Source organism: Pseudomonas flexibilis (genome assembly GCF_000806415.1).
Lineage (GTDB): Bacteria > Pseudomonadota > Gammaproteobacteria > Pseudomonadales > Pseudomonadaceae > Serpens > Serpens flexibilis.
In genome coordinates this window covers 511,381-622,731 of the sequence record NZ_JTAK01000004.1, presented here as the reverse complement: position 1 = coordinate 622,731, position 111,351 = coordinate 511,381, and the positions used below count along the sequence as shown (strand labels likewise).

Below are 111,351 nucleotides of genomic sequence, written 5' to 3'. Positions count from 1 at the left end.
CAGCCGTTCGGTGGCTTCCAGCGCGGCCATCGTCTTGTTCATCTGGTTGGTCAGGATGCGCTCACGGTCCGCTGACCTGGTCATCATGAAGCCGCGCACTTCGTAACGCGTCATCAGCATTTCGTCGTTGAAGGCGGTGAAGCCTGCTTGCAGGGAACTGCGCTGTGGATTGCCGGTGTCCAAGGCGCCGATCCGGTCGCGCAGGTCATTAATCAGCTTCAGGACGGTATTACCTTCGCTGATCATCGTACGGCGAGCCACCTGTGTCTGGGCGACGGCGTTGCGCATGCGCTGCAGTGCGTCTTGGTAGGCGCTGATGGGGCCCGTCATGGCATTCAGGCGTTGCCGGCTAGCATCAGTGACGCGCAAGCCCAGCGCTTTCTGCTGCTGGGCTTGCAAGGCGGCGAGGTCGTTATCCGATCGACGAGCAGCCTCTTCGTCGCCGTCCGTCAGCATGTAGGCGAGGCGGCTGATCTGCAGCTGACTGGTGGCCGCATCCAGGCGAGCAATTTCGGCCTGCACGTCGCTGCGGTGGATCATATTGCTCAGGCTGTTCCAGCCGATCAGCGCCAGGGCCAGGGTGAATATCAGCACGAGGCCAAAGCCCAGTCCCAGCTTGCGACTCACGCTCAGGTTTCCAAACCAGTTCAACATTCGAATCTCCAGAGTTCCGGGGTATCGGCGGAAGGGCAGAGCTGGAGAATTATTCTTGGCGCCAGCTTTTCGCCGCATTTGTGGGCGATATCGGCCGAGCAATGTTCAGCTTGAATGGAGTCCGCCAGGCGAAACGCAGTTTCGGAATAGATGAAATCCAGAAAAAACGCCGCATGAACAGGCGGCGTTTCAGGTGGGCTGAGGCTCAGACGCTCAGCAGCCAGTCGTAATCGACGGTCAGCGGTGCGTGCTGGGAAAAGCGCGGCTGGCGAGGCAGCTTGGCCGCGCGCACGAAGCGGCGCATGCCGGGAGTCAGCAGCTGGTAGTCCAGGCGCCAACCAAGGTTGAGCGTCTCGGCCTGCTCGCTGTCCGGCCACCAGCTGTACAGATCGCCCTCGCGGCTGACCTCGCGCAGTGCGTCCACATAGCCCATGGTGCCCAGCACCTGGTCCATCCAGGCGCGCTCGGGCGGCAGGAAACCGGGCAGCTGCTGGCAGTCGCGCCAGTTCTTCACGTCCAGCTTCTGGTGCGCCAGGAACAGCGAGCCGCAATACAGGTACTCGCGGCGCTTGCGGCGCTGCTTGTCGAGGTAATGGGCGAAGTCTTCCATGAACTTGAACTTCTGGTTCAGCTGCTCGTCGCCGCCATGCCCGCTGGGCAGCAGCAGGCTGGCGATGCTCAGCTTGTCGAAGTCCGCCTGCAGGTAGCGTCCGTAGCGGTCGCACAGCTCGAAGCCCAGGCCGCTGATCACCGCCTTGGGCTGCAGGCGCGAATAGATCGCCACGCCACCCTGGCTGGGCACTTCCGCTTCGGCGGCGTACAGGTAGTAGCCATCCAGCTGGAAGGCCGGGTCTTCGAGCTCGTAGGCGGAGGCGCGCGTGTCCTGCAGGCAGATCACGTCTGCATTCTGGGCCTGCAGCCAGCTGAGCAGGCCACGTTCGGCGGCTGCCTGAATGCCATTCACGTTCAGGTTGATGATCCGCATAGGTATCCCAATAGGTAGGGCGGGGGCGAGCGGAAACGGATTCCGGCCCCGGGGAACCGCTGGATAAGCGGTTCAGGTGTTCACAGAAAACCGGCTTCGTGAGCCGGTCGGCAAGATGGCGCGAATCTTATCACTGCCTGACGCCGGAGCGCAGCCGGCGCCTGCAAATGCGGCGGGCGCGGCGCGGGTGTATCATGCCGCGCGTTTGCAACCGGCCAACTTCGGATTTCCTCATGCAGGCGTATCAGCGCGACTTCATTCGTTTTGCCATCGAGCGCGGTGTTCTGCGTTTCGGCGAGTTCACCCTCAAGTCCGGGCGCACCAGCCCCTACTTCTTCAATGCCGGGCTGTTCAACAGCGGCGCCGCGCTGGCCCAGCTGGGGCGGTTCTACGCCGAGGCCGTGGTCGACAGCGGCCTGGCCTTCGACGTGCTGTTCGGGCCGGCCTACAAGGGCATCCCCCTGGCGGCGGCCACCGCTGTGGCGCTGGCCGAGCAACACGACCGTGACCTGCCCTGGTGCTTCAACCGCAAGGAAGCCAAGGACCATGGCGAAGGCGGCACCCTGGTGGGTGCGCCGCTGCAGGGCCGCGTACTGATCATCGACGACGTGATCACCGCCGGCACCGCCATTCGCGAGGTCATGCAGATCATCAAGGCCCAGGGCGCTACGCCGGCCGGCGTGCTGATCGCCCTCAACCGCCAGGAGCGCGGCCAGGGCGAGCTGTCGGCGATCCAGGAAGTCGAACGCGACTTCGGCATGCCGGTGGTCAGCATCGTTTCGCTGGAGCAGGTGCTCGAATACCTGGCCGGCGACGCCCAGCTCAAACAGTACCTGCCGGCGGTGGAAGCCTACCGCGCGCAATACGGCGTCTGAGCAGGCCGCCTGTCATCCGGACACGCGCCCGCTCGTCCGAAATGCCGGAGCCGGGGCGCGCGTCCCGGCGCCGTGCGCTTCCAAGCGCAAGAGCCCTCACTCCCCGCTACAGGGGCGCGCAACGCGGTTAGGGTGGCGGCGCTAGCAAAAAACGCCGTCCGCTCACAATAGGGTAATGGTCGGGGCGAGGATTGCCGCCACGACCTGTACCTTGCGCGCGCTTTTTGTATGCGCGCGGACTCCGATATGAACGACAAGACCCAGAGCTATCAGGCGCTCCACAAACCCAGCAAGGCGTTCGCCCGGCGGGCGGACTACCTGGAGCACGAGCTGACCATCATGGCGCCGCGGCGCTGGCGGCCCAACCTGCCCTTCCGCGACTACCGCTTCGAGTACGAAGACTGGGTGCCGGCGATGGCCGCCACCATCGGCAAGATCGTCATGGTCGCCGCGGTGGTCGCCGCCTTCGCCGGACCGCTGGGCCTGTCCAACGACTTCGTCATCGAGAACGTGCGCTACGAGATGCTGATCGCCGCGCTGCTGTTCGTGGTGCTGTTCTCCGGCTTCCTGATTCCCACCGCCAACCTGGCCGGCACCCACGGGCCGCTGATTCCCCTGATTCCGCTGATCGTCGCCTCCGGCGGCCACCCCATGGCGCTGGGCATCATGGTCGGCGTGCTGGGCTTTCTGCTCGGTGTGCTGCGCGGCGGCAGCCTGCTGGCGAGGCTGACCAGCGACGGGGTGTGTGGCGGTCTGCTGCTCTACCTGGGCTTCATCGGCATGACCTCGCAGATCAAGTCGCTGTTCGCCTGGGCCAACGGCTTCGACATGGGCTACCTGGCCTTCGTGGTGGTGCTGGCCACCATCGTGCTGTACGCCTACCTGGAACACCTGCGCGCGCGCTGGCTGGCGATTCCGCTGGGTTGCGCGATGGCGGCGCTGATCGCCTTCGCCCTGGGCGCGCCGTTCGAATTCCATACCGAACCGGGCATTCCCAACCTCAACCCCATGTACTGGTGGGGCGAGAACAGCGGCTGGCAGCTCGGCCTGCCGCAGCTGGAGCATTTCGTCGCCGTGGCGCCGTTCGCCGTGCTGGCGGTGGCCATGTGGTCGCCGGACTTCCTCGGCCATCGCATCTTCCAGCAGCTCAACTACCCCCACAAGGCGCAGAAGGTGCTGATGAACATCGACGACACCATGTGCGTCGCCGCCGCGCGCCAGGCGGTCGGCACCGCGCTGGGCGGCGGCAACCTGGCCTCGTCCTGGGGCACCTACATGGTGCCGGCGGCCATCGCCAAGCGGCCCATCCCGGCCGGGGCGATCCTCACCGGCCTGCTGTGCGTGGTGGCGGCGCTGTGGGGCTACCCGATGGACCTGGCGATCTGGCCGCCGGTGCTCAGCGTGGCGCTGATGGTCGGCGTGTTCCTGCCGCTGCTGGAAGCCGGCATGCAGATGACCCGCGAGGGCAAGACCTCGCAATCGGCGGCCATCGTGATCTTCTCCTCGGCGCTGGTGAACCCGGTGTTCGGCTGGTCGCTGACCGTGCTGCTCGACAACCTCGGGCTGATCGGCGACAAGGAGCGCGGCAAGGGCCTGGGCCATCTGCAGCGCTGGATCATCCCGCTGGTGATGTTTGCCGTACTCTGCGGCGTAATGGCCGCCATCGGCATGTTCCCGGGCGTGCCGGCACTGGTGGAATCGTTCCGTAGCCTGGGCGCCTAGGGCGGTCGGCGCCGTGCCGGCGCGTTGGTGGACAATGAGAAACGTTGTCCACCCTACTAGGCGTTTCGGTGCAGGCCGAAGCCAAAGGCTCGCGAATGAATTCGCTCCCACGGTCCACATGAAAAAGGGGAGCCCTCGGGCTCCCCTTTTTGCATTCCGACCGCCTCAGGCGGGACGGTTGTTGGTGATCAGCGTGCCGACGCCGGAGTCGGTGAAGATCTCCAGCAGCACCGCGTTGGGCACGCGGCCATCCACGATGTGCGCGCTGTGCACGCCACCCTGCACGGCTTCCAGGGCGCAGCGGATCTTCGGCAGCATGCCGCCGTAGATGGTGCCGTCGGCGATCAGGGCATCCACCTGCTCGGTGGACAGGCCGGTCAGCACCTTGCCCGACTTGTCCATCAGACCGGCGATGTTGGTCAGCAGCATCAGCTTCTCGGCCTTCAGCGCCTCGGCCACCTTGCCGGCCACCAGGTCGGCGTTGATGTTGTAGGACTCGCCGTCCTTGCCCACGCCGATCGGCGCGATCACCGGGATGAAGTTGCCGTTCACCAGGCGGTTGATCAGTTCGGCGTTGATGCTTTCCACCTCGCCGACCTGGCCGATGTCGATGATTTCCGGCTGGGTCATTTCCGGGGTCTGGCGGGTCACCTTCAGCTTGCGGGCGCGAATCAGGTTCGCGTCCTTGCCGGTCAGGCCGAGGGCCTGGCCGCCGTGGCGGTTGATCAGGTTGACGATGTCCTTGTTCACCTGGCCGCCGAGCACCATTTCCACCACGTCCATGGTGGCGCTGTCGGTGACGCGCATGCCGTCGATGAAGTGGCTCTCGATGGACAGGCGCTTGAGCAGGTCGCCGATCTGCGGGCCGCCGCCGTGCACCACCACCGGATTGATGCCCACCGCCTTCATCAGCACGATGTCGCGGGCGAAGCCGGTCTTCAGCTCGTCGCTTTCCATGGCGTTGCCGCCGTACTTGATCACCAGCGTCTTGCCGACGAAGCGGCGAATGTAGGGCAGCGCCTCGGACAGGACCTTGGCGACTTGGGCGGCATCATCACGGCTGAGCATGCGGAACTCCGATGGAACCAATCAGGGTAGGGGGCGAATAACGGCAATTAGACGCCAGGGTGTCGGGAAAAGTCAGCGACGCCGCCTCAGAAAGGCAGCGTCAGGTCGGGGGCGACGCGTTGCAGGCGTTCGCGGAACACCGCCTGGATGCGCGCCAGTTCCTCGGCGTTCTCCGCCTCGAAGCGCAGCACCAGCACCGGCGTGGTGTTCGAGGCGCGCACCAGGCCCCAGCCGCGCGGGTAATCCACGCGCACGCCGTCCAGGGTGGCCACATCGGCGTCGGCGCCCCAGTCGGACTCGACCTGCAGGGCGGAAATGATGCCGAACTTGCTCTCGTCGGTGACCTTCACGTTGATCTCCGGCGTGGCCAGATCGCCCGGGAAGCCGGCGAACAGTTCGTCGGCGCCCTGCGCCTGATGGCTGAGGATCTCCACCAGACGGGCACCGTTGTACAGGCCGTCGTCGAAGCCGAACCAGCGTTCCTTGAGGAACATGTGGCCGCTCATCTCGCCGCCCAGCAGGGCGCCGGTTTCGCGCATCTTCTTCTTGATCAGCGAGTGGCCGGTCTTCCACATGCGCGGCTGGCCGCCGTGGCTGCGCACCTGCGCGGCCACATGGCGGGTGCACTTCACGTCGTAGATGACTTCCGCGCCAGGGTTGCGCGACAGCACGTCACGGGCGAACAGCATCAGCAGGCGGTCGGCGAAGATCATGTTGCCCCGCTCGGTGATGACCCCCACGCGGTCGGCGTCGCCGTCGAATGCCAGGCCCAGGTCGGCCTGTTCGGCGCGTACGCGCTCGATCAGGTCTTCCACGTTTTCCCGATGGCTCGGGTCCGGGTGGTGGTTGGGGAAGGTGCCGTCCACCTCGCAGAACAGCGGGATGACGGTGCAGCCGATGGCTTCGAACAATTCCTGCGCCACCACGCCGCCGACGCCATTGCCGCAGTCGATCACCACCTTCATCGGGCGCGCCAGCTTCACATCGTTGCGGATGTAGTCCACATAGGCCGGCAGGATGTCGACCTCTTCCACGCGGCCCTGGCCGCTGGCCAGGTCACCGCTGTCGATACGGGTCTTGAGGGCGGTGATCTGCTCGTTGGCCAGGGTGTCGCCGGCCACCACGATCTTGAAACCGTTGTAGTCCGGCGGGTTGTGGCTGCCGGTGATCATGATGCCGGTGCGGCCGGGCAGGGTGTTGGTCGCGAAATACAGCACCGGAGTCGGCACCATGCCCAGGTTGCTGACCTGGCAGCCGCAATCCACCAGGCCGCGGATCAGCGCGTCGAGCAGCTCGGGGCCGGACAGGCGACCGTCGCGGGCCACGGCCACGCGCGGCTCGCCCTTGGCCAGGCTTTCCGAACCGACGGCGCGGCCCAGCCAGTAGGCGGTTTCGGCGTTCAGGGTCTGGCCGACGATGCCGCGCACGTCATAGGCGCGGAAGATGCTGGCCGGAAGGTTGGGTGCTTGCATGTCGAGTTCCTTTCAATGGCTGCCGGAATGGCCGAAACCACCCGCGCCGCGTTCACTGTTGTTGAATTCGTTGACCAGCTCGAAATGGGCCTGGACCACCGGCACCAGCACCAGCTGGGCCAGGCGCTCGCCGACCTTGAGGGTGAAACTGTCGTTGCCGCGGTTCCAGCAGGAAACCATCAGCTCGCCCTGGTAGTCCGAGTCGATCAGCCCGACCAGGTTCCCCAGCACGATGCCGTGCTTATGGCCCAGGCCCGAGCGCGGCAGGATCAATGCGGCCAGGCCGGGATCGGCGATGTGGATGGCGAGGCCGGTGGGAATCAGCACGGTCTGGCCGGGCTCCAGGGTGAGGTCGTCCTGGAGCATGGCGCGCAGGTCGAGGCCGGCAGAGCCGGGCGTGGCGTAGCTGGGCAGCGGGAAGTCGCTGCCCAGCCGGGGATCGAGGATCTTGGCTTGCAGGGCGTGCATGAAGGGTCTCAGCGGGCTTGGTAGCGGTCGGCGATGAAGGTGATCAGCTGGCGGGCGATCTTGCCCTTGCTGGTCTGGGCGAAGGCGGTCTGCCGCAGCTGGCGGTCGATGACGGTAATGGCGTTCTCTTCGCTGTTGAAGCCGATGCTGGGGTTGGCGACGTCGTTGGCGACGATCAGGTCGAGGTTCTTGGCCTTGAGCTTACCCGAGGCGTATTCGAGCAGGTTCTCGGTCTCGGCGGCAAAGCCGACGCTGAACGGGCGATCCGGCCGGCCGGCCAGGGTGGCCAGGATGTCCGGGTTGCGCACCATCTGCAGGTACAGGCCATCGCCACTGTTGGGGTCTTTCTTGAGCTTGTGCGCGGCCACCACTTCCGGGCGGTAATCGGCCACGGCGGCGGCGGCGATCAGGATATCGGCCGGCATGCTGGCTTCGCAGGCGGCCAGCATGTCACGGGCGCTGACCACGTCGATGCGCTGCACGCGGTCCGGGGTGGGCAGGAACACCGGACCGCTGACCAGCGTCACCTGGGCGCCGGCTTCCACCGCCGCTTCGGCCAGGGCGAAGCCCATCTTTCCGGAGCTGTGGTTGGTGATGTAGCGCACCGGGTCGATGTTTTCCTGGGTCGGCCCGGCGGTGATCAGCAGGCGCACGCCATCCAGCACGTTGCGCTGGAAGCAGTCGGCGGCCCGTTGCGCCAGATCGTCGGCTTCCAGCATGCGGCCCATGCCGATGTCGCCGCAGGCCTGGCTGCCGGCGCCGGGGCCGAACAGGCGAATGCCGCGCTGCTGGAGCAGTTCGGCGTTGGCCTGGGTGGCCGGGTCGCGCCACATGGCCTGGTTCATGGCCGGCGCCAGCGCCACCTGGGCGTCGGTGGCCAGCACCAGGGTGGTCAGCAGGTCGTTGGCGATGCCCTGGGCCAGGCGCGCCATCAGGTCGGCGGTGGCCGGGGCGATCAGCACCAGGTCGGCCCAGCGCGCCAGTTCGATGTGGCCCATCGCCGCTTCGGCGGCGGCGTCCAGCAGGTCCAGATGCACCGGGTGCCCGGACAGCGCCTGCAGGGTCAGCGGGGTGATGAACTCCCGGCCGCCCTGGGTCATCACCACGCGCACTTCGGCGCCCTGGTCGCGGAGCCTGCGTACCAGTTCGGCACTTTTATAGGCGGCAATGCCGCCGCCCACACCCAGGACGATGCGTTTCCGATACAACCGCTGCATAGCCTGCCTTTTATAGAGGGATAAGGAGAGGGGGACGCGGCACGCTGCCGCGCATGCGGTGGGCTACGATAGCACAGCCCTCGGGGGGCTTCGGAGCGGTTAGCGGCGCGTTTTTTCCAGCCGGGAATACGGATTTCCCCCCCCCACGACGACAAGGAGACGTCATGAGCATTCGCAACTGGCCGGCGGCCGAGCGGCCACGGGAAAAACTGTTGGAACAGGGACCGGCGGCGCTGTCGGATGCCGAACTGCTGGCCATTTTCCTGCGCACTGGCGTGGCCGGGCGCAGCGCCGTCGATCTGGCGCGGCACCTGCTCAGCGAGTTCGGCAGTTTACGGGCCCTGCTGGAGGCGGATCTGCCCAGCTTCAGCGCCCATCTGGGCCTTGGGCCGGCCAAGTACGCGCAGCTGCAGGCCGTGCTGGAGATGGCGCGCCGGCATCTGGCGGAGCGTTTGCGCCGCGACTCGGCGCTGGAGAGCCCGCAGGCGGTGCGCGACTACCTCAAGGCGCAGCTGCGCCACGAGCAGCACGAGGTGTTCGGTTGCCTGTTCCTGGATGCGAAACATCGGGTGCTCGCCTACGAGGCGCTGTTTCGCGGCACCATCGACGGCGCCAGCGTCTATCCCCGACAGGTGGTCAAGCGTGCGCTGGTGCATAATGCCGCCGCGCTGATCCTCACCCACAACCATCCGTCCGGCGTAGCCGAGCCGAGCCAGGCGGACCGGGTGCTGACAGAGCGTCTCAAGGAGTCGCTGGCGCTGGTGGATGTGCGGGTGCTGGACCACTTCATCGTGGGTGACGGCGAGCCGCTGTCGATGGCCGAGCGGGGCTGGATGTGAGGGTTCGCCGTGTGTGGCACGCCATGGCAATTCTTGCGAGCCACTAGACCTTCTGGTATAAAGCAGCGCTCTTTTCTGGGGGCCCGGTTCCTGCTCGCGCAGTGGCCGCCGAACGACCCCGGCGAATCTGGCGCCCAGCGCGTCAAAAGAAGCAGAGATCAAGCGGCCAACCCATGCCGGGTTGGGCATGTGGTTTATAGAGGGCTGAGGCATGTCGAGAGTCTGTCAAGTTACCGGTAAGGGTCCGGTAACCGGGAACAACATTTCCCACGCTAACAACAAAACCCGTCGTCGTTTCCTGCCGAACCTGCAGCACCACCGTTTCTGGGTCGAGTCCGAGAAGCGTTTCGTGCGTCTGCGTGTTTCCGCCAAGGGCATGCGCATCATCGACAAGCGCGGCATCGACGCAGTTCTGGCTGAACTGCGCGCTCGCGGCGAGAAGGTATAAGGAGACTGTCATGCGTGAACTGATCCGTTTGGTGTCCAGCGCCGGTACCGGCCACTTCTACACCACCGACAAGAACAAGCGCACCACTCCCGACAAGATCGAAATCAAGAAGTTCGATCCGGTTGTGCGCAAGCACGTGATGTACAAGGAAGCCAAGATCAAGTAATTGATCGGCTTTCGCTGAAAGAGCCCGCTTCGGCGGGCTTTTTCATGCCTGGGATTTTTGCATCAGGGGCGCCCTTTTCGGCGGCCAACTGCGTTGAACTCCTCCCCGCCGTTGCGGCCGACCGGTGGCCAACGGTCGGCATGGGCAATTGTAGGGTGGTCAATGCCTCGCATTGGCCACCAATCCGCCGCAACGGGCCGTTCAGCCCACCAATACCGACCGCAACGCCAGCAACTTGCTGCGATCCAGCTCCGCCAGCCTGGGCGTACCCACCAGCCCCAGCACGCGGCGCAGTTCCTGCTCCAGCAGGTTCAGCGCGTGGGCCGCGCCGGCCTGGCCGCCGACCGCCACGCCGAACAGGGTGGCGCGACCGAGCAGCACGGCGTCGGCGCCCAGCGCGCAGGCCTTGGCGATGTCGCTACCGCGGCGGATGCCGCTGTCCAGCAGGATGGCCAACTGGCCGCGCACGGCCTCGGCAATCGCCGGCAGGCAGTCGAGAGTGGCAGGCGCGCCATCCAGTTGGCGGCCGCCATGGTTGGTCACCACGATGCCGTCCAGGCCCATGGCCACGCAGCGGCGGGCGTCGGCGGCGGTCTGCACGCCCTTGAGGATCAGCCGGTGCGGCCAGCGCGTGCGCAGTTGCGCCAGGCTGTCCCAGCAGAGGCCCGTCTCCATCTTGTGGGCCATGAAGTGCGCGGCGCCGGCGGTGTTGCTGGCATCCGCCGGCAGATAGGGCAGCAGGTTGCCCATCTTCGGCATGCCCTGCGGCCACAGCGCCTGGCGAATCCAGCCCGGGTGGCGCAGCACGTCGAACTTGTTGCGCCAGGTGAGCTGCAGCGGGCGGGCGAAGTTGCGCCGATCCCACTCGCGGTTGCCGATCAGCACCGCGTCGCTGGTCAGCAGCAGGGTGCGCACCCCGGCGGCCTCGGCGCGGCGCAGCAGGTCTTCCTGTACGTCGGCGTCATTGAGCCAGTAGAGCTGGAACCACAGCTCGCCATCCGGCACGGCGGCGGCCACTTCCTCCAGCGAGTTGCTGGACACGGTGCTCAGGCTGAATGGCATACCCTTGTCACGGGCGGCGCGGGCCAGGGCGATGTCGGCGTCCTTGTGCAGCATGCCGTTGAAGCCGGTCGGGCCGATGGCCAGCGGCAGCGGCCGGGTGGTGCCGAACAGCGGGCGGGAGGTGTCCAGCTCGGCGCAGGAAATCAGCGTCGAGGGGAGCAAGCCGATGTCGGCAAACGCCTGGCGGTTGCGGCGCAGGGTGATTTCTTCCTCGGCGCCGCCGGCCAGGTACTCCCAGGCGAAGTTCGGCAGCCGGCGGCGGGCCATGTGTTCCAGTTCGGCGATGCTCTGGGCCTGATCGAAACGGGTGTCGGAGCGGTAGCGGCGCATGAATGATCCTGATACGGCAAGGCGGACGGCCGACAGGTTACCCGAGCGTGCCGCTGGTCGGCAGAGGCGTTACTGCCAAAGCGGGCGGCTAGGCTGAATCGTTTGATAAAACACACGCATAGACGGTTGCGTCAAAAATATTGAAAAGGCCGCGCCCTCTGCGTAGGGTTCGAGGCCGTAATCCCTTCAGAGGAACCTGCCATGAGCCAGACCCGCCAGGACTGGGAGCGTCGCGCCCGCGAGCTGCGCATCGAGACGCGTGCCTTCATCGACGGCCACTACCGCGCGGCGGTGGAGGGCGACACCTTCGACTGCCAGAGCCCAATCGACGGGCGCAGCCTCGGCCAGGTGGCCAGCTGCGGGGTGGCGGATGCCGAACTGGCTGTGCAGGTGGCGCGCGAGCGCTTCGAGTCCGGCGTCTGGTCGCGGCTGGCGCCGGTCAAGCGCAAGCAGGTGATGATCCGCTTCGCCGAACAGCTCGAGGCGCATCGTGAGGAGCTGGCGCTGCTGGAAACCCTGGACATGGGCAAGCCGATCACGGACGCGCTGAAGGTGGACATTCCTGCCGCCGCACGGGCGATCCGCTGGAGCGGCGAGGCGATCGACAAGCTCTACGACGAGGTGGCGGCCACCCCCCACGACGAGCTGGGGCTGGTCACCCGCGAGCCGATCGGCGTGGTGGCGGCCATCGTGCCCTGGAACTTCCCGCTGCTGATGGCCTGCTGGAAGCTCGGTCCGGCGCTGGCCGCCGGCAACTCGTTGGTGCTCAAGCCGTCGGAGAAGTCGCCGCTCACTGCGATCCGCGTCGCGCAGCTGGCGGTCGAGGCCGGCATTCCCGCCGGGGTGTTCAACGTGCTGCCCGGCTATGGCCACACCGTCGGCAAGGCGCTGGCCCTGCACATGGAGGTGGATTGCCTGGTGTTCACCGGCTCCACGCGCATCGCCAAGCAACTGATGATCTACGCCGGCGAGTCCAACATGAAACGCGTCTGGTTGGAGGCCGGCGGCAAGAGCCCGAACATCGTCTTTGCCGATGCGCCGGACCTGCAGGCCGCGGCCGAGGCGGCCGCCAGCGCCATCGCCTACAACCAGGGCGAGGTGTGTACCGCCGGCTCGCGCCTGCTGGTGGAAAACAGCATCAAGGACGACTTTGTCGCCCGGGTGGTGGAGGCCCTCAAGACCTGGGAGGTGGGGTGCCCGCTGGACCCGGCCACCAAGGTCGGCGCCCTGGTGGACAAGCAGCAGATGGAAACCGTGCTCGGCTACATCGAGGCCGGGCATCGGGACGGCGCGAAGCTGCTATGCGGCGGCCAGCGGCTGCTGGAAGACAGCGGTGGCACCTACGTGGCGCCGACCCTGTTCGACGGCGTGGACAACGCCATGAAGATCGCCCGCGAGGAGATCTTCGGCCCGGTGCTCTCGGTACTCGGCTTCGACAGCGACGAGGAGGCGGTGCGGATCGCCAACGACACGCCCTATGGCCTGGCGGCGGGTGTATGGACCAGCAACCTGTCGCGCGCCCATCGGGTGGCCAAGGCGCTGCGCGCCGGCAGCGTGTGGGTGAACCAGTACGACGGCGGCGACATGACCGCGCCGTTCGGCGGCTTCAAGCAGTCCGGCAATGGCCGAGACAAGTCGCTGCACGCTTTCGACAAGTACACCGAGTTGAAGGCGACCTGGATCAAGCTGTAGCAGCCCGCGCCCCGCCGCGCCGTGCCGGCGCGATGGTGGACAAGAACGGCGTTGTCCACCCTACGCCTGTCGCACCGTAGGGTGGATCGCGCTCCACCGATCCACCAAGCGCGCCACGCGGCGCGGCATGGCGGGCGGCACGGCGCTGACCGGCCCACGATCCGCCAATCACAGCTACAGCATCTTCTCCAGCCCCAGCCGGCGCGCCAGCCAGGCGTGCAGGTGGCGCCACAGGCTGCCGGGCTCGCGGCGCAATGTTTTCAGCTCGCCATCCTCGTCGGTGGCCAGCCAGACCAGTCGGTCGCCGTCGAAGGCCACCTGGTAGCTCACACCGTGGCTCATACCCTCCAGCAACAGCTCGCGCACCTGTTCGGCCAGCGCCGGGCTGTCGACCAGCACCCCGACCTCGGTGTTCCACAGCACCGAGCGCGGATCGAAGTTGAACGAGCCGATGAACACCTTGCGCCGGTCGATGACCAGCGCCTTGCTGTGCAGGCTGGACTCCGACGAGCCGCCGAAGCTGTAGCTGCTTTCCTCGTCGGGCTGGCGCCGCAGCTCCCATAGCTGGATGCCAGCCTTGAGCAGACTGCGCCGGTAGGGCGCATAGGCGCCGTGGACGATGGGCACATCGGTGGCTTCCAGCGAATTGGTCAGCAGGCGCACATCCACGCCGGCCCGGGCCGTCTGACTCAGGTTGAGCAGCCCCTGCCGCGCCGGAATGAAATAGGAGGACACCAGCAGCAGCTCCTCACGCATGTCCTGCAGGTGGGGCTCCAGCTGGGTGATCAGCAGCCATTCGGGATCCGGCTCGGCCTGGGCCAGCAGCTTGTTCGGCGCATCCCACAACGCCAGGCCGTGGGCCCAGGTGAGGGCCTTCAGCCAGTTTCCCAGCTGCGGCGCGTGGCGGTAGTCCACCAGGCGTGCGTAGCGCTGCGGGTCCTGCTGGCGGGCCCGGGCGATGTCGTTGGCCAGCCGCTTCCGCGCCTTGACGAGTTGCGGCGCCTCCGGCTCGCGGCGCAGGAAGTGCTTGAGCGGCACGCTCAGCCGGTGGTTCCAGTACTGGTCAAAGCTCACCGCCAGCTGCGCGGCCACCGGGCCGCCGGCCAGCAGGTCGATGTCGGTGAAGTTCAGGTAGGGCTCGGCATCGAAATACTCGTCGCCCAGGTTGCGCCCGCCCACGATGGCCAGGCTGCTGTCAGTCAGCCACAGCTTGTTGTGCATGCGCCGGTGCTGGCGGTTGAGGTTGAACAGCCGGCCGAGCAGGCGCGTGGGGCCGGTGGTGCGCCCCACGTGCAACGGATTGAACACGCGCACCTCGATGTTCGGATGCGCAGCCAGCACGGCGATCTCGTAGTCGCGGCCGTCGCTGGTCAGGTCATCGAGCAGGATGCGCACCCGCACGCCGCGGTCGGCCGCGGCCAGCAGTTCCTGCACCAGCAGGCCGGTGCTCAGGCCGTCGTGGAAGATGTAGTACTGCAGGTCCAGGCTGCTGCGCGCAGCGCGGATCAGCTCGGCGCGGGCGCGAAAGGCGTCGTCGCTGGCGGCCAGCAGGTAGAAGCCGGAATGCCCGCGTGGCTGGCTGGTCGCCTCCCGGGCCAGCCGCTCGGACAGCGGCGAGTCGCCTGGCTGCAGCGCCTGGCTGGTGCGGGGCGGTTCGGCGAGGCTGGTACAGCCGGCCAGGCTCAGCAGGCCGAGCAGCAGGAGTAGGCGCACCGGGTTTCCTTGTCGGCGGGGCGGTCCTCTCAGCGTAGCGGCGGATTGGCGCTGTGCTGGCGACGCCAAGTGGCCGGGGGCACACCGAAGTGGTGACGGAAGGCGCGATTGAGCGCCGCTTCCGAGCCGTAGCCGACGTCGGTGGCGATGCGCGCCAGCCCACGGCCTTCACGCAACTGGCGGGCCGCCAGCTGCAGACGCCAGGCGCACAGGTAGCGCATCGGCGGTTGTTCGAGCAGGTGCGTGAAACGCGCGGCGAACGCCGAGCGCGACAGGCCCACCGCGCGCGCCAGCGCCTCGGTGGTCCAGGGTCGGCCCGGTTCGCCGTGCAGCAGGGCCAGGGCGCGGCCGATCTGCGGGTCGCGCAGCCCGGCCAGCCAGCCGCTGTGCGTCTCGGGCAGGGTCTCCAGGTAGCTGCGCACCGCCTCGATGAACAGCAGTTCGGCCAGGCGGGCGAGCACGTCGGCCGAGCCGGGGTGCTGGCCGGCCACTTCCGCGACGGCGCGGCGAAACGACAGGTCGATCCAGGTGCCCGGCGCCACGCGCAGGCCAAGGCTGGCCGGCAGCAGGCGCAGCAGCGGGTTGTCCGGCACCTCGCAGCCGATGAAGCCGCAGATCAGCCGCGTGCGCGCCCCGCCGCCGCCGTGGCGCAGGCGCGCCAGTCCGCCTCCCAGCGCGGGTTGCACCAGCGGCTCGATACGTTGCGCGGGCAGCCGTGGGTCGCTGCTCAGCACATGGGGCGGGTTGCGCGGCAGTAGGATGATCTCGCCGGCGCCCACCGCCAGCGGCGGCTGGCCGTCCAGGCCGAGCCACAGGCGACCGTCGAGCACGTAGTGGTAGGCCATCAGGCAGGCGGGTATCTGCCCGGGCAGCGGGCAGTCCTCGGGGCCGACCTGGGCGCGGATGCTCCAGGGTTCGGTGAACTCGGCCTGCAGGAAGGCCCCCGCGCACAGGCGCACGGCTTCGAGCAGCTGGGACAGCGCATCCACAGGGGCCTCACGTTCATCGTCAGCCGGCGGCTGGATCAAGAATGCCGGCGGCCAGGCTATAGGCGGCCACCGGCCTCCTTTCTAACGTAGCACCCACGCGCCCGGCACGACGGCGCCGGACGCGACGACGGCTAGCATGAGGATTTCATCATGACCATGCGTGATCAACTGGGGCTGGCGATGTCCGGCGCCGACACCAACAGCCTGGCCTGCTACCAGAGCGCCCTGGCCCACTTCCAGTGTTACGTCGGCGACCCGCTGGCCGAGCTTGACGATGCCTTGGCGCAGCGCCCGGAGCTGCTCATGGCCCACGTGCTGAAGGCCTGGCTGAACCTGCTGGGCACCGAAGCCCAGGGCCTGGCGGTGGCCGCCGAGGCGCACCGCGCGGCCAGCGCCCTGCCGGGCAATGCCCGCGAGCGCGCTCACCTGGTGGCGCTCGGCGAACTGCTGGCCGGCCGCTGGCACGCTGCCGGCCGGGTGCTCGAGGACCTGACCATCGCCTGGCCGCAGGACATCCTGGCCCTGCAGGCCGGCCATCTGATCGACTTCTACACCGGGCAGCAGCGCCTGCTGCGCGACCGCATCGCCCGGGCGCTGCCGGAGTGGCAGGCGGAGATGCCGGGCTATCACGCGCTGCTCGGCATGCACGCCTTCGGCCTGGAGGAAAACGCCGACTACACCGGCGCCGAGCGCGCCGGGCGGCGCGCCGTGGAGCTGCAGCCGCGCGACGGCTGGGGCCAGCACGCGGTGGCCCATGTGCTGGAGATGCAGAACCGCACCGACGAGGGCATCGCCTGGATGCGCGAGCGGGTGACGTACTGGGCCGGCGACAGCTTCTTCCAGGTGCACAACTGGTGGCACCTGGCGCTCTACCACCTGGATCGGGAAGAGATCAACGAGGTGCTGGCGCTGTTCGACGGGCCGATCTTCGGCGGCCGCTCCCCGCTGGCGCTCGACCTGGTGGATGCCTCGGCGCTGCTCTGGCGCCTGCAGCTGCTGGGCGTGGAGTTGGGCGCGCGCTGGCAGCCGCTGGCCGACCTGTGGGAGGCGCATGCCGATGCCGGCAACTATGCCTTCAACGATGCCCACGCGCTGATGGCATTTCTTGGTGCCGGTCGCGACCCGGCCATCGAGCGGTTGTTCGCCGCCCAGCGGCGCGCCCTGGCCGGCGACGGCGACAACCGGCAGTTCACCGCCGAGGTGGGCCAGCCGCTGTGCCAGGCCATCCAGGCTTTCGCCAGCGGCGAGTATGCCGAGTGTGTGCGTCTGCTGCGCCCGTTGCGCCTGATCGCCCCGCGCTTCGACGGCAGCCACGCGCAGCGCGACCTGCTCGATCTGACCTTGCTGGAGGCGGCGCGCCGCAGCGGACAGGAGGCCCTGGCGCGGGCGCTGGTCAACGAGCGGCTGCAGCTGCGCCCGGACAGCCTGCAGACCCGCCGGCTGGCGCTGCGCCTGGCCCCGGCGCGCGCGGCGTAGCCGCTACAGCAGTTCCTTCAGGCGATACCAGAGCATGCCCAGCGCCAGCAGGGGCGAGCGCAGGTGACGGCCGCCGGGGAACGTCAGGTGCGGCACCCGGGCGAACAGGTCGAAGCCGCCGCCCTGCTGGCCGGCGATGGCTTCGGCCAGCAGCTTGCCGGCCAGGTGGGTGGCGTTCAGGCCGTGGCCGGAGTAGGCCTGGGCGAAGTAGACGTTGTCCCGCCCCGGCAGGCGGCCGATCTGCGGCAGGCGGTTGGCGCCGATGCCGATCATGCCGCCCCACTGGAAGTCGATGCGCACGTCGGCCAGCTGCGGGAACACCTTGAGCATCTTGGGCCGCATGTAGGCGGCGATGTCTCGCGGGTCGCGGCCGGAATAGTGGCAGGCACCGCCGAACAGCAGGCGGTGATCGGCGGACAGACGAAAATAATCCAGCGCCACGCGCTGGTCGCACAGCGCCATGTTCTGCGGGATCAGCTGGCGGGCGCGCGCTTCGCCCAGCGGCTCGGTGGCGATGATGTAGCTGCCGGCGGGCAGCACCTTGCCGCCCAGGGTCGGCTCCAGGTCGCCCAGGTAGGCGTTGCCGGCCAGCACCAGGCTGTCGGCTTCCACCTGGCCCTGCGGCGTGTGCACACGCACCCGGGCGCCGTAGTCCAGGCGGGTGACCGGCGACTGCTCGAACAGGCGCACGCCGAGCTGCGCGGCGGCCGCCGCCTCGCCGAGCGCCAGGTTGAGGGGATGCAGATGGCCCGAGCCCCGGTCGATCATGCCGCCCACGTAGCGTTGGGAGTCGATCACTTGCGGCAGCTCCGCCGCGTCGAGCAGGCGCAGCTCGTGCGGGTAGCCGAGGGCGAGCAGATCCTCGCGTTCGGCGGCGAAGTCCTCCAGATGCGCGGGCGTGTTGGCCAGGTCGCAATAACCCCAGGTCAGGTCGCAGTCGATGGCGTGGCGTTCGATGCGCCGGCGCACCAGCTGCACCGCCTCCAGCCCCATGCGCTTGAGTTCGCGCACGCCGTCGGCGCCGAGTTGGGGGGCGAAGCGTTGCAGGTCGTGGCCCAGGCCGCGAATGAGCTGGCCGCCATTGCGGCCGCTGGCGCCCCAGCCGATCTGCCGGGCTTCCAGGAGGATCACCGACAGGCCGCGCTCGGCCAGTTCCAGCGCGGTGTTCAGACCGCTGAAGCCGCCGCCGACGATGCACACATCGGCGCGCTGGCCGCCTTGCAGGGTGGGGAATTCCAGCGAGCGGTTGCGGCTGGCGGCGTAGTAGGACGGGGCGTGCAAGTGTGGCGGCGCGGCGCTCATGTGCGGAATTCCGTGGCGGCTGTGCGGGAATTTTTACGCAGGGTAGTCGCCACGCCGGCTCGCCGACAAGCTGTTATCCCGGAACCGGCAGTTGCAGGGTTTCTTTCAGCTCCTCCATGACGATGTAGCTCTTGGATTCGCGCACATGGGGCAGCTTGAGCAGGATGTCGCCGAGCAGCTTGCGGTAGGAGGCCATTTCCGAGATGCGCGCCTTGATCAGGTAGTCGAAGTCGCCGGACACCAGGTGGCACTCCAGCACCTGCGGCAGCTTGAGCACGGCGCGGCGGAATTCCTCGAAGATGTCCCCGGACTTGTAGGCCAGGTTGATTTCCACGAATACCAGCAGACCGGCCTTGAGCGTGTGGGGATTGAGCCGCGCGCTGTAGCCGAGGATCACCCCTTCGCGCTCCATGCGCCGCACCCGCTCGGTGCAGGGCGTGGTGGACAGACCGACCCGCTCGCCCAGCTCGGTGAAGGAAATCCGCCCCTCCTCCTGCAGGATGCGCAGGATGTGACGGTCGATCTTGTCCAGTTCACGACGCACCTGGTGTTCGCTGCGCATAGTGAATCTTCCTGTGTGAAGCGGATTGGCTGAAGGTTTATCGCCAATATAGTTCGCTAAATGGTGAATAACACCAGCCAGCAATTCGTAGACTCGGCTCATCACAAGTGGGCTCCAACAGCGGGGAGGTCGCGATGCGCGTACTGGTACTGGGTGGCGGTGTCATCGGCACGGCGAGTGCCTACTATCTGGCCCGTGAGGGCTTCGAGGTGGTGGTGGTCGACCGCCAGCCCGGGCCCGCGCTGGAAACCAGCTACGCCAACGCCGGCCAGGTGTCACCCGGCTATGCCGCGCCCTGGGCCGCGCCCGGCGTGCCGCTCAAGGCCATCAAGTGGCTGTTCCAGCGCCACGCGCCGCTGGCGATCCGCTTCACCGCCGACCCGGCCCAGTACCTGTGGATGGCGCGCATGCTGCGCAACTGCACGGCTGCGCGTTACGCGGTCAACAAGGAGCGCATGGTGCGCCTGGCCGAGTACAGCCGCGATTGCCTGGACGAGCTGCGCGCCGAAACCGGCATCGCCTACGAAGGGCGCCAGCTGGGCACTACCCAGCTGTTTCGCAGCCAGGCGCAGCTGGACGCGGCGGCCAAGGACATCGCCGTGCTGGAACGCAGCGGCGTGCCCTACGAACTGCTCGACCGCACCGGCATCGCCCGCGTCGAACCGGCGCTGGCGACGGTGACTGATCGGCTGGCCGGCGCCCTGCGCCTGCCCAACGATCAGACCGGCGACTGCCAGCTGTTCACCTCGCGGCTGGCCGAGCTGGCGCGCGGCCTGGGGGTGGAGTTCCGTTTCGGGTGCTCGCTGCAGCGCTTCGAGCAGCAAGGCGGGCGCATCACCGGCGCCTGGATCGATGGCCGCCTGGAGACCGCCGACCGCTATGTGCTGGCGCTGGGCAGCTACAGTCCGCAACTGCTCGCGCCGCTGGGCATCCGCCTGCCGGTCTACCCGCTCAAGGGCTACTCACTGACGGTGCCGATCAGCAATCCGGACGCAGCCCCTGCCTCGACCATCCTCGACGAGACCTACAAGATCGCCATCACGCGCTTCGACCAGCGCATGCGGGTCGGCGGCATGGCCGAGATCGCCGGCTATGACCTGCGGCTGAACCCGCGCCGGCGGCAAACCCTGGAGATGGTCACCCACGATCTCTACCCGCACGCCGGCGAGCTGGCGCGGGCCGAGTTCTGGACCGGCCTGCGTCCGGCCACCCCGGACGGCACGCCCCTGGTCGGCGCCACGCCGCTGGGCAATCTGTTTCTCAACACCGGACATGGCACCCTCGGCTGGACCATGGCCTGCGGCTCCGGGCGGCTGCTGGCTGACCTGCTGGCCCGCAAGCGGCCGCAGATCCGTACCGACGGGCTGGATCTATTCCGCTACACCGGTGGTGGCTCACGGGCCTCCGGCACTGGCGAGCCGCTGTCGGCGCACTGAACGGTTCCGCTAGACTGCGCCGACTTCCCCGCACCGGAGCCCGGTCATGTCCATTGAGCGTCTGCACGTCGCCTCGCGTTACAGCGAGGCGGTTATCCATAACGGCGTGGTGTACCTGTCCGGCCAACTGGCCGATGACCTGTCCGGCGACATCCGCCAGCAGACCCGCGAGACCCTCGCCGCCATTGACCGCCTGCTGACCGAGGCCGGCAGCGACAAGACCCGCATCCTGTCCGCCACCCTCTATCTGCGCGATATCGACGCCGACTACGCCGGCATGAACGCCGAATGGGACGCCTGGGTCGCTCCGGGCGCCGCGCCGGCGCGCGCCACGGTGCAGGCCCGCCTGTATGCCCCGGAGGTGCGGGTGGAGATCCAGATCGTCGCTGCGCAGGCGGGCTAGCGTCGTCCGGACTTCACGGCGACGGGCGCACGCAACGGCTGTTGTAAATACTGAACACTGTTGCCATGATACCGCGCACTTTTTGCCCGTCCCGTTCCGGAGGAGGAACCTGTCATTGGACGTCGGTGTTCGACTGCAATCCATTCGCAAGATGAAGGGTCTTTCCCAGCGTGAGCTGGCCAAGCGCGCCGGGGTGACCAACAGCACCATCTCGATGATCGAGAAGAACAGTGTCAGCCCCTCCATCAGTTCGCTGAAAAAGGTGCTGTCGGGCATTCCGATGTCGCTGGTGGAATTCTTCTCGCTGGACCTGCAGGAAGAAAACCGCACCCAGGTGGTCTACAAGGCCGACGAGCTGATGGACATCGGCGGCGGCTCGGTCGCCATGCGCCTGATCGGCAAGGCCTTCCCCAACCGCGCCCTGTCCATGCTCGACGAGACCTACCCGCCGAACAGCGACACCGGCGAGGAAATGCTCTACCACGAAGGCGAGGAAGCCGGCGTGCTGGTCGCCGGTCGCCTGGAACTCACGGTGGGCGACGAGGTGTACGTGCTGGAATGTGGCGACAGCTACTACTTCCAGAGCAACCAGCCGCACCGTTTCCGCAATCCCTATGAAGTACCCGCCCGGCTGATCAGCGCCACCACGCCGGCGAACTTCTGAAGCCCGCAAGGCCCGCGACGCCGCGGGCTGTGCGACGCAATGCCGCAACCCTGCATTGGCCGCGGGGTTGTTTCGGCGGGTCGGCCTTGCCGTTATACTGTCGCCCGCTCGCGAACCGTGGCCGCGAGCGTTTCTAGCCACGATGAGGGTGTAAGGTGAACTGGACTAAGAAGATTCTGGTGGCCAACGCTGCCGTATTGGCCCTGTGGGCGGTGAGCGCTCAGGCTACGACCAATGAAGCGATCGCCGAGCGTCTGAAGCCGGTGGGCGAAGTCTGCATCCAGGGTCAGGAGTGCAAGGGCGTGGGTGCCGTTGCCGCCGCCGCTGGTGGTGCCGCACGCAGTGGCGCCGACGTGGTCGCCAAATTCTGCAACGCGTGCCATGGCACCGGCCTGCTGAACTCGCCGAAGAACCATGACACCGCCGCCTGGAAGGCCCGTGCCGATGCCAAGGGTGGTCTGGACGGTCTGGTGAAGAGCGCCATCGCCGGCCTGAATGCCATGCCGCCGAAGGGCACCTGCAGCGACTGCTCCGATGACGAGATGCGCGCTGCCATTCAGGAAATGTCCGGCCTGTAAGCCGAGCTTCCTGCATGAAAAAGCCGCCCGAGGGCGGCTTTTTCGTTTGCGGGACGCAGGCCGCTGTGGCGGCGGCATGGTGGACAGGGAAAGCGCTGTCCACCCTGCGTGTGAGCGACGCAGTCCTATGGCGGTCGGCGTCGTTCCGGCCGCCGTTCGGGGTCGCTTAATCGATGAACGTCACCTGGCCACCTTCCAGCGACTGGATACGCGCCAGAGACTCGATGCGCAGGCCCATGCCTTCAAGTTCGGCGCGACCGGGCTGGAAGGACTTTTCGATGACGATGCCCAGGCCGGCGACGCTGGCCCCGGCCTGCTGGATGATCGACACCAGCCCCTTGGCCGCCTGGCCGTTGGCGAGGAAGTCGTCGATCACCAGCACGCGGTCGCTCGGGCTCAGGTAGCGCGCGGCGACGGCGATGGTGCTCTCCACCTGCTTGGTGAACGAATACACCTGGGCGGTCAGCAGATCGTCCTTGAGGATCAGGGAGCGGTGCTTGCGGGCGAAGACCACCGGCACGCCCAGCTCCAGGCCAGCCATCACCGCGGGCGCGATGCCGGAGCTTTCCAGGGTCAGGATCCGGGTGACGCCGGCGTCGCGGAAACGCCGGGCGAATTCCTGGCCGATCTGATGCATCAGCAGCGGGTCGATCTGATGATTCAGGAAGGTATCGACCTTCAGTACCTGATCGGACAACACCACACCGGCGGTGCGGATCTTTTGTTTCAACAGTTCCACGGAGGGACTCCGGCTTCGCGAGAAAGCCGCGCATTCTCGCTGATTCCCCGTCGCGCCAAAAGCGGCCCGGACTTCAGCCGGTCTGTTTTTTTTGGACGGAATGTCCGCTTATTCCTTATTTGAATAAATAAATTTTTATTTATTCTTTTTCTTTTTCGTCACGCGGCGGCAGATTGGATCGCACTTCCTCACGACCCCCAGGAGTTGCAACCATGAGCATCCGCCTCGGCGACATCGCCCCCGACTTCGAACAGGAATCCAGCATCGGCCGCATCCGCTTTCACGAGTGGCTGGGCGACAGCTGGGGCATCCTGTTCTCCCACCCGGCCGACTTCACTCCGGTGTGCACCACCGAACTGGGCTTCACCGCCAAGCTGCAGGACGAATTCGCCAAGCGCAACGTCAAGGCCATCGCCCTGTCGGTGGACCCGGTGGATTCCCACATCCGGTGGATCGATGACATCAACGAGACCCAGAACACCCGGGTGAACTTCCCGATCCTGGCCGACGCCGACCGCGCTGTATCCGAGCTGTACGACCTGATCCACCCGAACGCCAGCGACACCCTGACGGTGCGCTCGCTGTTCGTCATCGACCCGAACAAGAAGGTGCGCCTGACCATCACCTACCCGGCCAGCACCGGTCGCAACTTTCACGAGATTCTGCGCGTGGTGGATTCGCTGCAGCTCACCGACAACTACAAGGTGGCCACCCCGGCCAACTGGCAGGACGGTGACGAGGTGGTGATCGTGCCGTCCCTGAAGGACGAGACCGAGCTCCGCGAGCGCTTCCCCAAGGGCTATCGCGCGGTGCGTCCGTACCTGCGTCTGACGCCGCAGCCCAACAAGTAGTCGGCCTTCCGGTGGCGCAGCGCTGTTCTCAGCCCTGCGCCTGCCAGAGGATCAGGTAACCCAGCCCCATCAGCAGCCAGCCGCCCAGCGGATGGAACAGCGTGCGCCACAGGCGGCTATGCGGATCGAAGCCGACGCCGTGGATGAAGCCGTTGGAGATGCCCCACATCACCAGCATCAGCAGGCTGTGGCTGTAGCCGCCTTCGGCATCCAGCATGGCCGCCGGGTGGATCAGCAGCAGCAGCGCCAGCGGCGTGGCCAGCAGCAGGGAGGCGGCGCGGCTGGCGCCGCGTCGCAACCAGGGGCGGGTGTCACTCGCCACCGACGGTTTCCTCGTCGAGGTTCTGGGTGGTTTCCAGCCACAGGGCATTGATGATGCCGAAGCTGCACGCCAGCAGTACGCCGAGAATCCAGGCGAAATACCACATGTTCGTTCTCCTTGGCCCTGAGCGGGCGCGTCTGGCGGCCGGTGCGCACGGCTCCGGCCGCCGGGGTTTCAGTACAGGCCGTGCGGGTTGGCGTCGATGGTCTGGCTGGTCACGCGGCCCCACATGCGGATGTAGCACCACAGGGTGTAGAGCAGGATCAGCGGCACGAAGAGGGCGGCCACCACCAGCATGATGCCCAGGGTCTTCTGGCTGGAAACCGCGTCCCAGAGCGTGAGGCTCGAGGCCGGATCGATGCTCGACGGGAACACGAAGGGGAACAGCGCGAAGCCGGCGGTGCAGAGGGTGCCGACGATCGCCAGGCTGCTGCCCAGGAAGGCCACGCCGCCACGGTTGAACTGCGCGCCGAGCAGCGCCAGCAGGCCGCCGGCCAGGCCGAGCAGCGGGGCGACGCGGGTCAGCGGGTACTGGGCGTAGTTGGCCAGCCAGCCGCTGTTATCCATGACCACCTGTTTGTGCAGCGGATTGAGCGCCAGGCCCAGGTCGGCGAAGCCGCCGGCCAGGCGCATGCCCGGCAGGCCGCCGAGGATCAGCCACAGGCCGGCGCCGCCGAAGGTCAGCAGGAACAGCAGGGCGCAGAGGCGGGTGGCCAGGCGCGAACGCTGGTGCAGCCCGGCGTCGGTGCGCAGCATCAGCCAGGCGCCGCCGTGGGCGCAGAGCATGCTCAGGCTGACCAGGCCGGCGAGCAGGGCGAACGGGTGCAGCAGGCCGAAGAACGAGCCTTCATAGCTGGAGCGCATCAACTCGTCGAGGCGGAAGGGCAGGCCGAGGAACAGGTTGCCGAAGGCCACGCCGAACAGCAGCGCCGGTACCGCGCCGCCGGTGAACAGCGCCCAGTCCCAGGCGTTGCGCCACTTCTGATTCTCCAGCTTGCTGCGGTAGTCGAAGCCGACCGGCCGGCAGAACAGCGCGAACAGCACCAGCAGCATCGCCCAGTACAGCCCGGAGAAGGCCACCGCGTAGACCATCGGCCAGGCAGCGAACAGCGCGCCGCCGGCAGTGATGAACCACACCTGGTTGCCATCCCAGTGCGGGGCGATGGTGTTGATCGCCGCGCGCCGCTCGTTGTCGGTCTTGCCAACGAAGGGCATCAGCGCCATGGCGCCCATGTCGAAGCCGTCGGTGAGGGCGAAGCCGATCAGCAGCACGCCGATCAGCACCCACCAGAGCAGTTTCAGGGTTTCGTAATCGAACATGGCAATCTCCTCAGGCCTTGGCCGCTTGGGCGGCGGCCAGACGCTCGAAGTGGTAGCGGCCGGTGTGCAGGCTGGACGGGCCGAGACGGGCGAACTTGATCATCAGGTACATCTCGATCACCAGCAGCAGGCTGTAGAAGGCAATCAGCGCGACCAGCGAACCCCAGACGTCGCCGCTGGACAGGCTGGAGGCCGACAGGTGGGTGGGCAGCACCTCGCCGATCGACCAGGGCTGGCGGCCGTGTTCGGCCACGTACCAGCCGGTCTGCGCGGCGATCCACGGCAGCGGCAGGGCCAGCAGGGCGAAGCGCAGCAGCCACGGCTTGTCCTCGGCGTTGCGCTTGACCGACGCCCAGCTGGCCACCACGAACAGCAGCAGCATCAGGAAGCCGGAGGCGACCATGATCCGGAAGGTCCAGAACAGGCTGGGCACATGCGGGATGGTGTCCAGCGCGGCCAGCTTGATCTGCTCCTCGCTCGCGTCCACCACGTTGGCGGTGTACTTCTTCAGCAGCAGGCCGTAGCCCAGGTCCTGCTTGACCTCGTTGAAGGCGGCGATGGCTTCCGGCGACTTGTCACCGGCGCGCAGCGCCTCGAGCCGCGCATAGGCGGTCATGCCGTTGCGAATGCGCCCCTCGTGCTCGGCGATCAGGTCCTTGATGCCCTTGACCTCCTCGTCCAGCGAGCGGGTGGCGATCAGCCCCAGCGCGTAGGGGATCTTCACCGCGTAGTCGGTGCGCATCTCCTCCTGGTTGGGCAGGCCGAACAGGGTGAAGCTGGCTGGCGCCGGGTGGGTGTCCCATTCGGCCTCGATGGCGGCCAGCTTGGTCTTCTGCACGTCGCCGATTTCGTAGCCGGATTCATCGCCAAGAATGATCACCGACAGCGACGCAGCCAGGCCGAAAACCGCGGCGATGGCGAACGAACGGCGGGCGAAGCCGAGGTCGCGCTTCTTCAGCAGGTACCAGCTGGAGATCGCCAGCACGAAGATCGCGCCGGTGACGTAGCCGGCCGACACGGTGTGCACGAACTTGACCTGCGCCACCGGGTTGAACAGCAGCGCGCCGAAATCCACCAGCTCCATGCGCATGGTCTCGAAGTTGAACTCCGAGCCGACCGGGTTCTGCATCCAGCCGTTGGCGATCAGGATCCACAGCGCCGACAGGTTGGAACCCAGCGCCACCAGCCAGGTGACAGCCAGGTGCTGCACCTTGGAGAGGCGGTCCCAGCCGAAGAAGAACAAGCCGATGAAGGTCGATTCGAGGAAGAACGCCATCAGCCCCTCGATGGCCAGTGGCGCGCCGAAGATGTCACCCACGTAGTGGCTGTAGTAGGCCCAGTTGGTGCCGAACTGGAATTCCATGGTCAGGCCGGTGGTGACGCCCAGGGCGAAGTTGATGCCGAACAGCTTGCCCCAGAACTTCACCATGTCCTTGTAGACCTGCTTGCCGGTCATCACATAGACCGACTCCATGATGGCCAGCAGGAAGGCCAGCCCCAGGGTCAGGGGCACGAACAGAAAGTGGTACATCGCGGTCATGGCAAATTGCAGACGCGACAGGTCGACGACGGTTTCCGAGATCATCTCGGCGCCTCCTCGGGTGGGACGGAAAGGAATTACGGCTGCGTTGCGGGGCCGAACAGACGTTCGCTGACGCGCTCGCTGCCATTGACCGGCACGGTGGGTTCAGTGAACCAGACCGCCTTGAGGGTGAGCAGGATGGCCAGCTTGATCAGCAGGATGATGCCGATCTCGCGAACCAGCCGGGTTTGCCAGGGGGATTGCGGAGAGGGTTGCGACATGACGGAGCTCCTGAAACGGCTTGCCACCGGGGTACGGCGAACCCTGGCTCGGCGAGTCAGATCCGGGGTTCCGGTTGCAGGCGTTGGCTCGTCCATGCATCGCATCGAAGCAGGTGCACAGGCGAAACGGTATACGGAGCGGATTGTACTCCTGGGGGTATGTGTTGGGGGCGGGCGGGGCATTTGGTCGCAGCGCGACGGCGTGCAGCGCTCTGGTATCTGGCAAGCGGAAAGTAGAAGGCCCCGCATTGACGGGGCCTTCGGTTCACTTCACCAATCGCCAACAGAGTGGATAACGGTAGGCCACCCCGTCGTTGGCCTTGATACCGGCGATGATGGTGACGACCAGCGCAAACACGCCGACCAGCACCATCAGCGGAAAGCCGATCAGAATCCAGGCCAGCAGCCCGCAGATCATGAAGGCCACGCTGACCGTGATCTGGAAATTCAGCGCTTCCTTGCCCTGCTGGTCGACGAAGGGGTCGAGGTCCTTCTTCAGTTGCCAGACGATCAGCGGCCCGATCACGTTGCCGATCATCGGCGCCAGGAACCAGGCGAACGCCGCGTAATGGCAGAGCATCGCCCAGCGGCGGGCGTCCGGGCCGGGTGGCGGAATCAGGGACTGGTCGTCATGCATGATGGCTTACTCGGTTTCCAGGGCGACGCGCTGCAGGGCGAACAGTTCGTGCAGGCCGTCGCGGGCCAGTGCCAGCATGGCGTTCAGTTCCTCGGGCTGGAACGGCTCGCCCTCGGCGGTGCCCTGCACTTCGATGAAGCCGCCGGCGCTGGTCATCACCACGTTGAGGTCGGTCTCGGCGGCGGAATCCTCCAGGTAGTCCAGGTCGAGCACCGGCTCGCCCTGGTAGATACCCACGGAGACGGCGGCGACCATCTGCTTGAGCGGGTCCTGCTTGAGCTGGCCGCGCTTCTTCATGGCGGCCAGGGCGTCGACCAGCGCCACCATGGCGCCGGTGATCGAGGCGGTGCGGGTGCCGCCGTCGGCCTGGATCACGTCGCAGTCGACGTACAGGGTGTTCTCGCCCAGCTTGCCCATGTCCAGCGCCGCGCGCAGCGAGCGACCGATCAGGCGCTGGATCTCCAGGGTGCGACCGCCCTGCTTGCCACGGCTGGCTTCGCGCTGGGTGCGCTCACCGGTCGCACGCGGCAGCATGCCGTACTCGGCGGTCAGCCAGCCCTGGCCCTGGCCCTTGAGGAAGCGCGGCACGCCGCTTTCGACGCTCACCGTACAGATGACCTTGGTGTCGCCGAACTCCACCAGCACCGAGCCCTCGGCGTGCTTGGTGTAGTGGCGGGTGAGGCGAATCGCGCGCAGCTCGGTGGCGGCGCGGCCGCTGGGTCGCTTCATGGGTACGTCCTGCTGGGAATGAAATCAGCCGGCATTATAGGTGTCTGACGCAGCGAAGACAGTCTCGCCGTGGGCGATGTGGTCGCACTGCGCTACAATTCCGCCCCTTTCGCAACCCGACCCCCGAGAGGTAAGCCCATGGTGCACAGCATGACCGCCTTCGCCCGCAGCGAGCGCGCGGGGGCCTATGGCACCCTGAGCTGGGAGCTGCGTTCGGTCAACCACCGCTATCTGGAACCGCATCTGCGCCTGCCGGATGCCTTCCGCGACCTGGAAGGCCCGGTGCGCGAGGCGCTGCGCCAGGGCCTGTCGCGTGGCAAGGTGGAATGCACCCTGCGCTTCACCGAAGCCGGCAGCGGCCAGTCGCTGCAGGTCGACCGCGAGCGCGCCGCGCAGCTGATCACCGCCGCCGAGGAGGTGGCCGCGCTGATTCGCCAGCCCGCCTCGATCAATCCGTTGGAAGTGCTGGGCTGGCCGGGCGTGCTGGTGGGTGACGCCACCGATCCGCAGGCGCTGAATGCCGCCGCGCTGGAGCTGTTCGGCGAGGCACTGGCCCAGCTGCGCGAAGGCCGCGCGCGGGAAGGCGCCGAGCTGGCGCGCCTGCTGGAGGAGCGTCTGGATGCCATCCGCGCCGAAGTCGCCACGCTGCGCGAGCAGGTGCCGCAAATGCTCGGTCTGCAGCGCCAGAAGATCCTCGACCGCTTCGCCGAGCTGAAGCTGGAGGCGGACGGCCAGCGCCTGGAGCAGGAGCTGGTGATGCTGGCGCAGAAGAGTGACGTGGCCGAGGAGCTGGACCGGCTGAACACCCATGTCGGCGAGGTGCGCCGCGTGCTCAGGTCCGGCGGCGCCGCCGGCCGGCGTCTGGACTTCCTGATGCAGGAGCTCAACCGCGAGGCCAACACCCTGGGCTCCAAGGCCTACGACCCGCGCAGCACCCAGGCGGCAGTGAATCTCAAAGTGCTGATTGAACAGATGCGCGAACAAGTGCAGAACATCGAGTAACGAGAACGACATGAGCGCCAGCAGCGGTACCCTCTACATCGTTTCCGCGCCCTCCGGGGCCGGCAAGACCAGCCTGGTCAAGGCCCTGATCGACAGCATGCCGCAGGTGCGCGTGTCGGTTTCGCACACCACCCGCGCCATGCGCCCGGGCGAAGTGGACGGGGTGAACTACCACTTCGTCGAGCGCGAACGCTTCCTGGGCATGCTGGAGCAGGATGAGTTCCTCGAGCATGCCGAGGTGTTCGGCAACCTGTATGGCACCTCGCAGCGCTGGGTCGAACACACCCTGGCCGAGGGCTTCGATCTGATCCTGGAAATCGACTGGCAGGGCGCCCAGCAGGTTCGCCGCCTGATGCCCGACGCCCGTTCCATCTTCATTCTGCCGCCGACCCAGCAGGCCCTGCGCCAGCGCCTGACCAATCGGGGCCAGGACAGCGACGAGGTGATCGAGCGGCGCATGCGTGAGGCGGTCAGCGAGATGAGCCACTACGTCGAATACGACTACCTGGTGATCAACGACGATTTTGCCCACGCGCTGGATGACCTGAAGGCCGTCTTCCGTGCCAACCAGCTGCGCCAGCAGCGCCAGCAGCAACGCCACCTGGCGCTGCTCGACGCGCTGCTGGGCTGACGGGCGTCCGTCGGGCCGGCGCTTGCCGCTGGCCCCGCGCCTTCTTTAGACTACCGGGTCCGCTCGCCCAGCCCGGGCACGGCCCCCACGCTACTCAGAGGAACACCATGGCCCGCGTTACCGTTGAAGACTGCCTGGAAAACGTCGATAACCGCTTCGAACTGGTCATGCTGGCAACCAAGCGCTCCCGTCAGCTGGCTACCGGCGGCAAGGAACCGAAGGTCGCCTGGGAAAACGACAAGCCCACCGTGGTTGCCCTGCGCGAAATCGCCAGCGGCCTGGTGGACTACGACGTCATCGCCCAGGAAGAGCTGATCGAGGAAGAACCGATCTTCGCCGCGTTCGAGGAAGAGGCCAAAGACGAGGCCCTGTAAGATGCGTGCGCGAGGTCGTTCGCAGCCGCTGCTGCCGATGGAGTATGCTGTCGGCAGGAGGTGCCGCCATGGCTGGTAATCTCGACGCCCTCGCTGATCGCATCTCGTCCTATCTGGCGGCGGACCAGGTCAATCTGGTCCGGCGAGCCTACTATTACGCCGAGCAGGCCCACGACGGCCAGCGCCGGCGCAGTGGCGAAGCCTACGTCACCCACCCGCTGGCGGTGGCCAACATCCTGGCCGAAATGCACATGGACCATCAGAGCCTGATGGCCGCCATGCTGCACGACGTGATCGAGGATACCGGCATCGCCAAGGAAGCCATCAGCTCGCAGTTCGGCGAAACCGTCGCCGAGCTGGTGGACGGGGTCAGCAAGCTGACCCAGATGAAGTTCGAGAACAAGGCCGAAGCCCAGGCCGAGAACTTCCAGAAGATGGCCCTGGCCATGGCCCGCGACATCCGCGTCATCCTGGTCAAGTTGGCCGACCGCCTGCACAACATGCGTACCCTGGATGCCATGCCGCCGGAGAAGAGCCGGCGCATCGCCCGTGAAACCCTGGAAATCTACGCGCCCATCGCCAACCGGCTGGGCATGCACAACATGCGCGTGGAATTCGAGGACCTGGGGTTCCGGGCGATGCATCCGATGCGCTGCGAGCGCATTCGCGCGGCGGTGCGCGGTGCGCGCGGCAACCGCAAGGAAATCGTCGCCAAGATCGAGGAGTCGCTCCAGCACTGCCTGGAGCGCGAGGGGCTGCCCGGCCAGGTCAGCGGCCGCGAGAAACACCTGTTCAGCATCTACAAGAAGATGCGCGGCAAGCGCAAGGCGTTCGCCGACATCATGGACGTGTACGCGTTCCGCATCGTGGTCGACAAGGTCGACACCTGCTACCGGGTGCTGGGCGCCGTGCACAGCCTGTACAAGCCGCTGCCCGGGCGCTTCAAGGACTACATCGCGATTCCCAAGGCCAACGGCTACCAGTCGCTGCACACCACGCTGTTCGGCATGCACGGCGTGCCCATCGAGATCCAGATCCGCACCCAGGAAATGGAGGACATGGCCAACAACGGCATCGCCGCGCACTGGCTGTACAAGTCCAGTGGCGACGACTCGCCGCGCAGCAGCCATGCCCGCGCGCGCCAATGGGTCAAGGGCATCCTCGAACTGCAGCAGCGCGCCGGCAATTCGCTGGAATTCATCGAGAGCGTGAAAATCGACCTGTTCCCGGACGAGGTCTACGTGTTCACGCCCAAGGGTCGCATCATGGAGCTGCCGCGCGGCGCCACGGCGGTTGACTTCGCCTACGCGGTGCACACCGACGTGGGCAACACCTGCATTGCCTGCCGCATCAACCGGCGCCTGGCGCCGCTCTCGCAGCCGCTGGAAAGCGGCGAAACGGTGGAGATTGTCACCGCGCCCAGCGCCCGGCCGAATCCGGCCTGGCTGAACTTCGTGGTCAGTGGCAAGGCGCGCACCCACATCCGTCACGCCCTCAAGCAGCGTCGCCATTCGGAGTCGGTCAGCCTCGGCGAGCGGCTGCTGAACAAGGCGCTGGCCAGCTTCGAAACCGATCTGGAGCATATCCCCGCGCAGCGTATCCAGGCGGTGCTGGTGGAGTACAAGCTCAGCGAGTTCGAGGACCTGCTGGAAGATGTCGGCCTCGGCAATCGCATGGCGCTGGTGGTGGCGCGCCAGCTGATGGAAGGCAGCGAGGAAATGGAGCTGGCCGCGCAGGCGCCGGACAGCGAGGGTCCTCTGGCGATCCGCGGTACCGAAGGCCTGGTGCTGAGTTACGCCAAGTGCTGCACGCCGATCCCGGGCGACCCGATCGTTGGCCATCTGTCGGCCGGCAAGGGCATGGTGGTGCACCTGGATGGTTGCCGGAACATCGCCGAAATCCGCACCAATCCCGAGAAGTGTGTGCCCCTGACCTGGTCGCGGGAGGTGAGCGGCGAATTCAATGTCGAGCTGCGCGTCGAGCTGGAACACCAGCGCGGCCTGATCGCTCTGCTGGCCGGTAGCGTCACCGCCGCCGACGCCAACATCGAGAAGATCAGCATGGACGAGCGCGACGGCCGGCTCAGCGTGGTGCAGATGGTGGTCAGCGTCCGCGACCGCGTGCATCTGGCGCGGGTCATCAAGAAGCTGCGTGTGCTGATGGGCGTGTCGCGCATCACCCGCGTGCGCGCCTGACGCCTCAACTTTGTCTTCGTGGCCGCTGATCCTCGGTGGCCGTTTTCTTCAGGGAGCCCTCCATGAGCAAGACCGTGATCAGCACCGATAAGGCGCCCGCCGCCATCGGCACCTATTCCCAGGCCATCAAGGCCGGCAACACCGTGTACCTGTCCGGGCAGATCCCGCTTGATCCGGCCAGCATGCAGCTGGTCGACGGCTTCGAGGCCCAGGCCGTGCGCGTGTTCGAAAACCTCAAGGCGGTGGCCGAAGCGGCCGGCGGTTCGCTGAACGATATCGTCAAGCTGAACATCTACCTGACCGATCTGGGCAACTTCGCCACCGTCAACGAGGTGATGAGCCGCTACTTCCAGCAGCCTTATCCGGCCCGCGCCGCCATCGGCATCAACAGCCTGCCGCGCGGCTCGCTGGTGGAAATGGACGGCGTGATGGTGATTGGCTGATCGGCGCTGTTGCGGCCGCCGAAACGGCGGCTCGGTGGACAAGCAGAACGTTGTCCAGCCTACGATTCCCCATACCCCTCCCGATAGCTCGGATAGCGCGGCGCCCAGCCCAGGCTGCGCGCGCGCGCATTGCTGCAGCGCTTGCTGCCGGCGCGGCGCTGCATCGGCGCGCCGGGCGGCGTCTTGATGTCGAACCGCGCGCGCAGCCACTCCGCCACCTCATGCAGCGGCGCCGGTTCGTCATCCACGCCGAGGTAGATCGTCTCCAGCCGTTCCCCGTGCGCATCAGCCTGCAGCAGGTAGGCCAGCAGCGCGGCGGCATCGTCGCGGTGAATGCGGTTGCTGTACAACGGTGGCTCTGCCGTAGGCGTCAGGCCGGCGCGCAACTGATCGACCAGCCAGCGGCTGGTGCCCTCATACAGGCCGGCCAGGCGCACCACGCTGGCCGGAATGCCGCTGCTCAGCGCCAGCCGCTCGGCCTCCAGCAGGACGCGTCCGGTGAAGCCCTGTGGCTCGCAGGGGGATGCCTCGTCCACCCATTCGCCGCTGTGCTGCCCGTACACCGCCGTGCTGGAGACGAACAGCAGGCGTCGCGGTCGCTGGCCATGCTCCGTCAGCCAGCCCAGCACATGGCGCAAGCCGTCGACATAGGCGGCGCGGTAGGCCGGCTCATCGGAGCGGTCGGCCGCCGCGGCATACAGCAGGTAGTTCGGTGCCTGTGCGGGCCAGCCGGCCGGACACTGCGCCTGGGCCAGATCCCCCGCGAGCGGGTGGATGGACGGCGGCAGTCCTGCGACCTGTCGTCGCAGTCCCTGTACAGACCAGCCCTGGGCGGCGAGCGTGGAGCCGGTACGGCAGCCCAGGTCGCCGCAACCGGCGATCAGAAGGCGGGGAAATTCGGGCATTGGATGAGTCCCATCAAGGCGATGCGATTGTCAGGTGAACGACAATCCACTTTGAATTAACGAGAATTAATTGCAATAATCTCGGCCGTTTTTGCTGCTGCCTCATGGCAGGGTTTCGCTTTCAGTTCAGGTCAGGCCTCATGAACAGAACCGCCACTCGCGCTCAGTCCCTTTTCGCTGCCTTGCTGGTCGGCTGCCTGCTGGTGCCAACCGTGCAGGCACAGACGCCGGCGCCCACTCCCCCGGCCGAGCAAGCGGTCGCCAGCGAAGGGCCCGCCAGCGCCGGCGGGCCGCAAGACAACACGACTCCCGCGAGCCCTGCCGCAGGCGAGGCGACGCCGCCCCAGCCGGTCGAGGTCGAGCATGGCCTCAGCCATGACCTGTCACCCTGGGGCATGTATCAGGCCGCCGACTGGGTGGTCAAGGCGGTGATGATCGGCCTGGTGCTGGCCTCGGTGATGACCTGGACCATCGCGCTGGCCAAGGGGCTGGAGCTTGGCCGTGCCAAGCGGCGTCTGCGCGTGGAGCTGAGCACGCTCAAGACCGCGCGCAACCTGAAGCAGGCTGCAGAGCAGCCGCGCGGCCCGCTCAGTCTCACCGACCAATTGGTCGAGGAGGCGCGCCATGAACTGGAACTGTCCGGCAAGGCCGACAAGGAAGGCATCAAGGAACGTGTGGGCTTTCGCCTCGACCGTCTGGTGGCCGCCAGCGGCCGACAGATGTCGCAGGGTACCGGTGTGCTGGCCTCGGTCGGCTCGGTGTCGCCCTTTGTCGGCCTGTTCGGCACCGTCTGGGGGATCATGAACAGCTTCATCGGCATCGCCAAGAGCCAGACCACCAACCTCGCCGTGGTGGCGCCCGGTATCGCCGAGGCGCTGCTGGCCACCGCCATCGGCCTGGTCGCAGCGATTCCGGCTGTGGTGCTCTACAACATCTTCGCCCGTGCCATTTCCGGTTTCCGGGCACAGCTGGGCGATGCCGCTGCCGAAGTATTGCTGCTGGTCAGTCGTGACCTGGATCACCAGGCCGCCGGCGAGCGCCAGGTGCCCCACGTGGTGAAGGTAGGCTGAGCCATGGGCATGCAGCTGAAGGAAGGTGGCGGCGACGATCTGGCGGAGAACAGCGAGATCAACGTCACCCCGTTCATCGACGTCATGCTTGTGCTGCTGATCATCTTCATGGTGGCGGCGCCCCTGGCCACCGTGGACGTGAAGCTGGACCTGCCGGCCTCCAGCGCCAAACCGGCCAAGCGCCCGGACAAGCCGATCTACCTGAGCATCAAGGAAGACAACAGCCTGTACGTGGGCAACGAGCAGGTGACTCTGGAGCGCCTGGGATCGGTGCTGGACCTGGCCACCGAGGGTGACAAGGGCACCACCATCTTCGTACGCGGCGACACCGCGCTGGAGTACGGCAACCTCATGGAGATCATCGATGGCCTGCGCAGTGCCGGCTATCTGAAGATCGGTCTGGTCGGCCTGGAGACGGTTGGCGCGCAATGAGCGAGTCGCACAGCTTCGACCGCTGGGTTCTCAGCCTGCTGATCGTGCTGCTGGTGCACTTCGGCCTTGCCTTCGCGCTGCTCTGGCAACCCCAGGCGGCGCCGCTGGCCGCCATGCCGGCGCCGGCCATGATGCTGGAGCTGGCGCCGTTGCCCGAGGCGCCCACGCCGAGCCCGCCGCAACCGGAACCCCAGCCGGAACCCGAGCCCGAACCTGAAATCGAGCAGCCCAAGCGCGTCGAGGCGCCGGAGCCGGAAATCGAGCTGCCGCCACCGCCGCCGCCGAAACCCAAGCCCAGGCCGAAGCCGCCCAAGCCGAAGAAGCCCGAGCCGAAGCCGGAACCCAAACCGGAGCCCACGCCTGAACCGAAGCCGGCCGAGGACGTGCCCCCCGCCCAGCCCAGCCAGCAGGCGCGCGCGCCGGAAGCCTCAGCCGCCCAGTCGGCCAGTAGTCAGGTCGCGCAGGGTCAGCCCACCTGGGAAAGCCTGCTGCTCGGGCACCTGAACCGTCACAAGCGCTACCCGCACGATGCGCGCCAGCGCGGTCAGGAAGGCACGGTGAAGGTGCGCATGGTCATCGACGGTCGCGGCCGGGTGCTCGACCACCAGGTGCTTGCCGGTTCCGGCAGCCGTTCGCTGGATCGCGCCACGCTGCAGATGATCCGGCGTGCCCAGCCGCTGCCCGCGCCGCCCGCGGAGTTGCTGAAGAATGGCAGCCTGGAAGTGATCGCGCCGTTCGTCTACTCGCTGGAGCGCGGCTAAGGGTCGCAGTCCATTGGCGGGCGTCTCTTGGTTCCATGCAAGGCAGCCGCTATGCTTGCGGCCAGCCCAATGGAATTCCGCTATGACGCTCACTGAACTGCGCTACATCGTCACCCTCGCCCAGGAGCAGCACTTCGGGCGCGCCGCCGAACGCTGCCACGTCAGCCAGCCGACGCTTTCGGTGGGCGTCAAGAAGCTCGAGGACGAGCTGGGCGTACTGATCTTCGAACGCAGCAAGAGCGCGGTGCGGCTCACGCCGGTGGGCGAGGGCATCGTCGCCCAGGCCCAGAAGGTGCTCGAGCAGGCCCAGGGCATCCGCGAACTGGCCCAGGCCGGCAAGAACCAGTTGGCCGCGCCGCTCAAGGTCGGTGCCATCTATACCGTCGGCCCCTACCTGTTCCCGCACCTGATTCCGCAACTACACCGGGTCGCCCCGGACATGCCGCTGTACATCGAGGAAAACTTCACCCACGTGCTGCGCGACAAGCTGCGCACTGGAGAGCTGGACGCGATCATCATCGCGCTGCCGTTCCAGGAAGCCGATGTGCTGACCAAGCCGCTGTACGACGAGCCTTTCTACGTGCTGATGCCGGCCGCGCATCCCTGGACCGCGCGCGCCACCATCGACGCTGAGCAGCTCAACGACAAGAGTCTGCTGCTGCTGGGCGAGGGGCACTGCTTCCGCGACCAGGTGCTGGAAGCCTGCCCGACCAGCCGCAAGGGCGATGCTGCGCAACACACCACGGTGGAATCCAGCTCGCTGGAGACCATCCGCCACATGGTGGCCTCAGGGCTGGGTGTCTCGGTGCTGCCGTTCTCGGCGGTGGAGAGCCACCACTACGCGCCGGGCGTACTGGAGACCCGGCCGCTGACACCGCCGGTGCCCTTCCGCACCGTGGCCATCGCCTGGCGCGCCAGCTTCCCGCGGCCGAAGGCCATCGAGGTGCTGGCCGATTCCATCCGCCTGTGTTCGGTGGCCCGGCCACAAGCCCTGGGCACCGCCGAACCCGCATGAGCGAACTGGCGCAGGTCCCGGTCACGGCCCTCAAGGGGGTGGGTGCGGCGCTGGCGGAGAAGCTGGCCAAGGTCGGCCTGGAAAATCTCCAGGACGTGCTGTTCCACCTGCCGTTGCGCTACCAGGACCGCACCCGTGTAACACCGATCGGCGCCCTGCGTCCCGGCCAGGATGCGGTGGTCGAGGGCGTGGTGGCCGGCGCGGATGTGGTCATGGGCCGGCGGCGCAGCCTGCTGGTGCGCCTGCAGGATGGCAGCGGCACGCTGAGCCTGCGCTTCTTCCATTTCAGCCAGGCGCAGAAGGACGGCCTCAAACGCGGCACTCCACTGCGCTGTTATGGCGAGGTGCGCCCCGGGGCCACCGGCCTGGAAATCTACCATCCGGAATACCGCGCCATGAGCGGCGCCGAGCCGGCGCCGGTCGAGCAGACGCTTACCCCCATCTATCCAACCACCGAAGGCCTGACCCAGCAGCGCCTGCGTACCCTGAGCGAGCAGGCGTTGGCGCGGCTCGGCCCCAACAGCCTGCCCGACTGGCTGCCGGCGGAGCTGGCCGAGGAATACCGGCTCGGCCCGCTGGCCGAGGCGATCCGCTACCTGCACCGCCCGCCGCCGGATGCCGACCTGCATGAACTGGCCGAGGGCCAGCACTGGGCACAGCAGCGCCTGGCCTTCGAGGAGCTGCTCACCCACCAGCTATCCCTGCAGCGCCTGCGCGAGAGCATTCGCGCCCAACAGGCCCCGGCGCTGCCGCCGGCCACGCGCCTGCCGGAGTTGTATCTGCAGGGTCTGGGTTTCGCGCCCACCGGTGCGCAACGCCGCGTCGGCGCGGAGATCGCCTACGACCTGGCGCAACCTGAACCCATGCTGCGCCTGGTGCAGGGTGACGTCGGCGCCGGCAAGACGGTGGTCGCCGCGCTGGCGGCCCTGCAGGCGCTGGAAGCCGGCTACCAGGTGGCCCTGATGGCGCCCACCGAAATTCTCGCCGAGCAGCACTTTCTCAACTTCAGCCGCTGGTTCGAGCCACTGGGCATCGACGTCGCCTGGCTGGCCGGCAAGCTCAAGGGCAAGGCGCGCGCCGCCGCGCTGGAGCGGATCGCCGGCGGCTGCCCGATGGTGGTTGGCACCCATGCGCTGTTCCAAGACGAGGTACGCTTCGCCAAGCTGGCGCTGGTGATCATCGACGAGCAGCACCGCTTCGGTGTGCAGCAGCGCCTGGCGCTGCGCCAGAAGGGCGTGGATGGCCGGCTGTGTCCGCACCAGCTGATCATGACCGCCACGCCGATCCCGCGCACCCTGGCGATGAGCGCCTACGCCGACCTGGACACCTCGATCCTCGACGAGCTACCGCCCGGCCGCACGCCGGTGAACACCTTGGCCATCGCCGACAGCCGCCGCCCGGAAGTCATCGAGCGGGTGCGCGCGGCCTGCCACGAAGGACGCCAGGCCTACTGGGTGTGCACGCTGATCGAGGAATCCGAGGAACTGACCTGCCAGGCGGCGCAGACCAGCTACGAAGAACTGTCCGCCGCGCTGGGCGAGCTGCGTGTCGGCCTGATCCACGGGCGCATGAAGCCGGCCGAGAAGGCGGCGGTGATGGAGGCGTTCAAGGCGGGTGACCTCCAGTTGCTGGTAGCCACCACGGTGATCGAAGTGGGCGTGGATGTGCCCAACGCCAGCCTGATGATCATCGAGAACCCCGAGCGTCTGGGACTCGCCCAGTTGCACCAGCTGCGCGGTCGCGTCGGTCGGGGCAGTGCAGTCAGCCACTGCGTCCTGCTCTATCATGCGCCGCTATCGCAGCTGGGCCGTGAGCGACTGGCGATCATGCGCGAGACCACCGACGGCTTCCTGATCGCCGAGAAGGATCTGGAGCTGCGCGGTCCCGGCGAGATGCTCGGCACCCGGCAGACCGGCCTGCTGCAGTTCAAGGTTGCCGACCTGATGCGTGACGCCGACCTGTTGCCGGCGGTGCGTGAGGCTGCGCAACAGCTGCTGGCGCGCTGGCCGCAGCATGTGGGCCCCCTGCTGTCGCGCTGGCTGCGGCACGGCCAGCAGTACGGCCAGGTGTGACAATTTTGTGATTGGCCACCCTTGGGAAATCCGAGGCAGCGCCGATATGCCTTGCAAACACCCGTTTCAGACCCGGATGTACCCATGAACGAGTGCACCATCGTCCCGGCCGAACAGCCTTCGACCGCTCCCTTATTGATCCAGCAGCTGCTGCGCCGCCTGGCCGTACCCTTGCGCACCCGACCCGAGGAGCCGGGTATTCCGCCGGCACAGCGTATCCAGGCCGTGCTGCTGGAAGACAACCTGGGCGCCGCCCTGGTGCTGTATCCGCGTAACCAGCTGCTCGATCTCAAGCGCCTGGCCGCCTTCAGCGAGCGGCAACTGGGCCCGGTGCGCCCGGAGCGCCTCAAGCGCATGCTCAGCCGTCATGGCCTGGGCTGCCTGCCGGCGCTGCCGGCGATTACCAGCTCTCCCTGTCTGTACGACGAGCGTCTGCTGGAGCAACCGGTGCTGCTGATCGAGTCGGGCGCCCCGGGGTTGCTGCTGGAGATCGGCCGCGAGCATTTCCAGATGCTGCTGGCCAAGGCGCGTCCCGGCCGCTTCGGTGAACCCCTGGGCAACATCCGCCCGAACCTCGACCGACCGGGCGACGACAGCAGCGAAATCGATCAGGCGGTGAAGACCTTTACCGCCCGCCGCATCCAGCAGCGTCTCGGCGAGACCATGGAGATTCCGCCGCTGACCCGCACCGCGCAGCGCATCATCAAGCTGCGCGCCAACCCGAATGCCACCATCGAAGACATCACCTCGGTGGTGGAAACCGATCCGGCGCTGGCCGCGCAGGTGATGCGCTGGGCGAGCTCGCCGCTGTATGCCGCGCCCGGCAAGGTGCGTTCGGTGGAAGAAGCGATCATCCGTGTGCTCGGCTTCGACCTGGTGATCAACCTGGCGCTCGGCCTGGCCCTGGGGCGCCACCTGAGCCAGCTCAGTGATCCCAACCAGCAGAACACGCCCTACTGGCAGCAGGCGATCTATACCGCCGCGCTGATCGAGGGGCTGACCCGGATGATTCCTGCCGGCCAGCGTCCGGAAACCGGCCTGGCCTATCTCGGCGGGCTACTGCACAACTTCGGCTACCTGCTGCTGGCGCATATCTTCCCGCCGCACTTCAACCTGATCTGCCAGCACCTGGAAACCAACCCGCACCTCTGGCACGGCCACATCGAGCAGCATCTGCTGGGCATTACCCGCGAGCAGATCGGCAGCTGGATGATGCGTAACTGGGAGATGCAGGAAGAGATCTTCACCGCGCTGCGCTTCCAGAACGACCCGGATTACGCCGGGCCGCACTGCGCCTACGCCAATCTGGTGTACCTGGCGGTCAACCTGCTGCGCGGCCAGAAGATCGGCCATGGCCTGGAGCAGCCGATCCCCGAGGCGCTCTATCAGCGCCTGGGCATCACGGCCGAGCAGGCCGAGGATGCCTTGCAGAAGGTGCTGCGCGCCGAAGCGGCGCTGCGCGAAATGGCCAGCCAGTTCCAGCAGTCGCGAGACGACGAGCCGCAGGAGTAGGGCTGCCCCGTAGGGCAGTCAGCGCTGTTCTGGCCGCCGCGGCGCGCCGGGAGAGTGGAAAGGAAGGTGTGTCCGCGTTAGACCGCGGTTCAGTAGCCGGCCAGTGTCGGGATCAGGCCTTCTTCTTCGGCTTCAGGTACTTGGTCAGCCCCTGGAACCACATCACCAGCATCGGATTGCCCTGGATCTGGATGTCCTTGTCCTGGATGCCCTTCATGAAGGCCAGCTGCTTGTTCTTGGCGGTGAGGGTGGCAAAGCCGTAGGCCGCGTCACGAAAGCCCAGGGCGAAGGCCGGCTGAGTGGCGGGTCCGCGTTTGCTGGTGATCCGCTGATCCTTGACGATGAAATGGCGGGCCACCCGGCCATCCAGGGTGTGCAACTGGAACACCAGGTCCTTCTCGGCCAGCTGCTGCTGGAACTCGGGGTTGGTGTGGCTGGCCTTGTTCATCAGGCGGCCCAGCATCCAGAGTAGAAAACGAAATTTCATCGCGGCCTCGAAAGGGGGTAATTGTTGTTAAGCGCGCGATTCTAGCGGCCAAATAACGCCCCAGCAGCCGAACTTGTGTAGAAAAATGCAAACAACGGCCCGCCAGGCAGGCGGGCCGTGTAGCGATCAGTTGATGGCGTCGCGTAGCGACTTTCCGGGTTTGAACGCCACGGTGTTGCTTGCCTTGATCTTCACGGGTTCACCGGTTTGCGGATTCTTGCCGGTGCGGGCGCCCCGGTGGCGTTGCACAAAGGTGCCAAAGCCGACCAGGGTGACGCTTTCCTTGCGGTTCAGCGCATCGGTGATTTCTTCCAGGACGGCGTTGAGCACACGATTGGCCTGCTCGCGGGTGAGATCGGCCTTGTCCGCGATGGCGGCGGCGAGTTCCGGTTTGCGCATAAAGTGATGCCTCTTCGACGGTGTCATTGTTGTTCTTGTTGTTGTGTCCGTGCTGTTCGGGTGAACAGCGCCCCGTGCTGCGGGGGCTCTAGCCCGCGGCAGTCACTTCGAGGATGGCATGTGCCCACGGGCCACGCCAGTCCTCGAACGTCGCCTGAGGTGCCAACCGCTGCCCAGAACCGACGGAACGTCGTGCGGCGCGCCTCAATCGAGCAGCGACGGCAGTTCCCGGTTGAGTGCCAGACGCCCCTGCACGGCCTCTCCACTCAGGCCGTAACCCAGCAGGGTGCCGTCGGCATCGCGACACAGCGCGCGCCAGTCGAGGCCCTCGCCCTCCAGTTGCCACTCGCCGGTGCGGCCCGGGGGCGGCGGCGCCACCACCAGCGGACAAGCCGGGGTCTTGACCGTCACCGGCATGGGGCCGTAGCGCACCTCGCTCGGCTCGCCCGCCAGCGTGCGGGCCAGGGCGCGAGCGCCGGCCATCAGCGGCATCACGTAAAGCAGGTTGAGGCCTTCGACCTCGGCGCAATCGCCCAGCGCATAGATGTGCGGTGCGGAGCTGCGCAGCTGCCGGTCGACACGGATGCCGCGCCCAGTGGCCAGGCCTGCCGCCTGAGCCAGCGCGGTGCGCGGGCGCAGGCCTATCGCCGAAAGCACCAGGTCGCAGTCCAGGCGCGTCCCGTCGGACAGCAGCGCCTGCAGGCCGTCGCCGGCCTGGTTCAGGCTGGCCAGCGTGCGGCCCAGATACAGGCCCACGCCGAGCTGCCGCAGCGCATCGCTCAGGGCGTCGCCCAGCGCCGGTTGCAGCAGTTCCGGCATCGGTTGCTCGGACAGACCGACCAGGCCCACCTGGTAACCACCCAGGCGCAGGTCGTTGGCGAACTCGCAGCCGATCAGTCCGGCGCCGAGGATCAGCACCTTGCGCTTGCCCTCCAGCGCGGCGCGAAAGCGTGCGTAGTCCTCCAGGTCGTTGACGGTGAGAATGCGCCCGGTGGCATCGCCATCCACCGGTACCCGCACGCACTCGGCACCCAGCGCCAGCACCAGGTCGCGGTAGTCGACGGGCTCGGCATCCAGCCACAGGCGGCGGGCCTGCGGGTCGATGGCGGTCACTCGGGTGTGGGTGCGGATCTCGGCATGCAACTGCTCGGCCAGCGCGCCCGGTTCGGCCATCACCAGCGCCTCGGCATCCTGGCCCTTGGCGAAGGCGGTGGAGAGCATCGGCTTGGAATAGGAACGGCCGTCGTCGGCGCTGATCAGCAGCAGCGGGGTCTGCACATCGAGCTTGCGAAACTCCCGGGCCAGGCCGTAGCCGGCCAGCCCGGTGCCGACGATCACCACGGGTTTGGGTTGCGCCATCAGGCCACTTCCATCATCACGAAGTCGCTCTTGCTGACCCCGCAGTCGGGGCAGACCCAATCCTCGGGCACCTGTGCCCAGGGGGTGCCGGGGGCGATGCCGTCTTCGGGCCAGCCCTTGGCTTCGTCATAGATCAGTCCGCATACCGCGCATTGCCAGGTCTTCATCTGCATTGTCTCGCTGGGTTGCCACGAACCGGCACGCTATCCCAAGCACCGCGATGCGCCAAGGGTGGCGGACCCTTTCCTTGGTAGGGTGCGGTAGACTGCCGGCCTTCGTACCCCAACTGCCGATTCCATCGTGTCCGACCTTTCTCCCTGGCTGACCGCCGATCACCTGGCCGCCCCGCTCGATGCCAGCGTGCGGGACTGGCTGTTCGAGCCGGGCTCCCTGACCCTGCGCTTGACCACCCTCGCCGGGGGTGATTTTTCCGTGCGCCCGCTGCTGGAAGGCTGGCACGGGTTGCGCGACGACGAATGCGCCGTGCTGGGCCTGGCGCCCGGCAGCACCGGGTGGCTGCGCGAGGTCTATCTTTGCGGGCACGGCGAGCCCTGGGTGTTCGCCCGCAGCGTGGCCAGCCGCGAGGCACTGCAGGCGCTGGAGCTGGACCTGCAGCACCTGGGCAAGCGCCCGCTGGGCCATCTGCTGTTCAGCGACAAGGCCTTCGGGCGCAGCCCCTTCGAGATCTGCCACTACCCGCCCGCCTGGCTGCCCGCCGAGGCGGCTCAGGCCGGACTCTGGGCGCGGCGCTCCTGCTTCCAGCGCGGTTCGGTCGGCGTGCTGGTCGCCGAGATCTTCCTGCCGCCGCACTGGCGGGCGGTACGCGCCGCCGACGGCAACCCCTAGTCACCGGAGAACCCATGTACACGCAGCTGCTGCAATCGTTCAATCGCCTGCATCCCCGCGCCTGGGACTTCGTCCAGCTGATGCGCCTGGACAAGCCGATCGGCATCTACCTGCTGCTCTGGCCGACCCTGGCGGCGCTGTGGATCGCCGGCGAGGGTGCGCCGAGTGTCGCCCACGTGGCCATCTTCACCTTGGGCGTGATCCTCATGCGCTCGGCCGGCTGCGTGATCAACGACTTCGCCGACCGCAACTTCGACGGCCATGTGGCACGCACCCGTACCCGGCCGCTGGCCACCGGCAAGGTGCGGGTAAAGGAAGCCTGGCTGCTGTTCGCCGTGCTGGTGGCGCTGAGTTTCGGCCTGGTGCTGTTGACCAACGCCGTCACCGTGTGGCTGTCGTTCGGCGCCCTGGCGGTGGCCGCGCTGTACCCGTTCATGAAGCGCTACACCTACTACCCGCAGGTGGTGCTCGGCGCCGCGTACTCCTGGGGCATCCTCATGTGCTTCACCGCCGAGCGCGGCGTGCTGCCGCCGGAGGCCTGGGTGCTGTTCATCGCCAACGTGGTGTGGACCGTCGGCTACGACACCTACTACGCCATGGCCGACCGCGAGGACGACCTGAAGATCGGCGTGCGCTCGACCGCCATCCTGTTCGGCGAGGCTGACCGGCTGATCATCTTCACCCTGCAGTGCCTGTCGCTAGTGTTCCTGCTGCTGGCCGGCGCGCGTTTCGGGCTCGGCCTGTATTTCCACCTCGGCCTGGGCGTGGCGCTGGCCTGCTTCCTCTGGGAGTTCTGGCGCACCCGCAACCGTGAGCCGCTGGTGTGTTTCCAGGCCTTCCTGCACAACCACTGGGCCGGGCTGGCGATCTTCCTCGGCGTGGTGGTGGATTACCTGCTGCGCTAGCGCCTCCCATGGCCCGGGAGCCTGCGGGAGGGGCTTCAGGCGATGCTTTTGCGCCGGCGCCACCGCAGCTGGGGGACAAGTCCGCTCCGCTCCCACAGGCGTTTCACGACGGCCTACGGCTTGGCCACATGCCAGACGCCCATCAGCGTGTCGCCGGTGGTGTCGCCGGGCTGCTTGTCCTTGGCGTAGGTGTACAGCGGCTTGCCGTCGTAGGCCCATTGCATCGTGCCATCCTGGCGGGTGACCAGGCTCCATTTGCCGCTCGGCTGTGCGCCTTCCGCGGCGATCAGCGGTGGCCAGATGTCCGCGCATTGCTCGGTGCAGTTGGACTGCCCCTCGCTGTCCTTTCCGTAGGTGTAGAGCGTCATGCCCTGCGGGTCGACCAGGCGATCATCCTGGACCGAGGCAGGCGCCTGGGCGTGGGCCAGGCCGGAAAGCAGCGTCAGTGCGACGACAGCGCTGAATAACGGGATCGGCATTTTCATGGCAGGTACCCCTCGCGATATTCATCCGGTTGGAGTGCCTGCGACGGCTGTTTGCCGGGAGCGTCCGACGCACGGCGCGCCACTCAACTGTCACACCGCTGCAACAATTCCGTTATCTAATGCCCGGCATTGACCGGAATCGCATAGGGAAACCATGGCAGGCAAGACCATTCTGATCGTCGATGACGAGGCGCCGATCCGCGAGATGATCGCGGTGGCGCTGGAGATGGCCGGCTACCAGTGTCTGGAAGCGGCCGACAGCCAGCAGGCGCACAGCCTGATCGTCGATCGCAAGCCGGACCTGATCCTGCTCGACTGGATGCTGCCCGGGACCTCGGGCATCGAACTGGCGCGGCGCCTGAAGCGCGACGAGCTGACCGCCGCCACGCCGATCATCATGCTCACCGCCAAGGGCGAAGAGGACAACAAGGTGCAGGGCCTGGAGGTCGGCGCCGACGACTACATCACCAAGCCGTTCTCGCCCCGCGAGCTGGTGGCGCGCCTGAAGGCCGTGCTGCGTCGCACCGGCGCGGATGACGACGAGACGCCTATCGAGGTGGGCGGCCTGCGCCTGGACCCGGTCAGCCACCGGGTGACCATCGATGGTCGCGCGGCCGAGATGGGACCCACCGAGTACCGCCTGCTGCAGTTCTTCATGACCCACCAGGAGCGCGCCTATACCCGTGGCCAACTGCTGGACCAGGTCTGGGGTGGCAATGTGTATGTGGAAGAGCGTACCGTCGACGTGCATATCCGCCGGCTGCGCAAGGCGCTGGGCAGCGACTACGAGTCGCTGGTCCAGACGGTGCGCGGCACCGGCTACCGTTTCTCCACCCGAGCCTGAATGTGAAAGCCAATCCTGCCGCTGTGCTGTTGCGCCACGGCCTGCTGCTGCTGGCGGCGACCCTGTTGCTCGGCCTGATCAGCGGCGCCTGGGGTTGGAGCCTGGCGCTGTGCCTGGCCGCCTATCTGGCCTGGGTGCTGCGTGACCTGCTGCGTCTGCAGCGCTGGCTGGAAAACGCCAATCCCCGCGACGAGGTGCCCGAGGCGCGCGGCCTGTGGGAAGCGCTCTACGACCGCATCTACCTGCTGCAACGCCGCAACCGCGAGGCCCGCGAGCGGCTGCAGGCGGTGATCGATCGTGCCCAGCAGTCCACCACCGCCCTGCAGGATGCGGTGGTGATGCTCGACAGCGATGGCAACCTGGAATGGTGGAACCCGGCCGGCAGCCGCCTGCTTGGCCTCAAGAGTCCGCAGGACAGTGGCCAGCCGGTGATCAACCTGGTGCGCCACCCGCGCTTCAAGGAGTACTTTGAACGCAAGGAGTTCGCCGAGCCGCTGAGTCTGCGTTCGCCGGTGGACCCGAATCTGCACCTGCAGATCTTCATCACCCTGTATGGCCAGCGCGAGCACCTGATGGTGGTGCGCGACGTGACGCGCATGCAGCAGCTGGAGCAGATGCGCAAGGACTTCGTGGCCAACGTCTCCCACGAACTGCGCACGCCGCTGACGGTGATCAGCGGCTACCTGGAAACCCTGCTCGATCATGCCGACACCCTGGCGCCGCGCTGGCTGCGCCCCATGCAGCAGATGCAGCAGCAGGCCACGCGCATGTCGCACCTGCTGGACGACCTGCTGCTGCTGGCGCGTCTGGAGGCCACCGATTACCCGGCCGAGAACCAGCCGGTGGCGGTCGAGCGCCTGTTGCAGACGATCCGCACCGATGCCGTGGCGCTGTCCGGCACGCGCGGTCACCGCATCTCCCTGGAGGCCGAGGCCGGCCTGCTGCTCAAGGGCTGCGACAGCGAACTGCGCAGCGCCTTCTCCAACCTGGTGTTCAACGCGGTGAAGTACACGCCGGCTGGCGGTGAGATCCATGTTCGGTGGTGGAGCGACGAGCAGGGCGCGCACCTGGAGGTGCGCGACAGTGGCATTGGCATCGAAGCCAAGCACCTCCCGCGCCTCACCGAGCGCTTCTACCGGGTGGACGCCAGCCGTGCCGCCGACACCGGCGGTACCGGGCTCGGCCTGGCCATCGTCAAGCATGTGCTACTGCGCCATCGCGGGCGACTGGAAATCGTCAGCCAGCCCGGCAAGGGCAGCACCTTCACCTGCCATTTTCCGCTGACCCAGCGGGTGCGCGACACGGCGCAAAGCGCCTCCGATTGACCGTCGGGCTTGAAAAAGCCCGTCTGAATAGCCATCTTGCGCGAGTCATTGGCCAACCCGAACCACCATGGACCCTTCCCCTAGTCTCAGCATTTCCACCTACTTCGCCGATTTCGGCCTTGTCCTGTTCGCCTTCTTCCTCGTTCTGCTCAACGGTTTCTTCGTGGCCGCCGAATTCGCCATGGTCAAGCTGCGCTCGACCAAGGTGGAGGCCATCGCCAGCCAGCATGGCTGGCGCGGACACATCCTGCGCACCGTGCACCGCCAGCTCGACGCCTACCTGTCGGCCTGCCAGCTGGGCATCACCCTGGCCTCGCTGGGCCTGGGCTGGGTCGGCGAGCCGGCCTTCGCGCACCTGCTCGAACCGCTGTTCGCCGCCCTCGGCGTGACCAACCCGGTGGTCATCCATGGCGCCGCCTTCGCGGTCGCCTTCTTCATCATTTCCTACCTGCACATCGTGGTCGGCGAGCTGGCGCCCAAGTCCTGGGCCATCCGCAAGCCGGAGCTGCTGTCGCTGTGGACGGCGGTGCCGCTGTACCTGTTCTACTGGGCCATGTACCCGGCGATCTTTCTGCTCAACGCCAGCGCCAACGCCATCCTGCGCTTCGCCGGCCAGGGCGAGCCGGGGCCGCACCACGAACATCACTACAGCCGCGACGAGCTGAAGCTGATCCTGCATTCCAGTCGCGCTCACGACCCCAGCGACCAGGACATCCGCGTGCTGGCTTCGGCGGTGGAGATGGGCGAGCTGGAGGTGGCCGACTGGGCCAACTCCCGCGAGGACCTGGTGTACATCAAGCGCAACGCGCCGCTTGAGGAGCTGTTCGGCACCCTGCGTCGCCACAAGTACAGCCGCTACCCGGTGTACGACGAGGCCAGCGGCGAGTTCATCGGCCTGGTGCACATCAAGGACCTGCTGCTGGAACTGGCCCGCCTCGGCGAGCTGCCGCAGCAGCTGGACCTGGACGAGGTGATCCGCCCGGTGGAGCGCATCTCCCGGCACATGCCGCTGACCACCCTGCTGGAGGAGTTCCGCAAGGGCGGCGTGCACTTCGCCCTGGTGGAGGAAGCCGACGGCAAGGTGATCGGCTACCTGACCATGGAGGACGTGCTGGAAGCCCTGGTCGGCGACATCCAGGACGAACACCGCAAGGCCGAGCGTGGCGTGCTGGCCTACCAGCCGGGCAAGCTGCTGGTGCGCGGCGATACCCCGCTGTTCAAGATCGAGCGCCTGCTGGGCGTCGACCTGGACCACATCGAGGCGGACACCCTGGCCGGGCTGATCTACGAAACCCTCAACCGCATGCCCGAGGAGGAGGAAGCCCTGGAAACCTCCGGCCTGCGCATCATCGTCAAGAAGATGAAGGGACCCAAGGTAGTGCTGGCCAAGGTGGTCAAGCGCGACTGAGTACCTGTGGATGCACCAACAGCTCGCGGGCAAGTCCGCTCCCACCGGCGCAATTCCGTGGGAGCGAATTCATTCGCGAGCTGTTAGCGCGGGTCACCTTGCTCACCGGGGCGGCTGTGATCTCGCGGCGAACCCGCTGACACCGGCTTCCGCCAACTGCGCCGCCAGCGCCTGCACGGCGGGATGGTGGAAAAAGCGCTGGGCCTGACGGGCGCGTTGCGCGCTCAGTCCCGCTTGCCGCCGCCACTCGTCTTCCGAGCGGCTGGACAGGCGTCGCCAGTCATCTTCCGCTGCCAGCTGAATGCCGGACGGCATGCCGAGTGCGATCAGCCAGCGTTCGAGCGGGCGCCGGCGCGCCCGTTCGGCGCCCTCCAGTAACGGCCTGGCCCGTATGCCCGGTACCTGCGCAAGATCGCCGGGTGCGAGGCGCATCCAGGCCAGCAGTCCGTGGTCCAGGAGCCCGGCCTCCAGCAACGCGCGCCAGCTGCCCGGGCCGAGCCCGGACAGATCCAGCCCCTGCCGGCTCGACAGCCATTCCAGGCGCGCCAGGAACTGCCCTGCGCAGCCCGGCGTCGGGTGCCAGCAGCTCAGCGGGTGGTAGGCGGTGATGTCCGGCGCGTCCACCGCCTCCCGCAGCGGCGAGCGCCAGACCACGCTGTCCAGCCGGGGGATGCTGCCGCCGGCCAGGCCGATGGCGACCTGGTCGCCGGGTCGGATGTCCAGCGAGCGCCAGCGCGACAGCGAGCCGGCCGAGACCTTGCGCACGCTGCGGTCATCCAGCCGTGTCGGTTGCAGATGGAGCAGCGGCGTGATGCGCCCACTGCGCCCGATCCGGAACTCGATCTCGCGCACCTCGCCCAGCGCCTGGCGCGCTGGATATTTCCAGGCCGCCGCCCAGCTCGGCGGCTGCGCCTGCCAGTGCTGGCCATGCGGGCGTGCGGCCTGGCGCAACACCACGCCATCGGTGGCGAAGGGCAGGTCGCTTCGGAACCAGTGTTCCCGCCAGCGCCGCGCCTCGCCGGTATCGGCGACGCGATGGCTGAAGGCCGGGCTGTCGGCGAATCCCAGGCTTTCCAGCCCGGTCAGTCGCTGCGCGGGATCGGCGGGGCCGTCCGGCCAGTCCCAGACGAAAAGGCCGATGCCGGCAGCCTCCTCGGCGCCAAGCGTCTGCCGGGCCAGCAGGCCGGCGACCCGCGCCCGAGCGCCCTGGCCGCCGCGTTCGGCCTGCACATGACCGGGCACACGCCAGTACAGCTCGCCGTGCAGCACGGCGTCGAGCGCTTGCGGCAGGCGCTGCGGCACGGCCGGCAGCTTGCGTACCCGCTGGGTCCAGTCCTGGCCATGCCGACCGTCGCCCCGGCTGATGGCCTGTGCCAGCTGGCCGGCGCGGTACACCAGGGTGACCGCCACGCCATCCACCTTGGGCTGAATCCACACTGCCTCGCGGCGGGCCAGCCAACCCTCGATCTCATCGTCCGCCAGCTTGCTTAACCCGGTCTGCGGCACGGGGTGGGCGACGGGGCCAGCCAGCCCGGCCAGGGGCTGCGGTGCGGGCGGCGCCTGTTCCGGAAAGCAGTCGCGCCAACGGGCGAAGCGCTGGCTGGCCTGGTCGTAGAGCTCGTCGGCAATGGGTGAACGACCGTCGCGGTGATAGGCGCTGTCCCACTGCGCCAATTGGTCGGCGAGCTGATGCAGTTCGGCGTTGGCGCGTTCGACGGACCAGTCGGGGCAGGCCTGGGCGAGCGGCATGCACAGGCTGAGCGCCGCGAGCAGCGGGCGAAGGAAGGGCATGGGTGCGTCCTTGCGCGAGGGATCGGCCCGGGAGCATAGCCAAGCGGTTGGCAGATCGCCGTGGGAGGGGTTTGAGCCGCGACCGGATCGGCACGGTGGTGGGTTGCGGCCGAAGCGGCTCCTGTAGACAGCGGCTCGGGCACTCTCGCGGCCGTTCGCAGTCAGACAAGCGTGGCCCGGTAGTGAACGGGGCCGTTTCCGCAAAAAATCCGGCTGGTCTAGTCCGGCCCCAGGTTCATGGAGGTAAACCCATGCGTCTTGCGCATCTCATTCTGCCGGCGCTGCTCGGTGTCGTGCTGGTGGGCTGTGGTCCCGATGAAGAGGATCGCATCGATACCACCCCGGCCCCGCAGACCAACGAGCCGGTCCAGCCGGTTCCGCCGCCGGCCGAGCCGGCGCCGCCCACCACGCCCACTCCGCCGCCCACCACGCCCAGCGGTGTGCCGGAGGAAAGCGACATGAACACCAACCCCGCCCAGGACTGAGCCTCACCCGCCCTGGCGCACGCTGGCCGCCTGTTCGCGTTTGAGCAGGTGGCTGCCCAGCGTGCGCAGGCGGGCCAGTTGCCGGCAGATCAGCGCCAGCTGGGTCTGCACCAGGCGGTGATTGTCATCCAGGCTGTCCGGCAACTGCTCCAGTTGTTCGGCCAGGGCCTGCTCTTCCTCGTTGTGCACGGCCAGCACCGAATTGCCGGTCAGCCCCCCCGCAATCTCCTCCAGCGCCGCGACGATGCGCGCGCCGGCCTCCTCCAGCAGGGTCGCGTCCTGATCCGTGCCCAGCGGCGCGCGGTGGGCGCCCAGCGCCGACAGATAGCCCAGCAGGGTGTGGGTGACCACCAGGAAGCGGAAACCCTGCTCGGTGTCCCGGCGAAAGTGCCCCGGTTCCATGAGCATGTTGGACAGCGTGGTGGACAGCGCCGCGTCGGCGTTGTGTGCGTTGCGTCGCGCCACCCGGTAGGCCAGGTCGTCGCGCTTGCCGCTCACGTACTGGGCGAGGATTTCGCGCAGGTATTCGGCATGGCTGGTCAGCGTGCTGGCCAGCAGGCGGTCGAGGCGTCGGCCCTGCCAGTCCGGCAGGATCAGGAACACCGCGACAATGGCGATCAGGCTGCCGAGCAGGGTGTCGAACAGCCGCGGCCAGATCAGCCCGTAGCCATCGCCGATCTGGTTGAAGCTGAGCAGCACCAGCAGGGTGATGGCGGCCGTGGCGACGGTGTAGCGGCTGGCGCGGGTGGCGAAGAACAGCACGCCGGCAATCACCGCCAGGAACGCCTGTAGCAGCGCCTGGGGGAACAGGCTGATCAACGCCCAGCCACACACCAGGCCGATCAGCGTGCCGAGGATGCGCTGCACCAGCCGCGTGCGGGTTGCGCCGTAGTTCGGCTGGCAGACGAACAGGGTGGTGAGCAGGATCCAGTAGCCCTGGGTCGGATCGATCCAGTGCAGGATGCCGTAGCCGGCGCACAGCGCGATGGACAGCCGCAGGGCATGGCGGAACACCAGCGAGGTGGGCGTCAGCTGCAGGCGGATACGCTGCAGCGCTTCGCGCAGGCTGCGCGGCGAGCGGTCGAACAGGCTGGGATCCTGCTCGTCGGCCAGGGCATCCGGGTTGCTGGCGCCGGCCAGCTTGCGCTCCAGGGTTTCCAGGTTGTTGGCCAGTGCGTTCACCGAACGCAGCAGCTTGCGCCACTCCGGCCGGTTCTGTTCGCGCAGATGCGCCAGCGAGGCCTGCAGGTCGTCCAGCGCGGCGCGGCTTTCGCCGTGGTCGAAGGGTTCGCGCAGGCGGATGGCCCGACCCAGGGTGCGGCAGGCATTGCCCTGTTGGTTGAGCAGGCGCTGGCAGCGGAACATGACGTCGCTGTGAAAGAACGCCTCGGCCAGCTCGTTGTACGGGTAGTGCGAGGAGCTGGCCCGTTCATGGATGTCCTGGGCGGTGAAGTACAGGCGCAGGTAGCGGCTCAGGCGCGCCGAGGGCCGACCGTTGGCGAAGCGGTGCAGCAGGATCTCCTTGGCCTGGTTCAGCGCGTTGACCACCCGCCCGTTCTGCCGCGCCAGTTCCAGGCGACGCTCCTCGACATCCAGCTGGCGCAGCGGCTCGAGCAGGCTGCTCTTGATCTTCAGGTACAGGCCCAGCTCCTCGAACAGCCGCGCCAGGCCCTGCTGAACCGGCTGGTGCACGAACAGCGCCGCCCACAGCACCGACAGCGCGCCGTACCAGGCCGCGCCGGCCAACAGCAGCAGCGGTTCGTGCCAGAAGCTGCCGGGCACTCCGCCGCGCTGTTCCACGCCGATCATGGTGTAGATGGCCAGGATCAGCGTCGCCCAGCCGAGGGTCGCGTAGCGCGGGCCGACCGCGCCGAGCATGGTCAGTGCGAAGGTGGCGACCGCCAGCCCGCTGACGAACAGCCAGGGATGCAGGAACAGCAGCTGCACCGAGAAGGCCGCCACGGCGAAGCACAGCAGCGTCACCGCCACCGCCTGCAGGCGGCCCAGCCAGTTGTCGTCGGTTTCCGCCAGCGCGCTGGCGATCACCCCGAGGAACAGCGGGATCACCAGATCCAGGCGGCCTTCCAGCAGGCCGACCAGCATGGCGCCGGCCAGCGCGATGAACACGCGCAGGCTGTAGGCGAGGGTGTCGGTACTCCACAGGCGCTGCAGGGAATGACGAAGGGACGGCGAGGGCATCGAAGGCTCCGCTACGACGGGAACGCGGCCAGAGTAGCGAATTGGCCGCTGACGTGACACCGCTGATGGGTGGGCGCTGGGGCGTGGATCCCCACGGGCTGGCCCCCTCTCCCATCCAGGGAGAGGGGAGCCAGGCGGCACGCCGCAGGATCGCCTTCCTCGCGGCAGCGAGCCAGCCCCCTGGCGGCCCTCGTCTATCCTGAGCAGACCGATCCCTGCCAGGAGGTACTGCCGTGCGACGCATGCTGCTCGGCATGTTGCTGGTGCTGTCCGCCGGGCTGGCCCAGGCCGTCCCGGCACCCGTGTGGGTGCTGAGCGTCGAGGGGGTGATCGGTCCGGCCAGCGCCGACTACCTGGTACGTGGCCTGGCCCGCGCTGCCGAGCGGGGCGCGCAACTGGTGGTGCTGCGCATCGACACGCCTGGCGGACTGGACAGCTCCATGCGCGACATCATCAAGGCGATCCTCGCCAGCCCGGTGCCGGTGGCCAGCTACGTCGCGCCCAGCGGCGCGCGGGCCGCCAGCGCCGGCACCTACATCATCTACGCCAGTCATGTGGCCGCCATGGCGCCGGGCACCAACCTGGGCGCGGCCACCCCGGTGGCGGTGGGCGGTGCGCCGGGCGGGCCGCCGCAACAGCCGTCTCCCGAAGGCGAGCAGGCACAGAAGCCGGACGACGCCATGACCCGCAAGCAGGTCAACGACGCCGCCGCCTACATCCGTGGGCTGGCGCAGTTGCGCGGGCGCAACGCCGAATGGGCCGAGCAGGCGGTGCGCGAGGCGGTCAGCCTGGCCGCGGAGGAGGCCCTGAAGCTGAAGGTGATCGACTATCTGGCCACCGATCTGCCGGGTCTGCTGGCCCAGCTGGACGGCAAGACCCTGCAGGCCGCCGCCGGGCCGCGCAGCCTGGCTACCGCGGGCGCGCCCCTGGAAGCGCACCAGCCAGACTGGCGGACGCGCATCCTCTCCGTGATCACCAATCCCAGCGTGGCGCTGGTGCTGATGATGATCGGCATCTACGGGCTGATCTTCGAGTTCTCCAGCCCGGGCACCGGCATCGGCGGAGTGATGGGCGGCATCTGCCTGATCCTCGGCCTCTATGCCCTGCAGCTGTTGCCGGTGAACTATGCCGGCGTGGCGCTGATCCTGCTCGGGCTGGTGTGCATGGCCGCCGAGGCGTTCCTGCCCAGCTTCGGCGTGCTCGGTTTCGGCGGCATCGCGGCGTTCGTGTTCGGCGCGCTGATCCTCATCGACACCGAGGTGCCCGGCTTTGGTATCCCGTTGTCGGTGATCCTGGTCACCGCGGCCGCCAGTGCCGCGTTAATGCTGGCGATCCTCGGCATGGCGCTGCGCGCCCGCCGGCAGCGCCAGGTGGCCGGCGACGCGGGGCTGGTGGGCAGTCTGGCGCGCGTCGACGCGCTGGAGAACGACCCTCGCCAAGGCTGGGTGAGCCTGCAGGGTGAGCGCTGGCAGGTGCGCAGCGGCGAACCGCTACAGGTCGGGCAACGGGTGCAGGTGCTGGCGCGCGACGGTCTGACGTTGCGGGTAAGTCCCGACCGGGAGGTGGAACCATGATGGGTTATTCATTCAGCTTCGGCGTGTTGCTGATGCTGCTGGTCGCGTTGGTGTTGTCGGCGTTCCGTATCCTGCGCGAGTACGAGCGTGGCGTGGTGTTCCAGCTAGGCCGCTTCTGGAAGGTCAAGGGGCCGGGGCTGATCCTGGTGATTCCCGGCCTGCAGCAGATGGTGCGCGTCGACCTGCGTACCCTGGTGCTGGATGTGCCGACCCAGGACGTGATCTCCCGCGACAACGTCTCGGTGAAGGTCAACGCCGTCATCTACTACCGGGTGCTGGATGCGCAGAAGGCGATCATCCAGGTCGAGGACTACCACGCCGCCACCAGCCAGCTGGCACAGACCACCCTGCGCTCGGTACTCGGCAAGCACGAGCTGGACGACATGCTGGCCGAGCGCGAGCAGCTCAACACTGATATCCAGCAGGTGCTCGATGCGCAGACCGACGCCTGGGGCATCAAGGTCTCCAATGTGGAGATCAAGCACGTCGACCTGGACGAATCCATGGTGCGCGCCATCGCCCGACAGGCCGAGGCCGAACGGGAGCGGCGCGCCAAGGTCATCCACGCCGAGGGCGAATTGCAGGCCTCGGAAAAACTCATGCAGGCCGCCGAGGTGCTGGCCCGCCAGCCCGGCGCCATGCAGCTGCGCTACATGCAGACCCTGAGCTCGATCGCCGTGGACAAAAACTCCACGATCATTTTTCCCCTGCCGATCGATCTGCTCGGCGGGTTTCGACGGGAGTGACCGTCCATGGAAATCGGCGTACCCAAGGAAATCAAGCCGCAGGAAAGCCGCGTCGGTCTGACCCCGGCCGCCGTGGCCGAGCTGGTCGGCCGCGGCCACAAGGTGCTGGTGCAGAGCCAGGCCGGCAGCGCCATCGGCTTTCGTGATGCGGACTACCAGGCGGCCGGCGCGCTGATCGTCGCCGATGCCGACACGCTGTTCGGTGCCTGCGAGCTGATCGTCAAGGTCAAGGAGCCACAGGCCCAGGAGCGCGCCTGGCTGACCCCCGAGCACTGCCTGTTCACCTACCTGCACCTGGCCGCGGATCGCCAGCAGACCGAGGACCTGCTCAACAGCGGCGCGCTGTGCATCGCCTACGAAACGGTCAGCGATGCGCAGGGCGGCCTGCCGCTGCTAGCGCCGATGTCCGAGGTGGCCGGGCGCATGGCCATCCAGGCCGGCGCCCATTGCCTGGAAACGCCGCAGGGCGGGCGCGGCGTACTGCTCGGCGGCGTGCCCGGCGTGCCGGCGGGGCGGGTGACCATTCTCGGCGCCGGCGTGGTGGGTAGCCAGGCGCTGGCGATGGCGGTCGGCCTGGGTGCCGATGTCAGTGTGTTGGACACCCGTATCGAGGCGCTGCGCCGGCTGGACGCCCAGTACGGCAATCGCATTCACACCCTGTACGCCAGTCGCGACGCGGTGGAAAAACGCGTGCTGGGCGCCGATCTGGTGATCGGCGCGGTGCTGATACCCGGCGCCGCAGCGCCCAAGCTGATCGATGCCGACCTGGTGCGCCGCATGTTGCCGGGCTCGGTGCTGGTCGACGTGGCCATTGACCAGGGCGGCTGCGCGCAAACCTCGCGACCCACTACCCATGACGCGCCCACCTACGTGGTCGACGAGGTGGTGCACTACTGCGTCAGCAACATGCCCGGCGCGGTGGCGCGCACCGCCACCCTGGCGCTGAACAACGCCACCCTGCCGTTCGTCATCGAGCTGGCCGAGAAGGGCTGCAAGCGCGCCCTGCAGGAAAATCCGCGGCTGCGCGATGGGCTGAACCTGGCGCGCGGCTGTGTCACGCACCCCGGCGTTGCCGAAGCGCACGGGTTGGCCTGTCATCGGGCGGAAGAGGTGCTGGCGCAGTCGTAGGGATGTTGCAGGATGTGCGGGTAGTGGCCTGTGGGGGCGGACTTGTGCGCGAGCTTTCCATGCCCGCTGGCGCCTGGCCGGCCGCGCCAGAAGCTCGGGATTGAGTTCGCTCCTACAGCCCGGAGCGTGCAGAATCCTGTAGGGCCGGCTTTGCGCCGGCCGGTGGAGCATCGGCCTGGCAACCAGGGTCGGGCCCGATCACGTCAGGGGTTCAGATGATGCAGGCACTGGCTGGCGGCCTGGCCGAGGCGTTCGCGGGTGCGGTCGTCCAGATTGGCCTGGCCTTGCAGCTGGCGGATCTCCGCGTCGCTGAATTCGCTGCTGACCCGCTCGGCCGAGCATTCGCAGTAGGCGCGGGCCTTGGCCGGGGGCGTGTTGGCATCGGCGCTGCGCACGCACTCGTCGACGAACTGTTTCCGCGCGGCGTCAGGCCAGTTGGCCGCGAGCAGCGGGGTGCTGGCGAGCAGGGAAAGGGACAGCAGGGCCAGGGACGGAATACGCATCGAAAAACTCCTGTACGAAAGAAACCCGATGCAGCTGTGAGGCCCGGGCGGCGGCAGAGTTCCGTTGCGCTGCACCCGCCTGCCCGCAAGGGCTGTGGATAACCCTTGGGGGCTCGCGGGCCGAAGGTCAGCTCAGGCGGAAGCGGCCGACCAGCTCGCGCAGCCGCTCGGTCAGCGCTTCCAGGTGCTGGCCGGCTTCGCCGGCCCGGCGGGCGCTGGCCGCCACTTTCTCGGAGTTGCCGTTGATGCTCTCCAGGTTGCGGTTCAACTCCTGGGTGACCTGGTTCTGCTGTTCCACGGCAGTAGCGATCTGGATGTTCAGATCGGAGATTTCCACCACCGATCGGCTGATCTCGCGCATCGAGCCCCCGGCCGCGCCGGCCTGCTCGACGCTCTGCTGCATGCTGGTCTGGCCGCGCTGCATGCTGTCGCCGATCTGCGCACTGCGGTTCTGCAACTGGGTGATGATGCCGTTGATTTCGCCGATGGAGTCCTGGGTGCGCCGGGCCAGGTTGCGCACCTCGTCGGCCACCACCGCGAAGCCACGGCCCTGCTCGCCGGCGCGGGCGGCCTCGATGGCCGCGTTGAGCGCCAGCAGGTTGGTCTGATCGGCGATCTGGCTGATCACGTCGGAGATCGCGCCGATGGCCGTGCTGTCCTGCTGCAGGACGCTGGCCAGGCGGCCGGCTTCCTCGATCTCGGCGGCGGCCTGGGTCAGCTGGCCGATGGCCCCGCTGACCACCTGGTCGCTGCTGTGGGCCTGGCCGCTGGCCCGGCTGGCGACCTCGGCGGCGTGGGTGGTGGTGCGCGCCATCTCCTGGAAGGTGGCTTCCATCTGGTTCATCGCCGAGGCGATCTGGCCGATGTCGTGCTGCTGGGCATCGAGGATCCGCGAGCCGTCACGCGACAGGCCAAGTACCTGATCGGTCGCCAGGTCCAGTTCCTTCAGACGCACCTGCACTTCGCTGACCAGCGTGGCGATGCCCTGCTGCATGCCGTGGAAATCGCGGGCCAGCGCACCCAGCTCGTCCTCGTCGAACTCGCGCAGGCGCAGCGCTTCGCTCAGATCGCCCTGGCCGACGCGGTGCATCTGGCCGCTGAGCAGTTGCAGCGGACGCTTGATCTTGCCGGTGATCAGCCAGCCCATGGTCAGGGTGAACAACAGCAGCAGCACACCGAACACCGCCTGCAGCAGCTGCTGGCGCTGGAGCGCGGCCAGCTGTTCGGTCTTCAACTGCTCGGCTTCGCTGACGATCTCGGTCTGCAGGTCGGCCAGCAGGCCGACCAGGCGGTCGAACGGCGCCAGCATCGGACCGAGGATGGTGCGGCGGGCCTCGTCGATGCGCCCCTGGCCGATCAGGCCGATGTAGTTGTCCTGCATGCGATGGTAGTCCTGCATGCCGGCGCTGAAGTCACGGATGAAGCGATTCAGGGCGGGGGTGCTGGCCAGGGCTTCCATCTGACGCAGGTAGCGATCCACGGCGCGGTTGTTGGCCTCGACCTTCTCGAGGATGACCCGGTGCTCGGCAGGATTGACGGTCAGCCCGTAGTCCAGAGCGAAGCGCCGGTAGGTGACGGTGCTGTAGCGCAGGTGGGAAATGGTGGCGAGCAGGCTGATGTTGCGATCGACCAGGCTTTCCAGCCGGTCACCTACCCGGCTGATGCCGACCTGCAGGTAGAGGCTGAAGGCGAACAGCGCGGCGAGAATGGCGCCGAAGGAGAGGGCGAGGGTGCGCTGGATGGAGAGACGGGACAACATTGGAGGCCTCACGCGGGTGTTCGAGGCGCACAGGGCGCCGGTGCGCGGCAATCTGCCAGCACTGTTGGCTGATTGCCAGTAGAGAGTGACTAGACGGTCAATAGTGGCGGCCAATCGCCAGGGCGCATCCGTTAAACTGGCGCCCCCGTTTCCGGAACTCGCCATGACTTCGCATCCGCTGGACGAACGCACCGCCCGGATCCTGCCCTGGCTGGTCGCGGTGGCGTTCTTCATGCAGACCCTGGACGGCACCATCCTCAACACCGCGCTGCCGGCCATGGCCGCCGATCTGGCGGAGGACCCGCTGCGCATGCAGGGCGTGGTGATCGCCTACATGCTCACCGTGGCGCTGCTGATTCCGGCGTCCGGCTGGATCGCCGATCGTTTCGGCACGCGGCGGATTTTCTTCAGCGCGATCCTGCTGTTTTCCGTCGGGTCGTTGCTGTGCGCCCTGTCGTTGAGCCTGCCGCAGTTGATCGGTGCGCGTATCGTGCAGGCCCTGGGCGGCGCCTTGATGATGCCGGTGGGGCGGCTGGTGGTGCTGCGCGCCTACCCGCGCAGCGAGCTGGTGCGGGTGATGAGCCTGGTGACCATTCCCGGCCTGATCGGCCCGTTGCTGGGGCCGACCCTCGGCGGCTGGCTGGTGGAGTACGCCAGCTGGCACTGGATCTTCCTGATCAACCTGCCGGTGGGCGCGCTGGGCGCCTGGTTTGCGCTGCGTTTCATGCCCGACCTGCGCGGCGCCCAGCGCAGCCAGTTCGATACCCTGGGTTTCCTGCTGTTCGGCGCGGCGATGCTGCAGATCACCATCGCTCTGGAAGGCCTGGGCGACCTGGGCATGCCCACCGCGCGGGTGCTGCTGTTGCTGTTCGGTGGCGCGGCCTGCCTGGCCGCCTACTGGCTGCGCGCCGGGCGCATCGAGCGACCGCTGTTCTCGCCGACGTTGTTTAACACGCGCAGCTTCGCCGTGGGCATTCTCGGCAATCTGTTCGGCCGGCTGGGCAGTGGCGCGCTGCCGTTTCTGGTGCCGCTGCTGCTGCAGGTGGCGCTCGGGTACTCGCCGGCCGAAGCGGGCATGAGCATGATTCCGCTGGCGCTGGCCGCTATGGCCATCAAGCCGTTGGCCAAGGGGCTGATAGATCGTTTCGGCTACCGTTGCCTGCTGGTGGGTAACACCCTGCTGCTCGGTGCACTGATCGCCAGCCTGGGCGTCACCGGCGAGGACACGCCGCTGGCGTTGCTGCTGGCACAACTGGCGCTGATCGGCGCCTGCAACTCGCTGCAGTTCAGCGCCATGAACACCATCGCGCTGATCGACCTGCAGGACCAGCAGACCAGCAGCGGCAACAGCCTGCTGGCGGTGGTGGTGCAACTGGCGATGGGGCTGGGCGTGGCCTCGGCGGCGGCATTGCTGGGCGGTTTCAGCACGCCGCAGCGCGATGTGCTCGGCGCCTTCCAGCTGACCTTCCTGTGCCTGGGCGGACTGTCGATGCTCGCCGCGGCGATCTTCCTGCAGCTGGGCAAGCGCGACGGCAGCAGCGGCCACCTACCGCCGAGGGTACAGGCGCCGGACTAAAGGCTGTCCCGCATCGCCCGGTGGGAGCGAATTCATTCGCGAGCTTCTGGGTTCGGCGTGCACCTGGCCGGCCGCAGCCGGCCCGGGCCATCGAAGATACCGGATCAGTACGCCCGGAATTCCTGATGGCAGCTCTCGCAGGCATCCTCCACGCGCTGCATCGGCGCGGCCAGCGCCTTGGGCTCCAGCGGGCGTGCTACGGTGGCGGCCACCAGCGCGGCGGTGGCGGCCTCCTGGGCGCGGGCCAGTTCGTCGAAGCGTTCCTGGCGCTGCCAGACATCGTCGCGGGCCGAGGTCTTGTCGCTGTCCTTGATCTGCGGGAAGTGCTGCCAGGGCTGGCGGCTGATGGTGTCCAGGTGGGCGGCGCCGGCGACGAATTTTTCCTCGTTGAATACCAGCCGGCCGCGCAGCATGCCGCCGAGGTCCTCGCTGGTCTTCATCATGTCCTTGAAGATGGCCTTGCGCTGGCCGAGCGGGGAATTCGGATCGATGCGTTCGCAACCGGACAGCACCAGGGCGGCGAGCAGCGCCACGCCTACAACTTTCAACGTCATGATCGGGAAACCTTGGGGTTGGGAAAATCAGCCCGCGATTATCCCCCTCCCACCGGGCAAGAAAAGCCCTGGATGATGTCAGGCTTTTGCCGGGCCGGTTCCCAGTCGCCACCGAGGGTTTGGCAGTCGATGCGCGCCTGCTCCTGGTCGGTGACCTCGTAGTAGAGCGTGACGATCCGCGCGCCGTCCGGCAGGGTGCTGGGCAGGGCCTCTCCCGGGGCGCGCTGGCCGAACGATTGTTCGTTGGCCAGGGTTTCCGGCGTCATGCGGGCCGTGCAGCGCGCCTGGGGTTGCGGCGGGCACTGCTGGCGCAGTTCGCGGTGGGTCTGGCTGACGTCGTCCTTGTCGCGGCAAGTCCACTGCATGGCATCGGTTTCATCCATGCCTTCGAAATAGAAGCACTTGGCAGGCACCACCGGATCCGGCAGGGTCCCCGAGGTTTCCTCCGTTACATAGCAGGCGGCGCCCAGGGCAGGCGCGCAATAGAGCGGGGCGAGCAACAGGCCGAGCCGGGCCAGACGGGGCATGGCGGCGTCCTCCAGAAGGGTGGGGTCGTTGTTTCGAGCCTTCGCGCGGGGGCGAGTTCGCCGGCGCGGCCAGCCGGGGTTGGGTCGAGGCCGTGCTGCCGCTATAATCGCCGGCAACTTTTTCACGGCCGGCTCCGCTCCGGTCGTGCCCGCCACCCGGTCGAGGGGCGCTGCAGCGGGCTGCTCTTGCATGGAGCAGCCCGTCAGGCTCGACCGGGGCGTTTATCCGAACGCATCAACGGCGCCCATTCGCACACTACGAATGGAGAACTCTTCAATGAGCGCTGTCATGACGCCTGCCACCTTTACCGACTACAAGGTTGCCGACATCTCCCTGGCCGACTGGGGACGCAAGGAACTGATCATCGCCGAGTCCGAGATGCCGGCCCTGATGGGCCTGCGTCGCAAGTACGCCGCCTCCCAGCCGCTGAAGGGCGCCAAGATTCTCGGCTGCATCCACATGACCATCCAGACCGGCGTGCTGATCGAGACGCTGATCGCCCTGGGCGCCGAAGTGCGCTGGTCGTCCTGCAACATCTTCTCCACCCAGGACCAGGCCGCCGCCGCCATCGCCGCCGCCGGCATCCCGGTGTTCGCCTGGAAGGGCGAGACCGAGGAGGAGTACGAGTGGTGCATCGAGCAGACCATCCTCAAGGACGGCAAGCCGTGGGACGCCAACATGGTGCTGGACGACGGCGGTGACCTGACCGAGATCCTGCACAAGAAATACCCGCAGATGCTGGAGAAGATCCACGGCATCACCGAGGAAACCACCACCGGCGTGCACCGTCTGCTGGACATGCTCAAGAACGGCACCCTGAAAGTCCCGGCGATCAACGTCAACGACTCGGTGACCAAGAGCAAGAACGACAACAAGTACGGTTGCCGCCACAGCCTGAACGACGCCATCAAGCGCGGCACCGACCACCTGCTGTCGGGCAAGCAGGCGCTGGTGATCGGCTACGGCGACGTGGGCAAGGGCTCGGCCCAGTCGCTGCGCCAGGAAGGCATGATCGTCAAGGTCTCGGAAGTCGACCCGATCTGCGCGATGCAGGCCTGCATGGACGGCTTCGAGCTCGTTTCCCCCTACAAGAACGGCATCAATGACGGCACCGACGCCTGCATCGACACCGCGCTGCTGGGCAAGATCGACCTGATCGTCACCACCACCGGCAACACCAACGTCTGCGACGCCGGCATGCTCAAGGCCCTGAAGAAGCGCGCCGTTGTGTGCAACATCGGTCACTTCGACAACGAGATCGACACCGCCTTCATGCGCGCCAACTGGGGCTGGGAAGAGGTCAAGCCGCAGGTGCACAAGATCCACCGCACCGGCAAGGCCATCGACCCGACCAACGACGACTACCTGATCCTGCTGGCCGAAGGCCGTCTGGTGAACCTGGGCAACGCCACCGGCCACCCGAGCCGCATCATGGACGGTTCGTTCGCCAACCAGGTGCTGGCCCAGATCCACCTGTACGAGCAGAAGTTCGCCAACCTGCCGGCCGACCAGAAGGCCCAGCGCCTGACCGTCGAAGTGCTGCCCAAGAAGCTGGATGAGGAAGTGGCGCTGGAGATGGTGAAGGGTTTCGGCGGCGTCATCACCCGTCTGACCCCGAAGCAGGCCGAGTACATCGGCGTAACCGTGGAAGGTCCGTTCAAGCCGGATACCTACCGCTACTGATCCCGTAGGGTGGAAAACGGCCAACGGCCTTTTCCACCTGCCGTTCCCAGGCGGTGGAAAGCGCTGCGCGCGTTTTCCACCCTGCGCATTCAAGGATTCTTTCCATGTCCCAGGAACGCCGCTACAGCTTCGAGTTCTTCCCGCCGAAGACCGAAGTCGGGCATGAAAAACTGCTGGTAACTGCCCGCCGTCTGGCCGAGTGCCGACCGGACTTCTTCTCCTGCACCTACGGCGCCGGTGGTTCGACCCGCGAAGGCACGCTGAACACCGTGCTGACCCTCGATCGCCAGGTGGGCGTGCCGACCGCGCCCCACCTGTCCTGCGTCGGCGACAGCAAGGCCGAGCTGCGTGCGTTGCTCAACACCTACAAGGACGCCGGCATCCGCCGCATCGTCGCCCTGCGCGGCGACCTGCCGTCCGGCATGGGCCTGGCCAGCGGCGAGCTGCGCTACGCCAACGAGCTGGTGGAGTTCATCCGCGCCGAGACCGGTGACCACTTCCATATCGAAATCGCCGCCTATCCGGAAATGCATCCGCAGGCGCGCAATTTCGAGGACGACCTGAAGAACTTCGTGCGCAAGGCCCAGGCCGGTGCCGACAGTGCCATCACCCAGTACTTCTTCAACGCCGACAGCTACTTCCATTTCGTCGAGCGCGCGCAGAAGCAGGGTGTTGATCTGCCGATCGTGCCGGGCATCATGCCGATCACCAACTACACCAGCCTGGCGCGCTTCTCGGATGCCTGCGGTGCGGAAATCCCGCGCTGGGTGCGCAAGCAGCTGGAAGCCTACGGCGATGACGTGGCCAGCATCCAGGCGTTCGGCGAGCAGGTGGTGACCGAAATGTGCGAGAAACTGCTGGCCGGCGGCGCGCCGGGCCTGCACTTCTATGCTCTGAACCAGGCCGAGCCGAGCCTGGCGATCTGGAACAACCTCAAGCTGCCGCGCTGACCCTGACCCCTGCGTGGTTTTCGCGGCTGAAGCCGCTCCTGCACCGGCCCGTGGACCTGTAGGAGAGGCTTCGGCCGCGATAGCGGCCCTCAATCCAGCCCTTCGGCTGAATACCGCGCGACCGCCCACGGAACCCGCACCCTGTGGACCCGGTCAGAAAAAACGGCACCACAACCTTCCACGCTGGTATACACTCCCCCGGTCCGCCCCGGCTCGCGCCCGGACCCCGACTCTCTTCACGTCGGCAGTACCGGTCGGGATCGTCTCCCTCCCATGACGATTCATGCCAGGCGTCCTTTTCATCGGGCTTAGCCCCACATACAGACAGGATCACCCATGTCCTTTGCTTCCCTCGGTCTCTCCGAGGCACTGGCCGGCGCCGTCGAGGCCGCTGGCTACGCCCAGCCCACTCCGGTGCAACAGCGGGCCATTCCCGCCGTGTTGCAAGGCCGCGACCTGATGGTTGCCGCCCAGACGGGCACCGGCAAAACCGGCGGTTTCGCGCTGCCCGTACTCGAATTGCTGTTCCCGGGTGGCCACCCGGACAAGGCCCACCGCCACGCCGCCAAGCAGCCGCGCGTGCTGGTGCTGGCGCCGACCCGCGAGCTGGCCGCCCAGGTGCATGACAGCTTCAAGCTGTATGCCCGTGACCTGCCCCTCAAGAGCGCCTGCGTGTTCGGCGGGGTGGGCATGAATCCCCAGGTCCAGGCACTGGCCAAGGGGCTGGACGTCCTGGTGGCCTGCCCCGGTCGTCTGCTCGACCTGGTCGGCCAGGGCGCCGTCGACCTCTCCCATGTGGAAATCCTCGTCCTCGACGAGGCCGACCGCATGCTCGACATGGGCTTCATCCATGACGTGAAGAAGGTCCTCGCCCGCCTGCCGGCCAAGCGCCAGAACCTGCTGTTCTCGGCGACCTTCTCCCAGGACATCATCAACCTGGCTGGCAAGCTGCTGCACGATCCCGAGCGCATCGAGGTCACCCCGCCGAACACCACCGTTGAGCGCATCGAGCAGCGTGTCTACCGCGTGCCAGCGACCCACAAGCGCGCACTGCTGGCGCACCTGATCACCCTGGGCGCCTGGGAGCAGGTGCTGGTGTTCACCCGCACCAAGCACGGCGCCAACCGCCTGGCCGAGTACCTGGAAAAGCACGGCCTTTCCGCCGCCGCGATCCACGGCAACAAGAGCCAGAACGCGCGCACCAAGGCGCTGGCCGACTTCAAGGCCAACACCATTCGCGTGATGGTGGCCACCGACATCGCCGCCCGCGGCCTGGACATCGATCAGTTGCCCCACGTGGTCAACTACGAGCTGCCCAACGTCGAGGAAGACTATGTGCACCGCATCGGCCGCACCGGCCGGGCCGGGCGCAGCGGTGAAGCCATTTCGCTGGTGGCGCCGGACGAGGAAAAGCTGCTCAAGAGCATCGAGCGCATGACCAAGCAGCGCATCCCCGACGGCGATCTGATGGGCTTCGACCTGGCCAGCCTGGAAGCGGAAGCGCCGGAAGTGCGCGAACCCCGCCAGCCACAGGGCCGTGGCCGCCGCAACGACGAGCAGAAATCCGGCGGTCGTGGCGAGAAGAAACCGGCCCGCGCGGCTGGCGACAAGAAGCCTGCGGAAGGGCGCGGCGGCGAACAGCGGTCGTCCACCGAAGGCGCAGGCAAGGGCCGTCGTACCCGTGGCGGTCAGGGCCGCGGCAAGCCCCAGCAGGCGGCCGGCGCGGCCATTCGCCCGGCATTGCCGCCGGAACGTGATCCGGAGGAGTTCCTCGACGACGAGATCGACAACTTCGGCAACCGCGTTGACTACGTGCCCCCGGCCAGCCAGGCGCAGAACGGCCGTGGCCGGCGTGGCGGTCAGGCCAATGCGGGGGGGAACCCCCGTCCGGCGCGCGGCGGTGCGGGTGCGAACGCAGGCGGCAAGCCGGCCGGCGGCCAGAATCGCAAGAAAGGCGGCGCCGGCGGACGCGGCAAGTCCCAGGGCAGCGGCCGCGTGTTGACGCCCAATGGCAGCAGCGGCAGCAGTGACTCGCCGTTGTCGGCCACGCCGCGCCGTTCCGAGCGCCAACCGGTGATCATCCACAAACACCGCGAGCGCCTGCCGAGCCTGGAACAGCTGGACGAGTTGCCCGACAGCCGGCCGCGCGGTGAAAAGCCGGCGTTGCTGACCCGCAACCGCTGAGTTCGAACAAAAGCCCCTGCCTCGCAGGGGCTTTGTTTTTCAGGTGGCATATTGGGCGCCCCTCGCCGGGCGCCCCTAGCCGGGCGCCCCAATAGCCCGCGAATGAATTCGCTCCACAGGGTGCGCGCTGCCGCTCGGTGGGGGCGGAGGTGTCCGCGGGCTGTTCAGAGCCGGAGGGCGGTCGGCGTTCTTTCCGGCCGCCGTGGTGGCCAACGTGCAGCGTTGACCACCCTACATGGTCAATCCTTCCAGCAGCGCCCGGTAATCCTCCTGCGCGGCGAACTCCGCGGTGTCCCGTTCCCCCTGACGGCTGTCCGGCTGGCGCACCGCCAGCAGGTGGGCGATGCCGTAGGCGCGGGCACTGCGCAGGATCGCCAGGCTGTCGTCGATGAACAGGCTGCGCGCCGGGTCGAAGCCGAAATCCGCCTGCAGGGCGTACCAGAACTGCGCGTCTTCCTTGGGGAAGCCGTAGTCATGGGAGCTGATCAGCCGGTCGAAGTAGGGTACCAGCGCCACGCGCTCCAGTTTCAGCGACAGCGAATCGCGGTGCGCATTGGTGATCAGTGCCACGCGTTTGCTGGCACGGCGCAGGGCGGCGAGGAAGGTATCGGCGTCGGTGCGCAGGCTGATCAGGTGCGCCACCTCGCGCTTGAGTTCGACGATCGGCAGGTCCAGCTCGCGACTCCAGAAATCCAGGCAGTACCACGTCAGCTGGCCGGCGTGGCGGGCGAACAGCGGCTGCAGCTCCATGTCCGCCATGGCGCGGCTGATGCCGTGGCGTTCGGCATAGCGCTGCGGCAGGTGTTCCAGCCAGAAATGATTGTCGAAATGCAAGTCCAGCAGGGTGCCGTCCATGTCCAGCAGCACGGTATCGATGGTGTTCCAGGGCAGGAGGGACATTGCAGACTCCGGGCAGCCACGATCTGTGGCGCGGTACGGCGGAAAAAGGCGGTTATGATACCTGCATGCCCGTTCCGGAGAATGCCATGCGAGAGAAACCCGCCGTGCTGGCCCGCGAGATTGTCGCTCGCAGCCGGTTGTTTGCCGTCGAGGAATTGCAGCTGCGCTTCAGCAACGGGGTGGAGCGTACGTACGAGCGTCTGGTGGGCAAGGCCGGCTATGGCGCAGTCATGGTGGTAGCGATGGCCGACGCCGAGCATGCGCTGCTGGTGGAGGAATACTGCGCCGGCACCGACGACTACCAGCTGTCGCTGCCCAAGGGGCTGATCGAACCCGGCGAGGAAGTGCTCGACGCCGCCAATCGCGAGCTCAAGGAAGAAGCTGGCTTCGGTGCCGAGCGCCTGGAGTACCTCACCGACCTGTCGCTGTCACCCGGTTACATGAACCAGCGCATTCGCGTGGTGTTGGCCCGCGACCTTTACGAGGAACGCCTGCCCGGCGACGAGCCCGAGCCGATGGCGGTGAGCCGGGTCAATCTGCGTGAATTGTCGAGCCTGGTGGCGCACCCGCAGTTCAGCGAGGGTCGTGCCCTGGCGGCGCTCTACCTGACCCGCGATCTGCTGGTCCAGCGCGGAGAGCTGGTGCTGTGAGCGAATTGAATATTCATGCCCTGTTGCCAGCGGTTATCGCGCTGGTCGAGCGCGCCGGCGCGGCCATCCTGCCGTTCTGGCGCCAGGAGCTGGCCGTGGAGCAGAAGGCCGACGATTCGCCGGTGACCGCCGCTGACCTGGCTGCCAACCGGGTGCTGATCGAGGGGCTGTCCGCGCTGTCTGCCGAGATCCCGGTCCTGTCTGAAGAGAGCTGCGCGATTCCGCTGGCCGAGCGCGCCGGCTGGGATCGCTGGTGGCTGGTGGACCCGCTGGATGGCACCAAGGAATTCATTGCCGGCAGCACCGAGTTCACCGTCAACGTGGCGCTGGTGGAGCGGGGGCAGGTGCTGTTCGGCGTGGTTGGCGTGCCGGCGGACGGTCGCTGCTATTACGGCGGCGCCGGCCTGGGTGCCTGGCGTCAGCGCAACGGCCAGGTCGAGGCGATTCGGGTGCGACATGCGCCGGTCGAGGGGTTCACCGTGGTGGCCAGCCGGCGGCATTCCAGTCCGGAGCAGGAGCGTTTGCTCGGCACCCTCGGCCAGCACTTCGGCACGCTGGAATTGGCGAGTGTCGGCAGTTCGCTGAAGTTCTGCCTGCTCGCCGAGGGTGCTGCCGACTGCTACCCGCGCCTGGCGCCCACCTCGCAGTGGGACACCGCCGCTGCCCAGGGCGTGCTGGAAGGCGCCGGCGGCGCGGTGCTGGATGTGCGCGGCGAGCCGCTGCGTTATCCGGCACGCGAAGCGTTCCTCAATCCGCATTTCCTGGCGCTGCCGGCCGAGGCGAGCTGGCGTGAGGCGCTGCTGGAGCAGGTGCGCAAAGGCTAGCCGCTTGATGGGTGGCGGACACGGGGTTGCGCCCTCACCGCCAGGTGCTGGTCACCACCCCATCACCGATCACTTGGGCGTCGATGATCTTCTCGCTGCTGCGGTTGCGTACCCGGACGATCTCGCCTTCGCGGCCGTTGGCCAGCGCTTCGCCCAGGGTGCTGGCCTCAATGCCGTCGTGGCGAGCGACGATGGTCACCGACTGGCCGCGGCGCACCCACAGGGGCGCGTCCAGCAGGTCGGCGGTGAGCATCTGGCCGGCGCGAATGCGACGCTTGGCGGTCTTTCCCGTCACCTGCTCGACCTTGCTGAAGAAGCCGCGGTCATGGCGGGCCACCTGCTGGCGCTCGATCTTCACATCCTCGGCGGAGAATGCCTGGTCGCGGTCCAGGATGTGCCTTGCCACCAGCAGCAGCACGCTGACGTTGGCCTGTGCGGTGACATCCTGGCTCCATTGCGGCTGTGGGCAGCTCAGGCGGAAGCGCTGCCGGGCGAGCAGCTCCTGGCGCCCGGATAGGTTCTGCACCTGCAGCTCCCGCGAGCAGGCCGGCAGTCGCTCGACCGGGGCCGGCAGGCTCATGTCCAGGCTCAGGCGAGGTTGCTGCCAGCCAAGTTGCCGGGCCTCGCGCTCCATCAGGGGTTGCAGGTGCTGGCGCAGGGCCTGATCGATTTGTGAACTGGCCGTGGCGGCCTGCGCGGTACCCGCCTGGAGCGCCATCAGCAGTCCGGCACAGGCGGAAAAAGCCTTTCCTCCCCTCTGGCGTTTTACTGTCGCGGCATCTGCCGATTCGCCTCTCGCTGTTCCGTTGACTTCGTAAAAACCCTTCAAAATCAAAGACCTATGCAGTAATGGCTAAGTGGCATAAAAGCTGCTACTCCGTGCGGAGTGACAGTTTTTTGGGGTTGCCCATGAGTATACGGATTGATGACGTGGTCGGTGTGCATGCCCATGCCTTGCAGGTGCGCATGCAGCGCAGCGAGATTCTCGCCGCCAACCTGGCCAACGTGGATACGCCTGGTTTCCAGGCTCGCGATATCGATTTCGCCAGTGCCATGCGCCGCCTGGACGCCGGTGAAGAATTCAGCGCCCTGACAATCGATTCGCCCCTCAAGTATCGCGTGCCCTACCAGGCCTCCCTGGACGGCAACACGGTGGAGCTGAGCGTCGAGCAGGCCGAATTCTCGCGCAACTCCATGGACTTCCAGACCAGCCTGACCTTCCTGACGCAGAAGTTCAGCGGCCTCAAGCAAGCCATCGAGGGACGTTGATCATGGCATTTGAATCCATCTACCGCATCGCCGGTTCGGCCATGAACGCACAGACCGTGCGCCTGAATACCGTGGCCAGCAACCTGGCCAACATCGACTCCGCTGCAGCCTCGCCCGAGGATGTCTATGCCGCCCGGCGTCCGGTATTCGCCGCGATCTACAACAACGATCAGCTGACCCGCGGCGTCGGCATGGGCGGCGCCCATGTGCAGGTGCTGGACGTGGTGACCACCGGCCGCGAGCCCATCAAGCGCTACGAACCGGGCAATCCGCTGGCGGGTGCCGATGGTTACGTGTTCTATCCGGCGCTCAACCAGATCGAGGAAATGACCGACATGATGTCGGCCACCCGCAGCTTCGAAACCAACGTCGAAGTGTTGAATCGCCTGAAAAGCATGCAGCAGAGCCTGCTGCGCCTGGGAGAAATCTGATGAGTGTCAGTGGCGTAACCAATAACTCGAACCCGTATGCGCTGCCGGATGACACCATCAGCGTCAGCGAGGCCGGCCAACTGAGCAATCAGTTCATCACGCTGATGGTGGCGCAGATCCAGAACCAGGATCCCACCAACCCGATGGACAGCACCCAGTTCGTCGAGCAGTACGCGACCATCTCCCAGGTGCAGAGCCTGGAGAACATGACCAAGCTGCAGCAGAGTAGCCTGGTGCTGGCCGACAACCTGCAGATGCTCACCGCCGCCAGCCTGGTCGGCCAGAACGTTACCGTGCACACCGACAGCCTGGAGCTGGATGGCAAGGTCGACGCCCAGTTCGACCTGCAGCACACGTCCACCAATACCGTGCTCTGGCTGACCGACGCCAACGGCGTGGAGACCTCGGTAGCTCTGGGTCGCCAGGATGCCGGTCGCGTCGACGTGGCGCTGGATCCCGCCGCCCTGGGCCTCAAGCCCGGCACCTACAAGGTGCGCATCGAGACCGCCACCGGTGAGGAGCCCCGCCTGCAGGTGGCCGGCAAGGTCAGCGACGTGCGCGTCAGCGACAGCGGCCCGGTGCTGAACATTGCCGGCATAGGCAGCGTGCCGTTCTACCAAATCGTCCAGTTCGGCCAGCGCGGCTGAGCCTGTTGATCATCGAGGGAAGACCATGAGCTTCAACATCGCCCTGACCGGCCTGAACGCCGTCTCCGAACAGCTGAACACCGTCAGCAACAACATCGCCAACTCCAGCACCACCGGCTTCAAGTCCTCGCGCACCGAGTTCGGCAGCGTGTACGCCGACACCCAGGCCATGGGTGTGGAAGTGCTGGGCAACACCCAGAGCATCAGCCTGGGCGGCGCGCTGATCTCCACCAGCCGCACCCTGGACCTGGCCATCTCCGGCGGCGGCTTCTTTATCGTCAAGGGCACCAACGGCGAGACCCAGTACACCCGCGCCGGGGTGTTCGGCACCGACTCGGCCAACTATATCGTCAACAAGGCCGGCCAGAAGCTGCAGGGCTATCCGACTGACGCCGACGGCAACCTGATGACCGGTAGCCTGGGCGACCTGCGTATCAAGGCCGCAACCTTGCCAGCCAGCGCAACCACTGGCCTGGAGTTCGTGGCGAACCTGGATGCCAACATGAAACAGCCGGTGGATGGTGCTGGTGTGCCCATCCCCTTCGATCCGACGAACGTCAACAGCTACAACTCCACTTACACCACCAAGGTCTACGACTCGCTGGGCAAGGAGCACACCCTGACCCAGTACTTCGTCACCGATGGTGCGAATGGCTGGGATGCCTACTACTACGTCGACGGCGCGGCTGCAGGCACGCAAGCCCTGTCGTTCGATACGAATGGCATGTTGAACGGCGCGACCGGCGCCAGCGTCGTCGTTCCGGGGGCGGTGCTGCCGGGCGCGAGTGCTCAGACCATCGCCATCGACTACACCGGCACCACCCAGTACGGCACCAACTTCGGCGTGTCCACCAACCTGGCCAATGGCTACACCTCCGGCGAGCAGACCGGCATCGGCATCGACAGCAAGGGCAATGTGTTCGTCAACTACAGCAACGGCCAGAGCCAGCTGCAGGGCCAGGTGGTGCTGGCCAGCTTCATCAACCCGGAAGGGCTGAAGAACGTCAGTGGCACCGCCTGGACCGCCACCACCGAGTCCGGTAGCGCCCTGACCGGCGCGCCCGGCGTGGCCCAGTTCGGTACGGTCAACGCCGGCACCCTGGAAAACTCCAACGTCGACCTGACCGAGGAGCTGGTGAGCCTGATGCAGGGCCAGCGCAACTACCAGGCCAACACCAAGGTCATTTCCACCCAGAAGGATCTCGACCAGATCCTGTTCAGCGCGATGTAAGGCGGCTGACCCATGGATCGTCTCGGATACACGGCGATGACTGCGGCCAACCGCAGCATGCAGGCGCTGCAGATCCACGCCAACAACCTGGCCAACGTCAACACCGCCGGCTTTCGCGCCGACATGGAGCGCGCCGCCGCCGTGCAGGTGGAAGGCTACGGTTACGACAGCCGCCATATGGCCAGGGTCGAGAACAACGGCGTCGACCTGAGCCCCGGCCCGCTGAACTTCACCGGCCGGGCACTGGACGTGGCCATCCAGGGCCAGGGCCTGCTGGCGGTGCAGCACGGTGCCGGCGAGGCCTACACCCGCCAGGGCAGTCTGCAGGTGGATGCCGACATGCAGCTCACCGTTGGCGGCCGCGTGCTGCTCGGTGAGGGTGGCCCGTTGGTGCTGCCCGAATACGACCAGCTGCACATCGGCAGCGATGGCACCGTTTCCGTGCTGCCGCGCGGCGACTTCCTGATGGTCGAGGTCGGACGCCTCAAGCGCGTCGACAGCCAGGGCGTCGACCTGGTGAAGACCCCCGAGGGCCTGCTGATGGCGCGTGACAACGAGCCTCTGGAAGCCAGTGAAACCGTGGCCCTGGCCAGCGGCTACCTGGAGTCCAGCAACGTCTCGGCGATCAACGAACTGGTCTCCACCATGAGCCTGAGCCGCCTGTTCGAGACCCAGGTGAAGATGATGAAGGCCGCCACCACGCTGGCCGAGGCCGGCAACCGGTTGCTACGCGGCTAAGCGGCAACCCCTCTCTCCCCTTGATGGGAGAGGGGGACGAGCAGCGGATTTCCCCGCTTCGGTAACGCCGGGGCGGCTTTGAAGAGAGGATCGACAGATGAGTTCAGCACTTTGGGTCAGCAAGACCGGCCTGATCGCCCAGGACACGGCGATGACCACCGTGGCCAACAACCTGGCCAACGTGAACACCACGGGATTCAAGAGCGACCGTGCGGTCTTCGAGGACCTGTTCTATTCCATCGAGGTCCAGCCGGGTGCCCAGGCGGACCAGATCAACACCGTGCCGTCCGGCCTGCAGCTGGGCAACGGCGTACGCGTGGTCGGTACCCAGAAGATCTTCACCGAAGGCAACATCCAGACCACTGGCCAGCCGATGGACCTGGCCATCATCGGTCGAGGCTTCTTCCGCGTCGAAGGCGCTGATGGCGAGACCTACTACACCGAAAATGGTCAACTGCATCTGAATGCCGAGGGTCTGCTGGTCAATTCCCAGGGCCTGCCGCTGGTCGATCAGATCGTGGTGCCCGAAGGCAGCACCAATTTCAACGTGGGCAGTGACGGCACCGTGACCATCACCAATGCCCAGGGACAGCAGGAAGAGCTGGGCCAGATCCTGTTGGTCAATTTCGTCAATCCGGCCGGCCTGGAAGCCCTGGGCGGCAACCTCTACCGCGAAACCGCCGCCAGCGGCGAGGCGGTGGAAGGCGTGGCCGGCACCGACGGCCTGGGCCAGCTCAAGCAGTACGCCCTGGAAGGCTCCAACGTCCAGGTGGTGGAAGCCATGGTGCAGATGATCGCCATCCAGCGCGCCTACGAGGCCAACGCCAAGGTGCTGGATGCCAGCTCGGGCATGATGCAGTACCTCAACCAGTCCGTGTGATGGCCATGAAACGCACCCTGACGCTCACCCTTGCGCTGCTGCTCGGCGGTTGCGCCAGCTTTCACGAGCTGCGCGAAGACACTGAGGACGCCAGCCTCTACCAGCCGCCGGCCCTGGACTACCAGCAGCCCAAGCCGGTTGCCGGCGGCCTCTATCGCGGCAACGGCAGCGCGCTGATGTACGACAAGCGCGCCTTCCAGGTGGGCGACATCCTGACCGTGGTGCTCAACGAGCAGACCCAGTCGAGCAAGAGCGCCGGCACCAGCTTCGGCAAGGAGGCCTCGGTCGGCATTGGTATCCCCACCTTGTTCGGAAACACCTACGAGCGTCTGGAAAGTTCGGCCAGCGGCGAGCGTGACTTCACCGGCTCGGCGCGCAGTTCGCAACAGAACAGCCTGGCTGGCGCCATTGCGGTGACCGTGCATCAAGTGCTGCCCAACGGTGTGCTGCTGGTGCGTGGCGAGAAGAGCCTGCGCCTGAACCAGGGTGACGAGTTCATCCGCCTCAGCGGCCTGGTGCGACCCGAGGACATCAACCGCTATAACCAGGTGTCCTCCCAGAGCATCGCCGATGCGCGCATTTCCTACGCCGGCAAGGGCGTGCTCAACGACAGCAACTCTGCCGGCTGGCTGACGCGCTTCTTCACCAGCCCCTGGTTCCCCTTCTGACGGTGTATGCCATGCGCAAGCTGTTTCCCCTCCTGTTCCTGCTGATGCTGCCCGCCGCCGTGCGGGCGGTGCCGCTGATGGATCTGGTGGATGTCGAAGGCATTCGCGAGAACCAGCTCATCGGTTACGGCCTGGTGGTCGGTCTGGACGGCACCGGTGACAAGAACCAGGTGAAGTTCACCAGCCAGTCGGTGACCAACCTGATCCAGCAGTTCGGCGTCAACCTGCCGCCCAACGTCGACCCCAAGCTGAAGAACGTCGCCGCGGTCACGGTCACCGCCAGCGTGCCGCCGTCCTACGGCCCGGGGCAGACCATTGATGTGACGGTTTCTTCGCTGGGCGATGCGAAGAGCCTGCGTGGCGGCCAGTTGCTGCTCACTCCGCTGCGCGGCGTTGATGGCGAGGTCTACGCGCTGGCCCAGGGCAACCTGGTGGTCGGCGGCCTGAAGGCCGAAGGCAACAGCGGCTCCAGCGTGGCGATCAACAGCGCCACCACCGGCCGGGTGCCCAACGGCGCCACCATCGAGCGGAGCATCGACAGCGACTTCGCCGACCGCCCGGAGGTCATGCTCAACCTGCGCAATCCCGGTTTCCAGACGGTCACCAACATCGTGCGGGCGATCAACGACCAGATCGGCGGCAACGTGGCCAGCGCCCTGAACGCTACCAAGGTTTCGGTGCGTGCCCCAGTCACCAGTACCCAGCGCATGAGCTTCATGGCGCTGCTGGAAATGATCGATGTCGACGAAGGCCGCGAACGTCCCAAGGTGGTATTCAACAGCCGCACCGGCACGGTGGTCATGGGCGAGGGTGTGCGCGTCAAGGCTGCCGCCGTTGCCCATGGCAACCTCACCGTCACCATCAGCGAAACCCCGCAGGTCAGCCAGCCGGCTCCCTTCAGCGAGGGCCAGACGGCCGTGGTGCCGCGCTCGCAGGTGGAAGTCGCCCAGGATCGCAACGCCATGTTCAAGTGGCCTGACGGGGCCAGCCTGGACAGCATCATCAACACCGTGAACAGCCTGGGCGCCACCCCGGATGATGTGATGAGCATCCTCCAGGCGCTGGAACGCGCCGGGGCGCTCAACGCCGAACTGATCGTGATCTGACCATGAGCATTCTTTCCCTTCCGGGCAGCCTGCAGAGCTGGCGCAACAATCCCGAGGTGACTGGCATCTCGCGCAATGACCAGTTGCAGGCGGCCGCCGAGCAGTTCGAGGCGATGTTCCTGCAGCAGATCCTCAAGCAGATGCGCAAGGCCGGCGATGTGCTGTCCGAGGACAGCCTGATGCGCAGTCGCGAGCTGGACACCATGCGTGACTTCTATGACGAAGTACTGGCCGAGCACCTGGCCGGCCAGCGCCAGACCGGCATCGCCAGCATGATCGTCGAACAGATGGGAGGCGAGTCACGACCCAGCCAGGCCATGCAGGCGCCGATTGGCGGTAGCTGGTCGCAAACGGGGACATTTAAGTCCGCGGACGATGCGGTCGCCTTTCAGGATCAACAGATGACGGACCCGGTCGGGATAGACCCACCCAGCGGTGCGTCCACGCACGCATCGGCGGCCTTTGCCCTGCCGATTCGCCCTGACACCAAGGAGAATCGCTCGTGAGTCTCTTGAGCCAGATCGGCTATAGCGGCGTTCGCGCCATGCAGGTGGCGCTGACCGCCACCGGCCAGAACGTCGCCAACGTCAAGACCCCCGGCTACAGCCGTTTGGGCGTGGAAATGGGCTCGCTGAGCGGGCATACCGCCCTGAGCAGCGGTCGTGGCGTGCAGGTCAACAACATTCGCCGCATCGCCGACGACTTCGTCAATCGGCAGCTGTGGCGCGCGACCTCCCAGGAGAGCTTCACCGAGAGCCAGCAGAAGTACGTCAGTGCGCTGGAAACCCTGATGGCCAGCGAGGGCTCCAACATCAGCGGCGGCCTCGACAATTTCTACGCTGCGCTTAGCGAGGCCACGTCCACGCCGGACTCCATCGCCCTGCGCCAGCAGATTCTCAACGAGGCGCGCAACCTGGCCCAGCGCGTCAACGGCCTGAGCAACAACATCGAGACCCAGCTCAACGGCCTGCGCGGCCAGCGCGAGGCGATCGTCGTCGAGCTCAACGGCCTGACTAGCAACCTGGCTGCGCTGAACAAGCGCATCACTCACGTCGAGGCGTCCAATGGCGACGCCAAGGCGCTGCGCGATCAGCGCGACAAGCTGGTCCAGGACCTGGCCGAGCTGGCTGATATCCGCGTTCAGGAGGCCGCCGACGGTAGCTTCAGCGTGTCGCTGGCGAACGGACAGCCGCTGGTGGCGGGCCCGACTGCCGCCTCGGTGGAGTTGACCACACTGGCGAACAATCATCAGGATTTCTCTCTTGAATTCGCCGGAACCCAGTTCCCGTTGAGCCGGGATGTCTGGGGTGGCCAGCTGGGTGGCCTGTACGAAGCCGAATACAACTCGCTGCGGTCTAGCCAGCAGACCATCAGTGAAATTGCCAGCCAGTTGGCCACCACGTTCAACACTGCACTTGCCGCGGGGTTCGATCTCAACGGCGCTGCGGGTCAACCGCTGTTTACCTATGACCCCACCAGTATCTCCCAGGTGCTGACCGTCAACGATCTCCAGCCGGAAGAACTGGCCTTTGCCGGTGTCGCTACCGAGAAGGGCAACAACGACAACCTGTTGACCCTGATCGGACTCAAGAGCGCACCCGTTGTCGTGGATGGTGCCACCACGACGCTCAACGACGCCTACGCCACGTTGCTTGGCGGTGTCGCCAGCAAGAGCCGCCAGGGTCAGGCCGACGTGGAAACAGCCACCTCGGTGTTGAATCAGGCCCAGGCCCAGCGCGACAGCATCAGCGCCGTGAACCTCGATGAGGAAGGCGTCAACCTGATGAACTACCAGCAGGCCTACCAGGCCAACCTGAAGGTCATCACCACCGCCGGTGCGCTGTTCGACAGCGTGCTGGGCATGTTCTGATCCGCCAGCGAGACCGCCCCATGCGTATCACCAACGCCCAGATCAACGCCATCATGAACAGCTCGCTGGGCATCAACGCGGCCGCCACCGGCAAGCTGATGCAACAGATGGCCACCGGCGATCGAATCATCGTGCCATCGGACGACCCGATCGCCAGCGTGCGCCTGCTGCGCATCGCGCGGGAAGAGGCCAGCCTGAACCAGTACCAGACCAACATCAAGGCGCTGTCCGGGCGCCTGTCGGCGGCCGAAACCAACCTGCAGGCCGGCTCCGATACCCTGCTGGAAATCCGTGACCTGCTGCTCTGGGCAGCCAACCGCGGCAGCAACTCGGACGAGGATCTGGGCAGCATGGCCAGCGAGCTGTCCAGCCTCGAAGAGACCTTTGTCAGCTACCTGAACGTACGTGACGAGGAAGGCCGTTACTACTTCTCCGGCACCATGACCGATCAGCCCGCCATCACCCTGACGGCCGGTACCTACGCGCTGACCGGCAACGACAAGTATCGCGAAGTGGCCGTTTCCAATGCCGTGCTGATCAAGGACAACGTAACGGCCGCCGAGGTGCTGAGCGGAGCACCCGGCTTCCTCAACGATCTGCATGCGCTGGTCGACCAGATGGTGAACAGCCCGGCCACCATTACCACCGAGATTGGCGACGCGATCGACAACCTGGACCGGGTGCTCGGCTCGCTCAGCAGCCAGATTACCGAGCTCGGCGGCCGGCAGAACACCCTGTCGCTGCTCAAGGACAGCCAGGCCGACGTGTCGCTGGTAAACCAGAAGATCGAAGGCGAGCTGTCCTCCCTGGACTACGCCAAGGCCTCGCTGGACCTGGCCAACTACCAGGTGGCGCTGCAGGCGACCCAGAAGTCCTACCTGAAGCTGCATAGTCTGAATCTGTTCGACCTGATGTAAGGGAAGGGGACACCATGAAGGTTGACAAGCAACTGCCGGCCGTCACGCCGTTTGCGCTGGATCGGCAGACGTCCGACCTCAAGGGTGTCGCCCTGCAACGCGCCAGCGGCGCCACCCAGGCCACCGAGCGGGAAACGCCGCGCAACGAGTCGGCGCCGCGCCAAAGCAGCACCTACGGTCTGCAGCTCAATCAGCAGCTGTCGGCCATGCAGTCGGCCAGCAGCTACCTGAACCAGGTGCAGGCCCGGCTCAGCCAGCTGAAGCTCAAGCTCGGCCGCCAGCTGAGCGCGCCCTCCGCCAGCGCGGCGGAGATGGACGGCGCCCGCGAGGCGCTGCAGAAGGTCAATGCCATCTTGCAGCAGCGCATCCGTCTGGATGACAACGTCATCGACCCGGGTTACCAGCTCAAGTTGACCGAGCCGGTGCGTGTGCGCTTCAGCCTGCAAGGCCTGGAGTCCATCGACCAGATCCATCAGGCCGGCCAGGAGACCCTGGTGTTCACCGCCGGCCGTCAACTGCCGGAGCCACTGGCGGTGGTGCTGGACGAGGGCCTGAGCGACGAGCAGGTACTGCGCCGCTTCAACGTCAGCCTGGGCCAGGCCGGTCTGCGCGCCGAACTGGATAACGAAGGTCTGCTGAAGTTCTCCGCCCGGGAAAGCGATTGGGCGGCGCTGCGCGACCAGTTGGCCGTGCGCGGCGAAGGCAAGCTGTTCGCCAAGGACAGTTTTGCCCGTGTGGAAAGCGCCGAAGACGGCTTGCTGGGCCTGCCCAGCGACTCGCAGCTGGAGTCCACCAGCGAGATGCGCAGCATCCTCGACAACGTGATCGCCGCCCTGGACCGCATCGCCGCCCTGCGCGAGCAGATTCGCGAGCGTGAAGCGGATATCCGCCAGTTCCTGCGAGAGCAGCTGGACGGTGACGAGCAGCAGTGGGCGCAGAACTACCTGGGCTCGCTGCTCAAGGTGCTGCGCTCAGGCGCCAACAGTTATATCGCGCAATCGCAGATCATCGTCAGCCAGGCCAACCTGAACCGCTACAACGTGGTCAGCCTGCTGGCCTGATGCCCTTGCATGGCCGGAGCGCCGGCCATGGTTTCTCCTGCGCCAACCGCCCCGGGCCATCCCTGTCAACCAAGGGGTCCACTGCAACGCGCGCCTGGGCGTGGTGCATTGCCATGTCCAAGCCCTGCTTCCGTCTTTTCGTCTAAGTGTGACGCAGGTCACTTTTCTGGACAGCGAAGACCGCGGTGATGATAATCCGCCATCAATATCAATGCGGCATCATGGCGCGGGGAGATGCACATGGAATTGGCCACGCGGCTGCAGCGCCTGGTCTGGGGTCTTTCGGCCATGCTGGTGCTGGCAAGCCTGTCGCCTGTGGCCCAGGCTGCGGCGCTTCCCGCATGGGTCAGCGCCCCGCCCCAGGACAACCTCAGCGCCTTTTACGGTGTCGGCGAAGGCCCGAACCTGAACGAGGCCACGCAACAGGCGTTGCGCTCCATCGCCGGCAAGCTGAGCACGCGCATCCGCAGCGACGCCGTTTCCCACGGTGGCATCTCCGGCAATACCGTTACCCGCAGCTACCAGGAAACGGTCGAAGCCTATATCCAGGACATCAAGCTCTCCGCCTACAACGTTCGCCAGGCCGAACTGGTCGGTGGCCGCTATTTTGTCCTGGTGGAAATGTCTCGCGAGGATTTCGTCCGCGATACCCAACTGCAGCTGGAAACCGTTGAGGCGGACCTGCGCCGGCGGCTGGATGGCACGCTCACGTCCCGGCCGTTTGACCGCTTCCTGGCCTGTCAGTCCGCCCCTGCGCTGATTGATCAGGCCCGCCTGCTGAGTCGGGTGCTGTCCACGGCGGACAGCGCCTTCGAGGCCGTACCCGCCATGCAGCGCTATGACGCCTACCAGCGCGGTTGCGACCAGAGCCTGCAGAACCTCACGCTGCAATTGAAAGCCGCACCGGCGTTCACGCCACTGGCCGAGGCCATCGGTCAGGCGCTGGCGGTGCGTACCGTCAGCGCGGGCCGTGCCGACGGCCGACTGGACATCCAGGGCTCGGTGGTCAACCAGGAGATGTTTGGCAGCCTGAACGCCGTGGTCGATCTTTCGGTGGCGCTGGTCGACGACCGCAACAGCGTGGTTGCTCGCCAGAGCTACCGGCTCAATGGCCTGTCCATGCTCAGTTACGAAGGGGCGCTGCAAGACGCCCTGCGCAAGTTCCTGGCTTCCGGCGGGGTCGACAGGGTGCTGTCCGACCTACGCCTTCAGTAAAAGCCCTGCCTGTTCAGGGATGTCATTACTCATGACCCCGGGGGAGGGGACGATGAAGAGGATTGCTCTGCTCACGATGGCACTGGCGATGGCCGGGTGTTCGTCAACCACCATCAAGAACCTCGACGCCATGCAGCCCGTGAGCCTGCAACCCAGCGACATCATGCCTAGCAAAACCGCCCTGGCGGGCAAGGCGCCGCGCGTGGTGGTTTTCGATGCGGATCATGGCACCAGCGATCTGGCCAAGAGTTCACAGGTCGGTGGGACGATCGCCCGCGAGATCGAGAAACACCTGGGTGCCACCCACGTGGAACTGGTCGACCGCAAGCTCGCAAGCAAGCTCCAGGATGAACTGCGCCTGGCCGAGATGAGGGGCAAGCTGGAGTACCAGGGTCCGGAAATCGCAGATATTGCGATTGTCGGTGTGATATCTGATGCGTCCTCCGGTTCTTCCTTCACCGAAAGCTCCAGCTGGCAGGACAGCAAGGGCCGCTGGCAAACCACGCCCGCCAAATGCAACTACTCGGGCTCGGTGAGCGGCAGCATTCGCATTTACCAGATGCCTTCCATGCGCGAGGCAACTTCCGTGGAGCTGAAGGGAAGTTCCAGTACCAGCGAGGATGCCCGCAGCAGCAACTGTGGCCTGACGCGCTCCGGCGCCGAGCAGATGGTCCGCGCCGCGGCAACCCGTGGCGTCGGCAGCATTCGCACCGATCTCCTCAACATTTTCGCCCCGCGCGGTTACGTGATCGAACAGCGTTCCGGCGAGGGCCAGCATGCCCTACGGGTCACCCTGGGCACCAAGCATGGCCTTAAGCAGGGGATGAAGCTGGAGCTGCTGAGCGTTACCCGTTCGGTCAATCCGCTGACCAACGAAGCCAGCGTCGACAGCTTCGTCGTGGGCAGTGCGTTTGTGTCGGACAAGATCGGCGCCGACAATGCCTGGGTGGTCATCGATGAAGAGGTGATCGACAAAATCCGCCTGGGCCAGCCCGTTCGCGTGCAGTACAAGAAGAGCTTCATGGACCAGATGAAGCACCTGGCTGATATCTGATCAGCCTGAGGCAGCGGGCGCGGCTCCGCAGCCTTTGCCGCGAAGGGGACACATGAACAGACGTCATTTCCTGGCAGCTGCGGCGAGCCTGCCATTTGCGCCTGCCTGGGCAATGGAATTCGAGTCCTTCCGCCGAGCCCGGGAACAGGAGCGTGCCGCGTTCAATGACACGCAAGGCAGCGAATTCTCGACCTACCAACGGGAACTCCAGACTGCTTTCCAGGCTTACCGCGACAGCTATGCCAATGCGGTGCAGGCCCGTCAGCGCGAGCTGTCCGTCTACTGGCGTGACGCCGAGCTCAGCAGCCAGACCCGCTGGGTGGAATACAGCGAGGACAAGGCGATCCAGCGGACCGTCGACTTCGAGACCAACCGCATCACCCTGCGCCTGCGCCCCGAAGCCGGTGGCGCTGACGCCCGGCTGGTCCGCCGCGAACTGGCCACTCTGCTGGGCACCGAGGTCGCCCAGGCGGCGAGCAACGACCCGGTATCCGTGGCGGTGGAGAAAGCGGTACGCAATGCGGCGCCCCACTCCGCGCTGGAGGGCGAAGGCGAGCACCGGCTGGTCCTGGGCGAGCTGTTTGGCCAGCAGGCGTCGAGTGGCCGCCAGATCCAGGAAGTCGCCGAGCGGCTGGCCGGCAGCGCCACGACGACAAGCGATAACGGTGTGGTCACGGTCAGCGTGCCGCTGCCAGCCTCGCGTCCGGCGCAAAAGGCGCAGGACTATGCGGCGAGGGTCCGGCCGTTCGCGCAGAAATGGCGCGTGGAGCCGGCGCTGGTGCTGGCGGTGATGCATACCGAAAGCGCGTTCAATCCGCTGGCCCGTTCGCCGGTTCCGGCCTACGGCCTGATGCAGATCGTGCCCGGCTCGGCGGGCAAGGATGCGACTGAGCTGGTCTACGGCAAGGCACGTGTGGTGACGCCGTCGTACCTGTACGACGCCGAGCGCAACATCCAACTGGGCGTGGCCTACCTGCATCTGTTGCAGGAGCGCTATCTGCGCGCCATCACCCATCCGGAAAGCCGTCTGTACTGCGCCATCGCCGCCTACAACACCGGCGCCGGCAATGTGGCGCGCAGCTACACCGGCACCACCAACATCAACAAGGCTGCCGAGCGGATCAATCGCCTGTCGCCCAAGGCCAACTTCGAGCACATGCGCGCCCGGCTGCCCTACGAGGAAACCCGCAACTACCTCCAGCGGGTCGCCTCGCGCCTGCCGGGCTATCGGTCGCTGTAACTGTGTCGATAACAACCTCGGTTGGCGGCGTTGTGCCGTCGACTTACCGCTGAAATCCCAGGGAGTTCCCGAATGAAGCGTTTCTCTTCGCTGTTTTGCCTGACCGCTCTTACCGCCGCCGTGCTGACCGGTTGCGGTACAAAGCCCGCTGAAACCAGCGCCAGCCTGCCGGACTGGGTCATGGCGCCGATGGTCGATGGCGGCATCGCCTCCACCAGCTGCGTGCGTGACACCGGCAATTTCAGCCTGGACCGCGCCCAGGCCACCGCCAGTGCCCGTGCCAGCCTGACCAAGGAAATCGGCATCAAGGTCCAGGCCATGGACAAGGAATACCAGCGCAGCTCCACCGGCGGCGGCCAGAACGAAACCGGCAGCACCTTCGAATCCGTTTCGCGCCAGGTCGCCAACGAGTACATCGTCGGCTCGCGTCCGGCCAAGGTGGATTTCGTGAACATCAACGGCCAGCGCAACCTGTGCGTGATGGTCGCCATGCAGCCGGAGGCCACCAAGGGCCTGTTCGACAGCATCATGCGCCAGAGCAAGCGCAAGCTGTCGCCGCAGAACGAAGAGATCCTCTACGAGGAATTCCGCGCCGCCAAGGCCCAGCAGGAACTGATCGAAGCCACCCGCTGATCGACCCTGGCTTCGCCCGAACGCCGCTTCCCCGGAAGCGGCGTTTTCATTGGGCGGGACAAAACTTGCCGTAGGGTGGACAACGTTTTCCTTGTCCACCAGGCAGCGGCTCCCGGATGGGCCGTCCGAACGCGCCCACTCTGTCCCTCGCCGCCCGCCACGAGTAGAATCCGCCGCTTTTTACAGCCGGGCTTTCTGCCATGACTTCGCCTACCTCCACCGAACCGCGCCATGACCTGGTCTATGGCCTGAACGACCGTCCGCGCCCCTGGATTGCCTTCCTCGCCGCGCTGCAGCACCTGCTGGCGATCATCGTGCCCATCGTCACCCCGGGCCTGCTGATCTGCCAGGCCATCGGCGTGTCGCCGCGCGACACCAACATCATCGTCTCCATGTCGCTGGTGATTTCCGGCATCGCCACCTTCGTGCAGTGCCGGCGCTTCGGGCCGTTCGGTGCGGGCCTGCTGATCGTGCAGGGCACCAGTTTCAACTTCGTCGGCCCGCTGATTGCCGGCGGTGTGCTGATGGTCAAGGACGGCATGCCGGTGGAAGCCGTGATGGCCGCCATCTTCGGCGTGGTCATCGCCGGCTCGTTCATCGAAATGGGCGTGTCGCGCTTGCTGCCGTTCGTGAAGCGGCTGATCACCCCGCTGGTGACCGGCATCGTGGTGCTGATGATCGGCCTGACGCTGATCAAGGTCGGCCTGATCAGCATGGGCGGCGGTTACGCGGCCATGGGCAACGGCACCTTCGCCAATGGCGAGAACCTGCTGCTCTCCGGCGTGGTGCTGGCGCTGATCGTCATCCTCAACCGCATCCCGGTGGTCTGGCTGCGCAGCTGCGCCATCATCATCGCCCTGGCCGCCGGCTATGCGCTGGCCGGCTACCTGGGCCGCCTGGACTTCACCGGCATGCGCGAGGCCGACCTGTTCCAGGTGCCGATGCCGCTGCACTTCGGCCTGGGTTGGTCGTGGAGCCTGTTCATCCCCATGGTGGTGATCTACCTGGTGACCTCGCTGGAAGCCATCGGCGATGTGACCGCCACCAGCAAGATCTCCCGCCAGCCGGTGGAAGGCCCGCTGTGGATGCAGCGCATCAAGGGCGGCGTGCTGGTCAACGGCGCCAATTCGCTGCTGGCCGGTTTCTTCAACACCTTCCCCAGCTCGGTGTTTGCCCAGAACAACGGCATCATCCAGCTCACCGGCATCGCCAGCCGCTACATCGGCATGTGGCTGGCCGCCATGCTGGTGATCCTCGGCCTGTTCCCGGCGGTGGCCGGCGTGCTGCAGGCGGTGCCGGAGCCGGTGCTCGGCGGCGCCGCGCTGGTGATGTTCGGCGCCGTGGCGGCGGCGGGCATCAACATCCTCGCCGGCATCGAGCTGGACCGCCGCGCGCTGCTGATCATCTCCGTGTCGCTGGCCCTGGGCCTGGGCTTCTCCCAGGTGCCGGAATTCCTCGCCCATCTGCCGGCCGGCCTGCGCAGCGTGCTGGAGTCCGGCGTGGCCACCGGCGGCATCTGCGCGCTGGTCATGAACTGGTTCCTGCCGGAAGCCAAGCAGGCTGCCGACGCGCGCTGATTCACGAGTCGTAGGGTGGACATCGTTGTTCATTGTCCACCGTCCGGTGTGCATGCTGCGGCGGACAAAACGGCGATGTCCGCCCTACGGTTTATGGCAACCGCATAGGGTGGGCATCGCTTTTAACTGTCCACCGCCCGTTGTGCACGCTAGGGCGGACAAAAACCGCGATGTCCGCCCTACGCTGCGCCTTGGTCCCGGGCGTACACTTGGTTCATATCCCGCTCCGGGAGGCTGGCTATGCCGATGTTCCCGACCACCGATCTGTTCGCCGAGCCCATCCAGTCCGGTCGCCTTCAACTGGGCCCCGCCACCTGGCTGCTGCGCGGCTTCGCCCAGCCCTGGATCGATACCCTGCTGGCCGAGCTGCGCCTGATCGAAGCCGCCGCCCCCTTTCGCCACATGCACACGCCCGGCGGCCTGCGCATGTCCGTGGCGCAGACCAACTGCGGTCCGCTCGGCTGGATCAGCGACCGTCACGGCTACCGCTACAGCCCGACCGATCCCGACACCGGCCAACCCTGGCCGCCCCTGCCGCCGGCGTTCCGCCAACTGGCCGAACAGGCCGCTGCCACAGCCGGTTTTCCCGGCTTCCTGCCCGACGCCTGCCTGATCAACCGCTACCTGCCCGGCACCCGCCTGTCGCTGCATCAGGACAAGGACGAACGCGACTTCACCGCCCCGATCGTCTCGGTCTCCCTGGGCCTGCCGGCGGTCTTCCAGTTCGGTGGCATGCGCCGCGCCGACAAACCGGAGCGTGTGTCGCTGCTGCATGGCGATGTGCTGGTGTGGGGTGGCGAGGATCGGCTGCGCTATCACGGCGTGCTGGCACTCAAGGACGGCCAGCATCCACTGCTGGGCGCGCAACGCATCAACCTGACCTTCCGCCGCGCCGGTTGAGCTCCCACAAGGCCTGCGCGCCCTCCGCCCCTGCGCTTTTTCGAAAGCTACACTGGTTGAGGGTTGAGCAGCCGGGCCGCCAGGCCATCCAGCGCCGGGGTACCGACAACAGGGTTCGGAGGGCAGAGCATGAGCAGCACGTTTGGCGTGAAACTCGACGACACCACCCGCGCGCGGCTTGAAGCCGCCGCGCAACGGATCGACCGCACACCGAACTGGCTGATCCGGCAGGCCATCCACCTGTATATGGAACAGATCGAGCGCGGCGACGTTCCGGACACCCCCGAGGACAGCCTGCTGGACGAACGCGAGGAAGAAACCCGGGAGGACGTCCGTTACCAGCCCTTCCTGGCCTTCGCCGAAAGCGTGCACCCGCAATCCATACTGCGTGAAGCCATCACCGCGGCCTACCGGCGACCCGAACCGGAAGTGGTGCCGGTGCTGGTCGAACAGGCGCGCCTGCCCGCCGAACTGAGTACCAAGGCCAGCAGCCTGGCCTACCGGCTGGCGGAAACCCTGCGCAACCAGAAGGCCGGCATGGGCCGCGCCGGGCTGGTGCAGGGACTGCTGCAGGAATTTTCCCTGTCCTCCCAGGAAGGCGTGGCGCTGATGTGCCTGGCCGAGGCCCTGCTGCGCATCCCCGACAAGGGCACCCGCGATGCGCTGATCCGCGACAAGATCAGCGCCGGCAACTGGCAGCAGCACCTCGGCCAGAGCCCCTCCCTGTTCGTCAATGCCGCCTCCTGGGGACTGCTGCTCACCGGTCGGCTGGTCGCCACGCACACCGAAACCGGACTCTCCAGTGCCCTGAACCGCCTGATCGGCAAGGGCGGCGAGCCGGTGATCCGCAAGGGCGTGGACATGGCCATGCGCATGATGGGCGAGCAGTTCGTCACCGGCGAAACCATCGGTGAGGCGCTGGCCAACGCCGGCAAGATGGAGGCCAAGGGCTTCCGCTACTCCTACGACATGCTCGGCGAGGCGGCCCTCACCGAGGACGACGCGCTGCGCTACCTGGCCTCCTACGAGCAGGCCATCCACGCCATCGGCAAGGCCTCCCACGGACGCGGCATCTACGAAGGCCCGGGCATCTCCATCAAGCTCTCCGCGCTGCACCCGCGCTACAGCCGCGCGCAATTCGAGCGGGTGATCAACGAGCTGTACCCGCGCGTGCTCGGCCTGACCCAATTGGCGCGCCAGTACGACATCGGCCTGAACATCGACGCGGAGGAAGCCGACCGCCTGGAAATCTCCCTCGACTTGCTGGAACGCCTGTGCTTCGAGCCGTCGCTGCGCGGCTGGAACGGGATCGGCTTCGTCATCCAGGGCTACCAGAAGCGCTGCTTCCACGTGGTCGACCACCTGATCGACCTGGCGCGGCGCAGCGGGCACCGGCTGATGATCCGCCTGGTCAAGGGCGCCTACTGGGACAGCGAGATCAAGCGCGCCCAGGTGGACGGCCTGGAGGGTTACCCGGTGTTCACCCGCAAGGTGTACACGGACGTGTCCTACATCGCCTGTGCGCGCAAGCTGCTGGCCGTGCCGGATGCCATCTTCCCGCAGTTCGCCACCCACAACGCCCATACCATGGCGACGATCTATCACCTGGCCGGCAACAACTACTACCTCGGCCAGTACGAGTTCCAGTGCCTGCACGGCATGGGCGAGCCGCTCTATGAACAGGTGGTCGGCAAGGTGGCCGACGGCAAGCTGAACCGCCCGTGCCGCATCTACGCGCCGGTCGGCACCCATGAAACGCTGTTGGCCTACCTGGTGCGCCGCCTGTTGGAAAACGGCGCCAACACCTCCTTCGTCAACCTGATCGCCGACCCGGACGTCAACCTGCGCGAGCTGGTCGAAGACCCGGTGGCCAAGGTGGAAAGCCTGGCGGCCCGGGAGGGCGCCCTGGGCCTGCCGCACCCGCGCATCCCGCTGCCGCGCCAGCTGTACGGCGAGGCGCGGCTCAATTCCTTCGGCCTCGACCTGTCCAACGAACACCGGCTGGGTTCCCTGTCCGGCGCGTTACTGGCTGGCGCCCATGTGGACTGGCGCGCCGAGCCACTGCTGGATGGCCCGGTCGACGGCAGCCAGACGCTGCCGGTGCGCAACCCGGCGGATCAGCGCGATCAGGTCGGCGAGGTGCAACTGGCCAGCCTGGCGGATGTGGGCAATGCCGTCGCCGCCGCCGAGCGCGCCGGCGCCGGCTGGCAGGCCACGCCGCCCGAGCAGCGCGCGCAGATCCTCGAACGTGCCGCCGACCTGTTCGAAAACGACCTGCCGAAGCTGATTGGCATCACCGTGCGCGAGGCCGGCAAGACCTTCGCCAACGCCATCGGCGAGGTGCGCGAGGCGGTGGATTTCCTGCGCTACTACGCCGCCCAGGTGCGCGCCGACTTCGCCAACGACACCCACCGGCCGCTCGGCCCGGTGGTCTGCATCAGCCCGTGGAACTTCCCGCTGGCGATCTTCACCGGCCAAGTGGCCGCCGCGCTGGCCGCCGGCAACACGGTGCTGGCCAAACCGGCGGAACAGACCCCGCTGATCGCCGCCCAGGCCGTGCACCTGCTGCACCAGGCCGGTGTGCCGCGTGGCGCGCTGCAACTGCTGCCCGGGCGGGGCGAGGACGTGGGCGATGCGCTGGTGCGCGACGAGCGGGTCAAGGGCGTGATCTTCACCGGCTCCACCGAAGTGGCGCGGCTGATCGCCGCCAACCTCGCCGGCCGTCTGGATGCCCGCGGCCGGCCGGTGCCGCTGATCGCCGAAACCGGCGGGCAGAACGCCATGATCGTCGACTCCTCGGCGCTGGCCGAGCAGGTGGTCACCGACGTGGTCGCCTCGGCCTTCGACAGCGCCGGCCAGCGCTGCTCGGCGCTGCGCGTGCTCTGCCTGCAGGAGGACGTGGCCGACCGAATCCTCACCATGCTCAAGGGCGCCATGGCCGAATACCGGCTCGGCAACCCCGACCAACTGGCGGTGGACATCGGCCCGGTGATCGACGCCGAAGCCAAGGCCGGCCTGGAACGGCATATCCAGGCCATGCGCGAGCGGCGCCACAGCATCCACCAGGCGGCGCGCACCGTGGGCGCCAACCTGCAGTACGGCACCTTCGTGCTGCCCACGCTGATCGAGCTGGACAGCATCCAGGAGCTGGGCCGCGAGGTGTTCGGTCCGGTCCTGCACGTGGTGCGCTATCAGCGCGAAGACCTGGATCGGCTGATCGAACAAATCAACGGCACCGGTTACGGGCTGACCTTCGGCATCCACACGCGCATCGACGAAACCATCGCCCAGGCGGTGGACCAGGTGCAGGCCGGCAACCTGTACGTGAACCGCAACATGATCGGCGCGGTGGTCGGCGTGCAGCCGTTCGGCGGGGAAGGGCTGTCCGGCACCGGGCCCAAGGCCGGCGGGCCGCTGTACCTGTACCGTTTGCTGTCCAGCCGACCCGAGGATGCCCTGCGCAGAACCTTCGCCCGCCACGACGAGGCCGGCCCCGCCGATGCCAGCCTGCGTGAACAGCTCGACAGCCAGCTCGGCCGGCCGCTGGCCGCCCTGCGCGACTGGGCGCTGCAGCATGAGCGCGGCCCGCTGGTGGAACTGTGCGACCGCTACGCCGCCGACTCGCAGAGCGGCCTGAGTCGGGTGCTCAACGGACCCACCGGGGAACGCAACAGCTACCTGCTGCTGCCCCGGGAAAGCGTGCTCAGCCTGGCCAACGACGAAGGCGACCGCCTCTGCCAGCTGGCCGCCGGCCTGGCGGTGGGCAACCACCTGTTCTGGCCCGACGACGAAGCCAACCGCGCGCTGCGTGGCGCGTTGCCCCGGGTCGTGCAGGACCGGATCAGCCTGATTCGTGACTGGAACGGCGAAGCCGTCGCCTTCGACGCGGTGATGCACCACGGCGACGCCGACCAGCTACGCGGCATCAGCCAGCAACTCGCCCGCCGCGACGGTCCGCTGGTCGCCGTGATCGGCCTGCCGGCCGGCGACACGGACATCCCGCTGGAGCGCTTGCTGATCGAACGAACCCTGAGCGTGAACACGGCGGCGGCGGGGGGCAACGCAAGCCTGATGACCATTGGCTGAGCGGCACCGTAGGGTGGAAAACGCCGCAGGCTTTTCCACCAAGACCAAGGCACCGCGCTGGGGGAGCGGTGGACAATCGCTGCGCGAGTTTTCCACCCTGCGACAGCCTGGCCGAGCACCCGGGCGGTGCCAGCCTGGAACGGTCATGTCTGACCTGAACTTGCCCAAACCAAAAAGGCCCCAGGATTTCTCCTGGGGCCTTTTCGTGTATCTGGCGCATCCGGCGGGATTCGAACCCACGACCCCTGCCTTCGGAGGGCAGTACTCTATCCAGCTGAGCTACGGATGCGTTGAGGGCCGCCATGATACTCATCTCGCCCGCGGGCGTCCACGGCGCCGGTGCGGCGGGGTTCAAACGGCGGCGAGAGGGTCGTTGCCGTAGAATTTTTCAAACGTCTATTGCCCTTCCCAGTGGCCAATCCTAGGATTGCGTTTGAAATTTCAAACATTCCTGAAGCGCAGCGGCGCTGGGAGACTGCCATGCAACTCAACGATTCCACGCTGTTCCGTCAGCAGGCCTACATCGACGGCGCCTGGGTCGACGCCGACGGTGGCCAGACCATCGTCGTGAACAACCCCGCCACGGGGGAAGTGCTGGGCACGGTGCCGAAGCTGGGCGCTGCAGAAACCCGCCGCGCCATCGAGGCCGCCAACCGGGCGCTGCCGGCCTGGCGCGCACTGACGGCCAAGGAGCGTGCGCAGAAGCTGCGCCGCTGGTTCGAGCTGCTGATGGAAAACCAGGATGACCTGGCGCGGCTGATGACCCTGGAGCAGGGCAAGCCGCTGGCCGAGGCCAAGGGCGAGATCGCCTATGCCGCGTCCTTCATCGAGTGGTTCGCTGAAGAGGCCAAGCGCGTCTATGGCGACACCATTCCCGGCCACCAGGCCGACAAGCGCCTGATCGTCATCAAGCAGCCGATCGGTGTGACCGCCGCGATCACCCCGTGGAACTTCCCGGCCGCGATGATCACCCGCAAGGCCGGCCCGGCGCTGGCCGCCGGCTGCACCATGGTGGTCAAGCCGGCCAGCCAGACGCCGTTTTCGGCGCTGGCGCTGGTCGCGCTGGCCGAGCGCGCCGGCATTCCCGCCGGCGTGCTCAGCGTGGTGACCGGCTCGGCCAGCGAGATCGGCAATGAGCTGACCGGCAACCCCATCGTGCGCAAGCTGTCCTTCACCGGCTCCACCGAGATTGGCCGCCAGCTGATGGCCCAATGTGCGCCGGACATCAAGAAGCTGTCCCTGGAACTGGGCGGTAACGCGCCCTTCATCGTCTTCGACGACGCCGACCTGGACAAGGCGGTGGAAGGCGCCATGGCCTCCAAGTACCGCAATGCCGGGCAGACCTGCGTATGCGCCAACCGCCTGTACGTGCAGGAAGGCGTCTACGACGCCTTCGTCGAGAAGCTCAAGGCGGCGGTGAGCAAGTTGAAGGTCGGCAACGGCCTGGAGGCCGGCGTGACCACCGGCCCGCTGATCGACGACAAGGCAGTGGCCAAGGTCCGCGAGCATATCGACGACGCCCTGGGCAAGGGCGCCGAAGTGGTGCTGGGCGGCCAGCCCCACGCGCTGGGCGGCAGCTATTTCGAGCCCACCATCCTGGTCAACGTGCCGCGCAACGCCCGGGTGTCCCGCGAGGAAACCTTCGGCCCGCTGGCGCCGCTGTTCCGCTTCAAGGACGAGGATGAAGTCATCGCCATGGCCAACGACACCGAGTTCGGCCTGGCCGCCTATTTCTATGCCCGCGACCTGTCGCGGGTGTTCCGTGTCGCCGAGGCGCTGGAGTACGGCATGGTTGGCATCAACACCGGAATCATCTCCAACGAGGTGGCGCCGTTCGGTGGCGTCAAGGCCTCGGGCCTGGGCCGCGAGGGCAGCAAGTACGGCATCGAGGAATACCTGGAACTGAAATACCTGTGTCTGGGGCTGTGAGGACGATCATGAGCAAGAGCAACGAAACGCTGATGCAACGCCGCATGGCCGCCGTGCCGCGCGGGGTGGGGCAGATTCATCCGATCTTCGCCGAGCGGGCCGAGAACGCCACCGTCTGGGACGTGGAAGGCCGCGAGTACATCGACTTCGCCGGCGGCATCGCCGTGCTCAACACCGGCCACCTGCACCCGAAGGTGGTGGCCGCCGTGCAGGCGCAGCTGGGCAAGCTGTCGCACACCTGCTTCCAGGTGCTGGCCTACGAGCCCTATGTGGAGCTCTGCGAGAGGATCGCCGCCCGCGTGCCCGGCGACTTCGCCAAGAAGACCCTGCTGGTGACCTCCGGCTCCGAGGCGGTGGAAAACGCCGTGAAGATCGCCCGCGCCGCCACCGGCCGCGCCGGGGTGATCGCCTTCACCAGCGGCTACCACGGTCGCACCATGATGACCCTGGCGCTGACCGGCAAGAAGGTGCCCTATGCCGCCGGCATGGGCCTGATGCCCGGCGGCGTGTTCCGCGCCCAGTACCCCTGCGCGCTGCACGGGGTGAGCGTGGATGACGCCATCGCCAGCATCGAGCGCATCTTCAAGAACGACGCCGAGCCGCGCGACATCGCCGCCATCGTCATCGAGCCGGTGCAGGGCGAGGGCGGTTTCCATGTGGCGCCCAAGGACTTCCTGCAGCGGCTGCGCGCGCTGTGCGACCAGCACGGCATCCTGCTGATCGCCGACGAGGTGCAGACCGGCGCCGGGCGCACCGGCAGCTTCTTCGCCATGGAGCAGCTGGGCGTGGTGCCGGACCTTACTACCTTCGCCAAGTCCATCGCCGGTGGCTTCCCGCTCTCGGGGGTGTGCGGCAAGGCGGAGGTCATGGATGTGATCGCCCCCGGCGGGCTGGGCGGCACCTACGCCGGCAGCCCGATTGCCTGCGCGGCGGCGCTGGCGGTGCTGGAGGTGTTCGAAGAGGAACAGCTGCTGGCGCGCAGCCGTGCGCTGGGCGAGATGATGACCGCCCGCCTGCGGCAGTTGCAGGGCAAGCATCCGGTGATCGCCGAAGTGCGCGGGCTGGGCGCCATGGTGGCGATGGAGCTGTGCGAGGGCGGCGACCCGCATAAGCCTGCGGCCGAGCTGACCGGAAAGATCGTGGCGCGCGCGCGGGAGAAGGGCTTGATCCTGTTGTCGTGCGGCAGCTACGGTAACGTTATCCGCATCCTGGTGCCGCTGACGGTGCCGGACGAGCAGCTGCAGCGTGGCCTGGCGATTCTGGCGGAGTGCTTCGATGAGCTGGCCTGATACTCGTCCGCCAGGGCGGTGCACACCGGTTGGTGGACAGGAAAAGCGCTGTCCACCCTACGGGTAGTTTCGGTGTAGGGCGGACAACGTTGTCTTTGTCCGCCGGGGCGACGCCTACTCCAGCGCCATCCACTGCTCGCTGAGGTTGCGGGTGTGGCGGTCCACGGCCAGTGGCGCGAAGGGGCGGCCGGACAGGCTGACCATGGCCGTGCTCTGGCTGTTCATGTCCATGAAGGCGTTACGCAGGTAATTCCAGCGGGTCTTGAGCTTGTCGCCCAGTTCTGGGTTCTGACCCGCCAGGGTTTCCACTTCCTTGTCGATCGCCGGCACCAGGGTGCGCTCGTCCTGACCCAGGTAGGCGTTCGGCTGCTCGCGGGCGATCTCGAAGTTGCCGAAATAGGCGCGGCTCAGGTACTGCACCGACAGATACTCGATCTTGGCGGCCAGTTCGGCGGGCGTGGCGTCCGGGTGCGCGCGCAGGCCGGTAAGGAAATCCCGCAGCGCCTGGCTCAGCGCCTCGGGGTAGCGCCAGGGCATGTTTTCCTCGCCAGGGCCGAAGTCGACGCCTTGTCGCAACTGGTCGACCAGCGCCTGATGGCGGCGGCGCAGGGTTTCGTCCGGAACCAGGGCCTGCATGGCCTGGCCGAGTGCCTGCAGGTCTTCTTCCAGGCGCTGCAGATGCGCCTGCTGGAAGCCTTCGCCGCGTACCAGCATCAGGCTGCTGGTGGCGCGCGTGGCCTGGATCTGTGCGCGCTCGACGGGGGTGGGGGCGGCAAAGGTATGTGCGGGCAGGGTGGCCAGCAGCATCAGGATGGCGCCGAGCCCTCGGCGCAACGGGGCGAAGCGATGCATGGGGGTGCTCCTGTAATTGTTGTAGTGAGCAGGTGACGGCAGTCGGTGACAGCCTAACCCCCGTGATAGCGCAACGTCATCCCTGACGCCGGTTTTGTGAGCGCTGCCTCGTCCTCAGGACAGATGGGCCGGCACGCCGGCCTTGGGCTTGAAGTAGAGCGTCTGGCCGCGTGTCAGGTCGACCAGGCTGGCGTCGTCCTTGGCCACTTCGGCCTCGATGGGCTCTTCCTGGCCGTCCACCTTCAGCGTCACCCGGGTGATGGCGCCCAGCGGGCGGATGTCGCGGACCTCGGCGGGGCGATGCTCGTCCGCGGCGTTGCGCGACAGCGAGATCTCGTGGGGACGGAACAGGATGTGGTGTTCCTCGCCCATGTACAGGCGGTTGGCATCGCCGAGGAAGTGGTAGACGAACGGGTTGGCCGGGTGCTCGTAGACCTCGGCGGGCGAACCGATCTGCTCGATCACGCCCTTGTTCATCACCACGATGCGGTCGGCCACCTCCATGGCTTCCTCCTGGTCATGGGTGACGAACACGGAGGTGAGGTTGATCTCCTCGTGCAGGCGCGCCAGCCAGCGGCGCAGCTCCTTGCGCACCTTGGCGTCCAGGGCGCCGAAGGGCTCGTCGAGCAGCAGGATCTTGGGTTCGACCGCCAGGGCGCGGGCCAGGGCGATGCGCTGGCGCTGGCCGCCGGACAACTGCTCGGGGTAGCGGTCGCCCAGCCAGTCGAGCTGGACCATCTCCAGCAGTTCCTTGACGCGGCGGGCGATGGTGGCTTCGTCCGGGCGCTCGGACTTGGGCTTCATGCGCAGGCCGAAGGCGACGTTGTCGAAGATGGTCATGTGGCGGAACAGCGCGTAGTGCTGGAACACGAAACCGACGTTGCGGTCGCGCACGTCGCGGGTCGAGACGTCCTCGCCGTGGAACACGATCGAGCCGCTGTCCGGGGTTTCCAGGCCGGCGATGATGCGCAGCAGGGTGGTCTTGCCGCAGCCGGACGGGCCGAGCAGGGCGACCAGCTCGCCGCTGTGGATATCCAGGTTGATGTCGTTCAGCGCGCGGAAGGCGCCGAACTGCTTGTTCACGTTACGGACTTCGATACTCACAGGTTTATTCCTCCGCGCCACTGTGGCGTAGGCGGTTGATGCGCGATTCGCTCCATTGCTTGAGCAGCAGGATGACCAGGGCCAGTGCCAGCAGCAGGCTGGCGACGCTGAACGCGGCGACGTGGTTGTATTCGTTGTAGAGAATTTCGACATGCAGCGGCAGGGTGTTGGTCAGGCCGCGAATGTGCCCGGACACTACCGAAACGGCGCCGAATTCCCCCATGGCGCGTGCGGTGCAGAGTACCACGCCATAGATCAGGCCCCAGCGGATATTCGGCACAGTGACGTGCCAGAACATGCTCCAGCCGCTGGCGCCCAGCAGGCGGGCGGCCTCCTCTTCCTGGGTGCCCTGTTCCTGCATCAGCGGGATCAGCTCGCGGGCCACGAAGGGAACGGTGACGAACAGGGTGGCCAGCACGATGCCCGGCACGGCGAAGATGATCTGGATGTCGTGCTCCTGCAGCCAGTCGCCGAACAGGCCCTGGGCGCCGAACAGCAGCACATAGACCAGGCCGGCAATCACCGGCGACACCGAGAAGGGCAGGTCGATCAGGGTCACCAGAATGCTCTTGCCGCGAAACTCGTACTTGCTTACGTACCAGGCGGCGGCCACGCCGAACAGCACATTGAGCGGTACGGAAATGGCCACGGCCAGCAGGGTCAGGCGCAGGGCGGCGAGGGCGTCGGGCTCGAAAATGGCGCTGAAGAAGGTGCCGACGCCGGCCTGCAGGGCTTCGGTCAGCACGATCACCAGCGGCAGCAGCAGAAAGAAGGCGAACACGCTCCACGCGGCGCCGATCAGCGTCAGGCGTCCCCACTGTAGCGGGGCCTGGCGGGCAACGGCGGGAAGCGGCACCGCCACGGAAAGACTGCTCATGGGCATGCTCCTCAGCGGCTCCGGATGTAGCGCTGCAGCAGGTTGATCAGCAGCAGCAGGATGAAGGCGACCACCAGCATCAGCACACCGATGGCGGTAGCGCCGGCGTAGTCGTACTGGTCGAGCTTGACCATGATCAGCAGCGGCAGGATCTCGGTCTTGCCTGGCATGTTGCCGGCGATGAAAATCACCGAGCCGTATTCGCCCACGCCCCGCGCGAAGGCCAGGGCGAAACCGGTGAGCCAGGCCGGCAGCAGCGCCGGCACCAACACGTGGCGGAACACCTGCAGCGGCTTGGCGCCCAGGCAACTGGCGGCTTCCTCGACCTCCCGGGGGATGTCGGCCAGCACCGGCTGCAGGGTGCGCACCACGAAGGGCAGGGTGACGAAGGTCAGTGCCAGGGTGATGCCCAGCGGGCTATAGGCGATTTTCAGGCCCACGGCGCTGGCGAACTGGCCGATCAGGCCGTTGGGCGCGTACAGCGCGGTGAGCGCGATGCCGGCCACGGCGGTCGGCAGGGCGAACGGCAGGTCGATCAGCGCGTCGATCAGCTTGCGGCCGGGGAAGCGATAGCGCACCAGCACCCAAGCCAGCAGCGTACCGATCACCCCGTTGAGCAACGCGGCGCCAAACGCGGTGGCGAAACTGAGCTTCAGCGCGGCCAGTACGCGCGCCGAGGTGGTGATGGCCACGAACTGCTCCCAGGTCAGCTCGGCAGTCTTCACGAACAGCGCGGCCAGCGGAATCAGCACCAGGAAGCTGAGGTAGCACAGCGTGTAGCCGAGGGTCAGTCCGAAGCCGGGGATGACGGGTGAGGTGCGGCGCAACATGGAATACCCCTACCGTCAGTGGGCCTGGTAGATCTGGTCGAACACGCCGCCATCGCTGAAGAACTTCGGTTGAGCCTCCTTCCAGCCATTGAAGGCGCCTTCGATGGTCACCAGTTCCAGTTGCGGGAACTGCTGGCTGAACTCGGCGGCGATCTTCGGATTGCGCGGACGGTAGAAGTTCTTCGCGGCGATGCGCTGGCCCTCTTCGCTGTACAGGTAGTTCAGGTAGGCGGTGGCCAGTTCGCGCGTGCCCTTGCGCTCGACATTGCGGTCCACCACGGTGACCGGCGGCTCGGCGAGGATCGACAGAGACGGCACGACGATTTCCAGCGCGTCGCCACCTTCCTCCTTCAGCGCCAGGAACGCCTCGTTCTCCCAGGCCAGCAGCACGTCGCCGATCCGGTTGTTCACGAAGGTGATGGTCGAGCCGCGGGCCCCGGTATCCAGCACGGGCACCTGCTTGTACAGCTGGGTCACGTATTCCTGGGCTTTCTCATCGCTGCCGTACTGCTTCTTGGCCCACGCCCAGGCGGCCAGGAAGTTCCAGCGCGCGCCACCGGAGGTCTTCGGGTTCGGGGTAATGACTTCCACGCCCGGCTTCACCAGGTCGCCCCAGTCCTTCAGTCCCTTGGGGTTGCCCTTGCGCACCAGGAACACGATGGTCGAGGTGTAGGGCGTGCTGGCGTCCGGCAGGCGCGACTGCCAGTCGGCGGGGATCAGCTTGCCGAGGCGGTGCAGTTCATCGATGTCGCCGGCCAGCGCCAGGGTCACCACATCGGCGCGCAGGCCGTCGATCACCGAGCGGGCCTGCTTGCCCGAACCGCCGTGGGATTGCTGGATGGTGACGTCCCCCTTGCCTTGGGCTTTCCAGTGCTGGGCAAAGGCGGAGTTGAATTCCTGGTACAGCTCGCGGGTCGGGTCGTAGGACACGTTGAGCAGCGTGTCGGCCGCCAGGGCCTGGGTGGTGAACAGCGCGCCGGCGAGGGCGGCTAACGCGAAACGGCGAATGGACATGTGAAGCTCCTGGAATGACGGATTCGGATTGCGGCAGTGGTGCGTCTGGGCGCGCCCTCCGGTTGTCCAGTCGGGCCGTGTCGTTGTTCTTCGGCGATTACTTGCGCGGCTCGCTCAGCCGGTACTTTTCCTTGCGCTCGATTTGCACGACACGGCTGTCGTGCACGGTGATCTCCACCGAGCCGTAGCGTAGGTTGCGCAGGGCGGCATGAATCTCGCGCAGCAAGGAAGCGTCTTCGGCCGGCACGTCGAGGCTGCGGGGCGTTGTGCTCATGGGAAGTGCTCCATCGGATTCCCCTCCCCGGGGGAGGGTGGAGCGGACTATAGAGAGGCTTTCTTATTCTTAAAAATATCTTTTAAGAATTTTTATATTCCATAATGGGATATATGCATTAGCGCCGGCGCGCCCGGTCCAAGGCGGCTGCACCTGCCGAGACTGCAGGGCCTGGTGGGCGGATGCTCGGGTTGGGTCCCGAGATCAGCATCGGCTGAAGGTGAAATCCTCGGCCTGGGGTGTGGCCTGAATGCCCTTGGCTTCCTGGCAGCGGTAATAGGCTTCGATGGTGAGGTTGGGGTCGATCCTCGCTTGCAGGATGCACGGCCGTGTTTGCCATTTATGGTCGCGGGTGCGCTGCATCATTTCCCCACGGCCGTGGCTTTCCCAGTCCGCATGATTCATGTCGCGCCAGTGACGTGGGTTGCGCCGGTATTCCCGGTCATGGGTCGCCGTGGTGGGGTCCAGGTGGCGGAACTGCTCGAGGATCGGCAGATCAGGCAAGGGCTGGGTGACATCCATGTAGCGTTGCAGGGTGTCCCAGAAGGCCATGGCCTCGTTGAGGCTGAAGTCCAAGGAGTGCAGCTTGGCGCCGAGGCAGACTTCCATCGTGGTGTAGCGATGGTGCAGCCAGATAGCGTAGCCGCCGCTGCCATGGGGGCCGGGCCGGTACTGCGCGGTGGCGTCGAATTCATAGAATGGCGCGGTGAAGGGCTTCTGGAAGCGGCGCCCAATGGTGAGCATGCCGGTCTGGCGATTGAAGCCACTGCCGTCGTGCTTGAAGACCCGCAGGTACAGGTCGAGCAGGTAATCCCAGCCGATCAGACCCATAAAGACGCTGAAGGCCATGCCGAGGCACGCCCATAAATAATCCGCGTCATGGGAGGACTGATATTCCAAGATCGAGGTGGTTAAGCCAATGGAAAATCCGATGCCGGTTTGGATCAAATAGTATTTGATGCTGGGTCTTTCCTTTCCTATTAGCCACAGGCTCAATCCCATCATTGAAAATGCGATAAATGCAGTAAGGTTTGGCATAGAGTTTTTTGGAGTCGCTAGGGATAATGCCCAGAAAATCCACGGGATACCGACAATCGAGCTGAACTTTAAAAAGGGATGCAGTATTAGCAACTTGGCGGTGTTATCAAAATTCCAGCGCTTATGGTTGATGTAGAGATCGTTCTCGCTTCTCCCATCTAGAAAGCCGGTCTGCCCCGGCCTTAACTGAGCATCCACATCCTTCCAGGGTTCCAAATTGGCGTAGTTTCCCCAGTGCAATGGAATACGGGTCAGACTGGAGCGATTGGCATCCTGTCTCCACTTGTGCGGCGGCTGTGCGGGAATGTCCGTGCTGCGGTAGGCCGATCCGGCGTAGATCGTGGGGGGCATGGGGGTGTTCATTTCGCAAAGGCTCGTTGTGCAATCAACCAGTAAGGAATGTTGTCGGCAGTTACATCCAGTGTGCGTGCCGGGGTAAACGCCTGCCATTGGCGCGGCTGTGGTTGGGGAAGAACAATCTGGTTGTAACCGGGGAAGAGGTCGTGCTTGTCCTCGTCCGACTTGCCCAGTTCAAGTTGGATATAGACTTTCAGGCTGTAAGTTGGCGGGTGACGATATGGGCGTGTGTCATACCCGGAGCTTGCTCTGTGCAGGGCGGAATAGATGAAGAGCATACGGTTATCGGTCAGCCGTATCGGCCCGAGCTTTGCGGTTGGATTGAGTCGAGGATGCTGAGTCCAACCTGAAGTATCGCTGCGTCTGTGCTCCGTTTCGACGGCGATCAGCTTGCACTCCTGAACAGTGCGGAATTGATCCAGTAATGGCGTGCTCAGTTCCACAGCCCAGTCGTTCGGTTCCAGGTGCATACGCGCTTCCTGCAACGCAGCGTGGAGTTGCTTGCGATCCTCCTCGCTGGATTGCTGTTGCCAGTGCTGCAGGCGCTCCAACCGTACACGCGGCTCACCCAGCGCTCCGAGCAATTGCTGATACGCCTGCAAGGGATCGTTCATATGAGGGAGACGCGGCTCGATGCCAAAGGGACCGTGCTTGATCGCCTGTTCCACGGCGCCATCGGCCAGTAGCACCGAACCGATGACCCCGGTGACCAGCAGGCCCACCCCCAGCCCGAGCAGCCAGGGGCTGGCCAGCAGGCCGATGGTGTAGAAGCCCCAGATGGCCGAGCCAGTAGCGGCGACTAGATGGGCGGTGGCGATGTCGTCCTCGCCGTCGCGCAGGGCGCGACCGGCATCCCAGAGAAACAGGCCTGCGGTAACTATGCCCATCGCAAATGCCGAACCAAAACGGCCATAGCTCAACAGGCTGCTGCCACCGGTGCGCTTGACCAGGTTTTCCGCCCAAAATCCGGTGGTTTGAAAGCCACGCTGTTCCCAGAAGACATACCAGGGGTGAGTTGTCATTTTGGAATCAGCCAGTAGCTTCAGCGCCACGTTATTGCCGGCGATTGCCAAATCAGCCAATGCTCCGATCCCTCCGAAAATCTGCCTTCCTACTTCTCCGTTGGCAGATAAATGCTGAGTCCCAACCGTATTCGCATACAAATTAAACCCCGCAAACACCGTTGCCAGAACAGGCAGGCTTTTGCCCTCGGACAGGCTTCTGGCGGTATCCAGACGAGTAGTGCCAACACGCCATTTTCTGTATTCGGCCAGCAGCGGATCATCGGCTTCCGCCGCCACCACCATGACCTTCCCCAGCTCTTTTTGGGCAAAGCCCAAGCGCTCGGCTTCCTTACCACTGCTGGTAACCAGCGTATGCCCGCCGCGCCCCTGAAGGCTTGCCTTTCGATAGTCCTCGGTGCGGGTCATGGTGGCGCGCTCGGCTGCCGTCAAGCCGAAGCTGAAGCCGTCGCCATGGGCGCCCAGCACCACCAGGTTTTTTTCCAGGGCTTCGGCCTGGGGCAGCAGCTTGAGCCTTCTGGCCAGACTGTGCAGTTTTTGCAGCAACGAGAAACTGGGCGTAAAGCTGCGGTGCAACTGCACTTGAATGGTTTTGTCACTCTCGGCTAGGCGTTTCACGGCCAGCGCGCTGGCATTGGCGACATGATTGAGCAGTTCATCAATGGCCAGCGTCAGGTTCTGACCCGCATAGGTGTGATTGAACAGACTCAGGGAACTCAGCCCCAAGCGTTCAGCGTTTACGTCCATGGGGTTGTCGGCCAGGGCCCGCAGGCGGCGGGCGGTTTCTGGCAACTCCTCCCCTGCGCCCATCAAGCCCTTGGTCAGCGCATGGGTAGCCTCGATCAGTTGCCGGGTGAGCCTGTTCACGCCAGCACTGACTTTACTGTCCTCCGGCTCGATGCAGCGTGGGTCGCAGCCGTTCGGGGAACGATTGAGTATCTCCAGCAGCTCGACCAGTTGGGCATAAGGCTCCATCAGCCGCTCATCGTGGCTGTGTTGGAAATCGTTCCAGAAGGGAGGCAGTCGCTCGACCAGCCTCAGGATGTGTTCTTGGTGTTGGTAGAGCTGTTCTCGGGCGTATTCTCGCTCGTCATGCAGAGTGGCCTTTTTCAGGTCGCCGATACCGACATACCTCCTCAACTCATTGAGAGGACTCTGGGCGGGCATGACTGTTTGATACAGCAGCTCGGCATACCGACCAAATTCCTGGTGCGGCACCAGGGCGTTGAGCGTTTGCAGCAGCTCGGCGGCGAGGCGCGACTGGACGACCGCATGTCGCAAGGCGAACAAGGGATCCTCCAGCATCACGCCGATCAGTTGTGGGTAGCCGCGCAACTGGTATTCGCTCAACAAGTCCGGATGGTCCGGGAACGCCGGCAGCGGCCCGGGCGGCGGAGCCTTCAGAAAACCGGCCAGTTCCGTTTGGCGCTGTTCGCGCTGCTTGACCAGAGAGGTGAGTGGGAAGTCCGTGGCTCCTGCATGGAAGAGCAGGGGATCTTCGAGCAAGTTTTCCAGGTGTGGGTCGCGGGCACGTAGGCCTTTGCTGATGCGGGTGATGGGGATTACCGGCATGGCCTGGGTGGCCCGCCAGCGTTCGGGTCCCACCAGAGCCGCCGACCAGGTTGGGCCGAGCGGGTTACAGCGTTGCCTGATGCGCCCAACCTCCTGCTCCAACCACGCGATGTACTCCCAGGTCCACGGCAGTTCGCTGTAGGCCATGTGCAGTTCGCCGGCGATCGCCCGGCCCTGCAGCAGCATGGGCAGCAGGATCAGGTGCTGGCGGGCGCCGACGGGTGGGCGTTCGTCGGCGTCCAGGCCCTGTTCGGCCTGCTTGCGCCAATGGGCCAGGTCTACTTCGAACAGCTGTCCCGTGCCATCAGCCTCCAGCTCGCGCCACAGCCGGTTCCCCCAGAAGACATAGATGCGACCCGGCCGGGGCAGTGCCCCCTTGGGCGCTTCGTTCTGCCTGTCGTACCCCGGCAGGCGGGCCAGCGGCAGGACGGCGAGCAGGGTGTTTTTCTGAAGATCCGGTTGTTCTGTCGTGCTGCGCGCGTCGTCCAGCAACGGGATGGTCAGGGTGCCGCCGTCGCTGCGCGCGATGTTCAGCACCAGACGTGCCTGGCGTGCGTCGTCATACTCGGTGCGCTTGCGTACGCCCTGCTCGATGGTCTGGTCCTTCAGTTCACTCATGACCCTGGTCCTTGGGATCAAGCAGTTGCAGTTGGCTGCCGAGCGCGGGATCGCCCCAGACGTCGACGATCAGGGTTCGTTCACCCGGCTCAGCAGCGTCGAGATCGCTGTGCTGCCCAGCGGCCTGATGGGATGCCGAACGTTCGCTCGCCGCTGGTGGCGTGTCGGTTTCACTCACCTGCGGCAGCAATGGCTGCGCCCCGGCGCCTTTCCCCGCGCTTCCGCCCGAATTCAGCCTCACCTGCGCCCCCACCAGTGTCACGCCGCTGGCGTCCAGCTTCACGAAGCTGCCGCCGACCTTGAGGGTCAGTTCGCTGCCGGCTTGCAGGACGATCTTCTCGCCGCTGGCGAGATGGATTTCCTGACCGGCCTCGATGAACTGCCCGGCCCCCAGCTTCAGGTGCTGGCTGCCCTGCACGGTGAGGTGGTCGTCGGCTCTGAGCTCCGCCAGGCGGTTGCCGTGGGTGATGCGGTGTTCCTCGCCCTTGAGCGCGCTGTGGCTGTCGCCCGCGACGGTACAGTGGCGTTGGTTGCCGATCCACAGGCGATGGTCATGGTTGATGTGCTGTTCCCAGTCGCGCTGGGCGTGTACGTGGATGCGTTCGGCGCCCTGGCGGTCATCGATGCGCAGTTCGTGGAAGCCTTGGCCGCCGGGCGAGCTGCGGGTCCGGAACACACTGCAGGCGCGCTGGTCCGGCAGCGGGCAGGGCGGTTCATGTTCGGCGTGGTAGAGGCAACCGGTGACCAGCGGGCGGTCAGGGTCGCCATCCAGGAAGCTGATCAGCACCTCCATGCCGACACGTGGGATGAGCAGGGCGCCGTACTGGTCACCGGCCCAGCCACTGGCCACGCGCAGCCAGGCGCGGCTGTGCGTAGCGGCAGCGGCTTCGCGCTCCCAGTGGAAGCGCACCTGGACGCGGCCCAGCTCGTCGCAGTGGATGTCCTCGTCGTCCGGTCCGGTGACCACCGCCGTCTGGGCAGAGAGCAGGCGGGGTCTGGCCTTCAGGCAGGGCAGGCGGTAGGGCGCTTGCCAGGGGATGGCGACGAAGCGGTTGCGGTAGCCGGGCGGGTCCGCGGGTGCGGATTCGCGGTGGCCGGCAAAGGCTTCGAGCACTTGCGGCTGGTAGCCCTGGTGGTGAACCTCGGTGAGCAGCCATAGCCGGTTGAAGTCGTCGCGGGGATGGCCTTGCAGCTCCAGAAAGTGGCCGCTGGCAAGCAAGGGCTGGCTGCTGCTGCCTTCAGCGCGCAGGGCATCATGCTGAAGACCTTCCAGTGCGCGACGGGCGAGCTGGGTGCCGCGGCTGCGATCGGTGAAGCGGCCCGGGTAGTGGTATTGCTCACCGGTGCTGGAGGGCGTGTCGGCCTGCGAGGCACTGCTCTGCATCTGCAGGCGGGGCTGGCGCTCGTCATGATCGCGCAGGGTCACGGTGTCGCTGCGGCTTTCCAGGCGCACGGTGAAGCGCTGAATGGCCGGAGTTTCCTGCGGCTGGCCGCTGTCGGGCCGGAACGGCTGGGGCGCGCACAGCCGGGGAAAGACCGTCTGATCATCGCCGAAAACCAGCACATGACCCTGTTTCGCGCTGTGGCGGAAGTGGTAGTGCAGGCCTTCCTCTTCGCACAGCCGCCGCAGGAAGTGCAGGTCGCTTTCCGCGTACTGCACGCAGTACTCGCGGGCGGGATACTCCGTTTCCGGGAACTGGCAGGCGTCGCCCTGGATGCCATGCTCGGCCAGCAGCTGCCGGAGGATCTGCGGCACGCTCTTGTGCTGGTAGATGCGGCAGTTGCGCCGCTGCTCCAGCCAGGCAAGTGCGGGGCGCAGCTCGATGCGGTAATGGCTGATATGTACGGTGCACTGGGTCTGCTCGATGCGCCAGACCAGGCCATGCAGGCCGCGGCCCTGGCCGAGATCGAGCCAGGCCGGCTGACGCAGCAGGGCCGCCAGGTCGAGGTCCGGCTGCCGGCTGACCAGGTGCAGGTCGATGGAGTAGGGCTGGCCGATGATTTCCACGGCCTCGAAGGCCAGCACCTGCAGCTCCAGGTCAGCCAGCGACAGGTTGAAGCGGGGGCTCGACATAGACATTCCTTGTCGGCGAGGCGCCCCGGTTGCGGAGCGCCCTTCCAGGCTTACACGTTCGGCGCGCGCCAGTCGTCCGAGCCGGAGGTGCCGGCGACTTCATGGGTCCAGATGATCTTGCGGTAAGTGAAATAGACGTCTTCCAGGTGGGTGAAGTGGGTCATGTCCGGGTCCTGGCAGTTGGGCATGCGCGACTGCACGTCGACGATCACCGCGTCCTCCAGCTCGATGGTGAAGTAGTGCTCCTGGGTGCCGGTGGAGGAGGTGCGGAACCATTCCAGGCGGCACTTGTTCAGGCGCTCGCCGGAGGTCAGGGCGTTGAAGATCAGCGGCGACGACTTGTCGAACACCTTGCTGATCATCAGCGGCTTGTGCACGCGCTGGCCGGTCGGCTGGCCGGACTGCGGGTCGCGGGGAATGATCACCTGATGGCTGAAGGCCTGGACGAGGATCTGGTCCTCATGGCCTTCCTGGAAGATGTTGCCGACCGAATCCTCGGTGAAGGTGCCGGCGGTGATCAGGCCCTGCTTGCTGCCCTCGATGGTCAGGTAGGCGGGAGTTGGCATGGGTACGCTCCTTGTAGATGGGTAGGGTTGCCCCGATCCCATGGCAAGCGGCGTGCCTGAAGCATAAAAGTCTTTTGCATCAATGGGTTGGAAGCCTGTTGCAGGCGCGGTGTGCGGCGTGTCACGGGAAATTGCGCAACAAGCTGCGCGGCGGATGGCGGCAGGCTGCGCAGCAGGGCTGCCCAGTCCTTTTTGTAGGAGCGAATTCATTCGCGAGCTGTTGGGCTCGACAGTCTGGACGGTCGCCGGAAGGCTCGCGGACGCGTCCGCTCCCACAAAAAGCCCTCCATAAAAAAGGGGAGCATCCTGCTCCCCGATGAGGAAACTGTGTTGGGAATCAGCCGGCGATCTCGATCAGCACTTCGCCCGGCGTGACGCGGTCCCCCTTGGCCACATGCACGGCCTTTACCGTGCCGGCGATCGGCGCCTGTACCTCGGTTTCCATCTTCATCGCCTCGGCGATCAGCACGGGTTGGCCGGCCTTGACCACATCGCCTTCCTTGACCAGCACATCGACGATGTTGCCCGGCATGTGGGTGCTGACATCCCCGGGGGCGCTGGCCTGCTTGCGGTTGCCCGCTCCGCCGGCCACGAAGGTGTTGAGCGGCTCGAACACCACCTCCTCGGGCATGCCGTCGATGGACAGGAAGAAGTGGCGCTTGCCGCCGCCTTTCACGCCCACGCCGGTGATGTCCACGCGGTAAGTCTCGCCGTGCACATCGATGATGAACTCGGTGGGCACGCCCTCGTCGGCCGGACTGGCGCCGGTGCCGTTGGACATCGGCAGCAGCGGTTCCGGGGTCAGGGTGCCGGCGGCGCGCTCTTCCAGGAACTTGCGGCCGATGTCCGGGAACATGGCGAAGGTCAGCACGTCCTCCTCGGACGTTGCCAGCCCGCCGATCTCCGCGCGCAGACGGTCCATTTCCGGCTTGAGCAGGTCGGCCGGACGGCAGACGATCACCTCCTCATGGCCGATGGCCTGGAAGCGCAGGTGTTCGTTCACCTCGCCCGGCGCCTTGCCGTAGCGGCCCTGCAGGTACAGCTTCACCTCGTTGGTGATGGTCTTGTAGCGCTCGCCGGCCAGCACGTTGAAGAACGCCTGGGTACCGACGATCTGCGAAGTCGGGGTGACCAGCGGCGGGTAGCCAAGGTCCTTGCGCACCCGCGGAATTTCCGCGAGTACCTCGTCCATGCGGTGCAGGGCGCCCTGCTCCTTGAGCTGGTTGGCCAGGTTGGAAATCATCCCCCCCGGCACCTGGTTGACCTGCACGCGGGTGTCCACGCCGGTGAATTCGCTTTCGAACTGGTGGTACTTCTTGCGCACCCCGTAGAAATACAGGCCGATCTCCTGCAGCAGCTCCAGGTCGAGGCCGGTGTCGTACTCGCTGCCACGCAGGGCGGCGACCATCGACTCGGTGCCTGGGTGGCTGGTGCCCCAGGCCAGGCTGGAGATGGCGGTATCGATGCGGTCGGCGCCGTTCTCGATGGCCTTCAGCTGGCACATGCTGGCCACGCCGGCGGTGTCGTGGGAGTGCACCACCACCTCCAGCTGCGGCAGCGCCTGCTTGAGGGCCTTGACCAGCGCGCCGGTGGCGTAGGGCGTCAGCAGGCCGGCCATGTCCTTGATGGCGATGGAGTCCACGCCCATGGCGGACATCTGCCGGGCCTGCTCGACGAAGGCGTCGATGGTGTGCACCGGGCTGGTGGTGTAGGCGAGGGTTCCCTGGGCGTGCTTGCCGGCCTTCTTCACCGCGCGGATGGCGGTTTCCAGGTTCCGCACGTCGTTCATGGCGTCGAAGATGCGGAACACGTCGATGCCGTTCTCGGCCGCCTTGGCGACGAAGGCTTCCACCACGTCGTCGCTGTAGTGGCGATAGCCGAGCAGGTTCTGGCCGCGCAAGAGCATCTGCAGACGGGTGTTGGGTAGCGCGGCGCGCAGCTGGCGCAGGCGTTCCCACGGGTCTTCCTTGAGGAAGCGAACGCAGGCGTCGAAGGTGGCGCCGCCCCAGATTTCCAGCGACCAGTAACCCACGCGATCCAGCTTGTCGCAGATCGGCAGCATGTCCTCGGTGCGCATGCGGGTGGCCAGCAGCGACTGGTGCGCATCACGCAGGATGGTGTCGGTAACGGTGATCTTCTTGGTCATGGTTCAGTCCCTCACAGGCCGGCGTGGGCGGCGATCGCCGCGGCAATGGCCAGGGCCAGTTCGCCCGGCTTGCGTTTGATCGAGTAGTTCAGCAGTTCCGGGTGCTCGTCGACGAAGCTGGTGTTGAAGCGGCCGCTGCGAAAATCCGGATTGGCCAGGATCTGCTGGTAATAGGTGGCGGTGGTCTTCACCCCCTGCAGGCGCATGTCGTCCAGCGCGCGCGAGCCGCGGGCGACGGCTTCTTCCCAGGTCAGCGCCCAGACGATCAGCTTCAGGCACATCGAGTCGTAATACGGCGGAATGGTGTAGCCGGTGTAGATCGCCGTGTCGGTACGCACGCCCGGGCCGCCGGGGGCGTAGTAGCGGGTGATCTTGCCGAAGCAGGGCAGGAAGTTGTTGCGCGGGTCCTCGGCGTTGATGCGGAACTGCAGGGCGAAGCCGCGATGCTGGATGTCGTCCTGCTGCACGGACAGCGGCAGGCCCGAGGCGATGCGGATCTGCTCGCGAACGATGTCGATGCCGGTGATTTCCTCGGTGATGGTGTGCTCCACCTGCACGCGGGTATTCATCTCCATGAAGTACACCTCGCCCTCGGCGAGCAGGAACTCCACGGTGCCGGCGTTCTCGTAGCCCACCGCCTTGGCGGCGCGTACCGCCAGTTCGCCGATGTAAGCGCGCTGCTCGGGGGTCAGCTGCGGGCTGGGGGCGATCTCGATGAGCTTCTGGTTGCGGCGCTGGATCGAGCAGTCGCGCTCGAACAGGTGCACGGTGTTGCCGAAGCGGTCGGCGAGGATCTGCGCCTCGATGTGCTTCGGGTTGACGATGCATTTCTCCAGGAACACCTCGGCGTTGCCGAAGGCCTTGGTGGCCTCCGAGATCACGCGCGGCCAGGCGTATTCCAGTTCGGCGCGGTCGTTGCAACGGCGGATGCCGCGTCCGCCGCCGCCGGAGGTGGCCTTGAGCATCACCGGGTAGCCGAGCCGCTCGGCCTCGCGCAGTGCATCGACCAGGTCGGCGACGTTGCCTTCGGTGCCCGGAGTGACCGGCACGCCGGCGGCAATCATCGAGCGGCGCGCCTCGGTCTTGTCGCCCATGCGGCGAATGACCTCGGCGGACGGTCCGATGAAGGTGATCCCGCGCGCGGCGCAGATCTCCGCCAGTTCAGGGTTCTCGGACAGGAAGCCATAGCCGGGATGCAGCGCGTCGCAGCCGGTTTCCACCGCCAGGTTCACCAGTTTGCGCGGGTTCAGGTAGCCGGCCAGCGGGTCATCGCCGAGGTTGTAGGCTTCGTCGGCGCGCTTGACGTGCAGCGCATGGCGATCGGCCTCGGCGTACACAGCCACCGAACGGATGCCCATCTCGGCACAGGCACGCACGATGCGCACGGCGATCTCGCCGCGGTTGGCGATGAGGATTTTCTTGATCACTGTTGTAGTCCTCGCCTGAGAAACGCGATCCGCCGCAGCGGATTCGATGGCGTTTACCCTACGCCCAGTGCCGCGATTAAGAAAAATCAATATTTATTTGCCAGTGAATAAGTAATTCCTTATATCCGTCTGGAAACCGCACCCCACTAAAGGCAACGAGGCCCATGCGCAAATCGCTGAACCGCCTGACGCTGCGCCAGATGCAGGTGTTTCTGGCCGTCTGTGACCACCGTTCCTACAGTCGCGCCGCCGAGGCCATGGCACTCACCCAGCCGGCCATCAGCCTGCAGATGCGCCAGCTGGAAGAGCTGGTCGGCCAGCCGTTGTTCGAGTACGTGGGGCGCAAGCTGCACCTGACCGAAGCCGCCGAGGCGCTGCAGCGTGCCTGCCTGGATGTCCTCGGTCGGCTGGAAAACCTCGACATGCAGCTGTCCGACCTGCGCGGCTCACTGCAGGGCCAGCTGCGCCTGGCGGTGGAGACCAGCGCCCAGTACTTCGTGCCGCACCTGTTTGCGGCGTTTCGGGCGCGCCACCCGGAGGTGAGCCTGCAGATGGCCGTGGTCAACCATGCTCAGGCGCTCAAGCGCCTGTCGGTGCACCGTGACGACCTGTTGATCATGACCATGGTCCCGGCCGACATGGGGCTGGAGTTCCTGCCGTTCCTGGACAACCCGATCATCGCCGTGGCGCGTTCGGACCATCCGCTGGCGCAACGCTCCGGACTGCAGCTGCAGGACCTGACCAGCCACCTGCTGCTGGTGCGCGAGCAGGGCTCGGCCACGCGCGCGGTGACGGAGGAGTACTGCCACCAGAAGCGCGCGCATTTCCCGCAGACGCTGGAGCTCGGTTCGCTGGAAGCGCAGCGCGAAGGCGTGATCGCCGGACTGGGCCTGGCGCTGCTGCCGCGCCACGCGGTGCGCCGCGAGCTGGCCGATGGCGAGCTGGTCGAGTTGCCGGTGGCCGAGCTGCCGCTGCGGCGCAGCTGGTGCGTGGTGCATGCGCGCGACAAGCAGCTGTCGCCGGTGGCGCAGGCGTTCTTCGACTTCGTGCGCCGCGAGCGCGGCAGCCTCACCGCGCTGGCCGAGCGCTTCGCGCAGCGGGTTCAGTAGGGCGTCAGCGTGGCGCGCAGCTGGCGCTCCTCCCAGTAGCGCTCGATGGCCCGGCGGTAGCGCATGCGGCGGATTTCCTCCTGCTTGCGGCGGGCCTTGGCATCATCCTGGGGGTAGGTATCGACGTGACGGCGCATGGCGAAGTCTCCCGAGTATGTGGGAGCTTCAGCCTTGCAAAAGGACATGACGGTTGCGGGACGGTTCGCTGACAGGCGGGTTAAGGGTGACAGGCGGCTGCGGAGCCGCATCGAATCCGTAGGGCGGACAACGTTGTTCTTGTCCGCCGGTGTGGATGCCGGCCGGCGGCCAGGAAAGCGCTGACCGCCCTACGAACCGTGCGTCTCACTCTTCCAGGTTCTTCACCGACTTGGGCGACAGCCGCAGGCTGCGCAGGCTGCGCTTCACGCTCTTGAGGTGCTCGACCAGGTCCGGGCCGCGGGACATGGCCACACCCATGGCCAGCACGTCGATCACCACCAGGTGGGCGATGCGCGAGGTGAGCGGTGTGTAGATCTCGGTGTCTTCCTGCACGTCGATGGCCAGGTTCACGTCCGACAGCTCGGCCAGTGGCGTCTGCCCCGGGCAGAGGGTGATCAGCGTGGCGCCGGTTTCGCGTACCAGGTGCGCAGTGGTCAGCAGGTCCTTGGAGCGGCCTGACTGCGAGATGCAGATGGCCACGTCGCCCGGCTTGAGGGTCACCGCCG

General features: G+C 66.5%; 104 protein-coding genes, 1 tRNA gene, 4 pseudogenes and 1 riboswitch (2 of these 110 cut by a window edge). Of the genes and pseudogenes, 60 read left to right on the top strand and 49 right to left on the bottom strand.

Annotated features, from left to right (window positions below; all coding sequences use genetic code 11):
• Positions 1-654 (bottom strand): annotated as a pseudogene (locus PT85_RS18590) (methyl-accepting chemotaxis protein); its annotated part reaches 414 nt to the left of the window's first position; the annotation flags it as partial.
• A gap of 205 nt (positions 655-859) precedes the next feature.
• Positions 860-1,639 (bottom strand): exodeoxyribonuclease III, encoded by a 780-nt coding sequence (locus PT85_RS12015; RefSeq protein WP_039561330.1) that lies wholly within the window; start codon positions 1,637-1,639, stop codon positions 860-862.
• Positions 1,640-1,872: 233 nt separating this feature from the next.
• Between PT85_RS12015 and pyrE the strand changes: the two genes are divergently transcribed.
• Together pyrE and PT85_RS12005 are read left to right on the top strand one after the other, a co-directional pair.
• A complete protein-coding gene (gene pyrE, locus PT85_RS12010; RefSeq protein WP_027590196.1) occupies positions 1,873-2,514 on the top strand; it encodes an orotate phosphoribosyltransferase in 642 nt (213 codons plus the stop codon).
• A 246-nt stretch (positions 2,515-2,760) separates the two neighbouring features.
• Positions 2,761-4,236, top strand: coding sequence for a DUF3360 family protein (locus PT85_RS12005; RefSeq protein ID WP_065365789.1), 1,476 nt, complete (start codon positions 2,761-2,763; stop codon positions 4,234-4,236).
• Between the two features lie 165 nt (positions 4,237-4,401).
• Here PT85_RS12005 and argB read toward each other — a convergent pair whose 3' ends face one another.
• The 4 genes and pseudogenes from argB to coaBC form a co-directional block, all read right to left on the bottom strand.
• Positions 4,402-5,304 carry an acetylglutamate kinase gene (argB, locus tag PT85_RS12000; RefSeq protein ID WP_039561327.1) on the bottom strand — a complete coding sequence of 301 codons (903 nt, stop codon included), beginning with the start codon at positions 5,302-5,304 and terminating at the stop codon, positions 4,402-4,404.
• 86 nt (positions 5,305-5,390) lie between these two features.
• Positions 5,391-6,773 (bottom strand): annotated as a pseudogene (locus tag PT85_RS11995) (phosphomannomutase/phosphoglucomutase); the annotation flags it as partial.
• Positions 6,774-6,788: 15 nt separating this feature from the next.
• Positions 6,789-7,244: a dUTP diphosphatase gene (gene dut, locus PT85_RS11990; protein ID WP_027590192.1), complete on the bottom strand. Its 456-nt coding sequence runs from the start codon at positions 7,242-7,244 to the stop codon at positions 6,789-6,791.
• Positions 7,245-7,252: 8 nt separating this feature from the next.
• Complete coding sequence (gene coaBC, locus PT85_RS11985; RefSeq protein ID WP_039606738.1) at positions 7,253-8,461, bottom strand: bifunctional phosphopantothenoylcysteine decarboxylase/phosphopantothenate--cysteine ligase CoaBC; 1,209 nt, start codon at positions 8,459-8,461, stop codon at positions 7,253-7,255.
• Between the two features lie 164 nt (positions 8,462-8,625).
• Between coaBC and radC the strand changes: the two genes are divergently transcribed.
• From radC to rpmG, 3 genes are all read left to right on the top strand, one after another.
• Positions 8,626-9,300, top strand: a complete 675-nt coding sequence (gene radC / locus PT85_RS11980) for a RadC family protein (RefSeq protein ID WP_039606737.1) — start codon at positions 8,626-8,628, stop codon at positions 9,298-9,300.
• A gap of 211 nt (positions 9,301-9,511) precedes the next feature.
• Positions 9,512-9,748: a 50S ribosomal protein L28 gene (rpmB, locus tag PT85_RS11975; protein WP_027590190.1), complete on the top strand. Its 237-nt coding sequence runs from the start codon at positions 9,512-9,514 to the stop codon at positions 9,746-9,748.
• Between the two features lie 10 nt (positions 9,749-9,758).
• On the top strand, positions 9,759-9,914 hold the full coding sequence (gene rpmG, locus PT85_RS11970; protein WP_003464575.1) for a 50S ribosomal protein L33: 156 nt from the start codon (positions 9,759-9,761) through the stop codon (positions 9,912-9,914).
• A 201-nt stretch (positions 9,915-10,115) separates the two neighbouring features.
• Here rpmG and PT85_RS11965 read toward each other — a convergent pair whose 3' ends face one another.
• Positions 10,116-11,306: an alpha-hydroxy acid oxidase gene (locus PT85_RS11965; RefSeq protein WP_039606736.1), complete on the bottom strand. Its 1,191-nt coding sequence runs from the start codon at positions 11,304-11,306 to the stop codon at positions 10,116-10,118.
• Between the two features lie 201 nt (positions 11,307-11,507).
• Between PT85_RS11965 and PT85_RS11960 the strand changes: the two genes are divergently transcribed.
• Positions 11,508-12,998, top strand: a complete 1,491-nt coding sequence (locus PT85_RS11960; RefSeq protein WP_039606735.1) for an aldehyde dehydrogenase — start codon at positions 11,508-11,510, stop codon at positions 12,996-12,998.
• 174 nt (positions 12,999-13,172) lie between these two features.
• Here the strand turns inward: PT85_RS11960 and PT85_RS11955 are convergent, their stop codons facing one another.
• Together PT85_RS11955 and PT85_RS11950 are read right to left on the bottom strand one after the other, a co-directional pair.
• Positions 13,173-14,711: a phospholipase D family protein gene (locus tag PT85_RS11955; protein ID WP_027590187.1), complete on the bottom strand. Its 1,539-nt coding sequence runs from the start codon at positions 14,709-14,711 to the stop codon at positions 13,173-13,175.
• A 29-nt stretch (positions 14,712-14,740) separates the two neighbouring features.
• Positions 14,741-15,700 carry an AraC family transcriptional regulator gene (locus tag PT85_RS11950; protein WP_039606734.1) on the bottom strand — a complete coding sequence of 320 codons (960 nt, stop codon included), beginning with the start codon at positions 15,698-15,700 and terminating at the stop codon, positions 14,741-14,743.
• A 150-nt stretch (positions 15,701-15,850) separates the two neighbouring features.
• Here PT85_RS11950 and PT85_RS11945 point away from each other — a divergent pair, with 150 nt between their 5' ends.
• On the top strand, positions 15,851-17,176 hold the full coding sequence (locus PT85_RS11945; protein ID WP_039606733.1) for a tetratricopeptide repeat protein: 1,326 nt from the start codon (positions 15,851-15,853) through the stop codon (positions 17,174-17,176).
• A 3-nt stretch (positions 17,177-17,179) separates the two neighbouring features.
• On the opposite strand, the gene PT85_RS11940 is transcribed toward PT85_RS11945, so the two are convergent.
• Both PT85_RS11940 and PT85_RS11935 read right to left on the bottom strand, forming a co-directional pair.
• Positions 17,180-18,478 carry an NAD(P)/FAD-dependent oxidoreductase gene (locus PT85_RS11940; RefSeq protein WP_039606732.1) on the bottom strand — a complete coding sequence of 433 codons (1,299 nt, stop codon included), beginning with the start codon at positions 18,476-18,478 and terminating at the stop codon, positions 17,180-17,182.
• A gap of 73 nt (positions 18,479-18,551) precedes the next feature.
• Positions 18,552-19,040: an Lrp/AsnC ligand binding domain-containing protein gene (locus PT85_RS11935; RefSeq protein ID WP_027591898.1), complete on the bottom strand. Its 489-nt coding sequence runs from the start codon at positions 19,038-19,040 to the stop codon at positions 18,552-18,554.
• A 134-nt stretch (positions 19,041-19,174) separates the two neighbouring features.
• Here PT85_RS11935 and PT85_RS11930 point away from each other — a divergent pair, with 134 nt between their 5' ends.
• From PT85_RS11930 to PT85_RS11915, 4 genes are all read left to right on the top strand, one after another.
• Positions 19,175-20,476: a D-amino acid dehydrogenase gene (locus PT85_RS11930; protein ID WP_039561300.1), complete on the top strand. Its 1,302-nt coding sequence runs from the start codon at positions 19,175-19,177 to the stop codon at positions 20,474-20,476.
• Between the two features lie 46 nt (positions 20,477-20,522).
• The gene (locus PT85_RS11925; RefSeq protein ID WP_039561298.1) at positions 20,523-20,879 is read left to right on the top strand and encodes a RidA family protein; all 357 of its coding nucleotides are present in this window, start codon (positions 20,523-20,525) and stop codon (positions 20,877-20,879) included.
• A gap of 115 nt (positions 20,880-20,994) precedes the next feature.
• Positions 20,995-21,543, top strand: a complete 549-nt coding sequence (locus PT85_RS11920; protein WP_027591315.1) for a cupin domain-containing protein — start codon at positions 20,995-20,997, stop codon at positions 21,541-21,543.
• Between the two features lie 155 nt (positions 21,544-21,698).
• Positions 21,699-22,121, top strand: coding sequence for a c-type cytochrome (locus PT85_RS11915; RefSeq protein WP_027591314.1), 423 nt, complete (start codon positions 21,699-21,701; stop codon positions 22,119-22,121).
• A 166-nt stretch (positions 22,122-22,287) separates the two neighbouring features.
• Here PT85_RS11915 and xpt read toward each other — a convergent pair whose 3' ends face one another.
• On the bottom strand, positions 22,288-22,860 hold the full coding sequence (xpt, locus tag PT85_RS11910) for a xanthine phosphoribosyltransferase (RefSeq protein WP_027591313.1): 573 nt from the start codon (positions 22,858-22,860) through the stop codon (positions 22,288-22,290).
• Positions 22,861-23,072: 212 nt separating this feature from the next.
• Here xpt and PT85_RS11905 point away from each other — a divergent pair, with 212 nt between their 5' ends.
• Positions 23,073-23,711, top strand: a complete 639-nt coding sequence (locus PT85_RS11905; RefSeq protein ID WP_039561296.1) for a peroxiredoxin — start codon at positions 23,073-23,075, stop codon at positions 23,709-23,711.
• A gap of 28 nt (positions 23,712-23,739) precedes the next feature.
• Here the strand turns inward: PT85_RS11905 and PT85_RS11900 are convergent, their stop codons facing one another.
• The 7 genes from PT85_RS11900 to rph form a co-directional block, all read right to left on the bottom strand.
• Entirely contained in the window at positions 23,740-24,033 is a 294-nt protein-coding gene (locus PT85_RS11900; protein ID WP_052237667.1) for a cyd operon YbgE family protein, read from the bottom strand.
• The gene (gene cydX, locus PT85_RS17565; protein WP_027591310.1) at positions 24,023-24,139 is read right to left on the bottom strand and encodes a cytochrome bd-I oxidase subunit CydX; all 117 of its coding nucleotides are present in this window, start codon (positions 24,137-24,139) and stop codon (positions 24,023-24,025) included. Before cydX ends, PT85_RS11900 begins: the two co-directional genes overlap by 11 nt.
• Before the next feature lie 68 nt (positions 24,140-24,207).
• Complete coding sequence (gene cydB, locus PT85_RS11890; RefSeq protein ID WP_039606731.1) at positions 24,208-25,353, bottom strand: cytochrome d ubiquinol oxidase subunit II; 1,146 nt, start codon at positions 25,351-25,353, stop codon at positions 24,208-24,210.
• A 10-nt stretch (positions 25,354-25,363) separates the two neighbouring features.
• Complete coding sequence (locus PT85_RS11885) at positions 25,364-26,938, bottom strand: cytochrome ubiquinol oxidase subunit I (RefSeq protein WP_039606730.1); 1,575 nt, start codon at positions 26,936-26,938, stop codon at positions 25,364-25,366.
• A gap of 32 nt (positions 26,939-26,970) precedes the next feature.
• A complete protein-coding gene (cydP, locus tag PT85_RS11880; protein WP_039561288.1) occupies positions 26,971-27,156 on the bottom strand; it encodes a cytochrome oxidase putative small subunit CydP in 186 nt (61 codons plus the stop codon).
• Positions 27,157-27,421: 265 nt separating this feature from the next.
• Positions 27,422-27,793, bottom strand: a complete 372-nt coding sequence (locus tag PT85_RS11875) for a DUF4870 domain-containing protein (protein WP_027591306.1) — start codon at positions 27,791-27,793, stop codon at positions 27,422-27,424.
• 6 nt (positions 27,794-27,799) lie between these two features.
• The gene (rph, locus tag PT85_RS11870; RefSeq protein ID WP_027591305.1) at positions 27,800-28,522 is read right to left on the bottom strand and encodes a ribonuclease PH; all 723 of its coding nucleotides are present in this window, start codon (positions 28,520-28,522) and stop codon (positions 27,800-27,802) included.
• A gap of 138 nt (positions 28,523-28,660) precedes the next feature.
• Here rph and PT85_RS11865 point away from each other — a divergent pair, with 138 nt between their 5' ends.
• The 5 genes from PT85_RS11865 (at position 28,661) to PT85_RS11845 (ending at position 33,167) form a co-directional block, all read left to right on the top strand.
• A complete protein-coding gene (locus PT85_RS11865; protein ID WP_027591304.1) occupies positions 28,661-29,524 on the top strand; it encodes a YicC/YloC family endoribonuclease in 864 nt (287 codons plus the stop codon).
• Positions 29,525-29,534: 10 nt separating this feature from the next.
• Entirely contained in the window at positions 29,535-30,155 is a 621-nt protein-coding gene (gene gmk, locus PT85_RS11860) for a guanylate kinase (RefSeq protein ID WP_027591303.1), read from the top strand.
• Between the two features lie 107 nt (positions 30,156-30,262).
• Entirely contained in the window at positions 30,263-30,529 is a 267-nt protein-coding gene (gene rpoZ, locus PT85_RS11855) for a DNA-directed RNA polymerase subunit omega (protein ID WP_027591302.1), read from the top strand.
• A gap of 68 nt (positions 30,530-30,597) precedes the next feature.
• Entirely contained in the window at positions 30,598-32,724 is a 2,127-nt protein-coding gene (gene spoT, locus PT85_RS11850) for a bifunctional GTP diphosphokinase/guanosine-3',5'-bis pyrophosphate 3'-pyrophosphohydrolase (protein ID WP_027591301.1), read from the top strand.
• A gap of 62 nt (positions 32,725-32,786) precedes the next feature.
• Positions 32,787-33,167 (top strand): RidA family protein, encoded by a 381-nt coding sequence (locus tag PT85_RS11845; protein WP_027591300.1) that lies wholly within the window; start codon positions 32,787-32,789, stop codon positions 33,165-33,167.
• Positions 33,168-33,226: 59 nt separating this feature from the next.
• On the opposite strand, the gene PT85_RS11840 is transcribed toward PT85_RS11845, so the two are convergent.
• The gene (locus PT85_RS11840; RefSeq protein WP_039606729.1) at positions 33,227-34,072 is read right to left on the bottom strand and encodes an NAD-dependent epimerase/dehydratase family protein; all 846 of its coding nucleotides are present in this window, start codon (positions 34,070-34,072) and stop codon (positions 33,227-33,229) included.
• Positions 34,073-34,212: 140 nt separating this feature from the next.
• Here PT85_RS11840 and exbB point away from each other — a divergent pair, with 140 nt between their 5' ends.
• The 6 genes from exbB to PT85_RS11810 all read left to right on the top strand — a co-directional run bounded on the left by exbB (position 34,213) and on the right by PT85_RS11810 (position 40,934).
• A complete protein-coding gene (exbB, locus tag PT85_RS11835; protein ID WP_039606728.1) occupies positions 34,213-35,142 on the top strand; it encodes a tonB-system energizer ExbB in 930 nt (309 codons plus the stop codon).
• Between the two features lie 3 nt (positions 35,143-35,145).
• A complete protein-coding gene (exbD, locus tag PT85_RS11830; protein ID WP_027591297.1) occupies positions 35,146-35,574 on the top strand; it encodes a TonB system transport protein ExbD in 429 nt (142 codons plus the stop codon).
• Positions 35,571-36,335: an energy transducer TonB gene (locus tag PT85_RS11825; RefSeq protein WP_039561278.1), complete on the top strand. Its 765-nt coding sequence runs from the start codon at positions 35,571-35,573 to the stop codon at positions 36,333-36,335. Before exbD ends, PT85_RS11825 begins: the two co-directional genes overlap by 4 nt.
• An 82-nt stretch (positions 36,336-36,417) precedes the next feature.
• On the top strand, positions 36,418-37,350 hold the full coding sequence (locus PT85_RS11820; protein ID WP_027588902.1) for a hydrogen peroxide-inducible genes activator: 933 nt from the start codon (positions 36,418-36,420) through the stop codon (positions 37,348-37,350).
• Complete coding sequence (gene recG, locus PT85_RS11815; protein WP_039606727.1) at positions 37,347-39,422, top strand: ATP-dependent DNA helicase RecG; 2,076 nt, start codon at positions 37,347-37,349, stop codon at positions 39,420-39,422. The genes PT85_RS11820 and recG overlap by 4 nt, the downstream gene beginning before the upstream one ends.
• An 84-nt stretch (positions 39,423-39,506) precedes the next feature.
• On the top strand, positions 39,507-40,934 hold the full coding sequence (locus PT85_RS11810) for an aminoacyl-tRNA deacylase and HDOD domain-containing protein (protein WP_027588900.1): 1,428 nt from the start codon (positions 39,507-39,509) through the stop codon (positions 40,932-40,934).
• A gap of 112 nt (positions 40,935-41,046) precedes the next feature.
• Here the strand turns inward: PT85_RS11810 and PT85_RS11805 are convergent, their stop codons facing one another.
• The 4 genes from PT85_RS11805 to PT85_RS11790 all read right to left on the bottom strand — a co-directional run bounded on the left by PT85_RS11805 (position 41,047) and on the right by PT85_RS11790 (position 43,346).
• A complete protein-coding gene (locus PT85_RS11805; RefSeq protein ID WP_027588899.1) occupies positions 41,047-41,421 on the bottom strand; it encodes a hypothetical protein in 375 nt (124 codons plus the stop codon).
• 126 nt (positions 41,422-41,547) lie between these two features.
• Positions 41,548-41,820 (bottom strand): HU family DNA-binding protein, encoded by a 273-nt coding sequence (locus PT85_RS11800; protein WP_027588898.1) that lies wholly within the window; start codon positions 41,818-41,820, stop codon positions 41,548-41,550.
• A 204-nt stretch (positions 41,821-42,024) separates the two neighbouring features.
• On the bottom strand, positions 42,025-43,179 hold the full coding sequence (locus PT85_RS11795; protein ID WP_039606726.1) for an NAD(P)/FAD-dependent oxidoreductase: 1,155 nt from the start codon (positions 43,177-43,179) through the stop codon (positions 42,025-42,027).
• Positions 43,179-43,346 carry a rubredoxin gene (locus tag PT85_RS11790; RefSeq protein WP_027588896.1) on the bottom strand — a complete coding sequence of 56 codons (168 nt, stop codon included), beginning with the start codon at positions 43,344-43,346 and terminating at the stop codon, positions 43,179-43,181. Before PT85_RS11790 ends, PT85_RS11795 begins: the two co-directional genes overlap by 1 nt.
• A 133-nt stretch (positions 43,347-43,479) precedes the next feature.
• On the opposite strand from PT85_RS11790, the gene PT85_RS11785 reads away from it, so the two are divergent.
• Positions 43,480-44,025, top strand: coding sequence for a chorismate--pyruvate lyase family protein (locus PT85_RS11785; protein WP_039606725.1), 546 nt, complete (start codon positions 43,480-43,482; stop codon positions 44,023-44,025).
• A 14-nt stretch (positions 44,026-44,039) separates the two neighbouring features.
• Positions 44,040-44,930: a 4-hydroxybenzoate octaprenyltransferase gene (gene ubiA, locus PT85_RS11780; RefSeq protein WP_039561275.1), complete on the top strand. Its 891-nt coding sequence runs from the start codon at positions 44,040-44,042 to the stop codon at positions 44,928-44,930.
• Positions 44,931-45,043: 113 nt separating this feature from the next.
• Here ubiA and PT85_RS11775 read toward each other — a convergent pair whose 3' ends face one another.
• The gene (locus tag PT85_RS11775; RefSeq protein ID WP_039561272.1) at positions 45,044-45,415 is read right to left on the bottom strand and encodes a COG4315 family predicted lipoprotein; all 372 of its coding nucleotides are present in this window, start codon (positions 45,413-45,415) and stop codon (positions 45,044-45,046) included.
• Between the two features lie 154 nt (positions 45,416-45,569).
• Between PT85_RS11775 and phoB the strand changes: the two genes are divergently transcribed.
• The 3 genes from phoB (at position 45,570) to PT85_RS11760 (ending at position 48,992) form a co-directional block, all read left to right on the top strand.
• Entirely contained in the window at positions 45,570-46,259 is a 690-nt protein-coding gene (gene phoB, locus PT85_RS11770) for a phosphate regulon transcriptional regulator PhoB (RefSeq protein ID WP_027588892.1), read from the top strand.
• Positions 46,260-46,261: 2 nt separating this feature from the next.
• Positions 46,262-47,584, top strand: coding sequence for a phosphate regulon sensor histidine kinase PhoR (gene phoR / locus PT85_RS11765; RefSeq protein ID WP_039606724.1), 1,323 nt, complete (start codon positions 46,262-46,264; stop codon positions 47,582-47,584).
• A 67-nt stretch (positions 47,585-47,651) separates the two neighbouring features.
• Positions 47,652-48,992: a hemolysin family protein gene (locus PT85_RS11760; protein ID WP_039606723.1), complete on the top strand. Its 1,341-nt coding sequence runs from the start codon at positions 47,652-47,654 to the stop codon at positions 48,990-48,992.
• 102 nt (positions 48,993-49,094) lie between these two features.
• On the opposite strand, the gene ligB is transcribed toward PT85_RS11760, so the two are convergent.
• Positions 49,095-50,783: an NAD-dependent DNA ligase LigB gene (gene ligB, locus PT85_RS11755; protein ID WP_039606722.1), complete on the bottom strand. Its 1,689-nt coding sequence runs from the start codon at positions 50,781-50,783 to the stop codon at positions 49,095-49,097.
• A gap of 251 nt (positions 50,784-51,034) precedes the next feature.
• Here ligB and PT85_RS11750 point away from each other — a divergent pair, with 251 nt between their 5' ends.
• Complete coding sequence (locus PT85_RS11750) at positions 51,035-51,268, top strand: hypothetical protein (protein ID WP_037008330.1); 234 nt, start codon at positions 51,035-51,037, stop codon at positions 51,266-51,268.
• A gap of 3 nt (positions 51,269-51,271) precedes the next feature.
• Here the strand turns inward: PT85_RS11750 and yccS are convergent, their stop codons facing one another.
• Complete coding sequence (yccS, locus tag PT85_RS11745) at positions 51,272-53,467, bottom strand: YccS family putative transporter (protein ID WP_027588888.1); 2,196 nt, start codon at positions 53,465-53,467, stop codon at positions 51,272-51,274.
• 242 nt (positions 53,468-53,709) lie between these two features.
• Here yccS and PT85_RS11740 point away from each other — a divergent pair, with 242 nt between their 5' ends.
• From PT85_RS11740 to ald, 3 genes are read left to right on the top strand one after another with little or no spacing between them, the layout of a single operon-like run.
• The gene (locus PT85_RS11740; RefSeq protein ID WP_039606721.1) at positions 53,710-55,041 is read left to right on the top strand and encodes an NfeD family protein; all 1,332 of its coding nucleotides are present in this window, start codon (positions 53,710-53,712) and stop codon (positions 55,039-55,041) included.
• A complete protein-coding gene (locus PT85_RS11735; RefSeq protein ID WP_027588886.1) occupies positions 55,041-55,787 on the top strand; it encodes a slipin family protein in 747 nt (248 codons plus the stop codon). Before PT85_RS11740 ends, PT85_RS11735 begins: the two co-directional genes overlap by 1 nt.
• Before the next feature lie 6 nt (positions 55,788-55,793).
• Positions 55,794-56,915, top strand: coding sequence for an alanine dehydrogenase (gene ald / locus PT85_RS11730; protein ID WP_027588885.1), 1,122 nt, complete (start codon positions 55,794-55,796; stop codon positions 56,913-56,915).
• Between the two features lie 203 nt (positions 56,916-57,118).
• Here the strand turns inward: ald and PT85_RS11725 are convergent, their stop codons facing one another.
• The 3 genes and pseudogenes from PT85_RS11725 to PT85_RS18315 all read right to left on the bottom strand — a co-directional run.
• The gene (locus PT85_RS11725; RefSeq protein ID WP_027588884.1) at positions 57,119-57,418 is read right to left on the bottom strand and encodes a hypothetical protein; all 300 of its coding nucleotides are present in this window, start codon (positions 57,416-57,418) and stop codon (positions 57,119-57,121) included.
• Between the two features lie 127 nt (positions 57,419-57,545).
• Positions 57,546-58,412 (bottom strand): methyl-accepting chemotaxis protein, encoded by an 867-nt coding sequence (locus tag PT85_RS18320; RefSeq protein ID WP_330220466.1) that lies wholly within the window; start codon positions 58,410-58,412, stop codon positions 57,546-57,548.
• Positions 58,410-59,177, bottom strand: a pseudogene (locus PT85_RS18315) (MCP four helix bundle domain-containing protein); the annotation flags it as partial. The gene PT85_RS18320 and the pseudogene PT85_RS18315, both read right to left, overlap by 3 nt.
• A gap of 163 nt (positions 59,178-59,340) precedes the next feature.
• On the opposite strand from PT85_RS18315, the gene mdtD reads away from it, so the two are divergent.
• Positions 59,341-60,753, top strand: a complete 1,413-nt coding sequence (gene mdtD, locus PT85_RS11715) for a multidrug transporter subunit MdtD (RefSeq protein WP_039606719.1) — start codon at positions 59,341-59,343, stop codon at positions 60,751-60,753.
• A 104-nt stretch (positions 60,754-60,857) separates the two neighbouring features.
• On the opposite strand, the gene PT85_RS11710 is transcribed toward mdtD, so the two are convergent.
• Positions 60,858-61,307: a c-type cytochrome gene (locus PT85_RS11710; RefSeq protein WP_027588881.1), complete on the bottom strand. Its 450-nt coding sequence runs from the start codon at positions 61,305-61,307 to the stop codon at positions 60,858-60,860.
• A gap of 38 nt (positions 61,308-61,345) precedes the next feature.
• Entirely contained in the window at positions 61,346-61,834 is a 489-nt protein-coding gene (locus tag PT85_RS11705) for a hypothetical protein (protein WP_052237666.1), read from the bottom strand.
• Between the two features lie 156 nt (positions 61,835-61,990).
• A riboswitch (S-adenosyl-L-homocysteine riboswitch) is annotated at positions 61,991-62,088 on the top strand.
• Between the two features lie 23 nt (positions 62,089-62,111).
• Here PT85_RS11705 and ahcY point away from each other — a divergent pair.
• The 3 genes from ahcY (at position 62,112) to PT85_RS11690 (ending at position 66,652) form a co-directional block, all read left to right on the top strand.
• Positions 62,112-63,518: an adenosylhomocysteinase gene (gene ahcY / locus PT85_RS11700; RefSeq protein WP_027588879.1), complete on the top strand. Its 1,407-nt coding sequence runs from the start codon at positions 62,112-62,114 to the stop codon at positions 63,516-63,518.
• Positions 63,519-63,622: 104 nt separating this feature from the next.
• The gene (metF, locus tag PT85_RS11695; protein ID WP_027588878.1) at positions 63,623-64,468 is read left to right on the top strand and encodes a methylenetetrahydrofolate reductase [NAD(P)H]; all 846 of its coding nucleotides are present in this window, start codon (positions 63,623-63,625) and stop codon (positions 64,466-64,468) included.
• A 336-nt stretch (positions 64,469-64,804) separates the two neighbouring features.
• Positions 64,805-66,652 carry a DEAD/DEAH box helicase gene (locus tag PT85_RS11690; RefSeq protein ID WP_039606718.1) on the top strand — a complete coding sequence of 616 codons (1,848 nt, stop codon included), beginning with the start codon at positions 64,805-64,807 and terminating at the stop codon, positions 66,650-66,652.
• Between the two features lie 231 nt (positions 66,653-66,883).
• On the opposite strand, the gene yrfG is transcribed toward PT85_RS11690, so the two are convergent.
• The gene (gene yrfG, locus PT85_RS11685) at positions 66,884-67,552 is read right to left on the bottom strand and encodes a GMP/IMP nucleotidase (protein ID WP_039606717.1); all 669 of its coding nucleotides are present in this window, start codon (positions 67,550-67,552) and stop codon (positions 66,884-66,886) included.
• Between the two features lie 86 nt (positions 67,553-67,638).
• Here yrfG and nudE point away from each other — a divergent pair, with 86 nt between their 5' ends.
• Together nudE and cysQ are read left to right on the top strand one after the other, a co-directional pair.
• Positions 67,639-68,202, top strand: coding sequence for an ADP compounds hydrolase NudE (gene nudE, locus PT85_RS11680; protein ID WP_027588875.1), 564 nt, complete (start codon positions 67,639-67,641; stop codon positions 68,200-68,202).
• Positions 68,199-69,026, top strand: coding sequence for a 3'(2'),5'-bisphosphate nucleotidase CysQ (gene cysQ, locus PT85_RS11675; RefSeq protein WP_407681090.1), 828 nt, complete (start codon positions 68,199-68,201; stop codon positions 69,024-69,026). Before nudE ends, cysQ begins: the two co-directional genes overlap by 4 nt.
• Before the next feature lie 34 nt (positions 69,027-69,060).
• On the opposite strand, the gene flgA is transcribed toward cysQ, so the two are convergent.
• A complete protein-coding gene (gene flgA / locus PT85_RS11670; RefSeq protein WP_039606716.1) occupies positions 69,061-69,744 on the bottom strand; it encodes a flagellar basal body P-ring formation chaperone FlgA in 684 nt (227 codons plus the stop codon).
• A gap of 191 nt (positions 69,745-69,935) precedes the next feature.
• On the opposite strand from flgA, the gene flgB reads away from it, so the two are divergent.
• The 19 genes and pseudogenes from flgB to putA all read left to right on the top strand — a co-directional run bounded on the left by flgB (position 69,936) and on the right by putA (position 90,549).
• Positions 69,936-70,295 (top strand): flagellar basal body rod protein FlgB, encoded by a 360-nt coding sequence (flgB, locus tag PT85_RS11665; RefSeq protein WP_027588872.1) that lies wholly within the window; start codon positions 69,936-69,938, stop codon positions 70,293-70,295.
• Between the two features lie 2 nt (positions 70,296-70,297).
• Entirely contained in the window at positions 70,298-70,726 is a 429-nt protein-coding gene (flgC, locus tag PT85_RS11660) for a flagellar basal body rod protein FlgC (protein ID WP_027588871.1), read from the top strand.
• Complete coding sequence (locus PT85_RS11655) at positions 70,726-71,373, top strand: flagellar hook capping FlgD N-terminal domain-containing protein (RefSeq protein WP_039561219.1); 648 nt, start codon at positions 70,726-70,728, stop codon at positions 71,371-71,373. Before flgC ends, PT85_RS11655 begins: the two co-directional genes overlap by 1 nt.
• Positions 71,374-71,398: 25 nt before the next feature.
• Complete coding sequence (gene flgE, locus PT85_RS11650) at positions 71,399-72,604, top strand: flagellar hook protein FlgE (protein WP_039606715.1); 1,206 nt, start codon at positions 71,399-71,401, stop codon at positions 72,602-72,604.
• Positions 72,605-72,616: 12 nt separating this feature from the next.
• Positions 72,617-73,342: a flagellar basal body rod protein FlgF gene (locus tag PT85_RS11645; protein WP_039561217.1), complete on the top strand. Its 726-nt coding sequence runs from the start codon at positions 72,617-72,619 to the stop codon at positions 73,340-73,342.
• 97 nt (positions 73,343-73,439) lie between these two features.
• Positions 73,440-74,222: a flagellar basal-body rod protein FlgG gene (flgG, locus tag PT85_RS11640; protein WP_027588867.1), complete on the top strand. Its 783-nt coding sequence runs from the start codon at positions 73,440-73,442 to the stop codon at positions 74,220-74,222.
• 5 nt (positions 74,223-74,227) lie between these two features.
• A complete protein-coding gene (gene flgH / locus PT85_RS11635) occupies positions 74,228-74,890 on the top strand; it encodes a flagellar basal body L-ring protein FlgH (protein WP_039606790.1) in 663 nt (220 codons plus the stop codon).
• Between the two features lie 11 nt (positions 74,891-74,901).
• Positions 74,902-75,996, top strand: coding sequence for a flagellar basal body P-ring protein FlgI (locus PT85_RS11630; protein ID WP_027588865.1), 1,095 nt, complete (start codon positions 74,902-74,904; stop codon positions 75,994-75,996).
• A 2-nt stretch (positions 75,997-75,998) separates the two neighbouring features.
• Positions 75,999-76,304 (top strand): annotated as a pseudogene (locus tag PT85_RS18045) (rod-binding protein); the annotation flags it as partial.
• A gap of 194 nt (positions 76,305-76,498) precedes the next feature.
• Entirely contained in the window at positions 76,499-77,866 is a 1,368-nt protein-coding gene (flgK, locus tag PT85_RS11620; protein WP_039561214.1) for a flagellar hook-associated protein FlgK, read from the top strand.
• Between the two features lie 20 nt (positions 77,867-77,886).
• Positions 77,887-78,783, top strand: coding sequence for a flagellar hook-associated protein FlgL (gene flgL / locus PT85_RS11615; RefSeq protein WP_039561212.1), 897 nt, complete (start codon positions 77,887-77,889; stop codon positions 78,781-78,783).
• 14 nt (positions 78,784-78,797) lie between these two features.
• Positions 78,798-79,844: a hypothetical protein gene (locus PT85_RS11610; protein ID WP_039561211.1), complete on the top strand. Its 1,047-nt coding sequence runs from the start codon at positions 78,798-78,800 to the stop codon at positions 79,842-79,844.
• Positions 79,845-80,084: 240 nt separating this feature from the next.
• Positions 80,085-81,059, top strand: a complete 975-nt coding sequence (locus tag PT85_RS11605) for an LPP20 family lipoprotein (protein WP_039606714.1) — start codon at positions 80,085-80,087, stop codon at positions 81,057-81,059.
• A gap of 52 nt (positions 81,060-81,111) precedes the next feature.
• Positions 81,112-82,113: a hypothetical protein gene (locus PT85_RS11600; protein WP_139182013.1), complete on the top strand. Its 1,002-nt coding sequence runs from the start codon at positions 81,112-81,114 to the stop codon at positions 82,111-82,113.
• A 52-nt stretch (positions 82,114-82,165) separates the two neighbouring features.
• On the top strand, positions 82,166-83,353 hold the full coding sequence (locus tag PT85_RS11595; RefSeq protein ID WP_082013057.1) for a transglycosylase SLT domain-containing protein: 1,188 nt from the start codon (positions 82,166-82,168) through the stop codon (positions 83,351-83,353).
• Positions 83,354-83,425: 72 nt separating this feature from the next.
• Complete coding sequence (locus PT85_RS11590; protein ID WP_027588858.1) at positions 83,426-83,986, top strand: hypothetical protein; 561 nt, start codon at positions 83,426-83,428, stop codon at positions 83,984-83,986.
• Positions 83,987-84,186: 200 nt separating this feature from the next.
• Positions 84,187-85,563 (top strand): nucleobase:cation symporter-2 family protein, encoded by a 1,377-nt coding sequence (locus PT85_RS11585; protein ID WP_039606711.1) that lies wholly within the window; start codon positions 84,187-84,189, stop codon positions 85,561-85,563.
• Positions 85,564-85,803: 240 nt separating this feature from the next.
• Complete coding sequence (gene alkB, locus PT85_RS11580; protein ID WP_074467506.1) at positions 85,804-86,463, top strand: DNA oxidative demethylase AlkB; 660 nt, start codon at positions 85,804-85,806, stop codon at positions 86,461-86,463.
• Positions 86,464-86,592: 129 nt separating this feature from the next.
• Positions 86,593-90,549, top strand: a complete 3,957-nt coding sequence (putA, locus tag PT85_RS11575) for a trifunctional transcriptional regulator/proline dehydrogenase/L-glutamate gamma-semialdehyde dehydrogenase (RefSeq protein ID WP_039606710.1) — start codon at positions 86,593-86,595, stop codon at positions 90,547-90,549.
• Positions 90,550-90,761: 212 nt separating this feature from the next.
• Here the strand turns inward: putA and PT85_RS11570 are convergent.
• Positions 90,762-90,838, bottom strand: a tRNA-Arg gene (locus PT85_RS11570).
• Between the two features lie 191 nt (positions 90,839-91,029).
• Here PT85_RS11570 and gabD point away from each other — a divergent pair.
• Complete coding sequence (gene gabD / locus PT85_RS11565; protein WP_039606709.1) at positions 91,030-92,478, top strand: NADP-dependent succinate-semialdehyde dehydrogenase; 1,449 nt, start codon at positions 91,030-91,032, stop codon at positions 92,476-92,478.
• Positions 92,479-92,486: 8 nt separating this feature from the next.
• Positions 92,487-93,767, top strand: coding sequence for a 4-aminobutyrate--2-oxoglutarate transaminase (gene gabT, locus PT85_RS11560; protein WP_039606708.1), 1,281 nt, complete (start codon positions 92,487-92,489; stop codon positions 93,765-93,767).
• A 114-nt stretch (positions 93,768-93,881) separates the two neighbouring features.
• Here the strand turns inward: gabT and PT85_RS11555 are convergent, their stop codons facing one another.
• The 12 genes from PT85_RS11555 to PT85_RS11505 all read right to left on the bottom strand — a co-directional run bounded on the left by PT85_RS11555 (position 93,882) and on the right by PT85_RS11505 (position 109,538).
• Positions 93,882-94,619 (bottom strand): hypothetical protein, encoded by a 738-nt coding sequence (locus PT85_RS11555; protein ID WP_052237664.1) that lies wholly within the window; start codon positions 94,617-94,619, stop codon positions 93,882-93,884.
• Positions 94,620-94,733: 114 nt separating this feature from the next.
• Entirely contained in the window at positions 94,734-95,723 is a 990-nt protein-coding gene (locus tag PT85_RS11550; protein ID WP_039606707.1) for a sulfate/molybdate ABC transporter ATP-binding protein, read from the bottom strand.
• A gap of 4 nt (positions 95,724-95,727) precedes the next feature.
• A complete protein-coding gene (gene cysW / locus PT85_RS11545; RefSeq protein ID WP_039606706.1) occupies positions 95,728-96,600 on the bottom strand; it encodes a sulfate ABC transporter permease subunit CysW in 873 nt (290 codons plus the stop codon).
• Between the two features lie 11 nt (positions 96,601-96,611).
• Positions 96,612-97,430, bottom strand: coding sequence for a sulfate ABC transporter permease subunit CysT (cysT, locus tag PT85_RS11540; RefSeq protein WP_039606705.1), 819 nt, complete (start codon positions 97,428-97,430; stop codon positions 96,612-96,614).
• A 15-nt stretch (positions 97,431-97,445) separates the two neighbouring features.
• Positions 97,446-98,444: a sulfate ABC transporter substrate-binding protein gene (locus tag PT85_RS11535; protein ID WP_039606704.1), complete on the bottom strand. Its 999-nt coding sequence runs from the start codon at positions 98,442-98,444 to the stop codon at positions 97,446-97,448.
• Positions 98,445-98,541: 97 nt separating this feature from the next.
• Positions 98,542-98,718, bottom strand: a complete 177-nt coding sequence (gene oscA / locus PT85_RS17560; protein WP_065365679.1) for a sulfur starvation response protein OscA — start codon at positions 98,716-98,718, stop codon at positions 98,542-98,544.
• Between the two features lie 204 nt (positions 98,719-98,922).
• Positions 98,923-100,119, bottom strand: coding sequence for a hypothetical protein (locus tag PT85_RS18310; protein WP_234702697.1), 1,197 nt, complete (start codon positions 100,117-100,119; stop codon positions 98,923-98,925).
• Positions 100,116-103,325, bottom strand: a complete 3,210-nt coding sequence (locus tag PT85_RS11525) for a hypothetical protein (RefSeq protein WP_039606703.1) — start codon at positions 103,323-103,325, stop codon at positions 100,116-100,118. The genes PT85_RS18310 and PT85_RS11525 overlap by 4 nt, the downstream gene beginning before the upstream one ends.
• Positions 103,318-105,399 carry a type VI secretion system Vgr family protein gene (locus tag PT85_RS11520; RefSeq protein WP_234702696.1) on the bottom strand — a complete coding sequence of 694 codons (2,082 nt, stop codon included), beginning with the start codon at positions 105,397-105,399 and terminating at the stop codon, positions 103,318-103,320. Before PT85_RS11520 ends, PT85_RS11525 begins: the two co-directional genes overlap by 8 nt.
• A gap of 50 nt (positions 105,400-105,449) precedes the next feature.
• Entirely contained in the window at positions 105,450-105,965 is a 516-nt protein-coding gene (locus tag PT85_RS11515; RefSeq protein WP_039606701.1) for an Hcp family type VI secretion system effector, read from the bottom strand.
• A 337-nt stretch (positions 105,966-106,302) separates the two neighbouring features.
• On the bottom strand, positions 106,303-108,111 hold the full coding sequence (gene oadA / locus PT85_RS11510; protein ID WP_039606700.1) for a sodium-extruding oxaloacetate decarboxylase subunit alpha: 1,809 nt from the start codon (positions 108,109-108,111) through the stop codon (positions 106,303-106,305).
• Positions 108,112-108,122: 11 nt separating this feature from the next.
• Positions 108,123-109,538 carry an acetyl-CoA carboxylase biotin carboxylase subunit gene (locus PT85_RS11505; protein ID WP_039606699.1) on the bottom strand — a complete coding sequence of 472 codons (1,416 nt, stop codon included), beginning with the start codon at positions 109,536-109,538 and terminating at the stop codon, positions 108,123-108,125.
• A gap of 164 nt (positions 109,539-109,702) precedes the next feature.
• Here PT85_RS11505 and PT85_RS11500 point away from each other — a divergent pair, with 164 nt between their 5' ends.
• On the top strand, positions 109,703-110,647 hold the full coding sequence (locus PT85_RS11500; protein ID WP_027588827.1) for a LysR family transcriptional regulator: 945 nt from the start codon (positions 109,703-109,705) through the stop codon (positions 110,645-110,647).
• Here the strand turns inward: PT85_RS11500 and PT85_RS18190 are convergent.
• Positions 110,641-110,784 (bottom strand): PA3496 family putative envelope integrity protein, encoded by a 144-nt coding sequence (locus PT85_RS18190; protein WP_169745302.1) that lies wholly within the window; start codon positions 110,782-110,784, stop codon positions 110,641-110,643. The two genes, PT85_RS11500 and PT85_RS18190, sit on opposite strands and share 7 nt — an antisense overlap.
• A 205-nt stretch (positions 110,785-110,989) precedes the next feature.
• Positions 110,990-111,351 carry the final stretch of a transcriptional regulator HexR gene (gene hexR, locus PT85_RS11495; RefSeq protein WP_027588826.1) on the bottom strand. The gene runs 505 nt beyond the window's last position, so the window shows 362 of its 867 coding nt (coding positions 506-867); its start codon lies off the right edge, out of view; its stop codon occupies positions 110,990-110,992.

Excerpts from the sequence above, each read along its gene's own strand:
- PT85_RS11820 (WP_027588902.1), top strand. The coding sequence starts at position 36,418 with ATGACGCTCACTGAACTGCGCTACATCGTCACCCTCGCCCAGGAGCAG.
- recG (WP_039606727.1), top strand. The coding sequence starts at position 37,347 with ATGAGCGAACTGGCGCAGGTCCCGGTCACGGCCCTCAAGGGGGTGGGT.
- PT85_RS11500 (WP_027588827.1), top strand. The coding sequence starts at position 109,703 with ATGCGCAAATCGCTGAACCGCCTGACGCTGCGCCAGATGCAGGTGTTT.
- PT85_RS11800 (WP_027588898.1), bottom strand. The coding sequence starts at position 41,820 with ATGCGCAAACCGGAACTCGCCGCCGCCATCGCGGACAAGGCCGATCTC.
- PT85_RS18320 (WP_330220466.1), bottom strand. The coding sequence starts at position 58,412 with ATGCAGCAGGGCATCGCCACGCTGGTCAGCGAAGTGCAGGTGCGTCTG.
- PT85_RS11935 (WP_027591898.1), bottom strand. The coding sequence starts at position 19,040 with ATGCGCAGCGAACACCAGGTGCGTCGTGAACTGGACAAGATCGACCGT.
- PT85_RS11750 (WP_037008330.1), top strand. The coding sequence starts at position 51,035 with ATGCGTCTTGCGCATCTCATTCTGCCGGCGCTGCTCGGTGTCGTGCTG.
- gabT (WP_039606708.1), top strand. The coding sequence starts at position 92,487 with ATGAGCAAGAGCAACGAAACGCTGATGCAACGCCGCATGGCCGCCGTG.
- PT85_RS11945 (WP_039606733.1), top strand. The coding sequence starts at position 15,851 with ATGACCATGCGTGATCAACTGGGGCTGGCGATGTCCGGCGCCGACACC.
- PT85_RS11905 (WP_039561296.1), top strand. The coding sequence starts at position 23,073 with ATGAGCATCCGCCTCGGCGACATCGCCCCCGACTTCGAACAGGAATCC.
- spoT (WP_027591301.1), top strand. The coding sequence starts at position 30,598 with ATGGCTGGTAATCTCGACGCCCTCGCTGATCGCATCTCGTCCTATCTG.
- PT85_RS11775 (WP_039561272.1), bottom strand. The coding sequence starts at position 45,415 with ATGAAAATGCCGATCCCGTTATTCAGCGCTGTCGTCGCACTGACGCTG.
- PT85_RS11740 (WP_039606721.1), top strand. The coding sequence starts at position 53,710 with ATGCTGCTCGGCATGTTGCTGGTGCTGTCCGCCGGGCTGGCCCAGGCC.
- yrfG (WP_039606717.1), bottom strand. The coding sequence starts at position 67,552 with ATGTCCCTCCTGCCCTGGAACACCATCGATACCGTGCTGCTGGACATG.
- PT85_RS11735 (WP_027588886.1), top strand. The coding sequence starts at position 55,041 with ATGGGTTATTCATTCAGCTTCGGCGTGTTGCTGATGCTGCTGGTCGCG.
- PT85_RS11925 (WP_039561298.1), top strand. The coding sequence starts at position 20,523 with ATGTCCATTGAGCGTCTGCACGTCGCCTCGCGTTACAGCGAGGCGGTT.
- putA (WP_039606710.1), top strand. The coding sequence starts at position 86,593 with ATGAGCAGCACGTTTGGCGTGAAACTCGACGACACCACCCGCGCGCGG.
- PT85_RS11795 (WP_039606726.1), bottom strand. The coding sequence starts at position 43,179 with ATGGCGCAACCCAAACCCGTGGTGATCGTCGGCACCGGGCTGGCCGGC.
- PT85_RS11605 (WP_039606714.1), top strand. The coding sequence starts at position 80,085 with ATGGAATTGGCCACGCGGCTGCAGCGCCTGGTCTGGGGTCTTTCGGCC.
- PT85_RS11630 (WP_027588865.1), top strand. The coding sequence starts at position 74,902 with ATGCGCAAGCTGTTTCCCCTCCTGTTCCTGCTGATGCTGCCCGCCGCC.
- flgA (WP_039606716.1), bottom strand. The coding sequence starts at position 69,744 with ATGGCGCTCCAGGCGGGTACCGCGCAGGCCGCCACGGCCAGTTCACAA.
- PT85_RS11825 (WP_039561278.1), top strand. The coding sequence starts at position 35,571 with ATGAGCGAGTCGCACAGCTTCGACCGCTGGGTTCTCAGCCTGCTGATC.
- PT85_RS11710 (WP_027588881.1), bottom strand. The coding sequence starts at position 61,307 with ATGACGTTGAAAGTTGTAGGCGTGGCGCTGCTCGCCGCCCTGGTGCTG.
- PT85_RS11810 (WP_027588900.1), top strand. The coding sequence starts at position 39,507 with ATGAACGAGTGCACCATCGTCCCGGCCGAACAGCCTTCGACCGCTCCC.
- rph (WP_027591305.1), bottom strand. The coding sequence starts at position 28,522 with ATGAAGCGACCCAGCGGCCGCGCCGCCACCGAGCTGCGCGCGATTCGC.
- cydB (WP_039606731.1), bottom strand. The coding sequence starts at position 25,353 with ATGTTCGATTACGAAACCCTGAAACTGCTCTGGTGGGTGCTGATCGGC.
- PT85_RS11555 (WP_052237664.1), bottom strand. The coding sequence starts at position 94,619 with ATGCATCGCTTCGCCCCGTTGCGCCGAGGGCTCGGCGCCATCCTGATG.
- mdtD (WP_039606719.1), top strand. The coding sequence starts at position 59,341 with ATGACTTCGCATCCGCTGGACGAACGCACCGCCCGGATCCTGCCCTGG.
- rpmG (WP_003464575.1), top strand. The coding sequence starts at position 9,759 with ATGCGTGAACTGATCCGTTTGGTGTCCAGCGCCGGTACCGGCCACTTC.
- PT85_RS11885 (WP_039606730.1), bottom strand. The coding sequence starts at position 26,938 with ATGATCTCGGAAACCGTCGTCGACCTGTCGCGTCTGCAATTTGCCATG.
- cydX (WP_027591310.1), bottom strand. The coding sequence starts at position 24,139 with ATGTGGTATTTCGCCTGGATTCTCGGCGTACTGCTGGCGTGCAGCTTC.
- PT85_RS11840 (WP_039606729.1), bottom strand. The coding sequence starts at position 34,072 with ATGCCCGAATTTCCCCGCCTTCTGATCGCCGGTTGCGGCGACCTGGGC.
- PT85_RS11760 (WP_039606723.1), top strand. The coding sequence starts at position 47,652 with ATGGACCCTTCCCCTAGTCTCAGCATTTCCACCTACTTCGCCGATTTC.
- PT85_RS11805 (WP_027588899.1), bottom strand. The coding sequence starts at position 41,421 with ATGAAATTTCGTTTTCTACTCTGGATGCTGGGCCGCCTGATGAACAAG.
- PT85_RS11525 (WP_039606703.1), bottom strand. The coding sequence starts at position 103,325 with ATGAGTGAACTGAAGGACCAGACCATCGAGCAGGGCGTACGCAAGCGC.
- PT85_RS11520 (WP_234702696.1), bottom strand. The coding sequence starts at position 105,399 with ATGTCGAGCCCCCGCTTCAACCTGTCGCTGGCTGACCTGGAGCTGCAG.
- oscA (WP_065365679.1), bottom strand. The coding sequence starts at position 98,718 with ATGAGCACAACGCCCCGCAGCCTCGACGTGCCGGCCGAAGACGCTTCC.
- PT85_RS11725 (WP_027588884.1), bottom strand. The coding sequence starts at position 57,418 with ATGCGTATTCCGTCCCTGGCCCTGCTGTCCCTTTCCCTGCTCGCCAGC.
- phoB (WP_027588892.1), top strand. The coding sequence starts at position 45,570 with ATGGCAGGCAAGACCATTCTGATCGTCGATGACGAGGCGCCGATCCGC.
- PT85_RS12015 (WP_039561330.1), bottom strand. The coding sequence starts at position 1,639 with ATGCGGATCATCAACCTGAACGTGAATGGCATTCAGGCAGCCGCCGAA.
- radC (WP_039606737.1), top strand. The coding sequence starts at position 8,626 with ATGAGCATTCGCAACTGGCCGGCGGCCGAGCGGCCACGGGAAAAACTG.
- PT85_RS11645 (WP_039561217.1), top strand. The coding sequence starts at position 72,617 with ATGGATCGTCTCGGATACACGGCGATGACTGCGGCCAACCGCAGCATG.
- exbB (WP_039606728.1), top strand. The coding sequence starts at position 34,213 with ATGAACAGAACCGCCACTCGCGCTCAGTCCCTTTTCGCTGCCTTGCTG.
- PT85_RS11790 (WP_027588896.1), bottom strand. The coding sequence starts at position 43,346 with ATGAAGACCTGGCAATGCGCGGTATGCGGACTGATCTATGACGAAGCC.
- PT85_RS11655 (WP_039561219.1), top strand. The coding sequence starts at position 70,726 with ATGAGTGTCAGTGGCGTAACCAATAACTCGAACCCGTATGCGCTGCCG.
- cysW (WP_039606706.1), bottom strand. The coding sequence starts at position 96,600 with ATGAGCAGTCTTTCCGTGGCGGTGCCGCTTCCCGCCGTTGCCCGCCAG.
- rpmB (WP_027590190.1), top strand. The coding sequence starts at position 9,512 with ATGTCGAGAGTCTGTCAAGTTACCGGTAAGGGTCCGGTAACCGGGAAC.
- flgH (WP_039606790.1), top strand. The coding sequence starts at position 74,228 with ATGAAACGCACCCTGACGCTCACCCTTGCGCTGCTGCTCGGCGGTTGC.
- PT85_RS11845 (WP_027591300.1), top strand. The coding sequence starts at position 32,787 with ATGAGCAAGACCGTGATCAGCACCGATAAGGCGCCCGCCGCCATCGGC.
- PT85_RS11595 (WP_082013057.1), top strand. The coding sequence starts at position 82,166 with ATGAACAGACGTCATTTCCTGGCAGCTGCGGCGAGCCTGCCATTTGCG.
- PT85_RS11535 (WP_039606704.1), bottom strand. The coding sequence starts at position 98,444 with ATGTCCATTCGCCGTTTCGCGTTAGCCGCCCTCGCCGGCGCGCTGTTC.
- PT85_RS11965 (WP_039606736.1), bottom strand. The coding sequence starts at position 11,306 with ATGCGCCGCTACCGCTCCGACACCCGTTTCGATCAGGCCCAGAGCATC.
- ubiA (WP_039561275.1), top strand. The coding sequence starts at position 44,040 with ATGTACACGCAGCTGCTGCAATCGTTCAATCGCCTGCATCCCCGCGCC.
- PT85_RS11705 (WP_052237666.1), bottom strand. The coding sequence starts at position 61,834 with ATGCCCCGTCTGGCCCGGCTCGGCCTGTTGCTCGCCCCGCTCTATTGC.
- pyrE (WP_027590196.1), top strand. The coding sequence starts at position 1,873 with ATGCAGGCGTATCAGCGCGACTTCATTCGTTTTGCCATCGAGCGCGGT.
- PT85_RS11940 (WP_039606732.1), bottom strand. The coding sequence starts at position 18,478 with ATGAGCGCCGCGCCGCCACACTTGCACGCCCCGTCCTACTACGCCGCC.
- PT85_RS12005 (WP_065365789.1), top strand. The coding sequence starts at position 2,761 with ATGAACGACAAGACCCAGAGCTATCAGGCGCTCCACAAACCCAGCAAG.
- PT85_RS11930 (WP_039561300.1), top strand. The coding sequence starts at position 19,175 with ATGCGCGTACTGGTACTGGGTGGCGGTGTCATCGGCACGGCGAGTGCC.
- metF (WP_027588878.1), top strand. The coding sequence starts at position 63,623 with ATGTCCCAGGAACGCCGCTACAGCTTCGAGTTCTTCCCGCCGAAGACC.
- ald (WP_027588885.1), top strand. The coding sequence starts at position 55,794 with ATGGAAATCGGCGTACCCAAGGAAATCAAGCCGCAGGAAAGCCGCGTC.
- flgE (WP_039606715.1), top strand. The coding sequence starts at position 71,399 with ATGAGCTTCAACATCGCCCTGACCGGCCTGAACGCCGTCTCCGAACAG.
- flgG (WP_027588867.1), top strand. The coding sequence starts at position 73,440 with ATGAGTTCAGCACTTTGGGTCAGCAAGACCGGCCTGATCGCCCAGGAC.
- PT85_RS11515 (WP_039606701.1), bottom strand. The coding sequence starts at position 105,965 with ATGCCAACTCCCGCCTACCTGACCATCGAGGGCAGCAAGCAGGGCCTG.
- PT85_RS11610 (WP_039561211.1), top strand. The coding sequence starts at position 78,798 with ATGAAGGTTGACAAGCAACTGCCGGCCGTCACGCCGTTTGCGCTGGAT.
- oadA (WP_039606700.1), bottom strand. The coding sequence starts at position 108,111 with ATGACCAAGAAGATCACCGTTACCGACACCATCCTGCGTGATGCGCAC.
- gabD (WP_039606709.1), top strand. The coding sequence starts at position 91,030 with ATGCAACTCAACGATTCCACGCTGTTCCGTCAGCAGGCCTACATCGAC.
- PT85_RS11590 (WP_027588858.1), top strand. The coding sequence starts at position 83,426 with ATGAAGCGTTTCTCTTCGCTGTTTTGCCTGACCGCTCTTACCGCCGCC.
- flgB (WP_027588872.1), top strand. The coding sequence starts at position 69,936 with ATGAGTATACGGATTGATGACGTGGTCGGTGTGCATGCCCATGCCTTG.
- alkB (WP_074467506.1), top strand. The coding sequence starts at position 85,804 with ATGCCGATGTTCCCGACCACCGATCTGTTCGCCGAGCCCATCCAGTCC.
- PT85_RS11600 (WP_139182013.1), top strand. The coding sequence starts at position 81,112 with ATGAAGAGGATTGCTCTGCTCACGATGGCACTGGCGATGGCCGGGTGT.
- PT85_RS11960 (WP_039606735.1), top strand. The coding sequence starts at position 11,508 with ATGAGCCAGACCCGCCAGGACTGGGAGCGTCGCGCCCGCGAGCTGCGC.
- flgL (WP_039561212.1), top strand. The coding sequence starts at position 77,887 with ATGCGTATCACCAACGCCCAGATCAACGCCATCATGAACAGCTCGCTG.
- argB (WP_039561327.1), bottom strand. The coding sequence starts at position 5,304 with ATGCTCAGCCGTGATGATGCCGCCCAAGTCGCCAAGGTCCTGTCCGAG.
- rpoZ (WP_027591302.1), top strand. The coding sequence starts at position 30,263 with ATGGCCCGCGTTACCGTTGAAGACTGCCTGGAAAACGTCGATAACCGC.
- PT85_RS11690 (WP_039606718.1), top strand. The coding sequence starts at position 64,805 with ATGTCCTTTGCTTCCCTCGGTCTCTCCGAGGCACTGGCCGGCGCCGTC.
- nudE (WP_027588875.1), top strand. The coding sequence starts at position 67,639 with ATGCGAGAGAAACCCGCCGTGCTGGCCCGCGAGATTGTCGCTCGCAGC.
- yccS (WP_027588888.1), bottom strand. The coding sequence starts at position 53,467 with ATGCCCTCGCCGTCCCTTCGTCATTCCCTGCAGCGCCTGTGGAGTACC.
- dut (WP_027590192.1), bottom strand. The coding sequence starts at position 7,244 with ATGCACGCCCTGCAAGCCAAGATCCTCGATCCCCGGCTGGGCAGCGAC.
- PT85_RS11585 (WP_039606711.1), top strand. The coding sequence starts at position 84,187 with ATGACTTCGCCTACCTCCACCGAACCGCGCCATGACCTGGTCTATGGC.
- cydP (WP_039561288.1), bottom strand. The coding sequence starts at position 27,156 with ATGTCGCAACCCTCTCCGCAATCCCCCTGGCAAACCCGGCTGGTTCGC.
- PT85_RS11865 (WP_027591304.1), top strand. The coding sequence starts at position 28,661 with ATGGTGCACAGCATGACCGCCTTCGCCCGCAGCGAGCGCGCGGGGGCC.
- ligB (WP_039606722.1), bottom strand. The coding sequence starts at position 50,783 with ATGCCCTTCCTTCGCCCGCTGCTCGCGGCGCTCAGCCTGTGCATGCCG.
- flgC (WP_027588871.1), top strand. The coding sequence starts at position 70,298 with ATGGCATTTGAATCCATCTACCGCATCGCCGGTTCGGCCATGAACGCA.
- ahcY (WP_027588879.1), top strand. The coding sequence starts at position 62,112 with ATGAGCGCTGTCATGACGCCTGCCACCTTTACCGACTACAAGGTTGCC.
- PT85_RS18310 (WP_234702697.1), bottom strand. The coding sequence starts at position 100,119 with ATGAACACCCCCATGCCCCCCACGATCTACGCCGGATCGGCCTACCGC.
- cysT (WP_039606705.1), bottom strand. The coding sequence starts at position 97,430 with ATGTTGCGCCGCACCTCACCCGTCATCCCCGGCTTCGGACTGACCCTC.
- gmk (WP_027591303.1), top strand. The coding sequence starts at position 29,535 with ATGAGCGCCAGCAGCGGTACCCTCTACATCGTTTCCGCGCCCTCCGGG.
- PT85_RS18190 (WP_169745302.1), bottom strand. The coding sequence starts at position 110,784 with ATGCGCCGTCACGTCGATACCTACCCCCAGGATGATGCCAAGGCCCGC.
- exbD (WP_027591297.1), top strand. The coding sequence starts at position 35,146 with ATGGGCATGCAGCTGAAGGAAGGTGGCGGCGACGATCTGGCGGAGAAC.
- coaBC (WP_039606738.1), bottom strand. The coding sequence starts at position 8,461 with ATGCAGCGGTTGTATCGGAAACGCATCGTCCTGGGTGTGGGCGGCGGC.
- PT85_RS11875 (WP_027591306.1), bottom strand. The coding sequence starts at position 27,793 with ATGCATGACGACCAGTCCCTGATTCCGCCACCCGGCCCGGACGCCCGC.